Origin of the sequence: Streptomyces sp. SID8352 (assembly GCF_009862265.1) — a bacterium.
Taxonomy (GTDB): Bacteria; Actinomycetota; Actinomycetes; order Streptomycetales; family Streptomycetaceae; genus Streptomyces.
Window position 1 is genome coordinate 53,898 of sequence record NZ_WWGX01000044.1, and the last position, 115,343, is coordinate 169,240.

General features: G+C 74.9%; 90 protein-coding genes and 6 pseudogenes (1 of these 96 only partly in view). 57 read left to right on the forward strand and 39 right to left on the reverse strand.

Annotated elements, in window-relative coordinates; translation table 11 throughout:
• The 3 genes from GTY84_RS16425 to groL all read left to right on the forward strand — a co-directional run.
• Nucleotides 1-876, forward strand: partial view of a polysaccharide deacetylase family protein gene (locus GTY84_RS16425; protein ID WP_161227022.1) — the 3' portion only. Its footprint begins 102 nt before the window's first position; only the last 876 of its 978 coding nucleotides appear in the window; its start codon lies beyond the left edge, outside the window; its stop codon occupies nt 874-876.
• Nucleotides 877-1,173: 297 nt separating this feature from the next.
• Entirely contained in the window at nt 1,174-1,482 is a 309-nt protein-coding gene (groES, locus tag GTY84_RS16430) for a co-chaperone GroES (RefSeq protein ID WP_053135717.1), read from the forward strand.
• Between the two features lie 145 nt (nt 1,483-1,627).
• A complete protein-coding gene (gene groL, locus GTY84_RS16435; RefSeq protein WP_161227023.1) occupies nt 1,628-3,253 on the forward strand; it encodes a chaperonin GroEL in 1,626 nt (541 codons plus the stop codon).
• Nucleotides 3,254-3,703: 450 nt separating this feature from the next.
• On the opposite strand, the gene GTY84_RS16440 is transcribed toward groL, so the two are convergent.
• Complete coding sequence (locus GTY84_RS16440; RefSeq protein ID WP_161227024.1) at nt 3,704-4,477, reverse strand: SDR family oxidoreductase; 774 nt, start codon at nt 4,475-4,477, stop codon at nt 3,704-3,706.
• A gap of 245 nt (nt 4,478-4,722) precedes the next feature.
• Here GTY84_RS16440 and GTY84_RS16445 point away from each other — a divergent pair, with 245 nt between their 5' ends.
• A complete protein-coding gene (locus GTY84_RS16445; protein WP_161227025.1) occupies nt 4,723-5,634 on the forward strand; it encodes a LysR family transcriptional regulator in 912 nt (303 codons plus the stop codon).
• Nucleotides 5,635-5,724: 90 nt separating this feature from the next.
• Here GTY84_RS16445 and GTY84_RS16450 read toward each other — a convergent pair whose 3' ends face one another.
• Nucleotides 5,725-6,066, reverse strand: coding sequence for a WhiB family transcriptional regulator (locus GTY84_RS16450; protein ID WP_161227026.1), 342 nt, complete (start codon nt 6,064-6,066; stop codon nt 5,725-5,727).
• Between the two features lie 381 nt (nt 6,067-6,447).
• Between GTY84_RS16450 and GTY84_RS16455 the strand changes: the two genes are divergently transcribed.
• From GTY84_RS16455 to GTY84_RS16470, 4 genes are all read left to right on the forward strand, one after another.
• The gene (locus tag GTY84_RS16455; protein ID WP_003948568.1) at nt 6,448-7,059 is read left to right on the forward strand and encodes a response regulator transcription factor; all 612 of its coding nucleotides are present in this window, start codon (nt 6,448-6,450) and stop codon (nt 7,057-7,059) included.
• A gap of 279 nt (nt 7,060-7,338) precedes the next feature.
• Nucleotides 7,339-7,923 carry a sigma-70 family RNA polymerase sigma factor gene (locus tag GTY84_RS16460; RefSeq protein ID WP_161227027.1) on the forward strand — a complete coding sequence of 195 codons (585 nt, stop codon included), beginning with the start codon at nt 7,339-7,341 and terminating at the stop codon, nt 7,921-7,923.
• 138 nt (nt 7,924-8,061) lie between these two features.
• Nucleotides 8,062-9,564, forward strand: coding sequence for an IMP dehydrogenase (gene guaB / locus GTY84_RS16465; RefSeq protein WP_161227028.1), 1,503 nt, complete (start codon nt 8,062-8,064; stop codon nt 9,562-9,564).
• 106 nt (nt 9,565-9,670) lie between these two features.
• Complete coding sequence (locus tag GTY84_RS16470) at nt 9,671-10,795, forward strand: GuaB3 family IMP dehydrogenase-related protein (protein WP_161227029.1); 1,125 nt, start codon at nt 9,671-9,673, stop codon at nt 10,793-10,795.
• A 117-nt stretch (nt 10,796-10,912) separates the two neighbouring features.
• Here GTY84_RS16470 and GTY84_RS16475 read toward each other — a convergent pair whose 3' ends face one another.
• Complete coding sequence (locus tag GTY84_RS16475) at nt 10,913-12,121, reverse strand: nucleotide sugar dehydrogenase (RefSeq protein WP_161227030.1); 1,209 nt, start codon at nt 12,119-12,121, stop codon at nt 10,913-10,915.
• Nucleotides 12,122-12,415: 294 nt separating this feature from the next.
• On the opposite strand from GTY84_RS16475, the gene GTY84_RS16480 reads away from it, so the two are divergent.
• The 8 genes from GTY84_RS16480 (at nt 12,416) to GTY84_RS16515 (ending at nt 29,211) form a co-directional block, all read left to right on the forward strand.
• Nucleotides 12,416-14,122 carry a glycerol-3-phosphate dehydrogenase/oxidase gene (locus GTY84_RS16480; protein WP_161227031.1) on the forward strand — a complete coding sequence of 569 codons (1,707 nt, stop codon included), beginning with the start codon at nt 12,416-12,418 and terminating at the stop codon, nt 14,120-14,122.
• Nucleotides 14,123-14,980: 858 nt separating this feature from the next.
• A complete protein-coding gene (locus GTY84_RS16485; protein WP_161227032.1) occupies nt 14,981-16,870 on the forward strand; it encodes a serine/threonine-protein kinase in 1,890 nt (629 codons plus the stop codon).
• A gap of 157 nt (nt 16,871-17,027) precedes the next feature.
• Complete coding sequence (locus tag GTY84_RS16490; RefSeq protein WP_161227033.1) at nt 17,028-19,820, forward strand: protein kinase; 2,793 nt, start codon at nt 17,028-17,030, stop codon at nt 19,818-19,820.
• A gap of 147 nt (nt 19,821-19,967) precedes the next feature.
• Nucleotides 19,968-21,839, forward strand: a complete 1,872-nt coding sequence (locus tag GTY84_RS16495) for a serine/threonine-protein kinase (protein WP_161227109.1) — start codon at nt 19,968-19,970, stop codon at nt 21,837-21,839.
• A 436-nt stretch (nt 21,840-22,275) separates the two neighbouring features.
• A complete protein-coding gene (locus tag GTY84_RS16500; RefSeq protein ID WP_161227034.1) occupies nt 22,276-23,529 on the forward strand; it encodes a serine/threonine-protein kinase in 1,254 nt (417 codons plus the stop codon).
• An 81-nt stretch (nt 23,530-23,610) separates the two neighbouring features.
• Nucleotides 23,611-25,326: a serine/threonine-protein kinase gene (locus GTY84_RS16505; RefSeq protein WP_161227035.1), complete on the forward strand. Its 1,716-nt coding sequence runs from the start codon at nt 23,611-23,613 to the stop codon at nt 25,324-25,326.
• A gap of 231 nt (nt 25,327-25,557) precedes the next feature.
• Nucleotides 25,558-27,222, forward strand: a complete 1,665-nt coding sequence (locus GTY84_RS16510; protein WP_161227036.1) for a succinic semialdehyde dehydrogenase — start codon at nt 25,558-25,560, stop codon at nt 27,220-27,222.
• Between the two features lie 78 nt (nt 27,223-27,300).
• Nucleotides 27,301-29,211, forward strand: coding sequence for a GMC family oxidoreductase (locus GTY84_RS16515; RefSeq protein ID WP_161227037.1), 1,911 nt, complete (start codon nt 27,301-27,303; stop codon nt 29,209-29,211).
• A 110-nt stretch (nt 29,212-29,321) separates the two neighbouring features.
• Here GTY84_RS16515 and GTY84_RS16520 read toward each other — a convergent pair whose 3' ends face one another.
• A complete protein-coding gene (locus GTY84_RS16520) occupies nt 29,322-30,530 on the reverse strand; it encodes a cell wall protein (RefSeq protein WP_161227038.1) in 1,209 nt (402 codons plus the stop codon).
• Between the two features lie 1,121 nt (nt 30,531-31,651).
• On the reverse strand, nt 31,652-31,945 hold the full coding sequence (locus GTY84_RS33885) for a chorismate mutase (protein WP_345943464.1): 294 nt from the start codon (nt 31,943-31,945) through the stop codon (nt 31,652-31,654).
• Between the two features lie 474 nt (nt 31,946-32,419).
• Between GTY84_RS33885 and guaA the strand changes: the two genes are divergently transcribed.
• Nucleotides 32,420-34,000 (forward strand): glutamine-hydrolyzing GMP synthase, encoded by a 1,581-nt coding sequence (gene guaA, locus GTY84_RS16530; protein ID WP_161227040.1) that lies wholly within the window; start codon nt 32,420-32,422, stop codon nt 33,998-34,000.
• Nucleotides 34,001-34,264: 264 nt separating this feature from the next.
• On the opposite strand, the gene GTY84_RS16535 is transcribed toward guaA, so the two are convergent.
• The 3 genes and pseudogenes from GTY84_RS16535 to GTY84_RS16545 all read right to left on the reverse strand — a co-directional run.
• Nucleotides 34,265-34,747, reverse strand: a complete 483-nt coding sequence (locus GTY84_RS16535) for a pyridoxamine 5'-phosphate oxidase family protein (protein ID WP_161227041.1) — start codon at nt 34,745-34,747, stop codon at nt 34,265-34,267.
• 638 nt (nt 34,748-35,385) lie between these two features.
• Nucleotides 35,386-35,505, reverse strand: a pseudogene (locus GTY84_RS16540) (SHOCT domain-containing protein); the annotation flags it as partial.
• 468 nt (nt 35,506-35,973) lie between these two features.
• A pseudogene (locus tag GTY84_RS16545) lies at nt 35,974-36,681 on the reverse strand (DUF4429 domain-containing protein); the annotation flags it as partial.
• 213 nt (nt 36,682-36,894) lie between these two features.
• Here GTY84_RS16545 and GTY84_RS16550 point away from each other — a divergent pair.
• Both GTY84_RS16550 and GTY84_RS16555 read left to right on the forward strand, forming a co-directional pair.
• On the forward strand, nt 36,895-38,190 hold the full coding sequence (locus GTY84_RS16550; protein ID WP_161227042.1) for a hypothetical protein: 1,296 nt from the start codon (nt 36,895-36,897) through the stop codon (nt 38,188-38,190).
• 168 nt (nt 38,191-38,358) lie between these two features.
• Nucleotides 38,359-38,916, forward strand: coding sequence for a DoxX family protein (locus GTY84_RS16555; RefSeq protein WP_161227043.1), 558 nt, complete (start codon nt 38,359-38,361; stop codon nt 38,914-38,916).
• A 12-nt stretch (nt 38,917-38,928) separates the two neighbouring features.
• Here GTY84_RS16555 and GTY84_RS16560 read toward each other — a convergent pair whose 3' ends face one another.
• Both GTY84_RS16560 and GTY84_RS16565 read right to left on the reverse strand, forming a co-directional pair.
• On the reverse strand, nt 38,929-39,171 hold the full coding sequence (locus GTY84_RS16560; protein WP_161227044.1) for a hypothetical protein: 243 nt from the start codon (nt 39,169-39,171) through the stop codon (nt 38,929-38,931).
• A complete protein-coding gene (locus tag GTY84_RS16565) occupies nt 39,158-40,570 on the reverse strand; it encodes a PspC domain-containing protein (protein ID WP_161227045.1) in 1,413 nt (470 codons plus the stop codon). Before GTY84_RS16565 ends, GTY84_RS16560 begins: the two co-directional genes overlap by 14 nt.
• Before the next feature lie 180 nt (nt 40,571-40,750).
• Here GTY84_RS16565 and GTY84_RS16570 point away from each other — a divergent pair, with 180 nt between their 5' ends.
• Nucleotides 40,751-42,037 (forward strand): ATP-binding protein, encoded by a 1,287-nt coding sequence (locus GTY84_RS16570; protein ID WP_161227046.1) that lies wholly within the window; start codon nt 40,751-40,753, stop codon nt 42,035-42,037.
• On the forward strand, nt 42,034-42,777 hold the full coding sequence (locus tag GTY84_RS16575) for a response regulator transcription factor (RefSeq protein ID WP_161227047.1): 744 nt from the start codon (nt 42,034-42,036) through the stop codon (nt 42,775-42,777). Before GTY84_RS16570 ends, GTY84_RS16575 begins: the two co-directional genes overlap by 4 nt.
• Nucleotides 42,778-43,345: 568 nt before the next feature.
• Here GTY84_RS16575 and GTY84_RS16580 read toward each other — a convergent pair.
• Nucleotides 43,346-44,470 (reverse strand): C40 family peptidase, encoded by a 1,125-nt coding sequence (locus GTY84_RS16580; RefSeq protein ID WP_161227048.1) that lies wholly within the window; start codon nt 44,468-44,470, stop codon nt 43,346-43,348.
• Nucleotides 44,471-44,809: 339 nt separating this feature from the next.
• On the opposite strand from GTY84_RS16580, the gene GTY84_RS16585 reads away from it, so the two are divergent.
• The gene (locus GTY84_RS16585) at nt 44,810-45,163 is read left to right on the forward strand and encodes a hypothetical protein (protein WP_161227049.1); all 354 of its coding nucleotides are present in this window, start codon (nt 44,810-44,812) and stop codon (nt 45,161-45,163) included.
• Here GTY84_RS16585 and GTY84_RS16590 read toward each other — a convergent pair.
• Together GTY84_RS16590 and GTY84_RS16595 are read right to left on the reverse strand one after the other, a co-directional pair.
• Nucleotides 45,141-46,154 (reverse strand): tellurite resistance/C4-dicarboxylate transporter family protein, encoded by a 1,014-nt coding sequence (locus tag GTY84_RS16590; RefSeq protein ID WP_161227050.1) that lies wholly within the window; start codon nt 46,152-46,154, stop codon nt 45,141-45,143. The genes GTY84_RS16585 and GTY84_RS16590 overlap by 23 nt on opposite strands.
• A gap of 26 nt (nt 46,155-46,180) precedes the next feature.
• A pseudogene (locus tag GTY84_RS16595) lies at nt 46,181-46,535 on the reverse strand (C40 family peptidase); the annotation flags it as partial.
• A gap of 137 nt (nt 46,536-46,672) precedes the next feature.
• Between GTY84_RS16595 and GTY84_RS16600 the strand changes: the two are divergent.
• Nucleotides 46,673-47,146, forward strand: a complete 474-nt coding sequence (locus GTY84_RS16600) for a hypothetical protein (RefSeq protein WP_161227051.1) — start codon at nt 46,673-46,675, stop codon at nt 47,144-47,146.
• Nucleotides 47,147-47,714: 568 nt separating this feature from the next.
• Nucleotides 47,715-50,234, forward strand: a complete 2,520-nt coding sequence (pcrA, locus tag GTY84_RS16605) for a DNA helicase PcrA (RefSeq protein WP_161227052.1) — start codon at nt 47,715-47,717, stop codon at nt 50,232-50,234.
• Nucleotides 50,235-50,369: 135 nt separating this feature from the next.
• Here the strand turns inward: pcrA and GTY84_RS16610 are convergent, their stop codons facing one another.
• Together GTY84_RS16610 and GTY84_RS16615 are read right to left on the reverse strand one after the other, a co-directional pair.
• Nucleotides 50,370-52,097, reverse strand: coding sequence for a peptidoglycan DD-metalloendopeptidase family protein (locus GTY84_RS16610; RefSeq protein ID WP_161227053.1), 1,728 nt, complete (start codon nt 52,095-52,097; stop codon nt 50,370-50,372).
• 187 nt (nt 52,098-52,284) lie between these two features.
• A complete protein-coding gene (locus GTY84_RS16615; protein WP_161227054.1) occupies nt 52,285-53,415 on the reverse strand; it encodes an alpha/beta fold hydrolase in 1,131 nt (376 codons plus the stop codon).
• Nucleotides 53,416-53,941: 526 nt separating this feature from the next.
• On the opposite strand from GTY84_RS16615, the gene GTY84_RS16620 reads away from it, so the two are divergent.
• On the forward strand, nt 53,942-54,358 hold the full coding sequence (locus GTY84_RS16620) for a cobalamin B12-binding domain-containing protein (RefSeq protein ID WP_161227055.1): 417 nt from the start codon (nt 53,942-53,944) through the stop codon (nt 54,356-54,358).
• A gap of 118 nt (nt 54,359-54,476) precedes the next feature.
• Here GTY84_RS16620 and GTY84_RS16625 read toward each other — a convergent pair whose 3' ends face one another.
• Nucleotides 54,477-56,093, reverse strand: a complete 1,617-nt coding sequence (locus tag GTY84_RS16625; protein WP_161227056.1) for a DUF5691 domain-containing protein — start codon at nt 56,091-56,093, stop codon at nt 54,477-54,479.
• A gap of 134 nt (nt 56,094-56,227) precedes the next feature.
• Nucleotides 56,228-57,175, reverse strand: a pseudogene (locus GTY84_RS16630) (hypothetical protein); the annotation flags it as partial.
• Between the two features lie 1,070 nt (nt 57,176-58,245).
• Between GTY84_RS16630 and GTY84_RS16635 the strand changes: the two are divergent.
• The 5 genes and pseudogenes from GTY84_RS16635 to sucD all read left to right on the forward strand — a co-directional run bounded on the left by GTY84_RS16635 (nt 58,246) and on the right by sucD (nt 66,738).
• On the forward strand, nt 58,246-59,436 hold the full coding sequence (locus GTY84_RS16635) for an AAA family ATPase (RefSeq protein WP_161227057.1): 1,191 nt from the start codon (nt 58,246-58,248) through the stop codon (nt 59,434-59,436).
• A 176-nt stretch (nt 59,437-59,612) separates the two neighbouring features.
• Nucleotides 59,613-61,964 (forward strand): annotated as a pseudogene (locus GTY84_RS33890) (DUF5682 family protein); the annotation flags it as partial.
• 738 nt (nt 61,965-62,702) lie between these two features.
• Nucleotides 62,703-63,482 carry a VWA domain-containing protein gene (locus GTY84_RS33895; protein ID WP_237532323.1) on the forward strand — a complete coding sequence of 260 codons (780 nt, stop codon included), beginning with the start codon at nt 62,703-62,705 and terminating at the stop codon, nt 63,480-63,482.
• A gap of 1,161 nt (nt 63,483-64,643) precedes the next feature.
• On the forward strand, nt 64,644-65,825 hold the full coding sequence (sucC, locus tag GTY84_RS16645) for an ADP-forming succinate--CoA ligase subunit beta (protein ID WP_161227059.1): 1,182 nt from the start codon (nt 64,644-64,646) through the stop codon (nt 65,823-65,825).
• A gap of 28 nt (nt 65,826-65,853) precedes the next feature.
• On the forward strand, nt 65,854-66,738 hold the full coding sequence (sucD, locus tag GTY84_RS16650) for a succinate--CoA ligase subunit alpha (protein ID WP_161227060.1): 885 nt from the start codon (nt 65,854-65,856) through the stop codon (nt 66,736-66,738).
• Between the two features lie 373 nt (nt 66,739-67,111).
• Here the strand turns inward: sucD and GTY84_RS33025 are convergent, their stop codons facing one another.
• Together GTY84_RS33025 and GTY84_RS16660 are read right to left on the reverse strand one after the other, a co-directional pair.
• Nucleotides 67,112-68,161: a sigma factor-like helix-turn-helix DNA-binding protein gene (locus GTY84_RS33025; protein ID WP_345943465.1), complete on the reverse strand. Its 1,050-nt coding sequence runs from the start codon at nt 68,159-68,161 to the stop codon at nt 67,112-67,114.
• Between the two features lie 1,077 nt (nt 68,162-69,238).
• A pseudogene (locus tag GTY84_RS16660) lies at nt 69,239-69,433 on the reverse strand (helix-turn-helix transcriptional regulator); the annotation flags it as partial.
• A 104-nt stretch (nt 69,434-69,537) separates the two neighbouring features.
• On the opposite strand from GTY84_RS16660, the gene GTY84_RS16665 reads away from it, so the two are divergent.
• Nucleotides 69,538-71,097 (forward strand): DUF6350 family protein, encoded by a 1,560-nt coding sequence (locus GTY84_RS16665; RefSeq protein WP_345943456.1) that lies wholly within the window; start codon nt 69,538-69,540, stop codon nt 71,095-71,097.
• A gap of 122 nt (nt 71,098-71,219) precedes the next feature.
• On the opposite strand, the gene GTY84_RS16670 is transcribed toward GTY84_RS16665, so the two are convergent.
• The gene (locus tag GTY84_RS16670) at nt 71,220-72,014 is read right to left on the reverse strand and encodes a hypothetical protein (protein WP_161227061.1); all 795 of its coding nucleotides are present in this window, start codon (nt 72,012-72,014) and stop codon (nt 71,220-71,222) included.
• A gap of 377 nt (nt 72,015-72,391) precedes the next feature.
• Between GTY84_RS16670 and purN the strand changes: the two genes are divergently transcribed.
• Both purN and purH read left to right on the forward strand, forming a co-directional pair.
• A complete protein-coding gene (gene purN, locus GTY84_RS16675) occupies nt 72,392-73,030 on the forward strand; it encodes a phosphoribosylglycinamide formyltransferase (RefSeq protein ID WP_161227062.1) in 639 nt (212 codons plus the stop codon).
• Nucleotides 73,027-74,589, forward strand: a complete 1,563-nt coding sequence (gene purH / locus GTY84_RS16680) for a bifunctional phosphoribosylaminoimidazolecarboxamide formyltransferase/IMP cyclohydrolase (protein ID WP_161227063.1) — start codon at nt 73,027-73,029, stop codon at nt 74,587-74,589. The genes purN and purH overlap by 4 nt, the downstream gene beginning before the upstream one ends.
• A gap of 64 nt (nt 74,590-74,653) precedes the next feature.
• Here purH and GTY84_RS16685 read toward each other — a convergent pair whose 3' ends face one another.
• Together GTY84_RS16685 and GTY84_RS16690 are read right to left on the reverse strand one after the other, a co-directional pair.
• Nucleotides 74,654-75,034, reverse strand: a complete 381-nt coding sequence (locus GTY84_RS16685; protein ID WP_161227064.1) for an ATP-binding protein — start codon at nt 75,032-75,034, stop codon at nt 74,654-74,656.
• Nucleotides 75,031-75,237: a hypothetical protein gene (locus tag GTY84_RS16690; protein ID WP_161227065.1), complete on the reverse strand. Its 207-nt coding sequence runs from the start codon at nt 75,235-75,237 to the stop codon at nt 75,031-75,033. The genes GTY84_RS16685 and GTY84_RS16690 overlap by 4 nt, the downstream gene beginning before the upstream one ends.
• 119 nt (nt 75,238-75,356) lie before the next feature.
• Here GTY84_RS16690 and GTY84_RS16695 point away from each other — a divergent pair, with 119 nt between their 5' ends.
• Genes GTY84_RS16695 through GTY84_RS16705 form a run of 3 tightly spaced genes read left to right on the forward strand, consistent with a single transcriptional unit; the run spans nt 75,357 to nt 76,600 of the window.
• Entirely contained in the window at nt 75,357-76,262 is a 906-nt protein-coding gene (locus tag GTY84_RS16695; RefSeq protein ID WP_161227066.1) for a helix-turn-helix transcriptional regulator, read from the forward strand.
• Entirely contained in the window at nt 76,219-76,389 is a 171-nt protein-coding gene (locus GTY84_RS16700) for a DUF397 domain-containing protein (RefSeq protein ID WP_345943457.1), read from the forward strand. Before GTY84_RS16695 ends, GTY84_RS16700 begins: the two co-directional genes overlap by 44 nt.
• Before the next feature lie 4 nt (nt 76,390-76,393).
• Entirely contained in the window at nt 76,394-76,600 is a 207-nt protein-coding gene (locus GTY84_RS16705; RefSeq protein ID WP_345943458.1) for a DUF397 domain-containing protein, read from the forward strand.
• Between the two features lie 85 nt (nt 76,601-76,685).
• Here the strand turns inward: GTY84_RS16705 and GTY84_RS16710 are convergent, their stop codons facing one another.
• On the reverse strand, nt 76,686-77,339 hold the full coding sequence (locus tag GTY84_RS16710) for a hypothetical protein (RefSeq protein ID WP_161227068.1): 654 nt from the start codon (nt 77,337-77,339) through the stop codon (nt 76,686-76,688).
• A 325-nt stretch (nt 77,340-77,664) separates the two neighbouring features.
• Here GTY84_RS16710 and GTY84_RS16715 point away from each other — a divergent pair, with 325 nt between their 5' ends.
• From GTY84_RS16715 to GTY84_RS16730, 4 genes are all read left to right on the forward strand, one after another.
• Nucleotides 77,665-78,519 (forward strand): bifunctional methylenetetrahydrofolate dehydrogenase/methenyltetrahydrofolate cyclohydrolase, encoded by an 855-nt coding sequence (locus GTY84_RS16715; RefSeq protein WP_161227069.1) that lies wholly within the window; start codon nt 77,665-77,667, stop codon nt 78,517-78,519.
• Nucleotides 78,509-79,048 carry a DUF3017 domain-containing protein gene (locus GTY84_RS16720; protein WP_161227070.1) on the forward strand — a complete coding sequence of 180 codons (540 nt, stop codon included), beginning with the start codon at nt 78,509-78,511 and terminating at the stop codon, nt 79,046-79,048. Before GTY84_RS16715 ends, GTY84_RS16720 begins: the two co-directional genes overlap by 11 nt.
• A gap of 450 nt (nt 79,049-79,498) precedes the next feature.
• The gene (locus tag GTY84_RS16725) at nt 79,499-80,671 is read left to right on the forward strand and encodes an XRE family transcriptional regulator (protein ID WP_161227071.1); all 1,173 of its coding nucleotides are present in this window, start codon (nt 79,499-79,501) and stop codon (nt 80,669-80,671) included.
• Between the two features lie 983 nt (nt 80,672-81,654).
• Nucleotides 81,655-82,644, forward strand: a complete 990-nt coding sequence (locus GTY84_RS16730) for a malate dehydrogenase (RefSeq protein WP_161227072.1) — start codon at nt 81,655-81,657, stop codon at nt 82,642-82,644.
• A 198-nt stretch (nt 82,645-82,842) separates the two neighbouring features.
• Here GTY84_RS16730 and GTY84_RS16735 read toward each other — a convergent pair whose 3' ends face one another.
• From GTY84_RS16735 to GTY84_RS16745, 3 genes are all read right to left on the reverse strand, one after another.
• On the reverse strand, nt 82,843-83,577 hold the full coding sequence (locus GTY84_RS16735) for an isocitrate lyase/phosphoenolpyruvate mutase family protein (protein ID WP_161227112.1): 735 nt from the start codon (nt 83,575-83,577) through the stop codon (nt 82,843-82,845).
• A gap of 65 nt (nt 83,578-83,642) precedes the next feature.
• A complete protein-coding gene (locus GTY84_RS16740) occupies nt 83,643-84,089 on the reverse strand; it encodes a carboxymuconolactone decarboxylase family protein (protein ID WP_161227073.1) in 447 nt (148 codons plus the stop codon).
• Nucleotides 84,086-84,592, reverse strand: coding sequence for a carboxymuconolactone decarboxylase family protein (locus GTY84_RS16745; protein WP_161227074.1), 507 nt, complete (start codon nt 84,590-84,592; stop codon nt 84,086-84,088). The genes GTY84_RS16740 and GTY84_RS16745 overlap by 4 nt, the downstream gene beginning before the upstream one ends.
• Before the next feature lie 289 nt (nt 84,593-84,881).
• On the opposite strand from GTY84_RS16745, the gene GTY84_RS16750 reads away from it, so the two are divergent.
• The 5 genes from GTY84_RS16750 (at nt 84,882) to GTY84_RS16770 (ending at nt 90,352) form a co-directional block, all read left to right on the forward strand.
• The gene (locus GTY84_RS16750; RefSeq protein WP_161227075.1) at nt 84,882-85,262 is read left to right on the forward strand and encodes a hypothetical protein; all 381 of its coding nucleotides are present in this window, start codon (nt 84,882-84,884) and stop codon (nt 85,260-85,262) included.
• Nucleotides 85,263-85,268: 6 nt separating this feature from the next.
• On the forward strand, nt 85,269-86,450 hold the full coding sequence (locus GTY84_RS16755) for a glutathionylspermidine synthase family protein (RefSeq protein WP_161227076.1): 1,182 nt from the start codon (nt 85,269-85,271) through the stop codon (nt 86,448-86,450).
• Nucleotides 86,451-86,835: 385 nt separating this feature from the next.
• Nucleotides 86,836-88,284 carry a glycine hydroxymethyltransferase gene (locus GTY84_RS16760; protein ID WP_161227077.1) on the forward strand — a complete coding sequence of 483 codons (1,449 nt, stop codon included), beginning with the start codon at nt 86,836-86,838 and terminating at the stop codon, nt 88,282-88,284.
• Nucleotides 88,285-88,525: 241 nt separating this feature from the next.
• On the forward strand, nt 88,526-89,590 hold the full coding sequence (trpS, locus tag GTY84_RS16765) for a tryptophan--tRNA ligase (protein ID WP_202551230.1): 1,065 nt from the start codon (nt 88,526-88,528) through the stop codon (nt 89,588-89,590).
• 183 nt (nt 89,591-89,773) lie between these two features.
• Nucleotides 89,774-90,352 (forward strand): 2'-5' RNA ligase family protein, encoded by a 579-nt coding sequence (locus GTY84_RS16770; protein ID WP_161227078.1) that lies wholly within the window; start codon nt 89,774-89,776, stop codon nt 90,350-90,352.
• 417 nt (nt 90,353-90,769) lie between these two features.
• Here the strand turns inward: GTY84_RS16770 and GTY84_RS16775 are convergent, their stop codons facing one another.
• Nucleotides 90,770-91,525 (reverse strand): decaprenylphospho-beta-D-erythro-pentofuranosid-2-ulose 2-reductase, encoded by a 756-nt coding sequence (locus tag GTY84_RS16775; RefSeq protein WP_161227079.1) that lies wholly within the window; start codon nt 91,523-91,525, stop codon nt 90,770-90,772.
• 41 nt (nt 91,526-91,566) lie between these two features.
• On the reverse strand, nt 91,567-92,946 hold the full coding sequence (locus tag GTY84_RS16780) for an FAD-binding oxidoreductase (RefSeq protein WP_161227080.1): 1,380 nt from the start codon (nt 92,944-92,946) through the stop codon (nt 91,567-91,569).
• Between the two features lie 133 nt (nt 92,947-93,079).
• Here GTY84_RS16780 and GTY84_RS16785 point away from each other — a divergent pair, with 133 nt between their 5' ends.
• Genes GTY84_RS16785 through GTY84_RS16800 form a run of 4 tightly spaced genes read left to right on the forward strand, consistent with a single transcriptional unit; the run spans nt 93,080 to nt 95,901 of the window.
• Nucleotides 93,080-93,604 (forward strand): phosphatase PAP2 family protein, encoded by a 525-nt coding sequence (locus GTY84_RS16785; protein ID WP_161227081.1) that lies wholly within the window; start codon nt 93,080-93,082, stop codon nt 93,602-93,604.
• Nucleotides 93,597-94,550 carry a decaprenyl-phosphate phosphoribosyltransferase gene (locus GTY84_RS16790; RefSeq protein WP_161227082.1) on the forward strand — a complete coding sequence of 318 codons (954 nt, stop codon included), beginning with the start codon at nt 93,597-93,599 and terminating at the stop codon, nt 94,548-94,550. The genes GTY84_RS16785 and GTY84_RS16790 overlap by 8 nt, the downstream gene beginning before the upstream one ends.
• Nucleotides 94,544-95,005, forward strand: a complete 462-nt coding sequence (locus tag GTY84_RS16795; RefSeq protein WP_161227114.1) for a GtrA family protein — start codon at nt 94,544-94,546, stop codon at nt 95,003-95,005. The genes GTY84_RS16790 and GTY84_RS16795 overlap by 7 nt, the downstream gene beginning before the upstream one ends.
• The gene (locus GTY84_RS16800; protein ID WP_202551231.1) at nt 94,993-95,901 is read left to right on the forward strand and encodes a YihY/virulence factor BrkB family protein; all 909 of its coding nucleotides are present in this window, start codon (nt 94,993-94,995) and stop codon (nt 95,899-95,901) included. Before GTY84_RS16795 ends, GTY84_RS16800 begins: the two co-directional genes overlap by 13 nt.
• On the opposite strand, the gene GTY84_RS16805 is transcribed toward GTY84_RS16800, so the two are convergent.
• Nucleotides 95,849-97,165, reverse strand: a complete 1,317-nt coding sequence (locus GTY84_RS16805) for a D-alanyl-D-alanine carboxypeptidase (protein ID WP_345943459.1) — start codon at nt 97,163-97,165, stop codon at nt 95,849-95,851. The genes GTY84_RS16800 and GTY84_RS16805 overlap by 53 nt on opposite strands.
• Nucleotides 97,166-97,256: 91 nt before the next feature.
• On the opposite strand from GTY84_RS16805, the gene GTY84_RS33900 reads away from it, so the two are divergent.
• Both GTY84_RS33900 and GTY84_RS16810 read left to right on the forward strand, forming a co-directional pair.
• On the forward strand, nt 97,257-97,496 hold the full coding sequence (locus tag GTY84_RS33900; protein WP_237532314.1) for a hypothetical protein: 240 nt from the start codon (nt 97,257-97,259) through the stop codon (nt 97,494-97,496).
• A gap of 18 nt (nt 97,497-97,514) precedes the next feature.
• A complete protein-coding gene (locus tag GTY84_RS16810) occupies nt 97,515-98,915 on the forward strand; it encodes a metallophosphoesterase (protein ID WP_161227084.1) in 1,401 nt (466 codons plus the stop codon).
• Here GTY84_RS16810 and GTY84_RS16815 read toward each other — a convergent pair.
• The 8 genes from GTY84_RS16815 to GTY84_RS16850 all read right to left on the reverse strand — a co-directional run bounded on the left by GTY84_RS16815 (nt 98,906) and on the right by GTY84_RS16850 (nt 105,393).
• Complete coding sequence (locus tag GTY84_RS16815; RefSeq protein ID WP_345943460.1) at nt 98,906-99,868, reverse strand: TetR family transcriptional regulator; 963 nt, start codon at nt 99,866-99,868, stop codon at nt 98,906-98,908. The two genes, GTY84_RS16810 and GTY84_RS16815, sit on opposite strands and share 10 nt — an antisense overlap.
• A 109-nt stretch (nt 99,869-99,977) precedes the next feature.
• A complete protein-coding gene (locus GTY84_RS16820; protein ID WP_161227085.1) occupies nt 99,978-100,388 on the reverse strand; it encodes a VOC family protein in 411 nt (136 codons plus the stop codon).
• A 41-nt stretch (nt 100,389-100,429) separates the two neighbouring features.
• The gene (locus tag GTY84_RS16825) at nt 100,430-101,050 is read right to left on the reverse strand and encodes a Uma2 family endonuclease (RefSeq protein WP_161227086.1); all 621 of its coding nucleotides are present in this window, start codon (nt 101,048-101,050) and stop codon (nt 100,430-100,432) included.
• A 188-nt stretch (nt 101,051-101,238) separates the two neighbouring features.
• Entirely contained in the window at nt 101,239-102,012 is a 774-nt protein-coding gene (locus GTY84_RS16830; RefSeq protein WP_161227087.1) for a succinate dehydrogenase iron-sulfur subunit, read from the reverse strand.
• Entirely contained in the window at nt 102,012-103,766 is a 1,755-nt protein-coding gene (gene sdhA / locus GTY84_RS16835; protein ID WP_161227088.1) for a succinate dehydrogenase flavoprotein subunit, read from the reverse strand. Before sdhA ends, GTY84_RS16830 begins: the two co-directional genes overlap by 1 nt.
• A gap of 19 nt (nt 103,767-103,785) precedes the next feature.
• A complete protein-coding gene (locus GTY84_RS16840) occupies nt 103,786-104,268 on the reverse strand; it encodes a succinate dehydrogenase hydrophobic membrane anchor subunit (protein ID WP_161227089.1) in 483 nt (160 codons plus the stop codon).
• A 5-nt stretch (nt 104,269-104,273) separates the two neighbouring features.
• Nucleotides 104,274-104,654 carry a succinate dehydrogenase, cytochrome b556 subunit gene (gene sdhC / locus GTY84_RS16845; protein ID WP_161227090.1) on the reverse strand — a complete coding sequence of 127 codons (381 nt, stop codon included), beginning with the start codon at nt 104,652-104,654 and terminating at the stop codon, nt 104,274-104,276.
• A 169-nt stretch (nt 104,655-104,823) separates the two neighbouring features.
• Nucleotides 104,824-105,393 carry a 2-oxo-4-hydroxy-4-carboxy-5-ureidoimidazoline decarboxylase gene (locus tag GTY84_RS16850; protein WP_345943461.1) on the reverse strand — a complete coding sequence of 190 codons (570 nt, stop codon included), beginning with the start codon at nt 105,391-105,393 and terminating at the stop codon, nt 104,824-104,826.
• Between the two features lie 287 nt (nt 105,394-105,680).
• Here GTY84_RS16850 and GTY84_RS16855 point away from each other — a divergent pair, with 287 nt between their 5' ends.
• From GTY84_RS16855 to GTY84_RS16880, 6 genes are all read left to right on the forward strand, one after another.
• Nucleotides 105,681-107,258, forward strand: a complete 1,578-nt coding sequence (locus GTY84_RS16855) for a glycoside hydrolase family 20 protein (RefSeq protein WP_161227117.1) — start codon at nt 105,681-105,683, stop codon at nt 107,256-107,258.
• A 361-nt stretch (nt 107,259-107,619) separates the two neighbouring features.
• Nucleotides 107,620-108,261, forward strand: a complete 642-nt coding sequence (locus GTY84_RS16860) for a hypothetical protein (RefSeq protein ID WP_161227091.1) — start codon at nt 107,620-107,622, stop codon at nt 108,259-108,261.
• 916 nt (nt 108,262-109,177) lie between these two features.
• On the forward strand, nt 109,178-110,320 hold the full coding sequence (locus GTY84_RS16865) for an LLM class flavin-dependent oxidoreductase (RefSeq protein WP_161227092.1): 1,143 nt from the start codon (nt 109,178-109,180) through the stop codon (nt 110,318-110,320).
• Nucleotides 110,321-110,348: 28 nt separating this feature from the next.
• Complete coding sequence (locus GTY84_RS16870) at nt 110,349-110,855, forward strand: flavin reductase family protein (protein WP_161227093.1); 507 nt, start codon at nt 110,349-110,351, stop codon at nt 110,853-110,855.
• The gene (locus GTY84_RS16875) at nt 110,852-111,412 is read left to right on the forward strand and encodes an NAD(P)H-dependent oxidoreductase (protein WP_161227094.1); all 561 of its coding nucleotides are present in this window, start codon (nt 110,852-110,854) and stop codon (nt 111,410-111,412) included. The genes GTY84_RS16870 and GTY84_RS16875 overlap by 4 nt, the downstream gene beginning before the upstream one ends.
• A gap of 46 nt (nt 111,413-111,458) precedes the next feature.
• Complete coding sequence (locus GTY84_RS16880) at nt 111,459-112,934, forward strand: aldehyde dehydrogenase family protein (protein ID WP_345943462.1); 1,476 nt, start codon at nt 111,459-111,461, stop codon at nt 112,932-112,934.
• Between the two features lie 262 nt (nt 112,935-113,196).
• Here GTY84_RS16880 and GTY84_RS16885 read toward each other — a convergent pair whose 3' ends face one another.
• Both GTY84_RS16885 and GTY84_RS16890 read right to left on the reverse strand, forming a co-directional pair.
• Nucleotides 113,197-114,213, reverse strand: a complete 1,017-nt coding sequence (locus GTY84_RS16885) for an AraC family transcriptional regulator (RefSeq protein WP_161227095.1) — start codon at nt 114,211-114,213, stop codon at nt 113,197-113,199.
• A 122-nt stretch (nt 114,214-114,335) separates the two neighbouring features.
• Nucleotides 114,336-115,136 (reverse strand): IclR family transcriptional regulator, encoded by an 801-nt coding sequence (locus GTY84_RS16890; RefSeq protein ID WP_202551233.1) that lies wholly within the window; start codon nt 115,134-115,136, stop codon nt 114,336-114,338.
• Nucleotides 115,137-115,343: the final 207 nt, after the last annotated feature.

The following is a 115,343-nucleotide window of genomic DNA, read 5'->3' on the forward strand; positions in this document are numbered from 1 at the left end:
GCCCGCACCGGCCTGGTCCTCGTGGCCGCCGCCGTCCTGGGCGCCGGCTGCGCGCAGGGCGGGGACCCTCCCGGGGTGCGGGGCGCCGCCGGGCAGCAGCCGCTCCAGGCGCCCCCGGCTCGCGCCCTCGACTCCTACGCCTCCAAGCTGCGCGCGGCCCAGGCGGCCAGGGCCGCCGCCGCCCGGCGGTGGAAGCTGGCGGCGGTGCCGCTCGCCGCGCCGCCGCCCCCGGCGGAGAGGCCCCGGATCACGGCCCGCGAGGGCTTCGAGGTGGACGGGCAGGAGGAGCTGCCCCCGGTCTTCACCACCGTCCCCACCGAGGAGAAGGTCGTCTTCCTCACCATCGACGACGGCGCCGAGAAGGACCCGGCGTTCCTGCGCATGATGAGCGAGCTGAAGGTCCCGTACACCGTCTTCCTCACCGACAAGGAGATCAAGGACGACTACGGCTACTTCACCGGCATGCGGGACGCCGGGGTCACCCTCAACAACCACACCCTGACCCATCCGTACCTCCCCGCCCTCTCCTACGCGGAGCAGAGGCGGGAGATCTGCGGGATGCAGGACGTGATCGAGAAGCGGTACGGCACCCGCCCCGCCCTCTTCCGCCCGCCCTACGGCAACTACAACCGCGACACCCTGCGCGCCGCCCGGTCCTGCGGCATCCGGTACGCGCCCATCTGGAACGAGGAGGTCTACGTCGACCACTGGGAGTACCGCGAGTGGGACCAGGACCTGCACCCCGGTGACATCGTCCTCACCCACTTCCGGGGGCGCGGCGACTGGGACGGCACGATGACCGACCTGGCCCGCCGCTTCCTGGACCGGGTCACCGCCGAGGGATACGCCGTGGCCCGGCTGGAGGACTACCTGTGACCCGCGCCGGCCGGGCCCCGCGCCGGGCCCCGCGCCGGTGCCCGGGACGGCCCCCGGGGGGCGTCCGCCGGGGGCGCGCGCAGGGCCGGCGGGCGCCGGGAAATTCCGCGACGCGCCGCGTCCACTGGCACTCCGCTTGACCGAGTGCTAATCCCGGTCATAGTCTCGGGTCTGGCACTCCCCCCTGGAGAGTGCCAACAACGCGACGGGCAGGTCCGGCACCCGCGACGACGGATCCACCTGGTCGCCACCTCAGACAGTTAACCCCGTGAGATCTCCGAAGGGGGAGGTCGGATCGTGACGACCACCAGCTCCAAGGTTGCCATCAAGCCGCTCGAGGACCGCATCGTGGTCCAGCCGCTCGACGCCGAGCAGACCACGGCTTCGGGCCTGGTCATTCCGGACACCGCCAAGGAGAAGCCCCAGGAGGGCGTCGTCCTGGCCGTGGGCCCGGGCCGCTTCGAGGACGGCAACCGTCTTCCGCTCGACGTCTCCGTCGGTGACGTCGTGCTCTACAGCAAGTACGGCGGCACCGAGGTGAAGTACAACGGCGAGGAGTACCTCGTCCTCTCGGCCCGCGACGTGCTCGCGATCATCGAGAAGTAGGACGCAGGCCGGGTCCGCCCCGGCACCGCCGATCCACCTCGGCACCTGCCTCAGCTGCGCCCCTGGCACCCGCGAACGATAAGAAGCCGGGCGTCGGGGGCGCAGTCAGTTTTTCCCCGGATTACGGAAGAGGGCTCACGCTCCCATGGCGAAGATCCTGAAGTTCGACGAGGACGCCCGTCGCGCCCTTGAGCGCGGCGTCAACAAGCTCGCCGACACGGTCAAGGTGACCATCGGCCCCAAGGGCCGCAACGTCGTCATCGACAAGAAGTTCGGCGCCCCGACCATCACCAACGACGGCGTCACCATCGCCCGCGAGGTGGAGATCGAGGACCCGTACGAGAACCTCGGCGCCCAGCTCGTCAAGGAGGTGGCGACCAAGACCAACGACGTCGCGGGTGACGGCACGACCACCGCGACCGTGCTGGCCCAGGCGCTGGTCCGCGAGGGTCTGAGGAACGTCGCCGCCGGTGCCTCCCCGGCGCTGCTGAAGAAGGGCATCGACGCGGCCGTCGCCGCCGTGTCCGAGGACCTCCTCGCCACCGCCCGTCCGATCGACGAGAAGTCCGACATCGCCGCCGTGGCCGCGCTGTCCGCCCAGGACCAGCAGGTCGGCGAGCTGATCGCCGAGGCGATGGACAAGGTCGGCAAGGACGGTGTCATCACCGTCGAGGAGTCCAACACCTTCGGCCTGGAGCTGGACTTCACCGAGGGCATGGCCTTCGACAAGGGTTACCTGTCGCCGTACTTCGTGACGGACCAGGAGCGCATGGAAGCCGTCCTGGAGGACCCCTACATCCTCATCAACCAGGGCAAGGTCTCCTCCATCACGGACCTGCTGCCGCTGCTGGAGAAGGTCATCCAGGCCAACTCCTCCAAGCCGCTGCTGATCATCGCCGAGGACGTCGAGGGCGAGGCCCTGTCCACGCTGGTCGTCAACAAGATCCGCGGCACCTTCAACGCCGTCGCGGTGAAGGCCCCCGGCTTCGGCGACCGCCGCAAGGCGATGCTCCAGGACATGGCCGTCCTCACCGGCGCCACCGTCATCTCCGAGGAGGTCGGCCTCAAGCTCGACCAGGTCGGTCTGGACGTGCTGGGCTCCGCCCGCCGCATCACCGTCACCAAGGACGACACCACCATCGTCGACGGTGCCGGCAAGAAGGACGAGGTCGAGGGCCGCATCGCGCAGATCAAGGCCGAGATCGAGGCCACGGACTCCGACTGGGACCGCGAGAAGCTCCAGGAGCGCCTCGCCAAGCTGGCCGGCGGCGTGTGCGTGATCAAGGTCGGCGCCGCCACCGAGGTGGAGCTGAAGGAGCGCAAGCACCGTCTCGAGGACGCCATCTCCGCGACCCGCGCCGCGGTCGAGGAGGGCATCGTCTCCGGTGGCGGCTCCGCCCTGGTCCACGCCGTCAAGGTGCTGGAGGGCAACCTCGGCAAGAGCGGCGACGAGGCCACCGGTGTCTCCGTCGTCCGCCGCGCCGCCGTCGAGCCGCTGCGCTGGATCGCCGAGAACGCCGGCCTGGAGGGCTACGTCATCGTCTCCAAGGTGGCGGAGCTGGAGAAGGGCAGCGGCTACAACGCCGCCACCGGCGAGTACGGCGACCTGGTCAAGGCCGGCGTCATCGACCCGGTGAAGGTCACGCGCTCCGCCCTGGAGAACGCCGCCTCCATCGCCTCCCTGCTGCTGACGACCGAGACCCTGGTCGTCGAGAAGAAGGAAGAGGAAGAGCCGGCCGCCGCGGGCCACGGCCACGGCCACGCCCACTGAGTACCGCGCCGAACGCCCGACGGTGCCCGGCACCCCCGCTTTCCCGGGGGCGCCGGGCACCGTCGCGTTCCCGGGGCGGGCGGCGCGTCTCCCGGGACCGTCGGCGTCCCGCCGCCCACCCGACGGCACCGGGGTCGGTGCGGGGCCCGATCCGCGCCCGCGCGGCCTGCGCGCCCGCGTCCCCTCCGGCCGGCGCGGTCCGGGGCGGTCCGGTCGTCGGCCGGGGCACTCGTCCGCCCGCGCCTGCCGCTGCCCGCGCGAGTACGGCCGACCCGCGTCCCCGCGCCAGCGCGGCCCCCATGAGCGGGCGTCCTGCTCGCAGTGCCGGTGCCTCCTCCGGTCGGCGAGGTCCCGGGGCGGTCCGGTCGTCGGCGCCGGGGCCACCCGTCCGCGCCTGCCGCTGCCCGTGCCGAGTGCGGCCGATCAGGCGCGGCCGACCCGCGTCCCGCGCTAGCGCGGCCCGTACTTGCGTCCCGTCACCGAGGACAGCCCGCCCAGCATGCCGCGCGGCACCAGCTTCGTCGCCCCCATCAGCGCCTTGTAGCGGGGGTCCGGGATCGACAGGGACTTGCCGCGGGCCAGGTCCGCCAGCGCGGCCGACACCAGCTTGTCGGCGTCCAGCCACATCCAGTTCGGGATGCTGTCCGTGCCCATCCCGGCGCGCTCGTGGAACTCGGTGCGCACGAAGCCGGGGCACAGCGCCATCAGCCGCACCCCGCTCCCGGCCAGGTCCCGGGCCGCCCCCTGGGTGAACTGCACGACCCACGCCTTGGACGCGCCGTAGGTGCCGCGCGGGACGAACGCCGCGACCGAGGCCACGTTGACGACATCGCCCCGGCCCCGCTCCCGCATCGCCTCGGCCGCCGCAGCCGTCAGCCGCAGCACCGCCTCGCAGTGCACCCTCAGCATCCGCAGCTCGTCGGCCATCGGGACGTCGAGGAAGCGCCCCTTGTTACCGAAACCGGCGTTGTTGACCAGCAGGTCGACCGGGTCGCGGCGCTCGCCCAGCCGGGCGGCCACCGCCTCGATCCCCTCGTCCCCGGAGAGGTCCGCCACCAGCACCTCCGCCTCGATGCCGTGCCGGTCGTGCAGCTCCGTCGCCTGCTCCCGGAGCCGCTTGACATCCCGGGCCACCAGCACCAGGTCGTGCCCCTCGGCAGCCAGCCGTCGCGCGAACGCGGCGCCGATGCCCGCCGTCGCTCCCGTAATCAATGCCGTTGTCATGGCGCAAGGTTATGGTCCCGGCCACCCGGGCACGCCCCCGCTCCACCGGGCCCCCGGCCCGTGAAGACCGGGTGAACGCTCCGGCGTACGCCCCCACCTGCCCGGATTCCCGCCGCCACCGGCCCGCCGCCCGCTCCGCACCGGCCCGCCCGCCACCGGATCGCGCCACCCGGGCCCGCCCCCGAGGGGCAAAGCGGCGGAGCGGGGCCAGGCGTGTGCCCAAAGCTCCGCTTATCCTTGGTGGTGTGATCGAGGCCCGTCATCTCCGCGTCCTGCGCGCCGTGGCGTCCACCGGCTCCTTCTCCGCCGCGGGACGCGAGCTGGGCTGCACCCAGCCCGCCGTCAGCCAGCAGATGAAGGCCCTGGAGACCTCCGTCGGGACCCCCCTCCTGGTGCGCAACGGGCGGGAGATGCGGCTGACCCAGGCCGGCGAGGCCCTGGTGCGGCACGCCTCCGGCATCCTGGCCGGGCTGACCGCCGCCGAGGAGGAGGTCGCCGCCATCGCCGGGCTGCGCGCCGGGCGGGTCCGCCTGGTCTCCTTCCCCAGCGGCAGCTCCACCCTCGTCCCCACCGCCCTCGCCGCCCTGCGGGCCGCGCACCCGGGCACCCGGGTCTTCCTGGAGGAGGCGGAGCCCCCGAGGTCCGTCGCCCTGCTCCGGGAGGGCGACTGCGACCTGGCCCTCGCCTTCCGCTACGAGGGGGCGGCGGGCGCCGAGGAGTGGGACGACCTCGTCGTCCGGCCCCTGCTGACCGACCGGCTGGTGGCCCTGGTGCCCGAGCACCACCCCCTGGCGGGCGCCGGGTCCGTCGCCATCGGGGAGCTTGCCGGTGAGCCCTGGATCGCGGGCTGCCCGCGCTGCCGGGGCCAGCTCGTCGAGGTCTGCGAGGGGGCCGGTTTCACCCCCCGCATCGACTTCGCCACCGACGACTACCCGGCCGTCGTCGGCCTGGTCGGAGCCGGTCTCGGGGTCGCCGTGCTGCCCCAGCTCGCCGTGGACTCCGTGCGGCCCCGGGGCGCACGCACCGTCGCGCTGGAACCGGAGGTGCGGCGGCAGATCGTCGCGCTCACCCTGCCCGACCTGGCGCAGGTGCCGGCGGTGGCGGCGACGCTGGAGCAACTGGCCCGGGCGGCCGGGGGCCTCGTCCAGGCACCCTGACGGCCCGGACCGTCCGCCCGGGGTCGGGCTCCAGGGTCCGGCTCCGGTATCGGAGAAACGTTCCTTCAGGGAATGCGGCCGGCGGTCCGGTCAATGCGGATGCGCCGCGGCGTCGCCGCCGCCGTGCGCCGGTGCCGAGGTGGCGACCAGCCGGTGCCGCGCCCGGCCCATCAGCTCCTCGCGCTCGTCCTCGGTGAGTCCGCCCCAGACCCCGTACGGCTCGCGCACGGCCAGCGCGTGCGCCGCGCACTCGGCGCGCACCGGGCACCTCATGCAGACCTCCTTGGCCGAGTTCTCGCGGGCGCTGCGCGCCGCGCCCCGCTCCCCCTCCGGATGGAAGAAGAGCGAGCTGTCCACCCCGCGGCACGCTGCCAGGAGCTGCCAGTCCCACAGGTCCGCGTTCGGTCCGGGAAGGCGGGAGAAATCTGCCATTGCGTGACCCCTTGTGGCCGATATGGGTGGATACCGTGCTCGCGACCGTGCAACTACGATCTAAGGAGATGAAAATATGACTCATTGCGAATCTAGCCGCAGACACCGCCGAAGAGGAAGAAAAACGGCTGAATGGGGCATGGGTTGTGATGAAAGCGGGTGGGTTGGCCGCGTGCGTCTGCGGCGTGTCCGGCCCCTCACGTAGAGTGTCGAAGTCGACGCACAGCCCCGTAACTCTTTCGGGTGACCATCGTTGAGAGTGCGGAGGCGGTTGAAGGAACCACGTGCTCGGGCGGGCGTCCGAGGCGGTCGACCGCACAGGTGACGATTCGTACCAGCCTGGAGGCTCAACGTGACGCGCATTTGCTGCGGAGGACGGCCATGACTTCCGTCCTCGTCTGCGACGACTCCCCGCTTGCCCGAGAGGCGCTGCGCCGCGCGGTCGCGACCGTGCCCGGCGTCGAGCGCGTGACGACGGCCGCCAACGGCGAGGAAGTCCTCCGCCGCTGGGGAGCCGACCGCTCGGACCTGATCCTGATGGACGTGCGCATGCCCGGCCTGGGCGGCGTCGAGACCGTCCGGCGGCTGCTGTCCGCCGACCCCGGCGCGCGCATCATCATGCTCACCGTCGCCGAGGACCTGGACGGCGTGGCCCTCGCGGTCGCCGCCGGTGCCCGCGGCTATCTGCACAAGGACGCCTCGCGCGCCGAGCTGCGCGCCACCGTGACCCAGGCGCTCGCCGACCCGACCTGGAGGCTGGCCCCGCGCCGGCTCCGCTCCGCCGAGATGGGCGCCGCGCCCACGCTCACCGCGCGGGAGATCCAGGTGCTGGAGGGCATGAGCCACGGCCGCTCCAACGCCGAGATCGGCCGTGAGCTGTTCCTCTCCGAGGACACCGTCAAGACCCACGCCCGGCGGCTCTTCAAGAAGCTCGGCGCCTCCGACCGCGCGCACGCGGTCGCGCTCGGCTTCCGCTGGGGCCTCGTCCGTTAGGGAACCCCGTGTGGTGCAGGCCCGACGGGCCCGTCGGGGGAGCGGCCGCCCCCGTTCACCGCGTGGTGGGCGGGGGTGACGGAGCGCTCCGCGGGAGGCCCGCTGCTCGTTTCGCCGCGGATGGCGCATCCTTGAGGTGTGGAGTTCCTCGGGGACGAGTCGGTCGAGCGGAAGGGGAGGGCGCAGGGGATGAGTTCCGGCGCACCTGCTCATAACGCTTCGGTGCACAACAGCGGGCACGAAGCCACGGATCTGACGGTCGCAAGGCACCATGGGCCGATGCGTGACGACGAGGCGGCCCCCGACCAGGGGACGGTCGGCGGGCTCGTGCATCGTGCCGTCGACGGGGACGAGCAGGCCACGCACGACCTGCTCGCCCACGTCCATCCCCTGGCGCTGCGCTACTGCCGCACGCGGCTGTCCCGGCTGCCCGGTGACGCCCGGCACTTCGTCGAGGACCTCGCCCAGGAGGTCTGCGTCGCGGTGCTGCTCGCGCTGCCCCGCTACAAGGACACCGGGCGCCCCTTCGAGGCGTTCGTCTTCGCCATCGCCGCCCACAAGGTCGCCGACCTCCAGCGTGCCGCGATGCGCCACGGCTCGACGGCCATCCCCTCCGACGAGATGCCGGAGCGCCCCGACGACTCCCTCGGGCCCGAGGAGCGCGCGCTGCTCAACAGCGACGCGGCCTGGGCCAAGAAGCTGCTGGCCAATCTGCCGGAGAACCAGCGCGAGCTGCTGCTGCTGCGGATCGCCGTGGGGCTCACCGCCGAGGAGACCGGCCAGATGCTGGGCATGTCACCGGGCGCCGTCCGGGTCGCCCAGCACCGCGCGCTGAGCAGACTGCGCGCCCTGGCCGAGCAGTAGCCACCCGGTGAGCGGGGCCCCGGCGGCCCCGTGCGAAGCTACGAGGGGCCGGAGCGGACCATGATCGTGGAATGAGACACGTCCTGTTCCCGTTAGCATGGACATCCGCACCGATCAAGGCCATTTGGGGAAGGTGTCATGACTGCCAACGTCGACGGAGTGCCCGAGAAATTCGCGACACTCGGGCTGACCTACGACGACGTGCTGCTGCTGCCGGGCGCCTCCGCGGTGCTCCCGAACGCGGTCGACACCTCGTCCCGGGTCTCCCGCAACGTACGGGTCAACATTCCGCTGCTCTCGGCGGCGATGGACAAGGTGACCGAGTCGCGCATGGCGATCGCCATGGCCCGCCAGGGCGGCGTCGGCGTGCTCCACCGCAACCTGGCCATCGAGGACCAGGCCAACCAGGTCGACCTGGTCAAGCGCTCCGAGTCGGGGATGGTGGCCAACCCCATCACCATCCACCCGGACGCCACCCTCGCCGAGGCCGACGCCCTGTGCGCCAAGTTCCGCATCAGCGGGGTCCCGGTCACCGACGCCGCCGGCAGGCTCGTCGGCATCGTCACCAACCGCGACATGGCCTTCGAGACCGACCGCTCCCGCCGGGTGCGCGAGGTCATGACGCCGATGCCGCTGGTCACCGGCAAGGTCGGCATCTCCGGCGTGGACGCCATCGGGCTGCTGCGCCGCCACAAGATCGAGAAACTTCCCCTCGTCGACGACCAGGGCCTCCTCAAGGGCCTGATCACGGTCAAGGACTTCGTGAAGGCCGAGCAGTACCCGCACGCGGCGAAGGACGCCGAGGGCCGGCTCATCGTCGGCGCCGCCGTGGGCGCCAGCCCCGAGGCGCTGGACCGCGCCCAGGCCCTCACCGAGGCCGGGGTCGACTTCCTGGTCGTCGACACCTCGCACGGCCACAACAGCAACGCCCTCGACTGGATGGCGAAGATCAAGTCGAGCGTCGGCGTGGACGTGATCGGCGGCAACGTCGCCACCCGCGACGGCGCCCAGGCGCTGATCGACGCCGGTGTCGACGGCATCAAGGTGGGCGTGGGCCCCGGCTCCATCTGCACCACCCGCGTGGTCGCCGGCATCGGCGTGCCGCAGGTCACGGCGATCTACGAGGCGTCCCTGGCCGCCCGTGCGGCCGGGGTGCCGCTGATCGGCGACGGCGGGCTCCAGTACTCCGGCGACATCGGCAAGGCGCTGGCCGCCGGCGCCGACACGGTGATGCTGGGCAGCCTGCTCGCGGGCTGCGAGGAGTCGCCCGGCGAGCTCCAGTTCATCAACGGCAAGCAGTTCAAGTCGTACCGCGGCATGGGGTCGCTGGGCGCCATGCAGTCCCGCGGCCAGGGCCGGTCGTACTCCAAGGACCGCTACTTCCAGGCCGAGGTCGCCTCCGACGACAAGCTCGTGCCCGAGGGCATCGAGGGCCAGGTGCCCTACCGGGGCCCGCTCGCCAACGTGCTGCACCAGCTCGTCGGCGGTCTGCGGCAGACCATGGGCTACGTGGGCGCCGCCACCATCGAGGAGATGGAGTCCAAGGGCCGGTTCGTGCGGATCACCTCCGCGGGGCTCAAGGAGAGCCACCCGCACGACATCCAGATGACCGTCGAGGCGCCGAACTACAGCCGTTCGTAGCCGCAGCGCTCCGGCGAGGGCGGCCCCGGGACCATCCGGGGCCGCCCTCGCCGTGTCCGTCGGGGATACTGGAAGACGCTGAACGCTTCAGGGAAAGGCCACAGACGTGACTGAGATCGAGATCGGGCGCGGCAAGCGCGGCCGGCGGGCGTACGCCTTCGACGACATCGCCGTCGTCCCCAGCCGCCGGACCCGGGACCCGAAGGAGGTCTCGATCGCCTGGCAGATCGACGCCTACCGCTTCGAGCTGCCCTTCCTGGCCGCCCCCATGGACTCGGTCGTCTCCCCGGCCACCGCCATCCGCATCGGCGAGCTGGGCGGTCTCGGAGTGCTGAACCTGGAAGGGCTCTGGACCCGCTACGAGGACCCGCAGCCGCTGCTCGACGAGGTGGCGGGGCTGGACGCCGCCGCCGCCAACCGGCGCCTCCAGGAGATCTACTCCGCCCCGATCAAGGAGGAGCTGATCGGCCTGCGCATCAAGGAGGTGCGCGACTCGGGCGTGGTCACCGCCGCCGCGCTCTCCCCGCAGCGCACCGCCCAGTTCTCCAAGGCCGTCGTCGACGCGGGCGTGGACATCTTCGTCATCCGCGGCACCACCGTCTCCGCCGAGCACGTCTCCGGCTCGCACGAGCCGCTGAACCTGAAGCAGTTCATCTACGAACTCGACGTGCCCGTCATCGTCGGCGGCTGCGCCACCTACACCGCCGCCCTGCACCTGATGCGCACCGGCGCGGCGGGTGTCCTCGTCGGCTTCGGCGGCGGCGCCGCGCACACCACCCGCAGCGTGCTCGGCATCCAGGTGCCGATGGCCACCGCCGTGGCGGACGTGGCCGCCGCGCGCCGCGACTACATGGACGAGTCCGGCGGCCGGTACGTGCACGTCATCGCGGACGGCGGCGTCGGCCGCTCCGGCGACCTGGCCAAGGCGATCGCCTGCGGCGCCGACTCGGTGATGATGGGCTCCCCGCTGGCCCGCGCCACCGACGCGCCGGGCCGGGGGCACCACTGGGGCATGGAGGCGGTCAACGAGGAGCTGCCCCGCGGCCAGAAGGTCGACCTCGGGACGGTCGGCACGGTCGAGGAGATCCTCACCGGTCCGTCGCACACCCCCGACGGCTCGATGAACTTCTTCGGCGCCCTGCGCCGGGCCATGGCCACCACCGGCTACAGCGAGCTGAAGGAGTTCCAGCGCGTCGAGGTCACGGTCGCTGACTCGCAGCCGCGCCGCTGACCCCGGGCCCGAGGGCCGGCCGCCCCGCCCGGGGAGGCCGGCCCTCCGCCATGGGCGGGCGGGTCGTCCGGTGGCCGGGACGCGCGCTCCGTGCGCCGCGCACGGGCGGTGCGCCGCTCATAGGCGGTGCGCCGCCCCGGTCGGGGTCGCGCCCCGGGTGTCCAGCAGGAGCTGCGCCTTCACGGAGAGTCCCTGGAGGTCGTACGTGCGGTGCTGCTGGAGCAGGATCGTGAGGTCGGCGTCGGCGGCGGCCTCGTAGAGGGAGTCGGCGCGGGGGACCGGGCGCCGGGCGACGCTCCAGTTCGGGACGTGCGGGTCGTGGTAGCTGACGGTGGCGCCGAGCCCCGTCAGCAGGGTGGCGATCTCCTCGGCGGGGGCGGCCTGCTGGTCGGCCAGGTCCGCCTTGTAGGTGACGCCGAGGAGCAGGACGCGGGCGCCGCGCGCGGACTTCCCGTGCTCGTTGAGGAGGGCGGCGGCGCGCCGGACGACGTAGCCGGGCATCCGGCGGTTCACCTGCTGGGCCAGCTCCACCATGCGCAGGCCGCGCGGGGCGTGGCCGGTGAGGTCCTGGGGGACCGAGTGGCCGCCGACGCCGGGGCCGGGGCGGAAGGCCTGGAAGCCGAACGGCCTGGTCTCCGCGCAGCGGATCACGTCCCACAGGTCGATGCCCAGATCGTGGCAGAGGACGGCCATCTCGTTGACGAGCGCGATGTTGACGTGCCGGAAGTTGGTCTCCAGGAGGTGCACCGTCTCCGCCTCGCGCAGGCCGCGCGCCCGCACCACCTTGTCGGTGATCCGGCCGTAGAAGGCGGCGGCCGACTCGGTGCAGGCGGGGGTGAGCCCGCCGATGACCTTGGGGGTGTGGGCGGGGGCGGCGTCGCGGTTGCCCGGGTCCACCCGGCTGGGGGAGTGGGCGAGGTGGAAGTCGCGCCCGGCGCGCAGCCCGGAGCCCTCCTCCAGGAGGGGCCGCAGGAACTCCTCCGTGGTGCCCGGCCGCACCGGCGACTCCAGGATCACCGTGGTGTGCGGGCGCAGGTGCGCGGCCAGGGTACGGGCCGCGGCCCCGACCTGGGCGAGGTCGGGGGAGCCGTCCGGTCCGGGCGGGGTGGGGGCGCAGATGACGGCGGTGCGCACCCGTCCCAGTTCGGCCGGTCCGGCCGCCGTCCGGAAGCCCCCCGAGAGCATCCGGCGCAGTTCGGCGGGGCTCAGCGGTCCGGCCTCGGGGCCGGTGCGGTAGCCGAGGGTGGGGATGCCGGCGGCCACGGCGGCCTGGGCCAGGGGCAGGCCGTAGGGACCGAGTCCGATGACGGCGAGATCTGCGGGCATGGCGTGGGCCGTCCTTCCCAATAACCGAAGCGGGACAGGTGCGCAAGCCCGGTGGACAGAATGGGCGGGCACACGGTCAGACTAGGAGTAAATATGACCGATTTGTGGGATTGGTCGGCCGAATCCCGTTGAGTGTTGTCTCCGCTCACCCGCCCCGCCCCGGAGTTGTCCACAGGCTGGGGGTACGTGGTGGCTGAACCCGGACGGGACGGTCAGACTTTGCGCAGAGGGGTACGGGACACCGGCGGGCTCGCCCGACGGGTGTGCCGACACCACGGACAGCGGGAGGCAGCAGTGAGGACAGCGACCCTGGGCCCGGCGCAGCGCGCCGAGGCGCTCGCGGCCATGGCCGAGCGCGAGCTGGATGTGCTGGTGGTCGGCGGTGGAGTGGTCGGCGCCGGCACCGCGCTCGACGCGGTGACCCGCGGCCTGTCGACCGCTCTGGTGGAGGCCCGGGACTGGGCCTCGGGCACCTCCAGCAGATCCAGCAAGCTGGTCCACGGCGGGCTGCGCTATCTGGAGATGCTCGACTTCGCGCTGGTCCGCGAGGCGCTGAAGGAGCGCGGGCTGCTGCTGGAGCGCCTGGCGCCGCACCTGGTCAAGCCCGTGCCGTTCCTCTACCCGCTCCAGCACAAGGGCTGGGAGCGGCTCTACGCCGGATCGGGCGTCGCCCTGTACGACGCCATGTCCATGGCCCGGGGCCACGGCCGCGGCCTCCCCCTGCACCGGCACCTGAGCCGCCGGCACGCGCTGCGCGTGGCGCCCGCCCTCAAGAAGGACGCCCTCGTCGGCGCCCTCCAGTACTACGACGCCCAGATGGACGACGCCCGCTTCGTCACCACCCTGGTGCGCACCGCCGCGTCGTACGGCGCCCCGGTCGCGAACCGGGCCCGGGTGACCGGATTCCTGCGCGAGGGCGAGCGCGTGGTCGGGGCGCGGGTGCAGGACGTCGAGAGCGGCGGCGAGTACGAGATCCGCGCCCGCCAGATCGTCAACGCGACCGGGGTGTGGACCGACGACACCCAGTCGATGGTGGGCGAGCGCGGCCAGTTCCACGTCCGCGCCTCCAAGGGCATCCACCTGGTCGTCCCCAAGGACCGCATCCACTCCGGCACCGGGCTGATCCTGCGCACCGAGAAGTCCGTCCTCTTCGTCATCCCCTGGGGGCGGCACTGGATCATCGGCACCACCGACACCGACTGGGACCTCGACAAGGCGCACCCCGCCGCCTCCAGCGCCGACATCGACTACCTGCTGGAGCACGTCAACTCGGTGCTCGCCATACCCCTCACCCGGGACGACGTCGAGGGGGTCTACGCCGGGCTGCGGCCGCTGCTGGCCGGGGAGTCGGACGCCACCAGCAAGCTGTCCCGGGAGCACACCGTCGCCCACCCGGTGCCCGGCCTGGTCGTGGTGGCGGGCGGCAAGTACACGACGTACCGGGTGATGGCGAAGGACGCGGTGGACGAGGTGGTGCACGGCATGGACCTCCGGGTCGCCGACTGTGTCACCGAGGAGGTGCCGCTGCTCGGCGCCGAGGGCTACCGGGCGCTGTGGAACGCGCGGGCCAGGATCGCCGCCCGCACCGGGCTGCACGTGGTGCGGGTGGAGCACCTGCTCAACCGGTACGGCACGCTGACCGAGGAACTGCTCCAGCTCATCGCCGCCGATCCCGCCCTGGGCGAGCCGCTGCACGCCGCGGACGACTACCTGCGCGCCGAGGTCGTCTACGCCGCCTCGCACGAGGGCGCCCGCCATCTGGACGACGTGCTGACCCGGCGCACCCGCATCTCCATCGAGACCTTCGACCGGGGCACCCGCAGCGCCCGGGAGGCCGCCGAGCTGATGGCGCCGGTCCTGGGCTGGGACCGGGACCGGGTCGAACGGGAGGTCGGGCACTACGAGAAGCGGGTCCAGGCCGAGCGGGAGTCGCAGCGCCAGCCCGACGACCTGACGGCGGACGCGGCCCGGCTGGGGGCGCCGGACATCGTGCCCCACTGAGCCGTGCCCCGGGCCTGGCCCGGGGCCTGTCCCCGGGCCGGGCTCCGGTCCCGGGCCTGCCCCCGGCTCTGCCCCGGGTCGGGCTCCGGCCCTGACCCGGCATCGGGTCGGGCCCGGCTCCGGGCCCGGTCCTGACGTCGGCTCCGGCTCCGGGCCAGGCTCCGGTCCAGCCCTCGGGCCAGGCTTCGGCCGGGGCTCAGGCTCCGGCCCTGGCTCCGGCTCCGGTCCTGAACCGCCATCGATCCTGACCCGGCATCGGGTTGGTCCCGGCTCCGGGACCGGTCCTGACGTCGGCTCCGGCTCCGGGTCTGGCCCCGGTCCTCACGTCGGCTCCGGTCCTGACGTCGGCTCCGGCTCCGGCTCCGGGCCTGGCCCCGGTCCTGACGTCGGCTCCGGTGCTGGTGGCGGCTCCGGTCCGGGCTCCGCCCCGGCCCGACCCGACGCCGGCACCGCCGCGCCTCCGGCACCGCCCCGACCTCGGTCGCGGGCGGGTGCCCGGGAGGAGGTCCGGGAGCGTGGTCCGGGAGCGCGGTCCGGTGTCCCCGGCCCCTCCGCAGGGGATTCCGGACCCCGCCGGGCGGCCCCGCCGCGCGGTCCGGCCGGTCCGAACGGGACCGTTCGGTACCGCCGTTCGGGCCGGGACTCGGGGCCGTCGGTGCCCGAACGCGCAGGTGGGAGGCGTGCGGCAGGGGGCGGCGGCAGGCCGTGCGGGGCGCCGCCGGAGCGCGGGTGACAGGGGGTCACGCCCCCTGACGTCCGCCGCGCGCCCGGTCGCCACGAGGGGACCCTGCGGCGTGGAGCACTTGCCGGGTGAGGGACAATGAAGGCTCTGTCAGGGCGGGTTGCATGAGGGGACGCATGTCGGAGCCGGAGCGCGCGGGCACACCCCGTACGGACAAGGACGCACGTCTCCTCGCCGGGCGGTACCGGCTGGGGGACGTGCTCGGCCGCGGCGGCATGGGGACGGTGTGGCGCGCCGCCGACGAGACCCTCGGACGCACGGTCGCCGTCAAGGAGTTGCGGTTCCCCGGCAGCATCGACGAGGACGAGAAGCGCCGCCTGATCACGCGCACCCTGCGCGAGGCCAAGGCCATCGCGCGGATCCGCAACACCAGCGCCGTGACCGTCTTCGACGTCGTCGAGGAGGACGACCGGCCCTGGATCGTGATGGAGCTCGTCGAGGGCAAGTCCCTCGCCGAGGTCATCCGCGACGACGGCCTGCTGGAGCCGCGGCGCGCGGCCGAGGTCGGCCTCGCCATCCTCGACGTGCTGCGCTCCGCGCACCGCGAGGGCATCCTGCACCGTGACGTGAAGCCCTCCAACGTGCTGATCGCGGACGACGGCCGGGTCGTGCTCACCGACTTCGGCATCGCCCAGGTGGAGGGCGACCCGTCCATCACCTCCACCGGCATGCTCGTCGGCGCCCCCTCCTACATCTCGCCCGAGCGGGCCCGCGGCCACAAGCCGGGCCCCGCGGCGGACCTCTGGTCGCTCGGCGGCCTGCTGTACGCGGCGGTGGAGGGCGTCCCGCCCTACGACAAGGGCTCGGCCATCGCCACGCTCACCGCGGTGATGACCGAGTCGCTGGAGGAGCCGAGGAACGCGGGCCCGCTGCGGGACGTCATCCACGGGCTGCTCACCAAGGACCCCGCCCAGCGCCTCGACGACGCGGGCGCCCGCGCGCTGCTCACCCGGGTCATCCGGGACGCGGACCGCGCCGACGCGGCGGAGACGGCCGGCACCACCAGGGTCGTGCCGCTCCCCGCCCAGCAGGGCCGGCAGCGGCCGTCCCGGTCGGCACGCAGGGCTGCCGTGGGAGCGGGCGCCGCGGCTCCGGCCGCCGGCCGCGCCGCCCCCGCCGTGCCCGGCGCCCCGCCGCCCCCGATGCCGGGCGGACCCCCCGGGGGCCCCGCCCCGGGAGTCGGCGCGGCGAACGGCGCCACCGGCGGGCGGAGCGCGGGCTGGCCCGTGATGGCGCCGCCCGACCTGCCGCCCCGGCCCGCGCCCAGGGCGCCGCTCACCGACGTGGTGCCGCGCCGCACCCTGGTGATCATCGCTGTGGTCGTGGCGCTGGCCGTCCTCGGCACCGTACTGGCGCTCACGCTCGGCGGCGGGGACGACGACAAGGACGCCCGTGCCGCCGCCGCCCGCACCGCCTCCGGCGCGAGCACCACCGCCGGGCGCGGCGGCCCCGGCGACACCCGGACCGACGGCAGCGCCTCCGGGCCGGCCGAGGAGGGCGCGGAGGACGGCGCCGCCGCGGACCGGGGCGGCGCGGTGGGCGGCGACGGGGCGGCCCCCGACGAGGGCGGCGCCGGCGCGGCAGCCACCCACCGGGGCACCCAGGGCTACTCCATCGGCCTGCCCGAGGGCTGGTCGTTCGGTACCACGGGCACCGCCGGGGACCGCTTCACCGGGCCGAAGGGCCAGAAGCTGCTGATCGCCTGGACCTCCACGCCCAAGGACGACCCGGTCGCGGACTGGCAGAACCAGGAGCGCTACATGGTCCGCGCCCGGTACGAGAGGATCCGCATCGAGAAGGTGGAGTACCGGGGCTGGAACGCGGCCGACTGGGAGTTCACCTACACGGAGGACGGCACCGGGTACCGCACCGTTGACCGCGGATTCGTCGTGAACGACCACCAGGGCTACGCGCTCATGTACACCGCCAGGGCCGCCGACTGGGACGGTGACCTGCGACGGGACACCTGGCGCACCCTCAGCGGAAGTTTCCGGTCCGCGTCCTGAGCGTGGGCGCCCGGGGTTTGGGACGGCCCAGATATGGCATCCCCTCATTGCGGGTTGCCTCCGGCACGTATCGTGAACGCATGCGAACCGCACGCAGCCGGAACGGGCCGCGCGGCGAACGGAATTGACCGACGGGCGGCTGCCGGGGGTGGGTGACGTGGACGACTATGCGGGACGGGTGCTCGCGGGCCGCTACCGCCTGCCGCTGCCCCCCTCCGACGAGTACGAACTCGCCGAGACCCGGGCCTTCGACACCTACAGCGGCCAGGAGGTCCTGGTGCGCCAGGTGCCGCTGCCGGAGGTCGTCGACGCGGAGGTGGTCGACGCGGAGGATCCGTCCGGCGGCTTCGCCGCGCGGGACGGCGGGCCCCGGGGCGCCGCGCGCCGGACGCCCGAGCCGTACGCGGGGACCGGGCCCTCGGCCGATCCGGTGGTGCGGCGGGCCATGGACGCCGCGCAGGCCGCCGCCGCGGTGCCCGACCACCCCCGGCTCGACCAGGTCTTCGACGTGTTCCCCGAGAGCGGCTCGCTGTGGATCGTCAGCGAACTGGTCGCCGCCCGGCCGCTGGCCGCCCTGCTCGCCGAGGAGCCGCTGACGCCCTACCGGGCGGCGGAGGTCGCCGCCGACGTGCTGATGGCGCTGCGCGTGCTGCACGGCTACGGATGGGTCCACCGCAACATCACCGCCCGCACGGTGCTGGTCTGCGACGACGGCCGGGTCGTGCTCACCGGTCTGGCCGTCGGCGCCGCGGAGGAGGCGCTGTGCGGCTACGACCCGGTCCCCGCCCGCGAGGACGACGGGGACGAGGGAGCGGAGGCCCACGGGGAGCCGTACGGACCGGAGCCCTACGGCATGGAGCCGTACGGACCGGACCACGAGTCGCCGTACGACCCGGACCCCGGGGAGGACCCGTACGGGACCGGCGAGGCCGCCGCCCCCTACGGCACGGACCACGGCGCCGCCGTCCCCTACGGTGAGGCCCCCTACGGGGACGGCCACGGCGCGGACCCGTACGGCCGGGCGGACGCCGCCCCCGCCGGCTACCCACCCGGACCGGAGCCCGTCCCGGGCCCGCATGCGGTCGGGCCCGGCGCCGCCGCGGACCCCGAGGCCGCCCGCCGGGCCGCCATCCGGGCCAGGGAGGAAGGGCTGCCCGCGTTCGGCCAGGGCGGCCCCGCCGGGCTGCCCCCCGCGGCCTCCGACACCGGCGCCGACATCAGGGCCGCGCGGGCCGGGGCCATCGCCGCCTATCGCGAGGGCGCCCGCGCCGCCGCCCGGGTGCAGGAGGCGCGGGACGGCCGTGCCGCCCTGCCCGGCGGCCCGCTCCCCGACGGCTTCCGGGCCCGCCCGGCCCTCGAAGGCGCCCCGGAGCACCCCTACGGTGACCTCCCGGCCGCCGCGTCCGGCCAACCGGCTCCGGAAGGGCCCGCCGCACCGGACGCCTCCGGCGGGCCGGACGCCCAGGAGACCGCGCTGCTGGGCCGGATAGCCGACCCCTACGGGGTGCGCTCCGCCTCCTGGCACGGCGCCACGCCCCGCACCCCCGACCCCGCCGGGCACGGCGGCCCCCCGGCCGTCGCCGCCCCGCCCTCCGCCGGGGTCCCCGCCGTGGCGTCCCCCGGCGCTCCCTCCGCCCCGGCGGCCGGCGGCTGGGACGGCCCCGAGGCCCGCGTCCCCGCCCCCCGGGGCCCCGCCACCGCGCTCGCCGCCGAGCGGGCCCGGCAGGCGCGGATGGCCGTGGTGGGCCCGGTCACCGAGCGGTGGGCACCCGAACAGGCCGGGCCGGTGCACGAGAACTGGCAGCTCGCCGCGCCCATCGGCCCCGCCACCGACCTCTGGGCGCTGGGAGCCCTGCTCTTCCGCGCCGTCCAGGGGCACGCGCCCTACCCGGAGGACTCGACGGCCGAGCTGGTGCAGATCGTCTGCTCCGAGCCGCCCGCCTTCGCGGAGGAGTGCGGCCCGCTGCGCCCCGTCGTGGAGTCGCTGCTGCGTCAGGACCCCACCGAGCGGATCGACTTCGAGGAGCTGAACGGCTGGCTGCGCTCCCTGGTGCGCTCCGCGCCCGAGCCGGACGCCGGGCTGTACGTCGTCCCCGCCCCGCCGGCCGACACCGCCCGGCTGCCCGTCGTGCGGCGCCGGGGCGAACTGGTGCGCAGACGGCGCGGCGGCGGGCAGCTCGCCCAGCAGGCGCGGCACAAGCGGGGCCGGGAGGAGGAGCGGTCACCGCGCAGCCTCGGCCGGACGCTGCTGCTGGTGATCCTGCTCGCCCTGGCCGGGGCGGTCGCGTACGCCATGTTCTTCATGCCGCGGAACGAGGCGGAGGGTCCCGGCCGGGCGGGCTCCGCCCCGGCGGAGAGCCGGGTCCCGGCCGAGCCGCCCGCGCGCTCCCCGCAGGCCAGCGGCGACCCCCGCCCCGAGGAGACCTCCTCCGGCAGCGAACCGGACTCCGCCGGGACGGCGGGCTCCGCCGAGACCCAGACCACCGGCCCCGGCGCCGCCGACGGCTTCACCCTGCGCACTGACCCCGAGGGCTTCCGCGTCGCCGTGGCCCGGGGCTGGACCCGGATCCCCCGCAACAGCAGCGGCCAGGTCGTCTACCGCAAGGGCGACTTCGAGCTGGTCGTCGTGCCGGGCCGGGACGGCACCGGCGAGTACGGCGAGGACCCCATGGTCTACCAGCGCGAGGGCGAGCGGGAGTTGGCCCCGTACCGGTCCTCCACCTGGGCCACCTCCAGCGGGCTGAGGACCATCGAGGTCGGCGGACGCACCATGGCCGAGGGCGAGTTCACCTGGACCGGCTCGCGGGGCGGCGAGCTGTACGTGCGCAACGTGGCCATCCTGATCGACGGCCGCTACCACGTGGTGCAGGTCCGCGGCCCGGTGACCCGGCGGGACGAGGTCACCCGGCTCTACGAACAGGCCTCCGACACCTACCGGTACACGCGCTGACCGCCGACCCGCCACGATGGTTGTGCGCCGGAACGCAAAGCGACAACTCTCACACCGGGGCCGCCCCGCCGCCCCAACCGTTCCCCGAACGGGGGCCGGTGCCTAGTCTGGCCCCTGACAACAGCATTGCGGGGCAACGTGAATCAGATGCAGGGCCGGGTCGTCGCGGGCCGCTACCGGCTCGACGAGGCCATCGGCAGCGGCGGCATGGGCCGGGTGTGGCGCGCCCACGACGAGGTGCTGCACCGGGCCGTGGCCATCAAGGAGTTGACGGCCGCCCTCTACGCCTCCGACGGCGACCGGAGCGTCCTGCTGGCGCGCACCCGGGGCGAGGCCCGGGCGGCGGCGCGGATCAACCACTCGGCCGTCGTCACCGTGCACGACGTGTTCGAGCACGACGGCCGTCCCTGGATCGTGATGGAACTGGTCGAGGGCCGCTCGCTGGCCGACGCGGTCCGCGACGAGGAGCGCGTCGTGCCGACCGAGGCGGCCCGCGTCGGGCTCTGGGTGCTGCGGGCCCTGCGCGCCGCCCACACCGCCGGGGTGCTGCACCGCGACGTCAAGCCCGGCAACGTGCTGCTCGCCGACGACGGCCGGGTCCTGCTCACCGACTTCGGCATCGCGCAGATCGAGGGCGACTCCACCATCACCCGCACCGGTGAGGTCGTCGGCTCCGTCGACTACCTGGCCCCCGAGCGGGTGCGCGGCCACGACCCGGGCCCCGCCTCCGACCTGTGGGCACTCGGCGCGACGTTGTACACCGCGGTGGAGGGCAGGTCGCCGTTCCGGCGCACCTCGCCGCTGTCCACGATGCAGGCGGTCGTGGAGGAGGAGGCCGCCGAGCCGCTCCGAGCCGGTCCGCTCGCCCCCGTCATCAGCGCCCTGCTGGCCAAGGACCCCGCCCAGCGCCCCGACGCGACCGAGGCCGAGCAGATGCTCGCGGAGGCGGCGGAAGGGCGGCGGCCGAACGCGGCGCAGGCGTACGTGGCGACGCGCTACTCGGGGTACCGGCCCGACGGGACCGGCGGGCCCACCGGTCACCGGGCCGGTCACCCGGCCGAACACGGTCACCCGGCCGGTCACCCCGGCGGGCCCACCGGTCATCCGGCCGCACACCCCGGCGGGTACGCGGGCGGATTCCCGGCCGTCGGGTCCGGCGGGTACCCCGCCGGGCAGCCGGGCGGACCTCCCGCCGGGCCGGTGGTCCTTCCGGGCGCCGGCGGACCCGCCGGGGCGGACCCCTCGGCGACCCGCCCCACCGCGCTCGTGCCGCCGCCCGGCCCCGCCACCTCCGTGCGCTCCCGGGGGAGGCGGCTGCGCACCCTCGCCCTGGCCGTCGCCGTCGTCGTGCTGCTCGCGGGCGCCGCCGCCGTGGTGTGGCGGGAACGGGACGGCGCCGGGACCCGGCGGGCCGACGGCACCTCCCCGTCCGCCCCCGCCGACACCACCACCCCGGCCGGTTCCCCGGCCCCCACCACCCCCGCCGGTTCCCAGGGCCCCGCCGACCCCTCGGCCCCGGCCGCCACCGCCGACGGCGGCACGGTGCCCGCCGGGTGGGTCCGCCACGACGACCCGCTGGGTTTCGGCCTCTCGCTGCCCGCGGGCTGGGAGCGCCGGGCGTTCGACGACCAGGGCGATCTCCGGCAGATCGACTACAGCCCCGACGGCGGTGAGCACTTCCTGCGCATAGCCGTCGACACCTCGCCCGACTTCAACGACCCGTACGCCCATCAGCTCGACCTCGAACAGCAGCTCCAGCGACTGGTGGACTACCGGCGGCTGGACCTGGAGCGCACCACCTACCGCGACCGCGACAGCTCCCGCTGGGAGTACGCGTGGACCGCGCTGGCGAAGGACACGCCCTTCCCCGGGCCCAGGCGCGCCATCGAGGAGATGTACATGTCCCGGGACGGCGTCGAGTACGCCCTGTACCTGTCGGCGCCCGCCGAGGACTGGGCGGAGGCGCGCGAGCAGTTCCGCACGGTGCTGCAGAGCTGGCAGGAGGGGCGGCCCGCCTGAGCGCCGGGGGCCTTTGCCCCCGTCCGGCCCGCGCGGCCCCGTGGGGTGGCCGCGTGAGGTTGTCGCGTGCGCGTCGCACCGGGCGGTCCGGGCCCTCGCGTCCCCCGAGCCCCGGCCGCGCGCCGCCCACGCCCGCCCGGGTGCTGCCCGGCCGGCCGGTGCCCGCCCCGGCCGGTCCGGCGGTGTCCGCCGTCCCCCGGTCCGCCGCCCCCTCAGTCCCCCGGTCCGCCCTCCCCGGGCCCGTCGCACTGATGTGCCCGTCGCTTCGTCAGGTGCGCCGTTCCGCCCGCCGTACCGCCCGGGGCCCGCGCGGTACGGCCCGGTGCCGGGCGCTTCCCGGCGTCCCCGGACCCCCGGCCGTGATGCGAACAACCCCCGTCGGTTGTCGGCCACCCCTGGCATGGCCTTCCGGAGACGGAGCGCCAGGTGGGGCATCATGGGACACATGGTGACCGAGGGGCCCGACGGGCTTGTCATCGCGGGCCGTTACCGGCTCGGGGAGAGGCTCGGCCGCGGCGGAATGGGCATCGTGTGGCGGGCCACCGACCAACTGCTCGTCCGGCAGGTCGCCGTCAAGGCCCTGCCCCTGGACGACACCCTCTCCGCGGCCGAGGCGGGACGGCGCCGCGAACGCACCCTGCGCGAGGCACGGGCCGTGGCGCGGCTCAGCCATCCGCACGTCATCGTCGTGCACGACGTGGTCGAGGACGACGAACGCCCGTACATGGTCATGGAACTGATCGACGGCGGCTCCCTCGCCGACCGCGTCCACAGCCGGGGCCCGGTCGACGCCCCCGAGGCCGCCCGCATCGGCATCGCCCTGCTCGGCGCCCTGCGCACCGCGCACGCCGCCGGCATCCTGCACCGGGACGTGAAGCCGTCCAACGTCCTGGTCGCCGACGACGGCCGGGTGGTGCTCACCGACTTCGGCGTAGCCCAGGTCGCGGGCTCCACCACGCTCACCGAGAGCGGCTCCTTCGTCGGCTCGCCCGAGTACACCGCGCCGGAGCGGATGTCGGGCGCCGGCACCGGGCCCGCCTCCGACCTGTGGTCGGTGGGCGTGCTGCTCTGCGCGGTGCTGAGCGGCACCTCGCCGTTCCACCGCGACTCGCTGGGCGGGGTGCTGCACGCCGTCGTCTCGGAGGAGATCCGTCCGCCCGCCCAGGTCGCGCCGATCCTGCCCGTCGTCCGGGGGCTCCTGGAGCGGGACCCCGGGCTGCGGCTGGACGCCGAGGAGGCCGAGCGGCTGCTGAGGGCCTTCCTCGACACCGGCCGCACCCCCGAGCGGGACGGGGAGCGGCGCGGCCGGTACTCCCGCCGGGGCCTGCTGACGGCGGTGCTGCTGCTGGTCGGCGCGGCCGGGGCCGGCCTCTTCGCGGCGGCGCTGCTCGCGGACGGGGACGGCGGCGGCGGTGCCCCGGTCCGCTCGGCCTCCGCGACACCGCCCCCCGCGGGACCGTCCGCGTCGTCCGCGTCGTCCGCGTCGTCGGCGTCGTCGGCGTCGTCCGTGCCGTCCGCGTCGCCGGGCACGGCCGGGACGGCCGCCGCGGGGTCCGCCGGAGCCTCTGCCCCCGGTTCCGTTCCCGGTTCCGTCCCGGTGGACCCCGCCGCCGGGGACCTCACCGCGTGGCCCTCCGCCTCCGGGGCCTCGGCGACCGGGTCGTCCGCAACCGGACCGAACGGCAGATAACCGGCGGTTCGCGTCACGGGTCTGTGACCACCGCGCACCCGCTGTGGAAGCGGACGCGGCGGACAGGATATGGATGGGGGCATGAGCGACAACGGGGGAGCCCGCAGCGGGCCTGACCAGCCGACGAGCTTCGAGCTGCGGCCGCCCGGCCCTCCCGCCGCGGTGCCGCACCCCGGCAACCCCTACGCGGCACCCACCCAGGTCGCACCCGTGTCCCAGCGGGTGCCCGCTTCCCCCGCCCCCGGGGGCTCCGCGCCCCCCGCGCCGGACGGTGCGGGGCGGTCCCCGTCCGCACCGGCGGAGCCCGGCGCCGGGCGGCTGATCGGCGGGCGCTACCGGCTGGTCTCCAAGCTGGGCCACGGCGGCATGGGCACCGTCTGGCGCGCGCACGACGAGACCGTGGACCGCGAGGTCGCCGTCAAGGAACCGCGCGTCCCCGACCACCTCCCGGAGCGGGAGCGGGCCAACGCCTTCGAGCGGATGCGCCGCGAGGCCCGCGCCGCCGCCCGCCTCGACCACCCGTCCGTGGTCGACGTGCACGACGTGACCGTGGTCGACGGCCGGCCGTGGATCGTGATGGAGCTGGTGCGCGGCCGGTCGCTGGGCGACGCCCTCCAGGAGGGCACGCTGAGCGCGCGGGAGGCGGCCCGGATCGGCCTGGAGGTGCTCGGCGCGCTGGAGGCCGCGCACGCCGCGGGCATCCTGCACCGGGACGTCAAGCCGGACAACGTGATGCTCGGCCGCTACGACCGGGTCGTCCTCACCGACTTCGGCATAGCCCTGACGGAGGGCGAGACCAACCTCACCGACACCGGCGGCTTCGTCGGCTCGCCCGAGTACATCGCCCCCGAGCGGGTGCTCGGCCAGCGGCCCGGCCCGGCGAGCGACCTCTGGTCGCTGGGCGTGGTGCTCTACGCGGCCACCGAGGGCGTCTCGCCGTTCCGCCGCAGCAACACGCCCGCCACGCTCCAGTCGGTGCTCAACGCCGTGCCCGCGCCGCCCGCCTCCGCGCAGGGGCCGCTGGCCGAGGTCATCACCGGACTGCTGGAGAAGGACCCCGCCCGCCGTCCCGACGCCGCCCGGACCCGCGCCCTGCTGGAAGCCGCCGCGAACCCTCCGGACACCTCGACGACCCGGCCGGCCCCGGTGCCGCCGCCGGCCCCGGCCCGCCGGGGCTTCCGGCCCGGCCGCGGGACGTGGCCGGCGGTGGGCGCGGCGGTCGTCGCGGCGGCGGTGGCCGGGTACCTCCTGCTCGCCGACCCGTGGGCGGGACCGCTGCCCGACGGGTGGAAGCGGCACGACCTCGGGGGCCGGACGGGGATGGCCCTCGCCGTGCCCGGGGTGTTCACCAAGCTGGAGCACGAGGAGGACTGGGACGGCACCACCGAGGTCTTCACCGACCCCAGCGGCATGGTGACCGTCGTCGTCGACCGGGACGTCAAGGCCGACGACGAGGACGACAAGATCCCCGGCACCGCCATCGCCAAGGCGTGGGCGGAGTGGGACATGTTCAAGGACGGCGAGTACTCCCGGAACATGGCGGACGAGCCCGCGCCGCGGGGCGAGCCGAAGGAGCGCACCCTCGACGACCGCAAGGCGGCCGAGAACACCGTCTCGTACACGACCACGGACATGCGCGAACCCCGGCAGCGGGAGCTGCGGGTGGTGTACTACCGGGCGGGCAACGGCGACATGTACCAGGTCGCGATCGACTACCCCGGCAAGGGGTACTTCGCGGACGAGGGCCGGAGCATCGCCCGCACGGTGATCGACAACTGGGAGATCACGAAGCCCTGAGCGGCCGTTTCCGGCCGCGCCCGATCCGTTCCGGCCTCCTCCGGGACGCTCCGGCGCCGGGCCGGAGCCCGCCGCGGGACCCGGCCGCCCGCCGCCGGTCCCGTCCCCTCCGGCGGGCGACGCGCTGATCGGCGGCTTCCTCGCCGGCGAACACTGGCGGGGTGCGCGGGTCCCGTGAATCGCATTACCCACGGGTACACAAAGCCCTCCGTCCGGCATACCCTGCGGCTCATGACGGACGCGCAGGCACAGGAGATCCCCGGCACGGACATCCCCGGCACCGGCACCGCCGCCACCGGCGCGGCACCGGCCGGGACCAACCCCCTCGCCCCCGCCCCTGCGGGCGCCCGCACCGCCGCCGACGTGGTGACGCCCGCCCTGGTCGCCCGGCTCACCAAGGACGTCCTCGGCTCCGGCCGCACCGCCAACCACACCCCGTACACCGGGGAGAAGCTGGCCGACCTGCCGGAGTCGGCCCCCGGCGACGTGGCCGCGGCCTTCGCGCGGGCCCGCGCCGCGCAGGGCGCCTGGGCCCGGACACCGGTGCGGCGGCGCGCCGCCGTCCTGCTCCGCTTCCACGACCTGCTCCTCGAACGCCAGGCCGAGGTGCTCGACCTCGTCCAGCTGGAGACCGGCAAGGCCCGCACGCATGCCGCCGAAGAGGTCCTGGCGGTGGCGCTGGAGGCCCGGTACTACGGCCTGCGCGCCCCCGCCCACCTGCGGCCCCGCCGCCACACCGGCGTCCTTCCCGGGCTGACCAAGGTCACCGAACTGCGCCACCCGCGCGGCGTCGTCGGCCAGATCGCCCCCTGGAACTACCCGCTGGAGCTGTCGGTCGGCGACGCCCTCCCGGCGTTCGCCGCGGGCAACGCCGTGGTGATGAAGCCGGACACCGAGACCTGCCTCACCGCCCTGTGGGCGCGCGACCTGCTGGTCGAGGCCGGACTGCCCGCCGAGGTCTTCCAGATCGTGCTCGGCGAGGGCCCGGTCGTCGGCCCCGAGATCGTCCGGCACGCCGACTACGTCTCCTTCACCGGCTCCACCCGCACCGGGCGGGAGGTCGCCCGGGGCGCCGCCGAACGCCTCGTCGGGGCCTCCCTCGAACTCGGCGGCAAGAACGCCATGCTGGTCCTGGAGGACGCCGACATCGAGAAGGCCGCGATGGGCGCCCTCCGCGCCTGCTTCTCCTCGGCCGGGCAGCTCTGCATCTCCATCGAGCGGCTCTACGTCCACGCCTCCGTCGCCGACGCCTTCGTCGAGCGCTTCGCCGCCCGCACCCGCGCCATGCGACTGGGCTCCGCCCTCGCCTACGGCGCCGACCTCGGCTCGCTCGCGGGACCCCGGCAACTGGAGGTCGTCGTGCGGCACGTCGAGGACGCGGTGCGACAGGGCGCGAAGGTCATCGCCGGGGGCGTGGCCCGCCCCGACGCGGGCCCCTACTTCTACGAGCCGACCATCCTCGACGGCGTCCGGGAGCCCATGGCCATCTGCTCCGAGGAGACCTTCGGGCCGGTCGTATCGGTGTACCGCTTCACGGACGAGGAGGAGGCCGTCGAGCGGGCCAACGCCACGCCGTTCGGCCTGAACTCATCGGTCTGGACCCGGGACGCCCGGCGCGGCCACGCGCTCGCCGCCCGGCTGCGCACCGGCACCGTCAACATCAACGAGGGGTACGCGCCCGCCTACGGCAGCGTCCGGTCGCCGATGGGCGGCATGAAGGACTCCGGGCTCGGCCGCAGGCACGGATCCGAGGGCATCCTCAAGTACACCGAGTCCCAGACCGTCGCCCACCAGCGGCTGATGCAGCTCGCCCCGGCGTTCGGGATGGACGACGCGCAGTACGCCCGGCTGATGAGCGGCAGCCTGCGGGTGATGAAGGCGCTCCGCGTCCGCTGAGCGCCGCCCCCGTCGGGAGTCCGCCCCTCCCGCAGGGAGCCCCGCCGGCCGTCCGCCGCCGTCCACCGAGGAGAACACGTGTCGCAGGAGAAGTCCGGCCGGGACCGGGACCCCTCAGGGGCCCCGGAGGGGTCCGCCGGCATCGGCGGGCCCGGGGACGGCCACGCGTACGACTACGACGTGGTGGTCGTGGGCTCCGGCTTCGGCGGCTCGGTGTCCGCCCTCCGGCTGGCCGAGAAGGGATACCGCGTCGGCGTCCTGGAGGCGGGCCGCCGCTTCACCCGGGAGACCCTGCCGAGGAACTCCTGGGATCTGAGGAACTATCTGTGGGCCCCGCGGCTCGGCATGTTCGGCATCCAGCGCATCCACCTGCTGGGCAACGTCATGGTGCTGGCCGGCGCGGGCGTCGGCGGCGGCTCCCTGAACTACGCGAACACCCTCTACGTACCGCCCCGGCCGTTCTTCGAGGACCCCCAGTGGCGGGACATCACCGACTGGCGAGAGGAGCTGGCGCCGTACTACGACCAGGCCCGCCGGATGCTCGGGGTCCGCCTCAACCCGACGATGACCCCCTCCGACGTGCACCTGAAGGCCGCCGCCCAGCGGATGGGGGTCGGCGACACCTTCCACATGGCACCGGTCGGCGTCTTCTTCGGCGACGGCGAGGACGCCGACGGCACCGCGCGGGCGAGGCCGGGGGAGCGGGTGGCCGACCCGTACTTCGGCGGCGCCGGGCCCGAACGCCGGGCCTGCACCGAGTGCGGCGAGTGCATGACCGGCTGCCGCCACGGCGCGAAGAACACCCTCAACGAGAACTACCTGTACCTCGCGGAGCGCGCCGGGGCGACCGTCCACCCGATGACGACGGTCGTCTCCCTCACCGACGACTCGCGCGGGGGCTACGCCGTCACCACCCTGCCCACCGACCGCGGGCGCCGGGGCCGAGGCCGAGGCCGAGGCGGGGGCAGGGGCGGGGGCAGGGGCGCGGGCCGGGTCTTCACCGCCCGCCGGGTCGTCCTCGCCGCCGGGACCTACGGCACCCAGACCCTGCTGCACCGCATGAAGCGGAGCCGGCGGCTGCCCGGGCTCTCGGACCGGCTCGGCGAGCTGACCCGCACCAACTCCGAGGCGCTGGTGGGCGCCCAGACCGACGACCGCCGCTACCGCAGGGCCACCGGCGGGACGGCGGGGCCCGACTTCACCCGGGGCGTCGCCATCACCTCCTCCGTCCACCCGGACGCCGACACCCACATCGAGCCCGTCCGCTACGGCCGGGGCTCCAACTCGATGGGCGGGCTGTCCATCCTCCAGGTCCCCTACGCCGGGCCCGACGCCCCGGGAACCTCCCGCGTCCTGGGATTCCTGGGCAACGCGGCCCGGCACCCGCTGCGGGTCCTGCGCTCGATCTCCAACCGCAAGTGGTCCGAGCGGACCATCATCGGCCTGGTGATGCAGTCCCTGGACAACTCCCTGACGACCCATCTGAAGCCGTCGGGCGTCGGCAAGGGGCTGCTCACCGCCCGTCAGGGCCACGGCGCGCCCAACCCGAAGCAGATCAGGGCCGCGACCGAGGGCGCCCGGGCCCTCGCCGCCGAGATCAACGGCTTCGCCGGGTCCAACGTCGGAGAGCTGATGGGCACCCCGCTCACCGCGCACTTCCTGGGCGGCTGCCCCATCGGCGCCTCCCGCGAGAGCGGCGTCATCGACCCCTACCACCGGCTCTACGGGCACCCCGGCATCTCGGTCGTCGACGGCTCGGCGGTCTCCGCGAACCTGGGCGTCAACCCGTCGCTGACCATCACGGCGCAGGCCGAACGGGCGATGTCCTACTGGCCGAACAGGGGCGAGGCCGATCCGCGCCCGGCGCAGGGCGCGCCGTACGCGCGGCTGGCCCCGGTCGCCCCGAGATCCCCGGCGGTGCCCGAGCGGGCGTTCGGCGCGCTGCGGCTGCCGTTGCTGGGGATGCCGGTGGTGCCGCCCAGGGAGTAGCGGTGGCCGCCTCCCCCGGACCGCCCCGTACGTTCCGGGCCCGTACGGCAGAAGGACCTGCGCCCCCCTCCGAGCGCAGGTCCTTCCCGTTCCGTGGCCGTGCCGGGCGGTCAGCCCAGGGCACCGGCTCCGCGGCGGCGGGCGGTGAGCACCGCGCCCGCGCCCGCCAGCACCGCGAGTCCGCCGGCCAGGCCGATCACCGGCAGGCCCGAGCCGGTGCCGGTGGCGGCGAGGGAGCCCTGGGGCAGCGCCGAGATCCCGCCCTGCGGCTGCTTCACCGTCGGCCCGGCACCGGTGCCGGGACGGGTGCCGTTGGGCTGGGCGGTGCCGGGGTCGGGGTTGCCCGAGCCCGGGGCGAGGACCTGGAAGTCGTACTGACCCCAGCCCTCCGCGAGGCACGACTCGCCCTCGACGTCGTCCAGGTAGGCCCCGGCGCCGAAGGTGTAGGCGTCACCCGCGGGGGCCCCGGCGCCGACGGAGACCCGCAGGTCGACGGTGGTGGTGGCGCCCGCCTTCAGCCCGTCCGTGAAGAGGAAGTAGTCACCGGCCCACTCGTCGTCGCCGATCCGCTGCCAGGCACCCGTCCCCGGCTCGCGGAACTCCAGGGTCACGTGCGGGCTGAGGTACTCGGACTCGGTCAGCTCGTAGTTCTCCACCTCGGCGTAGAACGCCACCTGCCGGACGTCGACGGCCGACCGGTTCGTCACGACGAGCTGGAACGGGTGCCGGCCGTCGCCCGCGACGATCCGCCCGGGCAGGCCCCTGACGTCGGCGGACACCTTGGCGCTCGCGTAGTCCTCGTCCAGTTCCTCGCAGTAGGGGACGTCGGGGAGCTCCGGGTCCTCCGGGTCGGCGGGCGCGGTCGACTCCGCCGGGCCGGAGGGCTCGGCGGACGGGGACGGGGCCGAGGTGGTCGGCGCGGGAGTGGTCGGGGTGGCGGTGGGCGTGGTGGAGGCGTCCGGGGTGGCGGTGCCGTCGGTGTCGTCCGTGCCGTCGGTCTCGCCGCCGGTGGTGTCGTCGCCGGTGCCGTCCTCCGTGCCCTCGGTGTCGCCCGGGCCGCTGTCGGTGCCGTCCTCGCCGTCCTCGCCGGAGGGGGCGCCCTCCTCGCTCGGGGAGGCGGTGCCCTCGCCGGTGGCCGGGGGTGTGTCGTCGTCGGCCGCGGTGTCCCCGGCCGTGCCGGGGGTCTCGTCCCCGGTGGCCAGGATGGTCGCCGCGGGGGACACCCCGCCGGTGGCCAGGGCGGCCGGGGCGGAGGCGAGGGCCAGCGGGGCGATGGCGGACATCGCCGCCACGGTGACGGCGGCGCGGCGAAGCTTCATGTGGACCTCGTGACATCGGTCGTACCGCGGCCTCGCGGTACGGGGCTCCGAGGAGGTCCCGCCCTCGGACACGGCGGACCCCGGGACCGGACTGTTCCAGTGGTTCGGCCTGTTTGATCAGCGAGCCCGGCGATTGGTTGTTCTCACCTCACAGAATTCTTATGTGGCGTGCGTCACAAGGGGGCGCGGGGGTGGGGGTGGGTGTCTCGTGGGGTTGCGCCGGGGAGGGGCGGGGGCGCGGGTGGCGCCGGGGTCGGGCGGGGCGCGCGGGGCGGGGCGCGGGACGCGCGGGGTGCCGGCTCGGGGCGGTTCCGGGCGGGCGAAGGGCCCCAGTGGACGGGTGCCCACCGGGGCCCTTCGTGTGCCGCACCGGGGCGTCAGGACGCGCCGGTGCCGGGACGGCGCTGGGGGGAGGATGCGCCGCCGGTCTTCGGGTTCCGCGGAGGTGCTCCGGAGCCGCGGTTCTCCGGCCCCGGGCCGTGGCCGTGGCGCCGGCCGTGGCGAGCGGGTCACGGTGTACGGGGCTCGGACGGGGGAGCGGGGACGGCGATGCGGTGTGCGGTCCGCGGTGTGCGGTGTGCGGTGGAGACCGGGTCCGGTCCGGGGCGGGACGCTCCCGACGGTCGGCCCCGGGCGTCCCCGGAGCCGGCCGTTCCTGGGTGACCGGGCTGCTGTCCCCTGCCGTCCGGTCACTTCCTGGGGCGAGGTCCCACGACGCACGGTGCGATCCGCACGTCTCATCGCCCCAGCGAGCCACGCGTGGTTCTTTTCGGGCCCGCCCCTGGCTGGCACGGACATCGGGACCAACGAACCGGTCGGGTGCCGGTCACGCTCCGTACGAGTGAGAGCGCGCCCGAACTCAGTTACGACGCCTCCGGGGCGCGGGGCGGGCGCCGTCCGGCCCGCACCCACCCCGGCGCCCGGCCCGCCCCGGCCTGCCCCGGCGTCCGGCCCCCGGCCCGGCCCGGGGAAGGGCCCGGGATGAGTTCCGGGTGCGGGAGAGGGCGCCGTCCGGCTGCGGCTGCGGCTGCCGACGCGGACGCGGACGTGGGCGTGGGCGGGGTTGCTGCCCGGCCCCGCCCCGGACCACCCCCCCCGGCCCGCCCCAGCGCGCCCCGCGCTCAGATGCGCCCCCGGCTCAGCTCCAGCAGCGTCATCGCGAGGGCGGTGCCCGGCCTGCCCAGCGCGGTCCGGTAGTGGTCGAGGATCTCCATCTCGCGGGAGAGGTTCACCCGGCGGCCCCCCGAGGTGATGCGCGCCTCCTGGATGACGCCGGAGACGGCCACCCGTTCCTGGATCAGGCCGATGATCCGGTCGTCGAGCGCGTCGATGCGCTCCCGGGCGCCGTTGATCAGCCCGGCGGCCTCGGTGGTGCGGGCGCCGGTCGACTCGGCTGCGGCCCGCCCGGCGGGCACGGAAGGCGTCGCGGCGGTGCTCCCGGCCCCGGAACCGTTCCCGGAGGCGTTCTCCGGGCCGGTCGTGGGGCCGTCCCCGCCGCGGGCGGCGTTCGCGCCGTCGTTCCCGGGGGCGGTGGCGTTCTGGTTCTCGGTGGTCACGGTCATGGCGGGGCTCCTCGCTCGGGGCGGTGCCCCGGACCCGACACGGCCGGAGACGACAGGCGCCCCGGGCCTTGTCGGCCCGGGGCGCCTGGGAAGTCGCTTGTCAGTTGCTCAAGCAGCACGACCATGGCAGCCGGTGGGCCGGTTGCCATAGGTAAACAGGAAGGTCTGGTGCGTGAGCATGGGCCCAGTATGCCGCGCGAGGACACCGTGTCCAAGCCGGTTCGGATCGTGAGACGTGCGGGTCCGCCGGGCGCCCGGGCCGCCGCGCCCGCCCGCCTCGGTAGAATCGGAAGCACAAGCCCCCAGCCCGACCGCCGGAAGGCCCCCGTGTCATCAGCGACTCCCGCTGCCGCCGCCCCCGAGACCGTTCTGGTCGTCGACTTCGGCGCGCAGTACGCCCAGCTCATCGCCCGTCGCGTCCGCGAGGCGCGGGTCTACAGCGAGATCGTGCCCAGCTCCATGCCGGTCGCGGAGATGCTCGCCAAGAACCCGGCGGCCATCATCCTCTCCGGCGGCCCCTCGTCCGTGTACGAGCAGGGCGCCCCGACCGTCGACCGCGCCCTGTTCGAGGCGGGTGTCCCCGTCTTCGGCATGTGCTACGGCTTCCAGCTCATGGCGCTGGCCCTGGGCGGCACCGTCGACAACTCCGGCGCCCGTGAGTACGGCCGCACCGCGCTGACCGTCTCCAAGCCGTCGTCCACCCTCTTCGAGGGCACCCCCGCCGAGCAGTCGGTGTGGATGTCACACGGTGACGCCTGCTCCGCCGCCCCCGAGGGCTTCGCCGTCACCGGTTCCACGGACGTCGTCCCGGTCGCCGCCTTCGAGAACGACGAGAAGCGGCTCTACGGCGTCCAGTACCACCCCGAGGTGATGCACTCCACGCACGGCCAGCAGGTGCTGGAGCACTTCCTGTACCGGGGCGCGGGCCTGAGCCCGGACTGGACCACGGGCAACGTCATCGAGGAGCAGGTCACGGCCATCCGTGAGCTGGTCGGCGACAAGCGCGCCATCTGCGGTCTGTCCGGCGGCGTGGACTCCGCCGTCGCCGCCGCCCTCGTCCAGAAGGCCATCGGCTCCCAGCTCACCTGCGTCTACGTCGACCACGGTCTGATGCGCAAGGGCGAGACCGAGCAGGTCGAGAAGGACTTCGTCGCCGCGACCGGCGTCCAGCTCAAGGTCGTCGATGCCAGCGAGCGCTTCCTGAACGCGCTGGCCGGGGTCTCCGACCCCGAGGAGAAGCGGAAGATCATCGGGCGGGAGTTCATCCGCGTCTTCGAGCAGGCGCAGGCCGAGATCATCGCCGACGAGGGCCCCGCCGTGGAGTTCCTCGTCCAGGGCACCCTCTACCCCGACGTGGTCGAGTCCGGCGGCGGCACCGGCACGGCCAACATCAAGTCCCACCACAACGTGGGCGGGCTCCCCGAGGACCTGGAGTTCCGGCTCATCGAGCCGCTGCGCCAGCTCTTCAAGGACGAGGTCCGCATGGTCGGCCAGGAGCTGGGCCTGCCGGACGAGATCGTCCAGCGCCAGCCCTTCCCCGGCCCCGGCCTCGGCATCCGCATCGTCGGCGAGGTCACCAAGGCCCGCCTCGACCTGCTGCGCGAGGCCGACGCCATCGCCCGCGAGGAGCTGACCGCCGCCGGTCTCGACCGCGAGATCTGGCAGTGCCCCGTGGTGCTGCTCGCCGACGTCCGCTCCGTCGGCGTCCAGGGCGACGGCCGCACCTACGGTCACCCGATCGTGCTGCGCCCGGTCTCCTCCGAGGACGCGATGACCGCCGACTGGTCGCGGCTGCCGTACGACGTGCTGAGCCGGATCTCCACCCGGATCACCAACGAGGTCGCCGACGTCAACCGGGTCGTCCTCGACGTGACCTCGAAGCCGCCGGGCACCATCGAGTGGGAGTAACCCCTGCGGGGGTTTCCCGGCGGTCCCTGAGCGAGGGGCTCCCGGGGTGACCCGGGGGAGCCGGTCCTTGGCGGCCGGTTCCCCCGGGTCTTCCGCGTTCCGGGCCCGCGGCGGACGCTGGGCCGGATGCCGTTCCGGACGCGTTCCGGACGCCCGGCGGAGGTGCCGTGGGGCGGGTGGAACGCGTGGGACGGACGGGCGGGGCCGGGGCACGGGTGGGGACCGGCGTGCCGGGTGGGCGCGTGGGGCGTGGTTCGCGCGGTGTCAGGTGCGCCGGACCGTGCGCAGGGGTGCGCCGGGCCGCCAGATCTGGATCACGAGGCACTGCTCGTCGGCACGGGTCCGCACCACCTCCGTCAGCTCCGCGCGGAAGAGGTGGAACGGCTCCGGCGGCTCCACCTCCTTCACGTATCCGCCCTTGGCCGCCGGGTCCTCCACCTCGACCGTCCGCCCGCTGATCCGGACGTCCCCGCCGCCCATCGCCGTGCCCTCGCCCGTATTGGCCTGGAAGGCGAAGCGCGGATCCCGGCGCAGGTCCAGCGCCTTGGCCGAGTCCGGCATCATCCCGAACCACATCTCGCCGTCCCAGAACCGCACCTCCATCCCCGACGTCCGGGGCGAACCGTCACTCCGCAGGGTGGCCAGCGTGTGATGGGTGTACGCGTCGAAGCGCGCCTCGACTGTGGCGGCCAACTCGGGCTCGGCCGCGACGAAGTCCGCCCAGCGGGCGGTGGTGCTCGGTCTCATACGCCGAGTCTCGCGCCGAATCCCGACACCCTCTGTCGCGTATACGCCCGGATGCGGGACGTCGGGGGGCAAGAGGGGTGACGGGGGTGACGGCGGGGGCTCGGCCGGACGCCGAGGCGGACGGGAACGGCCCGGCGCGGGCCTGGCACGGCTCCGGCGCGGACCGGAGCGGTGCTCCCGGCACGGCTCCGGCGCGGACCGGAGCGGTGCTCCCGGCACGGTGCTCGCGGGGCACGGACACGCGGAGGTGGGATGCCGGGGAATGCGGTGCCGTGCCGAAGTGGCGGGGCACCGACGCTGCCGGGCCGCTCGGGGAACCGGGGCACGGCGGGAGACGCACCGCCGAGGCGGTGGCAACGGGCGGTGGCCACGGGGACGGGTGGCGGCGGAGCGCCGACGGAGCGGGGCCGACGGAGCAGGCGCCGACCCGGTGGGCGTTGAGAGAGCGGGGGCCGACCGGACGGCGTCGACCGGGTGGGCGTTGAGGGAGCGGGGGCGACCGGGCGGGTCGACGGAGCCGCTCGCCGAGGGGGCGGGTTCCCAGGGCACCTGCGGGGGTGGGTCCTCGGGCACCCGACGGGGAGGTGGTCCGGGGCAGGCGCGGTGCCGACCGTCGTGCATGTCGGGGGAAGTGCCGATCAGAAGCCGCGGAGCACGGCTGCCTTCGTTCTCGTGAACTCCTCGTCCGTGAGCACACCGGCGCGATGCAGTTCACCCAGTTCCCGCAGCCGCCGCAGCAGCACGTCGTGATGCGCCGCCGACGCGGTGTCCTCCGCCCCGGCCATCGGCGCGGGCGCCGACGCGGATGCCGAGGCGGGCGTGGGCGCCGTCCCCCTCGCCCGGGGCGACTCGGCCACCCCGGCCGGGGACACTCCCGGAGCGGGAGAACGGACCACGCCCGGCTCCGGGCACGGCGACGCCGCCGACTCCTCGCACGTCGAAGAACCCCGACGGGGCGACGGAACGGGCGCCGAGTCGTCGAGCGGCCCCGGGAGCGCCATGTGCGCCACGGGCTCCGCAGCCGTGTCGGTCGCGTCGGTCACGTGGGGCCGTCCCGCGCCCGGCGTCGGCGCCGCGCCCGGCGTCGGTCCCATGGCCGGCATGGGGCGCGTGTCCGGCGTCGGCCCCGTGCCGGACGTCGATCCGACGCCCGCCATGGTTCCCGCGCCCGATTCGGCCTCCCGCACCGGCGCGGCGGACCCCGGGAACACGGCCTCGCCCTCGCGCGACGGATGCGGCAGCCGCGCGGTGACCGCCGCCGCGACCAGCGCCGTCAGCAGATCACGGCGGGGACTGCCCCACAGGTCCAGCGCGAGGGGGTCCTTCTTCGGCGGCAGCCGCCCGTGCCGCTCCGACTCCCGGGTGACGAAGCGCAGGAAACCGTTCCGCTGAAGTGAGTTGGGCACCCACTCGACCCGCACCAGCTCCCCGGCCCCGATCACCAGCGGCCCGGTGGCGCGCTTGCTCCGGGCGGAGGTGTCGGCCCAGTCCATCCGCACCCGGGTGCCGTCGAAGGAGACCGTCCCGTCGGACGACCGCACCGACACCGGCACCGGCGGCCCCGGCAGCAGATACTCCCCGGCCGGCTCCTCGGGCACCCCGTCCAGCAGCAGTGCCCGGCGGACCTCGTCGACCAGGTACTCCGCGACCCCGGCCCGGTCGGCGTCCACCACCAGCCGGTACGGGTCCGCCGCCTCGGGCAGCCGCCCGCCCGTCGTCTGAAGCAGGGGGTCGGCGCCCTCGCGCAGCCGCAGGCTCAGGCGCCCGCCCCGGCCGTCCGAGGCGAAGGCGATGCCCGCCACCGCCGTCAGCGGCACACGGATCTCCCCACAGGTCCGGCGGAACAGAGACACCGAGCGGTGGAGCCCCGGCGTGATCCGCACCGAGCTTCCGTCGAAGGCCCAGGTCCCGTCACGCTGGATGATCGCGGTCATGGAGGAATTGTGGCAGCCGGTCAACACGACGGCGGGCACATCACCCGGCCTGAGCAGAGGCGACCGGGGGCGCCGAACACGAAGGGTGCGGTATGCGGCACAATTCGCTGTCATCCCAAGGTACTTGGAGAATCCGTCGAGGGCATCGGGCCGGACGTGGCGCGGTGGTGCGGGCGGTTGGTGACGCAGGGTTCGGGAAGGCGGGCGTCGGGCGTGGCGGTGCAGGAGGCGAGACACGGCAGTGGCTCGGACGGGGACAGGTACGAGGCGGCACACGGAGGCGGCTGCGCCTGCGGGGACTGCCCGCACGGCGCCCGCGAGGGGCATCGCCGCGCGGTCGCCGCGTTCCTGCTCCGGCGCGACGAGTTCGCCGCCGGGCAGGGACTCCCCGCCGCGGTCGCCCACTCGGCTTCCGCCTCCCGGCAGTGGGTCTCGGAGGAACTGGCCCAGTCCGCCGACCTCGTCGCCGAACGCGCCCGCGCCGAGGGTGCCGCCTGGCTCGCCGGGCTCCGGCGCCGCACGGTGGGCCTGGTGTGGGCCGTGGTCGTCGCGCTGCTGCTGACGCAGGCCCTCACCGCCATCGGCCCCGGCTGGACGGCGGCACGCACCGCCGGACTCGCCGCCGCCCTGGTCGTGGCCGGCGCGCTCACCGCCGCCGCCTGGTTCCACCGGGCGCGCGGCGGGGCGCTGGCTCCGGTAGTCGGTGAGGACAACCGCCTCTCCACCTCCCGCGCGGTGGCCGTCGCCTGGGTGCTCTTCGTCGCCTACGCCGTTCTCGTGCTCGTCGGACAACTGGCCGCCGCCTCCGGGCACGCCGAGCGGGACGCGCTGATCTCCGGTCTCGAACTGGCCCGCGGCGCCGGCGCGGTCACCGTCCTCGCGGTGGTGTGCGGCATCGCGGTCCTGGTGCGCCGCGTGGTCGGCCTGCGTGTCCTCGCGCAGCGCCTGCAGAAGATCCGCGCCGACCGGCCGCGCGCGGCCGACCTGCTGACCGACGACGCCGGGCGCGGCACCTTCGCCGACATCCAGTACGTCGTCATCAGCGCCGTCGCCCTCGTCTTCGCGGCGGTCCGGCTGGCCCGGCGGCCGGAGCAACTGCCCGACCTGCCCTGGGGCCTGGCCGTGGTGGTGCTCATCTCGGCGGCCACCTACCTGGCCGGCAAGTACGCCGAGGGCGGCCGCCCGGTCATCCTCTCCGTCGTACGGTCCCGGGAGGCGGGCGACCTGGACGCCCCCATCCGCACCGGCGACGACATCGAGATCCGCGGTGCCGGATTCGTCCCGCCCGGTGCCCAGCGCGCCGACCGGCTGGCCCGCATGGTCGTCCGCATCGGCACCGTCAACGTCCATGTGCCACTGGTCCCCGTACCCGGCGGCTTCAGCAACCCCGCCGACGACCTGCTGACCGTGCCGGTCCCCGCCGACGTCGAACCGGGACGCGTCGACGTCCAGGTGGTCACGGGCGCGGGCGTCGAGACCAACCGCTACGCCATCGACGTGACCGACTGACCCCACCGCCCCCCACCGGCGGTCCCTCCGCCCCTTCACCGGCCCGCCGGGCACCCACCGGCGGGCCCGGATCGGAAACCGCCCCACCCGTACCGAGCACCGCCCGCGCCCCGCACGTATCGTCGGATCGCGGCGGCCGGTCCGGCGGGCGAGAGGCGACTGACGACGATGAACCACGACACGCATACGGGCACCCACTCCTTCCGTGGCGGTGGCGGCGGTGGCTTCGGCGGTGCCGCCGACGGGGGCGGGGGATGGCGGGCCGGTGTCTCCCGGTACGCGCTCCTCCCGCTGCGGATCTTCCTCGGCGTCACCTTCCTCTACGCGGGCCTGGACAAGCTCACCGACAGCGCCTTCCCGAAGGACTCCGGCGCCGGCTCCATCGGCGACACCATGCGTGCCGTCCGCGACTCCTCGGCCATCCCCGCCCTTGTCGACCTGGCCCTGAAGAGCCCGCCCGGCTTCGCGTACGCCATCGCCCTCGGTGAACTGGCCGTCGGCATCGGCGTCCTGCTCGGTCTGCTGACCCGCCTGGCCGCGCTGGGCGGCGCGCTGATCTCACTGAGCCTCTGGCTGACCGTGAGCTGGGCCACCGACCCCTACTACTACGGCAACGACCTGGTCTACCTCATGGCCTGGCTGCCTCTCCTCCTCGCCGGAGCCCCGGTGCTCTCCCTGGACGCGGCGCTGCACCGGCGCCGCCGCCGACGCCTGCCCGGCGTCTGACCCGGCCGCCCGTCACTCCGGCGGATCCGCGCCGGGTACCCCCTGCCGCTCGTCCGGCGAAACCCGGCGACGACGTATGCCGCGGGCGGCCAGGCCCGCCGTGGCCGCGAGGCAGAGCCCGGCCGACATGACGGGGAACAGCACGAACCACGGGATGTCCCACGAGCCAGTCGCATCACCGGCGTAGAGCACGCCCGCCAGGATCAGGGTGAGCCCGACGACCAGTCGGCCGGGCTGGAAGTCATGACGCAGCACGGCTCACCTCCGCCTGTCCCACGCCGACCCGCAGATCGAGGTCGACCGTGCCCGCCCCGGCGCCGCCCGGGGTGCCCGGCAGGGTCAGCTCCCGGTGCTTGCGGGGCGCCACGTCCACGTCCTTCGCGTTGTCGCCCGGCAACTGGATGTCGCCCAGTCCGACCTCCACGCTCAGCCGCACGGTCACCTCCTTCGGCACGACCACCCGTATGCGTCCCACGCCCACCTCCGCCCGTGCGGCCAGCTTCTGGCCTTCCGGCAGCTTCAGCCGGGACAGGTCCAGGGTGCCCGTACCCGTGCCGATCTCGTACAGCGTCCGGACATCGGCCACGGTGGTGGGCTGCCAGGTGGTGTTCCTCCAGTGCGTACCGGCGTCGGGCGGCAGCAGTGTGGCTCCGGCTAGCAGGCCCGCCGTGACGATGGCGAGGAAGACCGTCCCCGCTCCCGTGCGGCAGAGGAACGAGCTGACCGCGATGCCTATGCCGAAGACGGCCAGCGCGCAGGACAGCCCGGTCTGCAGGCTGACCCCGAGCGGATGGTCGTCCCAGGTCAGCCGGGTGCCGAGGAAGCCGGCGAGCAGTGCGAGGAGGAACACCCAGCCGCCGATGCCCCGGGGATCGCGGGACCGCGGCCGCCGGGAGCAGTGGCTGCCGCTCCCCTTGTCCGTGTACCAGGGGAAGGCCTTGAGATCGACCCTGATGTCGAGGGCCCGCTCGGCGTTCGGGGCGGGGGCGTCCTCGGGGCCCCACAGATATCCCGTCCCCCCGACGTGGGTGCCGTCCTTGACTATCGGGTCCCGCCACCAGGACGGCCAGTGGAAGGAGATGGGCGGCGCCTGCGCCTCCGGGGGGGCGTCGGCGGCGGCCTGCGCGGAGAGCGGGTCCGGATCGGCCGCCCCTCGCTGCCGCGACCAGTAGCCGGCCCCCGCCAGGACGAGGGAGAGGAGCACGGCGAAGGTGAGCACCCCGCCGTTCTTCAGCATGGTCAGGAACACCCCGCAGCCGACCAGGGCGAACATCACGGCCGCCAGCGCCTGGCCGTCGACCCGGCCCGTCAGCAGCTTGCGCACCTCGTTCTCGTCCTCGTCCTCGTACGGGACGAAGAGCCAGGCGAAGCCGTAGAAGATGAGGCCGATGCCGCCCGTCGCGGAGAGCACCGCGAGCGTGATCCGGAAGATCACCGGATCCATGTCGCACTGCCGCCCCAGACCGGCGCAGACCCCGGCCAGCGTCTTGTGCCGCCGGTCGCGGCGGAACGGGGCGTCGGAGCCCGGGGCCCCGGAGCCGCCGCCGGGGACGCCGGCCGCGGCGGACGCGGTGTCCCGCGGCCCGGCGCCCGGTGCGGAACGCGGTCCGTGGCCGGGTCCCGTACCCGTCGCGGCGTGCTCGTGATCTGTCATGGGTCCATGGTGACGGGCGGGGCGGCGTGGCGGCAGCCGGTACAACCCTGGTCCGTCCCTGATATCGGCCCCGAGGCAGCCTTGGGGTCCAGCGGGGGCGACGCGCCGGGCGAAGATCAGGGGTGTCTCGGGGACCGACCCTGATGCCCGCCCCCGATCCGCCGTGTGACCATCATTGGCATGCCGGAAGCCGCAGCACCACTCGTCGAACCGCGGCCGCCGCGCAAGCTCTACCGCAGCGGTGACGGACGCTGGCTCGGTGGCGTGGCGCGGGGGCTCGCTGGCCATCTCGGCCTGCCCGTCGTCTGGGTCCGCCTCGTCTTCGTCGGCCTCTTCATGGCCGACGGTCTCGGTGCCCTGCTCTACGCGGCGTTCTGGTTCTTCGTGCCGCTCGGGGTCGGCGGTGTCGAGACGCAGAAGCCGCCGTCCTTCGTCACCACCGAGGTCTCGGCGGACGGCCGGCGCCGCGTGGTCGCCCGCAGGCCGGACAAGGGGCAGCTCGTCGCCCTGCTCCTCATGGTCGTGGCGGCCATGGTCTTCGTGGGCAACGTCAATCTGGGCGACGGGGCCAAGGCCTACCTCTGGCCAACGGTCCTGGTCGGCGCGGGCGTCGCCCTGGTCTGGCGCCAGGCGGACAACGCGCGCCGGGCCCGCTGGGCCGAGGTGGGACGCCACGGGCGGACGGTCACCCTGCTGCGGTCCGTCGTCGGCGTCCTGCTGGTCACCGCCGGTGTCACCGGCATCTTCGTCCTCCAGGGGTCCGCCGCCCACCTCGGCTCCGTCCTGCAGGCGGCCCTGGCCGTGCTCGTGGGCATCACCCTCCTCGCCGGTCCCTATCTGGTGCGGATGACCCAGGACCTCTCCGAGGAGCGGCTGATGCGCATCCGGGCCCAGGAGCGCGCCGAGGTCGCGGCCCATGTGCACGACTCGGTGCTCCACACCCTGACCCTGATCCAGCGCAACGCGGAGAACGCGGGCGAGGTGCGCCGCCTGGCCCGGGCCCAGGAGCGGGACCTGCGGGCCTGGCTCTACAAACCGGAGGGCAACGGAAAGGACGAGGACGACGAGCCGGCCACCCTCGCGGAGGCCGTGAAGCGCAACGCCGCCGAGGTCGAGGACAAACACGGTGTGCCCATAGAGGTCGTGGTCGTCGGCGACTGTCAGCTCGACGACCGGATCGGGGCACAGATGCAGGCCGCGCGCGAAGCGATGGTGAACGCGGCCAAGTACGGTGGCGACGGCGGGGCCGTCCAGGTCTACGCCGAGGTCGAGGGGAGGACGGTCTTCGTGTCCGTCCGCGACCGCGGCCCCGGCTTCGACCTCGACGCGATACCCGCCGACCGGATGGGCGTCAGAGAATCGATCATCGGCCGTATGGAGCGCAACGGCGGCACGGCGCGGCTGCGCGCGGTGCCCGACGGCGGCACGGAGGTCGAGCTGGAGATGGAGAGGGCGGAGACGTCATGAACGAGCCGACCGAGACGGACGGAACGGGCGGAACGGGCGAGGCGGCCGGGTCCGAGGGGACGGCGGGCGGCGGGGCGGAGCGCCATGTGAGGGTGGTCCTCGTCGACGACCACCGCATGTTCCGCACCGGCGTCCAGGCCGAGATCGGCCGGACCGCGCAGACCGGGGTCGAGGTCGTCGGCGAGGCGGCCGACGTCGACCAGGCGGTCACCGTCATCACCGCGACGCGACCCGAGGTCGTCCTGCTCGACGTGCACCTTCCCGGTGGCGGCGGGGTCGAGGTGCTGCGGCGCTGCGCCCCGCTGATGGCCGACGCGGAGCGGCCCGTCCGGTTCCTCGCCCTGTCGGTCTCGGACGCGGCGGAGGACGTGATCGGGGTGATCCGCGGCGGTGCGCGGGGCTATGTCACCAAGACGATCACCGGTACGGATCTGGTCGACTCCGTCTTCCGGGTCCAGGAGGGGGACGCGGTGTTCTCCCCGCGCCTGGCCGGGTTCGTCCTCGACGCCTTCGCCTCCACCGACGCCCCGCCGGTCGACGAGGACCTCGACCGCCTCACCCAGCGCGAGCGGGAGGTGCTGCGCCTGATCGCCCGCGGCTACGCGTACAAGGAGATCGCCCGGCAGCTCTACATCTCGGTGAAGACGGTGGAGTCGCATGTCTCGGCCGTGCTGCGCAAGCTCCAGTTGTCCAACCGCCATGAACTGACCCGCTGGGCGACGGCCCGCCGACTGGTGTGACGTCGGGCGCCTGGGGCCGGCAGGCATCGAAAGGAGACGGCGCCGGGCGGCACGAGGATGCCCCGGAGTGATCGTCGTCGCGTCCACCGCCTGGACTCCGGCGGCCTGAACCCCGGTCCCGTTGCCCCGATGGCCCGAACATCGGCTTCTGCTCGGGCCATCCGAACTCCTGGCCCTCCAGCTCCGGCGGCCGACCCCGGCTTCCCTGCCCGGGGCACCCGAACCTCGGCTTCCAGGTCTGGTGGCCGCCCCCGGCTTCCTGCTTGGGTCACCCGAACCTCGGCTTCCCGGCTCCGGTGGGTCGACCCTCGACCTCCCGGCTCGGGCTGCTCGGCCCTCTACCTTTCGGCTCGGGCCCCCGACCTCCCACCGTTCGCACCGGCACCGGCACCGGCACCGGCACCGGCACCGGCACCAGTACCGGCACCGGTGCCGAACGGGTCCCGCTGGACCGGGGTGGTGTGCCACGGTGCCGGTGCGCCGTGGGTCAGCGGACCCGCGGGCGGCGGACCGAGGGTGTCCCACCGGAGCGGCGGACCGGCGTGCCGCAGGGGGACGGGGCGGGGGGTCAGGTCACTCGGGTGGCCCCGGCGAAGGGCATCTCGTCGATGGGGGCCAGGCGCACCGGAGCCGAGGGGTTCGGGGCGTGGATCATCCGGCCGCCGCCCACGTAGATGCCCACATGGGTGACCCCGGGGTAGAAGAAGACGAGGTCGCCGGGGCGGAGCTGGGAGCGGGGGACGCGTTGCCCGGCGCCGATCTGGGCGTAGGTGGTGCGTGGCAGGGACACCCCCGCCGCGCGGTAGGCGGCCTGGGTGAGGCCGGAGCAGTCGAAGGCGTGCGGGCCGGCCGCGCCCCAGACATAGGGGCTGCCGAGCTTCTGGTGGGCGTAGGCGACGGCCGCCGCGGCGCGGGAGCCCGGCGCGGGGTCGCCCGGGGTGCGCGGGGCGGACCCCGGCGCTCCGGCATGGGGCCCAGGAGCCCCCGGGAGGCCGGAGGGGGCCGGGAGGGCCCGGCCGTCGGCGGAAGCGGCGGAAGCGGGGGAGGCCGAGGCGGGATCGGGGCCGAGCCGGGCGCGCCGCTCGGCGTCCAGCCGGGCCTGGAGGCGGCGGGCCGCGGCGAGCCTGGCCGTGATGGTGTCGCGGTGGCGTTCCAGTTCGGCCCGGCGCGAGGTGAGGGCGGCCAGTTCGATGCGGGCGGCACCGCGCAGTTGCTCGATCTCCCGCAGTTGGGCGCGGGCCGCGCCCACGGCCGCCTTCTGCCGGGTGCCGACGCGCTGGACGAGGGCGGCGCCGTCCAGATAGCGGTCGGGGTCGGAGGAGAGCGCGAGGCGCAGGGCGGGGCCGAGTCCGCCGCCGCGGTACTGGGCGGCGGCGGCCGAGCCGAGCGTCTCGCGGGCGGTGTTCAGCCGGTCCTCCCTGCGGGCGACCTCGTCGCGCAGCCGCTCCAGTCGCCGTTCGGCGGAGTCGGCCCGCTCCTTGGCGCCGTTGTACTTCTCGGTGGCGGCCTCGGCCTCCCGGTAGAGCCGGTCGACCGTGGCCCCGGCCTGCGCCGGGGCGGGCTCCGGGGCGGCGTGTCCGGTCCCGGCGCCCAGCCCGGCGGCGGTGGCCGCTCCGGCGAGAGTGAGGGCGACCGCCGTGCGGGCCGCTCCGGTGCCCGTCGCGCGCTGCCGTGGCCTGCGATGCGCTGCCACCAGGGGTTCACGTCCTTCCGTACGGACCGGCCCGCCGTCCGGGTCCGGTCATCCGCTGCGGGAGGACGCTAGGCCGGGTCGTGCCGGGCCGGTGGCGGAAAGGACGGAACTGGCGGCACGGGACCGTTCGGCGACCGGGAGTGATCGCGGGGGGAGCGGTGGGTGCGCCGACGGGCCGGGGGTGATGACCGTATTGCCGGATCGGGGCCGGCCGGGGGTGACGGACTGCTATGGGAGTGCTCCGGAGCGCGGGGGTGCGCGCGGCGGGCGGTGGGCGGAGACCGGCGCGGGGCGGGCCGGTGTCGGAGCGGGGAGGGGCGCTGGCTAGGCTCCGGAACCATGGACGTACTCATCCACGTTTTCGTCGGTCTGCACATCGTCGGCATCGCCGCGCTGCTCGGCGGCTTCCTGACCCAGATGAAGGCGATGGGCCAGGGCACCGCCCGCTTCGTCCCCGCCATGCTGCACGGCGCGCTGACCATGCTGGTGACCGGGGTGGTGCTGGTCGGGCTCAACCAGGCCCAGGACTACTCCGTCGACAACATCAAGATCGGCGTGAAGCTGGCCGTGCTGGTCGTCATCCTCGGCCTGGTCTACGTCAAGCGCGACGAGGAGCGGGTGGAGAAGCCGCTGTTCGGCCTGGTGGGCCTGCTGACGCTGGTGAACATCTTCATCGCCGTGCTGTGGACCTGACCCCGGCCGGTTCCCGCGCGATGGACCGCAGTTCGGTCCGGGCCGCGGCCACCGCGCCCGCGGCGACGGCCAGCCAGGCGGCGACGGCCACCCACACCAGCGCACGCCCCGGTCCGTCCAGCCAGGACACGGTGATGGCGGCGGAGACGGACAGGGTGGCCGCCGCCGTCATGCCGAGGGGGAAGACGGTCGACCAGCGGCGCACGTCGTAGTCGAACCGCGGCCACACCACCTCGGCCACGGCGAGGACGGCGTACCAGGCGAGGTCGAGCGCGAGCAGGCCGACGGTGACGTCGTGCAGGACGGACTGGACGTCGTCGGTCCACAGGTACATGTCCGTGCGGGCGGCGGCGAGCAGCTTGGCACCGGCCAGCGTGGAGATCGCGAGGGCCCCTCCCGCGACCCAGTGGTCGCCGGCCCCCCGGGCGACCTGCCGCGGGTCGAAGCGGAACAGGGCGATCAGGTAGAGCACCAGGCCGAGCCAGAAGGGCACGAGCGCGGCGTGCACCAGCCAGGCCGTCGTGGTCGTCGCGCCCAGCGTCGCCGCCAGCACCGCGAGCCCCTCCGTGGCGACACAGCCCAGGAACACCGCACCGGGCATCCGGCGCCCCCAGTTCCGTACGACCAGCACCAGCAGGGTGGGCCACAGCAGAGCGGCCAGGGCGAGCCCCGCCGCGGCCAGGGACGTCCAGCCGAGCAGCGCGAAGCGGGTGCCGACCACGGTCGTGGCCGCGACGGCCGTCAGCGCGCCCGGGGTTCCCGCCCGGTCGGCCCACTTCGCCAGGTCGGTCAGCAGCAGGGAGACGAAGTTCACCGCGAGCCCGAGCCAGGCGGCGCAGGCCAGTGCCAGCACGACACGGGACGTCGTCTCGTGCCCGGTCAGATGGAGAGCGACCGACACGATGCCGGTCGCCATCACGGCGGCCCCGGCGGCGGGCGGGCGCCGCGCCAGCCAGATGCGCGGGGCGGAGCGGGTGGCGGTGGTGGACATGGGGCGATGCTAGAGAGCCGCGCGGATCAAGCCGGTCGCACCACGCTGTGGATGGACGACTCACCTCGTAGTAGACGGATTCCTCGCGGACGCACGCTCCCGGCTTCGGCGCGTGGATCATCGTGCCGTCCCCGATGCAGGGCCCCACGTGGGTGACGTCGGCGTAGAAGAAGACGAGGTCGCCCGGCTGGCCCGGGCCAGGGGGAGAGTGGTGCCGAAGGCGACCTGGTCGTGGGTGGTGCGCGGCAGGCCGACGCCGGCGGCCTTCCAGGCGGCCTGGGTGAGACCGGAGCAGTCGTGGGAGCCGGGGCCGGTGGCGCCCCGGACGTACGGCTTGCCGGTCTGCGCGCGGGCGAAGGCGATGGCCTTGACCGCCGTGGTCCCGGGGGTGGGCGCGGGCGCGGCGGTACCGCCACCGCTTCCGCGCCCGGGCGGGACCGCGGGCCTCTGTCGCTCCGCTCCGGGCGGGGCCGAACCGCGCCGCTCCCGTTGTCCGACCCCCTCGTTAGCCTGCGGACATGGCCGACTTCTACGAGCTGACGCTCACGCTGGACCTGCGCGACGAGTTGTCCGAAGGCGAGGCCGCCGAGCTGCGCTGGCACCTCGGGCTCGGGCCCGCGCCCGAGGTGCCGGGCATCGTGACCGCGTTCCCGGTCTGCGTCGAGGGCCCCGACGGCGAGCCCGTCGCCGGGGACGATCCCCGGCCCCTCCTGGACGGTGGCGGAGCGGCGTACCGGGTGGGCGGCGCGCTCGTCTCTGCGCTGTGCCGCCGTGAGGGCGCCCGGCCCGGCGGGTGGGCGCTGACCAGTCGGCAGGAGATCCACCCCGACGCGTTCGATCTCGTCGGCGACCTGCTGTGCTGGCTCGCCGCCAAAGCGGCCGACCGGCACCGGCGGGAGGACGGCGGCGTCGTTCTGGGCTGGACGCGCTTCTACGAGTCGTCGTCGGCCGAGCCGCTGGTGGTGCGCGACGGCGCGGTCGGCTGGCCGTGACCGGACGGGCGGCGTCGCACGCAGGTGCCAAGGAGTCGGCCGGGGCTCTCCGACGGGACCGGCGGACGGCTCCGGTGACCGGGACGTCCGGCGCCCGGGGCACCCGGCACCCCGTGAGCCCGGCGCGCGGCGCAGGGGCCGGAGGCGTGCCGAAGCGCGGCGGTGCGGACGAAGGGTCCCGCGCCCCTTCCGGAACACCGGTGGCGGAGGGCACCGATCCCCACCTTGACCCCGGCCCCGGCCCCGGCGGCGAACCCCGGCCCCGCCCCCCGGGACGCCCCCGGCCACGACCCGGCACCGGCGATGACGTCGGCACCGGCACCACGGCCCCGTCGGCGACGGCAGTACCGGCCGGGGCACCCGCACGGGCCGCGTCACCGCGTCACCGGGCCCACCGCGTCACCGCGCCCACCGCGGTTCCGCCACCGCCGGCGAACCGTCACCGCCCGCAGGGCAGGCCCGCCACCCGCCGAACCGTCACCGGCGGTCGCCGTCACCCCCGCCCCCCGTGGGGGAATTTCCGGGGCGGGGACCCGTTGTCGGTGGGGCGGCCTAGACTCGGAGAGCGATGAGCAGCCTCTTTGACGACAGCTTCCTGGCGAGCCTCCAGGCCCCCGCGGGCCACGAGGAGGAGCCCCCGCCCCCGCCCGAGGACGACCACGCCGCGGAGCCGGTCCCGCACGACCTGTTCGGCGGGAGGTTCGACACCCCGCCGGAGCGGGACACCCACTACCGCAACGGTGCCCCGCGCCCGGTGCTCGACCCGGCGGCCCTCCTGGAGGGGCTGAACGAGAACCAGCGCGCCGCCGTCGTGCACTCCGGCACTCCGCTGCTCATCGTGGCCGGTGCCGGTTCCGGCAAGACCCGGGTGCTCACCCACCGCATCGCCCATCTGCTCGCCGAGCGCGATGTCCACCCCGGCCAGATCCTCGCGATCACCTTCACCAACAAGGCCGCGGGCGAGATGAAGGAGCGCGTCGAGCAGCTCGTCGGCCCGCGCGCCAACGCGATGTGGGTCATGACGTTCCACAGCGCCTGCGTGCGCATCCTGCGCCGCGAGTCGAAGCGGCTCGGCTTCACCTCGTCGTTCTCGATCTACGACGCCGCCGACTCCAAGCGCCTGATGGCCCTCGTCTGCCGCGATCTCGACCTCGACCCCAAGCGCTTCCCGCCCAAGTCCTTCAGCGCCAAGATCAGCAACCTCAAGAACGAGCTGATCGACGAGGAGGACTTCGCCGCCCAGGCCGCCGACGGCTTCGAGAAGACCCTCGCCCAGGCCTACGCCCTCTACCAGTCCCGGCTGCGCGAGGCCAACGCCCTCGACTTCGACGACCTGATCATGACGACGGTCAATCTGCTCCGCGCCTTCCCGGACGTCGCGGAGCACTACCACCGCCGTTTCCGGCACGTGCTGGTCGACGAGTACCAGGACACCAACCACGCCCAGTACTCCCTGGTCCGTGAGCTGGTCGGCACCAGTGAGCACCCGGTCGAGGTGCCGCCGGAGGCCGAGGTCCCGCCCGCCGAGCTGTGCGTCGTGGGCGACGCCGACCAGTCGATCTACGCCTTCCGCGGGGCGACGATCCGCAACATCCTCCAGTTCGAGGAGGACTACCCGGACGCCACCACCATCCTGCTGGAGCAGAACTACCGCTCCACGCAGACCATCCTCAGCGCGGCCAACGCCGTGATCGAGCGCAACGAGTCGCGCCGCCCCAAGAACCTGTGGACCAACCAGGGCGCGGGCGCGACGATCACCGGTTATGTCGCGGACACCGAGCACGACGAGGCGCAGTTCGTCGCCGACGAGATCGACCGGCTCACCGACGCGGGCGACGCGCGCGCCGGTGACGTCGCCGTCTTCTACCGGACCAATGCCCAGTCCCGGGTCTTCGAAGAGGTGTTCATCCGCGTCGGTCTGCCGTACAAGGTCGTCGGCGGCGTCCGCTTCTACGAGCGCAAGGAGGTCCGGGACGTCCTGGCCTACCTGCGGGTGCTCGCCAACCCGGAGGACTCGGTGCCGCTGCGCCGCATCCTCAACGTGCCCAAGCGCGGCATCGGCGACCGCGCGGAGGCGATGATCGACGCCCTCGCCCAGCGGGAGCGGATCAGCTTCCCGCAGGCGCTGCGGCGCGTCGACGAGGCGTACGGGATGGCCGCGCGGTCGGCCAACGCGGTCAAGCGTTTCAACACCCTGATGGAGGACCTGCGCACCATCGTCGAGTCCGGCGCCGGTCCGGCCACGGTCCTGGAGGCCATACTCGAACGCACCGGCTACCTGGCGGAGTTGCAGGCGTCCACCGACCCGCAGGACGAGACGCGCATCGAGAACCTCCAGGAACTCGCCGCCGTCGCCCTGGAGTTCGAGCAGGAGCGCGGCGCGGGCGCGGAGGCGGCGGAGGGTGCCGGGGACGCGGAGGGCACGGCCCCCGGGGGCACCCTGGCCGACTTCCTGGAGAAGGTCGCGCTGGTCGCGGACTCCGACCAGATCCCGGACGAGGAGGACGGCGGCGGCGTCGTCACCCTGATGACCCTGCACACCGCCAAGGGCCTGGAGTTCCCGGTCGTCTTCCTCACCGGCATGGAGGACGGCGTCTTCCCGCACATGCGCGCCCTCGGCCAGGCCAAGGAGCTGGAGGAGGAGCGGCGCCTCGCCTACGTCGGCATCACCCGCGCCCGCGAGCGGCTCTACCTGACCCGGTCGACGCTGCGCAGCGCCTGGGGGCAGCCCTCGTACAACCCGCCCTCGCGCTTCCTGGAGGAGATCCCGGCGCCCCACCTGGAGTGGAAGAGGACCGGTGCGAGCGCGCCGGTGTCCTCCGGGCCGGTGTCGGGGATCGCGGCGTCGCTGTCGTCGTCCCGCTCCCGCTCCTCGGCGTCGGGCGCCTCCGGCTTCGCCACCCGGCGCACCGCCGAGAAGCCGACGGTGTCGCTGGCGGTCGGCGACCGGGTCACGCACGACCAGTTCGGGCTGGGCACGGTGGTCGGGGTGAAGGGCACGGGGGCCAACGCCGAGGCGACGGTCGACTTCGGGGACACCAAGCCGAAGCGGCTGCTGCTGCGGTACGCGCCGGTCGAGAAGCTCTGAGCGGCCGGGCCCGGGGGCGGTCGCGCGCCGCTCGGGCCCGTCGGCGCGGGCCGTGCCCCGGCGGAGCCGTCCGGCCGGACGGGAGTGTGGTGGGCCGGCCCGGGACGTGCGCGGTGGCGGACCCGCCGCGGTGGGTCAGGACGGGTCGACGCCGTGGCTGCGCAGCCAGGCCAGCGGGTCGATCGCGGCGCCGCCGCCGGGCCGCACCTCGAAGTGCAGGTGCGGTCCGGTCGAGTTGCCCGAGTTGCCCGAGTACGCGATCCGGTCGCCGGCCTTCACGGGCGTGCCGGAGGGCACGTGGTACGTGGAGAGGTGGCAGTACCACGTCTCCGTACCGTCCTTCGCGGTGAGGATCAGCATGTTGCCGTAGGCGGAGTTGAACTGGGTGCGCACCGTGCCGTCGGTCGCCGCCATCACCGGCGTGCCGTAGCTGACGGGGAAGTCGATGCCGGTGTGCACGGACATCCAGTTGATGCCGGCCTGGCCGTAGTAGGCGCTGAGCCCGTGCTGCGCCACCGGGAGCGCGAACTTGGGGCGCAGCCGCTCCTTGCGGGCCGCCTCCTCCGCCGCGCGCTTCTTCTCGGCGACCTGTTCGGCCTTGAGGTCGATCCGCTCCTGGGTCCGGCTGGCCCGGTCCGCGAAGTCGTCGGCCCCGGCGGCGAGGCTGGTGAGCTGGGTGTCGAGCCGGTTGTTGGCGGTGGACGGCCGCACCGGCTGGGCGTCCGGGTCGATGTCGTCGGCCGCCGCGGCCCGGGTCCCGGCGCCCTCGTCGCCGGTCAGGCCGCCGACCGAGGCCGCCGCGATCCCGGCCACGCTCATCACGCAGGCCGAGGGCACGGCGATGGTCAGCAGGGCAGAACGCTTGGCGGGACGGCGGCGCCGGGAGCGGGACCCTCCGTGGGAGGCGGCGGTACGGGGGGCCGGGACACGTGGCCCCCGCTCCTCCTGCTCCTCCAGCAGGTCGGCCACGGCGGGCAGTTCACCGGTGTCGGCCAGGCCGTCCTCGCGTGTGGCGGGCCCACCGCCGTCCGGGGAGGCGCCGGGGGCGTCCGCGTCCGGGGCGGGCGTCTCCCCGGGGGCGCCGTCGGCCCGGGTGCCGGGCGGCTCCGGGTCGGTGGCGCCGGTCGTGGCGCCGCCGTCGGAGTTCCACTGCGTGGCGTCGTAGGCGCCGGTGTCGGCGGTGCCGGAGGCGAAGGCGTCCGGGGTGAAGGCGTCGGCGGGGAACACGCCGGAGACCGCCGGACCCGTGGCGAAGGTGCCGGTCGCGAAGGTGCCGGTGTCGAGGGAACCGGTCGCGAAGGTGCCCGTGGCCAGCGAACCGGTGTCGAAGGTCCGGGTGTCCCAGGTCCACTGCTGGGTGTTGTCGGCCGGTCCCCCGGAGGGCTCCGGGAACGTCCAGGCGCCGGTCTCCCACTGGCCGGTCTCCCACTGGCCGGTGGTCCCGGTGGCGGCGCCCTGCGCGGAGGCGGCGTCGGCCGGCGCGTACGCCGCCGTCCAGCCGGTGGTGCCGTACGTGCCGGTGTCGTGGGCGCCGTGGTCCTGGGCGGCGTAACCGTCGTGGTGGAGGGTCCGGTGGCCGCCGGTGGACCACTGGGCGGTGTCCTGGACGCCGGGCGTGCCGTATCCGCCGCCGGTGCCGTACCCGCCGGTGTCCTGCGCGGCGAGGGCGCCGAAGAGGGGGTCGGTGGCGAAGGCGCCGGTGCCGTGGCCGCCGGTGGTGAAACCGGTGGTGTCGTGGGTGGCGTACGTGGTGAGGTCGCCGTGGACGGGCTCCCCGGTGCCGTACGGCGCGTAGTGCTCCGCGGAGGCGTCGGAGGCCGGGCCCGGGGTGATGGTGCCCCCCGGAGGGTGACGGTCGTTCACCAACTTCTCTTTCGCCTCGACAACAGGGCTGCCAGAGCAGTGCGGCGACTGTACCCGGCGGTATGCGGGCGCGACAATCTTCCGCGGGTTTCGCGTGCGGGCGAAGCGGGCGATCGGCCGTGATTCGGCGGTTGGGGGCAGGACCTTGGCTTTGTGTTCGACGGATGTTCGAGGCGAATGGGGGATATCAGGCCACGGTGATGCCCCCGACGGAGCCGGGGGGAAGGCCCTCGCCCGCCTCCGGGAGCGGTCCGGAGGCGTCGAGGGCCTGCCGGATGCCGGTGGCCACCGCCGGGTGCACCGGCAGGGCGAGGTGTCCGATGCCGCTCACCCGCACGTTCTCCACCGTCAGGTCGGGGTGGTCGAGGCGGGCCGCCTCCAGCGGGTCCATCACCCGGTCCAGGTCGCTCCAGAAGCTCACGAACCGTGTGCGGCAGCCGGGCGCCGGGCGGGCCAGCTCCTCCAGCACCGCCGAGCCGGGGCGCATCTGCCGCACGATCGGATGGGCGTTGGCCAGCGGCGCCACCCGGGTCCCGGTGTGCGGCGTGCCGAGGGTCACGCAGGTGCGGACGCGGAGGTCGCCGCCGAGCCGCTGCACGTAGTAACGGGCGATGAGCCCGCCGAGACTGTGGCCGACGAGGTCGACCCGCTCGGTGCCGGTGCGCCCGCAGATCTCCTCGACGTATCCGGCGAGCAGTTCCGCGGCGGCGCGGATGTCGCCGGCCAGCGGCGAGTGGTTGAGCGAGACGACCGGCTGCCCGCCGTGCCGGGCGAGGCTGCGGCGCAGCAGCAGGAAGACGGAGCGGTTGTCGATGAAGCCGTGCAGCAGCACCACCGGGGGGCGGGCCGTGAGCGTCAGCGGGGACGGGGACGGGGACGGGGGCGGGGACGGCGCCGGTCCGGGGCCGGAGGCCGGGGTGCCGGGGGGCCAGGGGTCGGGGCGGCGCTCCTGGACGATGCCCGAGGGGTAGAGGAGCAGGTGTCCGGCGAGGATCGCGGTCTCCAGCGCGGTCGCCTTGAGGAAGGTAAGCGAGGAGCCGGTCAGCCGGCCGGTCAGCCCGGGGAGCGCGGCGATCCCCGAGAGCCAGGGGAGGCCCGAGAGGCCCGAGAGGCCCGAGAGGTCGGGGAGCGAGGGGCGGGCCGACAGGGCCGACAGCCCCGGGAGTCCGGCCAGGCCGTCGGTGAGCCCAGAGAGCCCCGGGAGTGACGAGAGCCCGGGGAGACCCAAGATTCCGGGCAGGTCCGGCAGGGAGGGGATGGAGGGGAGGAGGCGCTGGCAGAACGGGAGAAGGGGCAGTGCCGCCGTCGTGACCTTCATGGACCGACCTCCTGTCGGCACGCCGCGGGACATCTCTGTCCCCGGGTGCCCTGGTGGAGAGCCGAAAACGCCGGTGATCGCCGGTCTGTGCGAGAGAGGAGCGAAGGGTGCGGATCTCTGTGCGGGTGTTGCCGGTCTCTCGATGGTACGGCGGTGGCGCCCGGGGTGCCTGTGGCGCCGCTGCCCGCCCGGGGGCGCCCCGCGGCGCCCGGAACGCATGGCTCCGGCTGCGGGTGGTGTCGCCGCGGCGCCCGGCGACCGTGCGCGGCGGGGAGGTGTCACCGTGTGATTTCCCCCTCTGTCCGCACCATGACACGGCGGCTTGCGGGATGCTGGCGATAACGTTCGTTCACTTCCCCGGTCGGCTCCGCGGGCGGCGCGGTACGGCGGCCCCGCACATCGGGGGCGCCCGCCGGTGCCGGGCGGGCCGTGCGCCCCGGGCGTGACGTGCTCCTGCTGTACGGCGCGGGTGATGTGTGCGGTACTTGACGGTACGGATGGATGTAGTCGCTTCATGGAGGCAGTGATGGGTGTGGCAGCCGGTCCGATCCGCGTGGTGGTGGCCAAGCCGGGGCTCGACGGCCACGATCGCGGGGCCAAGGTGATCGCGCGGGCCCTGCGCGACGCCGGTATGGAGGTCATCTACACCGGCCTCCACCAGACCCCGGAGCAGATCGTGGGCACCGCGATCCAGGAGGACGCCGACGCGATCGGGCTGTCCATCCTCTCCGGCGCGCACAACACGCTCTTCGCCGCGGTGATCGAACTGCTCAAGGAGCGGGACGCGGCCGACATCCTGGTCTTCGGCGGCGGCATCATCCCGGAGGCGGACATCGCGCCGCTGAAGGAGAAGGGCGTCGCGGAGATCTTCACGCCCGGCGCGACGACCGCGTCGATCGTGGAGTGGGTCCGGGCGAACGTCCGGGAGCCCGCGGAGGCGTGAGCCCCCGGCGGCGCCCACCGGCCCCGGCGGCGCCCACCGCCCCGGCGGTACGGGGCGCGCCGCCCGCAGGACCGGCGGACGGAGGTCCGCCGGGCCCACCGGGAGCCCCTGGCGCCGGTCACCCGTCCGCCGCCAGCTCCTCGGTCATCACCGCCCGCAGCCGCAGCGTCCGGGCCAGGCGCTGGAACGCCTCCGCCCAGTAGCTCCCGGCGCCGGGCGACGCGTCCTCCGGCTCGTCCGGCACCGCCAGCAGGCCGTCCAGCCGGGCCGTCTCGCCGGGGTCCAGGCAGCGCTCCGCCAGGCCCATCACGCCGCTGAAGCTCCAGGGGTAACTCCCCGCGTCCCGTGCGATGTTGAGCGCGTCGACGACGGCCCGGCCGAGCGGTGCGGCCCACGGCACCGCGCACACGCCGAGCAGCTGGAACGCCTCGGACAGCCCGTGGGCGCCGATGAACCCGGCGACCCAGTCGGCCCGTTCCCCGGTCTCCAAGGTGTCGAGCAGCCTCGCCCGTTCGGCCAGGGACACCGCCCCCGGACCGCCCGCCTCCGGTGCCGTCGGGGAGCCCAGCAGGGCCCGCGCCCACCGGGCGTCCCGCTGCCGTACGGCCGCCCGGCACCAGGCCGCGTGGAGTTCGCCCCGCCAGTCGTCCCGCACCGGAAGGGCGACGATCTCCTCCGGGGTCCTCCCGCCCAGCCGCGCGGACCAGATGCCGAGCGGCGCCGCCTCCGCCACCTGGCCGAACCACCACGACCGCTCGCCCCGGCCGGAGGGGGGCCGCGCCACCACGCCGTCCCGCTCCATGCCCGGATCGCACTCGTGGGGGGCCTCCACCACGACGGCAGGGGCGCCGACGGTGCGGTCCAGGGAGACGCAGACCAGCGCCCGGGCGCCCATCCGGGTCGCGAGCGCCGAGCGCGGCAGGGCGGTCAGCAGCTCCGCCGCCGTGGCCCGGACGGTGCGGCTGCGGTCGGTCAGCGCCCGCTCCAGGAACGGCTCGTCGGCCTCGGACAGCCCCACACGCAGGGAGTCCAGGAACATCAGCCGGTCCTCGGCCCGCTCGGTCGCCCAGGTCCCGGTGAGCAGCTCGCGGCCCGCCGCCGGTTCACGGGACCGCAGCGCCGACAGCAGGGTGACGCGCTCCGCGAACAGGCCCTCCCGCCACAGCCGCCGCACCCGCTCCCCGCTCCCGGGGCCGGTCGTGGCGGCGGCCCCGCCGGACGTCGTGCGCAGGGCGAAGCGCCAGTCCGGGTTCAGCCCGGCCAGCCACAGACCGCGCGGCCCGGCGAACCGCAGCGCTTCCGGGCGCAGGTCCGTCCGCGCCCGCGCCGCGTCCAGCAGGGCGGGCAGCGCCTCGGGCGGCGGCGCGTAGCCTTGCGCGTTCGCCGTCGCGAGCCACTGCGGCAGCAGTTCCACCAGGTCGGGGGCCGTGCCGCGGCGCCCCCCGCCCGCCGTGCCGGGACGGCCGGCGAGCAGCGCCGCCAGCCGTCGCGCCGCCGCGTCCGGCACCCGGGGGCGCGGGTCATCGGGGGCGGGGGCCAGGCGCCGGCCCGCGGTCCCCGGGCGGAGCCCGGCCCGGCGGCGCACGGTCGCCACGGCCGCCGCGTCCAGCAGCGCGGCCGGCGCGTCCCGGCCCGGGGCGAGCCCCGGGGAAGTGCGCCGGTCGGTGCCGAGCAGGGCCGCGGTGACGAGGTCCCCCCACGGCGGGGCCGAGGGGACCGGTGCCGTGCTGGTCATCGGGTTCCTTCCGGTGGGCGGGGCCTGCGGGCCCGGGAACGGCGTACGGGACCGGGCGGTCACGGACGCGGGCGGTACGGCGGCGGACCGGACGGCCGGAGCGGACGCGCCCCCGCGCGGGCCCGCTGGACGGGTCAGCACAGCGGCACCACCGGACCCGGGGCCTCCGGCCAGGCGGTCAGAGGGGTGAAGCCGCGGTGCCCGCACTCCCCGAAGACCCGCAGGGGCGCGCCACCGGACAGCGCGACCAGCCGCCACAGCCCGGCCCGGGCGTGGGCCGCCGGGGTGAGCGGCAGCGACGTGTTCCCGTCGGCGTCCGCCAGGTGCCACCGGTCGCCGTCCCGGACCGGCACCGCCCGCTCCAGGGTCACCGGCACCGACTCCAGCCAGGGGTCGTCGCGCAGGGCCGCCCCGTACCGGGCCGCCGCCCCGCCCGTCGTCACCCCCGGCGGACGGGCCCGTGTCGGCGCGGGCCTCCCGAACCGCTCACCCAGGGCGACCCGTCCCCGGCCGTCGCCCGGCCGCGCGGTCACCTCCGCGTCCAGGGCCAGCCCCACCGGCAACGGGGGCTCCAGCGGCCGGCCCGGCGACCCGTAGGACAGCCAGAGGACGGTGCGGTCCGACCCCGTTCCGTACAGCCATGTGTGGCGGACCGTCAGGGGATGGTCCGAGGTGTCGTGGCGGGCGAGCACCAGCCAGCGGTCCCGCACCGGGGGCCCCTCCGCCCGCGCCGGCAGGCCCACGCGGGAGCGGACCGCCGCGGCCAGGGCGTCCGGCAGCTCCTCCCGGCGCAGCCAGCCCCGGTCCAGGAGGTGCAGCAGCGCGCACTCCTCCAGCAGCCGCACCGGCCAGCCCGGCCCGGACGCCGGTACGGCCCCCAGCTCCCGCACCCGCGCCGCCAGCCCCGGCGCCTGCGCGTCGACCATGCGGGCCGCCGTCTCCTCCCACATCCCGTACCCGGCGGCCTCCGCCCCGGCCAGGCCGCCGCGCAGCAGGTCCGCGAGGCGCCGCTCCAGCTCCGTGGCGCCGGAGGTGATCCGCTCGGCACGGCGCTCCGCCCGTCGCCGCGCCGCCCCGGGATCGCCGACCCCATCCGCCCGGCCCGGGGACTCCGGTCCGTTGTTTCCGGCCCCCGGGTCGTCGTCTCCGGCTTCCGGGTCGGCGTGCTCCGTTCTTGGGGTTGTGCCTTCGCCTGTCGGTCCCGCGCCCTTGCCCGTCCGGTCCCGGGCCTTTGGCCCGTTGCCTCCGGCTCCCGGTCCGGCGCCTCCGGTTCCCGGGTCGGTGTGCTCCGTTCTTGGGGTCGCGCCTCCGCCCGTCGGTCCTGCGTCCCTGCCTGCCCGGTCCCGGGCCTCTGGCCCGTCGCCCTCGGTTCCCGGTCCGGCGCCTTCCGTCTCCGGGCCCGCGCCTCCGGTTCCCGGTTCGTCGTCCCGCGTGCGGGGAGTCGTACCCTCGCGTGCCCGGCCCCGGGCGTCCGGCCCGCCGCCCCCGGTCCCCGGCCCGTCGTCCGGCATCCCCGGACCCGCGCCACCGCCCGCCGGTCCGTCGTCCTCCGACCCCGGGCCCGCGCCCCCGGTTTCAGGTACCGCGCCGCCCCCGGCCGCCGGCGGCGATGTGGCACTGTCCCGTGCCCCCGTGGGATCGGCCGTGCCCCCCGCCACGGGCCGTTCCCGTCCCTCCCCGAGCCGGTGGCGCGCCCGGTCCGGCGGGGTGCCGCGCGGGACGGCGGCCTCCCCTCCGCCGTCCCGGAGCCGCGGCAGCCCCCGGACATGGGCGCGGAGGGTGCCGTCATCCGGGCAGTCGCACGCGTGCACCGGCTCCGCGCCGTCCGGCACGGACGCGGCAACGCGGCGCGGCGGGCCCGCCCCGTCCTCGCACGGCCCCCGCACCGCCCCGTCACCGGAACGTCCCGTTCCGGTCCATCGCGCGGCCGTTGCCGGTCCCTCTCCCGCCTCGCGCGACACGGCGTCGGGTGCCCTCGCGGGCACCTCCGCCACGATCCCGCGCCCCCGTCGCTGAGTCATGCCACCGAAGGTAGACGGCCCCACCGACAACCGGTCAGGTGAGGGCGTTCATGCAGGTCAGAGTGATTGTCAGTGGGGTGGTGCACGGTGGGTCACAGAACGAACCGGATGAGCTGGAGGGGGACTCAGCCATGCCCGTGTCCGCAGAACCGACATCCGCACGACCCGGCTCCGGGGCCCCGGAGGAGAAGGGCCCCGAGTACGCGGGGCGGGCCGGGGCCGACGCCGGGGCGGTGCCCGGTTCCGAGGTGCTGCGTCCGCACGCCGAGGAGACCTTCGCGGGCGAACTCGCCGCGCTGGCCGCGCGGGACGACCGCCCGCGCCCGGTCCGCTGGAGGCTGTCGCCGTGGGCCGTCGCCACCTACCTCCTCGGCGGCACCCTGCCCGACGGCACGGTGATCACCCCCAAGTACGTGGGGCCGCGCCGCATCGTCGAGATCGCCGTCGCCACCCTCGCCACCGACCGCGCCCTGCTCCTGCTGGGTGTGCCCGGCACCGCGAAGACCTGGGTCTCCGAGCACCTGGCCGCCGCCGTCAGCGGCGACTCGACGCTGCTGGTGCAGGGCACGGCCGGCACCCCGGAGGAGGCGATCCGCTACGGCTGGAACTACGCGCGGCTGCTCGCCCACGGGCCCGGCCGCGAGGCCCTCGTGCCCAGCCCCGTCATGCGCGCCATGGCGGAGGGCCGCGCCGTCCGGGTGGAGGAGCTGACCCGTATCCCGGCCGATGTGCAGGACACCCTCATCACGATCCTCTCCGAGAAGACCCTGCCCGTGCCGGAGCTGGGCCAGGAGGTCCAGGCCGCCCGCGGCTTCACCCTGATCGCCACCGCCAACGACCGCGACCGGGGGGTCAACGAGCTGTCCAGTGCCCTGCGCCGCCGTTTCAACACCGTGGTGCTGCCGCTGCCGGAGAGCGCCGAGGCGGAGGTCTCCATCGTGGCGCGCCGGGTCGACCAGATCGGCCGCTCCCTCGACCTCCCGGCCGCGCCCGACGGCATCGACGAGATCCGCCGCGTCGTGACCGTCTTCCGCGAGCTGCGCGACGGAGTGACCGGCGACGGCCGGACGAAGCTGAAGTCGCCGAGCGGGACCCTGTCCACGGCCGAGGCCATCTCGGTCGTCACCGGCGGCCTCGCCCTGGCCGCCCACTTCGGCGACGGGGTGCTGCGGCCCGGTGACATCGCCGCGGGCATCCTCGGCGCCGTCGTCCGCGACCCGGCGGGGGACCGCGTCGTCTGGCAGGAGTACCTGGAGACGGTGGTGCGCGAACGCGATGGCTGGAGCGACTTCTACCGGGCCTGCCGGGAGGTGGCCGCGTGAGGGACACGCCGACGGCCGGGGGAGGGGGCGCCGCGGCATCCGGTGGCGGACCGGCGCCCGCGCGGCGCCGACGAGGTGCTGCCGGGGCGGGGGAGGGGCCCGGCGGGGAGGGCGCCCGCGGCGGCACCCCCCGTACGGGGGGTGCCCGGGGGCGCGCGCCCGCCGACGGGCCGCCGCTGCTGCTCGGTGTGCGCCACCACGGGCCGGGGTCGGCGCGGGCGGTGCGCGCGGCGCTGGACGCGGCCCGCCCGGCGGCGGTGCTCATCGAGGGGCCGCCCGAGGCCGATCCGCTGATCCCGCTGGCCGCCGACCCGGCCATGCGCCCGCCCGTCGCCCTGCTCGCCCACGCCGTGGACGAGCCCGGCCGGTCGGTGTTCTGGCCGCTGGCCGCGTTCTCCCCGGAGTGGGTGGCCCTGCGCTGGGCCCTCGACCACGGGGTGCCGGCCCGCTTCATCGACCTCCCGGCCGCCCACACCCTGGCCCGCCCGGTGGGTGACGGCGGCGCGGGTGACGGTGGCGCGGGGGGCGGCGCGGAGGGGGACGCGCCCGCGGACGGCGCGCCGGGCGCGGGCGGTTCCGGCGGGCGCCCGGCGGGGGAGTCCGTGCCGGGCCCGCACGCCGTCCGGGCCGATCCCCTCGCCGCGCTCGCCGGGGCCGCCGGGCACGACGACCCCGAACGCTGGTGGGAGGACGTCGTCGAGCACCGGGTCGGGGCGGCGGGCACGCCGGAGGGCGCGCTCGTGCCGTTCACCGCGCTGGAGGAGGCCATGACGGCGCTGCGGGAGACCGGCGGCGCGGACGGCACCGGGGACGGCGGCGCGGACGGCCGGGACCTCGTGCGCGAGGCCCACATGCGGCTCCGGCTGCGCGCCGCCCGGCGGGAGTTCCCGGGCACCGTGGCCGTGGTGTGCGGGGCCTGGCACGTGCCCGCGCTGCGGCGCCGTACCACCGTCGCCGCCGACCGGGCGCTGCTGAAGGGGCTGCCGAGGACCCGGGTGGAGCTGACCTGGGTCCCGTGGACCCACCGCAGGCTCTCCAGGTCCGGCGGGTACGGGGCGGGCATCGACGCGCCGGGCTGGTACGGGCACCTGTTCGAGGCGCCGGACCGTCCCGTCGAGCGCTGGCTGACCAAGGTGGCGGGGCTGCTGCGGGAGGAGGACCGGCCGGTCTCCCCGGCCCATGTCATCGAGGCGGTCCGGCTGGCCGGGACCCTCGCCGCGCTGCGCGGTCGCCCGCTGGCCGGGCTGGGCGAGACGACGGAGGCCGTGCGGGCGGTGATGTGCGACGGCTCGGACGTGCCGCTGGCCCTGGTGCGCGACCGGCTCGTCGTCGGGGACGTCCTGGGCGGGGTCCCGGAGGGGGCACCCGCCGTGCCGTTGCAGCGGGACCTCGACCGGACCCGGCGGCGGCTCCGGCTCGCCCCCGAGGCCCGCGACCGCGAGCTGGACCTCGACCTGCGCGAGGACACCGACGCGGCCCGCAGCCGCCTGCTGCACCGGCTGCGCCTGCTCGGCGTCGGCTGGGGCGAACCGGCCGCCGCGCGGTCCGGCACGGGCACCTTCCGGGAGGGCTGGCGGCTGCGGTGGGAGCCGGAGCTGGCGGTGCGGGTCGCCGAGGCAGGGGTGTGGGGCACGACCGTCCTCGCCGCCGCGACCGCCCGGGCCGAGGCGGACGCCGCCGCCGCGCGGGACCTGTCCGGCGTCACCGCGCTCGCGGAACGCTGCCTGCTCGCCGGGCTGCCGGACGCGCTGCCCGCCGTGATGGCCGCCCTCGCCGACCGCGCGGCGCTCGACACGGACGTCGGCCGTCTCGCCCGGGCCCTGCCCGCCCTGGTCCGCGCCCTGCGCTATGGGGACGTGCGCGGCACCGGGACGGAGTCCCTTGCCGAGGTCGCCGCGGGGCTCGCCGCGCGGATCTTCGTTGGCCTGCCCCTCGCCTGCACCGCGCTGGGCGCCGACGCGGCCGAGGAGGCGCGCCGCCACGTCGACGCCGTGCACACGGCGGTGGGCCTGCTCGCCGCCGTGCCCGGCCGCGGCGGTCTGCGGGCCCGCTGGCACGCCGTCCTGCGCACCCTGGGCGCGCGGACCACCGTCCCGGGGGTGATCCGGGGCCGCGCGGTGCGGCTCCTCCTGGACGACGGCGCGCTGGCGCCCGCCGAGGCGGCCCGCCCGATGGGCCTGGTGCTCTCGCCCGGCACGCCCCCGGCGGACGCGGCGGCCTGGATCGAGGGCTTCGTCGGCGGCGCGGGCGGCGGGCTGCTCCTCCTCCACGACGAGCGGCTGCTGGCCCTGGTCGACACCTGGCTGACCGGTGTCCCCGGGGAGGCGTTCACGGACGTGCTGCCCCTGCTGCGGCGCACCTTCTCGGCGTACGAGCCGGGGGTCCGCCGGGCCCTGGGCGACCGGATCCGGAGCGGCCCCGGTGGGCGCGGCACGGGGGCGTCCCCGCCCACCGTCCCCGGCTTCGCCCCGGCCCCCGACTCCGCCCGGGCCGACGCGGTCCTCCCCGTCCTCCACGCCCTCCTGGGTCCCGTCCCGGCCCCGTCGGCGGACCCGGCCACCGGGACGACGGCGGTGTCCGGGGGGATCCCCGCCCCGCCCCCCGGGCTCATGGACCTCGACGCTCCCACGGCAGCGGACGGCACCGCCCCGCGCCGCGGCGCGGACGAGCGGACGGCGGCGGGACCACCGGGTACCGGCCCGGCCGGGCGCGAGGGCACGGCGACGGACCCGGCGACGGCGGCGGCCGGGGCCGTCGGCCGGTCGGCGGGGGCCGGTGCCGCTCCCGCCGCCCGAGCGGGTTCGGGTCCCGCCGACGCCGACGCCGACGCCGACGCCGACGCCGACGCCGACGCCGACGCCGACGCCGACGCCGGGCCCGGTGCCGCCACCGCCTCGGGCGGCGGGGCCGAGCGGTTGCGGCGGTGGCGGATGGTGCTCGGGGGTGACGCGGGGGCGGACGGGACCGGGTGGGCGCTGTCCGGGCGGGACGCCGCGGTCGACGGCGCCCTCGCCGCGCTCTACGGCGACCGGGAGGCGCCCCGCCCGGGGCGGGATCGCACCGCGGGGCTCGGGGCGTCGGCGCCGTCCGTCGTGCGCTGGCTCGGCGACATCCGGACGTACTTCCCCTCCCCGGTCGTCCGGGTCCTGCAACGGGACGCCATCGACCGGCTCGGCCTCGGCGCGCTCCTGCTGGAGCCGGAGCTGCTGGAGGCCGTCGAGGCGGACGTGCACCTCGTCGGAACCCTGCTGTCGCTCAGCCGGGCGATGCCCGAGACGACGCGGGAGACGGCGCGGGCCGTGGTGCGCCGCGTCGTGGACGACCTGGCGAATCGGCTCGCCGCCCGCACCCGCACCGCCCTCACCGGCGCCCTGGACCGCGGCGCCCGCACCGCCCGCCCCCGCCACCGGGACATCGACTGGAACCGCACGATCGCGGCCAATCTCCGGCACTACCTGCCCGGGCACGGCACGGTCGTGCCCGAGCGGCTCGTCGGCCACGCGCGGGCCGCGCGGTCGGTGCGCAAGGAGATCGTCCTCTGCGTCGACCAGTCCGGTTCGATGGCGGCGTCGGTGGTCCACGCGTCCGTCTTCGGGGCGGTGCTGGCCTCCCTGCGGGCGGTGCGCACCCGGCTGGTCGTGTTCGACACCCAGGTCGCCGACCTCACCGACCGGCTGGACGACCCGGTCGACGTCCTCTTCGGCACCCGGCTGGGCGGTGGCACGGACATCAACCGTGCGCTGGCGTACTGCCAGGACCGGATCACCCGGCCCGCCGAGACGATCGTCGTACTGATCAGCGATCTGTACGAGGGCGGCACGCGGGACGGGACGCTGCGGCGGGTGGCGGCGATGCGGGCGGCGGGCGTGCGGTTCGTGACGCTGCCGGCCCTGTCCGACGAGGGGACGCCGGCGTACGACCGGGAGCACGCGGCGGCGCTGGCCGAGCTGGGCGTGCCGGTCTTCGCCTGCACGCCCGACCGGTTCCCGGAGGTGATGGCGGCGGCGATCGAGGACGGTCCGCTGCCGGTACCGAACCGGACATGACTACCCATCGGTAACACGGGGCTTGCGCGACCTCCGGACCTCCGTGCGAGGATCACGCCCCAACAGCCTCCTCCCCGCCCCGCCGGGCGGGCCGCGCCCCGGTGCGTGCGCGCCCGCGCGAGCGTGACCGGTGGGGAGCGGGGCAGGCGCAGTCTCCGTGTGGGTGCGGGTCGCACCGGAGGGCCGGAAGCCGTCCGGCCTCCGTCCGGCCGAGCCCCGCGGACGGGGTCGGAGGGGTTCCATTGGGGTGGGGCCGCCCCGGCCCGCACCCCGGCGGTCGTGACGCGGCCCCGGGGAGCAGGACGGGCCCCACCGGGCGAACCCCAACCCGGTGAGGCCCCTCCCGGCATCCCGGCCCCGCGCCCGGGTCCCCACCCGTGCGGCGGGGGCCTCCGGGGGATGCCTCCGGCGCAGCGCCCCGCGCCCACGCCCGGACCGGGCCCACCCATCCGACCCATGCCGCCCTGGTCTGACTGCCCCGGTCCGCGCCGTCCCGGTCCGCGCCGTCCCGGCCTGCGCCGCCCAGTCCGCGCCGTCCCGCGCTGTCCCGTCCCGCGCCTGTCCCGTCCCGCGCCGTCCCTGTCCGCGCCGTCCCGTCCCGTGCCGCGACGCCGTGGCCATGGCGGGGCCGTCCCCGCCGCCCCGTTCCCGTGACCCCGGCGGGATTCCTCGGCCCGGCCGGACCCGGCTCGGGGCGCGCGCCTGGTTGCGGATGACCCGCGTATCCGACCTGCGAGTCCGCTCCGGCAGCCTCGTCCCGGCACCTCGGCGGGATACGGCCCGCCCGGTCCGTGCGCATCCCCCGCCGGGGTTCGGCCGGGTCCGGTCGGCGGTGTGGGACGGGTGCCGTACGGCCGGGGCGGACGGGGGGCCTCCGTGTGGGGCGCGGCGTGGTGCGGCCTTCGGCGCGGGCCTCCTCCGGAGCGTCCGGTTCCGGCACGTCGTGCCAGGTGGCTGGCATCATGTGACAGGTATCACCGCTCAGGTGTGACCCGCGATTTAGGGACCCTCCTCAACCGGGGATACCCTGCGAGACGGACATGCCGCGCGCTCGGTCACCGTGTGCGCTCCCCCTGTGACACAGAAGCGCGCGTCACGTTGCCCTCGCGGCACGCCCACGCATCCAACGAACCGCGAGATCACTGATAGGGACGGAAGCGCGTGGACCTGTTCGAGTACCAGGCGAGGGACCTCTTCGCCAAGCACGATGTACCGGTGCTGGCCGGTGAAGTCATCGACACGCCTGATGCGGCGCGCGAGATCACCGAGCGTCTGGGCGGCAAGTCCGTCGTCAAGGCTCAGGTGAAGGTCGGTGGCCGCGGCAAGGCCGGCGGTGTCAAGCTGGCCGCCACTCCGGACGAGGCCGTCGCCCGCTCGACGGACATTCTCGGCATGGACATCAAGGGCCACACGGTCCACAAGGTGATGATCGCCGAGACCGCTCCGGAGATCGTGGAGGAGTACTACGTCTCCTTCCTCCTCGACCGTGCCAACCGGACCTTCCTCTCCATCGCCTCCGTCGAGGGCGGCATGGACATCGAGGAGGTGGCCGCCAACCGTCCGGAGGCCGTCGCCAAGACCCCGATCGACGCGATCGACGGTGTGACGCCGGAGAAGGCGCGCGAGATCGTCGAGGCCGCGAAGTTCCCGGCCGAGGTCGCCGGCAAGGTCGCGGACGTCCTCGTCAAGCTGTGGGACACCTTCATCAAGGAGGACGCCCTCCTGGTCGAGGTCAACCCGCTGGCCAAGGTCGCCTCGGGCGAGGTCATCGCCCTGGACGGCAAGGTGTCGCTGGACGACAACGCCGAGTTCCGCCACCCCGACTTCGAGGCGCTCCACGACAAGGCCGCGGCCGACCCGCTGGAGGCCGCCGCCAAGGAGAAGAACCTCAACTACGTCAAGCTCGACGGCGAGGTCGGCATCATCGGCAACGGCGCGGGTCTCGTCATGAGCACCCTGGACGTCGTCGCCTACGCCGGTGAGAACCACGGCAACGTCAAGCCCGCCAACTTCCTGGACATCGGCGGCGGCGCCTCGGCGCAGGTCATGGCGGACGGCCTGGAGATCATCCTCGGCGACGCGGACGTCCGGTCCGTCTTCGTCAACGTCTTCGGCGGCATCACCGCGTGCGACGAGGTCGCCAACGGCATCGTCCAGGCGCTGAAGCTCCTGGAGGACCGCGGCGAGAAGGTCGAGAAGCCCCTCGTCGTCCGTCTCGACGGCAACAACGCCGAGCTGGGCCGCAAGATCCTCACCGACGCCAACCACCCGCTGGTGCAGCGCGTCGACACCATGGACGGCGCGGCCGACAAGGCCGCCGAGCTGGCCCACGCCGCCAAGTAAGCACTCAGGACGAGGACACCAACACACCATGGCTATCTGGCTCAACAAGGACAGCAAGGTCATCGTCCAGGGCATGACCGGTGCCACCGGCATGAAGCACACCAAGCTCATGCTCGGTGACGGCACCAACGTCGTGGGCGGCGTGAACCCGCGCAAGGCGGGGCAGACCGTGGACTTCGACGGCACCGAGGTACCCGTCTTCGGGACCGTCAAGGAGGCCATCGAGAAGACCGGCGCCGACGTCTCCGTCATCTTCGTGCCGGAGAAGTTCACCAAGGACGCCGTCGTCGAGGCCATCGACGCCGAGATCCCGCTGGCCGTCGTGATCACCGAGGGCATCGCCGTGCACGACTCGGCCGCCTTCTGGGCGTACGCCGGCAAGAAGGGCAACAAGACCCGGATCATCGGCCCGAACTGCCCCGGCATCATCACCCCGGGCCAGTCCAACGTCGGCATCATCCCGGGCGACATCACGAAGCCGGGCCGCATCGGCCTGGTCTCGAAGTCCGGCACGCTGACGTACCAGATGATGTACGAGCTGCGCGACATCGGCTTCTCGACCGCCGTCGGCATCGGTGGCGACCCGATCATCGGCACCACGCACATCGACGCGCTGAAGGCCTTCCAGGACGACCCCGACACCGACCTGATCGTCATGATCGGTGAGATCGGCGGCGACGCCGAGGAGCGGGCCGCGGCCTTCATCAAGGAGAACGTGACCAAGCCGGTCGTCGGCTACGTCGCGGGCTTCACCGCGCCCGAGGGCAAGACGATGGGCCACGCCGGTGCCATCGTCTCCGGTTCGTCCGGCACCGCCCAGGCGAAGAAGGAGGCCCTGGAGGCCGCCGGTGTCCAGGTCGGCAAGACGCCGACCGAGACCGCCAAGCTCGCCCGCGCGATCCTGGCCGGCTGACCGGCCCCCGCGCCGCACATCGAGTGGGCCCGGCTCCGTCGAGGAGCCGGGCCCACTCGGCGTTTCCGGAGCCGCCGGGCCGCCCTTCGGCCACCGGTGCCCACCCATGGGCAGACCCCGGCCACCCATGGGCAGACACCGGCCACGCTCGGCCGTTCCCCGGCCACGCCCGGCCACGCCCGGCCATCCCCTGGCCACGCGGCCACCTGCGGCCGTGCGCGGCCACCCGCGGCCGTATGCCCATGCGGCGATGGTGGCCGGCCGTACCCGACCGTCCGTGCCGCACCCGTCCGTGCCGCACCCGCCCGTGGCCGTGCCGGATCCGCCCCGGCCCCGGCGGTCGCGGCCGGACGGTACGGCGGTCGGGCCGGGGTCAGTCGGCGCGGGGGAGCAGCCGTTCGGGGCCGCCCTGCCAGGTGTCCCGGAGCTTGTGGCGCAGTTCCACCTGCCCGTCCGACAGCGGGCCCGGCGCGGCCCGGGAGGGCAGCCCGTGCACCGGCGCCCCGGGGGACACGGGCGGCTCGTAGTGGGTGGGCGCGGTGCGCAGCGCCAGGGCGGTGGTCCCGATCAGGGCGGCCGTGAAGGCGATGGCGGCCCGGGTCAGGACGCGGGCCCGGCGCTCGCTCGCGGCGCGCACCGCCGGGGGGCCGGAGGCGCGCGGCCGTCCGGCGGACGCCAGCTCGGCCAGCCGCTCGCGCAGCACGAGCGGGTCCGCCAGCTCGGGCAGCGGCCCGCGGAGGGCCTCGCGGGCGCGCATCAGCCGGCCCGCCGCCGCCGGGGTGCTGGCCTCGGTCTCCGCGGCCGTCTCCGGGAGGTCCAGGCCGACGCCGTCGTAGAGCACGAGGGTGCGGCGGTACGGCGGGGGGAGGCGCAGCAGGGCGGTCAGCAGGGCGCGCTGCTCCGGTTCGGGGGGCGGCGGCTCCGGGTTCCGGTGGGGGCGGAAGCGGTGCCAGGGGGAGAGCGCGCGGTCGTACGCCGCCGCCCGCACCCAGCCCGCCGGGTCGGGGTCGCGGGCGACCTCGGGCCACTGCTCCCAGGCGTGCCGGAAGGCCGCCTCCACCGCCTCGCGGGCCGACGCGCGGCGGCCGGTGAGCAGATAGGCCTGGCGGAGCAGGGCGGGGGCGGCGAACTCGTACAGCGCGTCGAAGGCCTGAACGGGGGTCAGGGCGGGCGGCAGCTCCTCGGGGAGGGACGCGCCGAGCGGCCGCGCCGGGAGCACGAGGCTGTCGGCGGCGGCCCCCGGCCCCCTGCGGGCGGCCGCGGAGTTCCCGCCCCCGCCCCCGGCGCGGGCCCCGGCGCCGACGGCCACCACGACGGGTACGGGCCTCGGTTCCGGGGCGGGCGGGGGCGCGGGGGCGGTGGCGGACACGGGCCGGGCCGTACCGGCCGGTGCCGTGGCCGGGGCGGGGCCGGACTCCGTCACCGGCTCGGGCGCGGGCCCCGCCCCTCGCGGGAGCCGTGTCTTCCGGGCGGGTTTCCGCGCGCGCCGGGGGCCGGGCGCGGGTTCCGGCGCGGACGTCGGCTGCGGCTCGGCCGCCGCCTCCGGCCCGGCCGCCGATTCCCGTACGGATGTCACGTCCGGTACGGACGCGGGCCGCGGCCCGGGTGCGCTGTCCGGTACGGGTGCCGGCTCCGCCGTGGGGCCGGATTCCGGCACGGGGGCGGCCTCCGCCGTGGGGGCGGACTCCGACACGGGGGTGCGCTCGCGCTTCGCCTTCCGCCTCGCACCGAGCCCCAGGCCGCGCCCTCGCCAGCGCGCCGGGGTGGCAGCGCGGGCGGGTGGGGACACGTCGCCCGGGGCCTGGGTGTGCTCCGGCTCCGGTGCGTGGTCCCGGGATGCGGCGCGCACGGGTTCGGGTTCGTGGTCCGGTGTCGCGGTGTGCTCCGGTTCCGGTTCGTGGGCGGTCGTTGTCATGCGTGCGGGTTCCGGTTCTTCGTCCGATGCCGTCGTGCGCGCGGGTTCTGGTTCGTCGCCCGGGGCCTGGGTGTGCTCCGGCTCCGGTGCGTGGTCCCGAGACGCGGCGCGCACGGGTTCGGGTTCGTGATCGGGGGTCGCGGTGTGCTCCGGTTCCGGTTCGTGGTCCGGGGTCCGGGTGCGGTGCGGTCTCCGCACGTCGTCCGGCGTCGTCCTGTGCGCCGGGTTCCGTTCGGGGGGCGGGGGCGCGGTGTGCTCCGGTTGCCGTACGCCGTCCGGGGCCGTCGCGGCGGCGTGTTCCCGGTCCCGGTCCCGGTCCTGTTCGTGCCGTGCCGCCGGGTGTTCCGGGGAGGGGGCCCCGTCAGGGCCCGGTGTGCGGTTCGGGCCGTGCCGGAGGCCCGGAGGGGGGCCTTGGGGCCGGGGCGGTTCGGTGGGCCGGGCCGTCGGGCCGCCGTCGCGGCACGGTCCGTCGGCGGGGGACGGTGCGTGGGCGGCCGGGGCCGGGGCGAGGGGCGGGAGCGGCTCGCGGCCGGAGGCCGACGGAAGGCGCTCCGACGGGGCGTCAGGGCGCGGCGTGACGTTCGCCAGGGAGTGCAGCAGCCTCGCGTACGCCTCCCGCTTGCGGCCGCGCGGAGTCGTGCGCCCGTTCTCCCACGCGCGGACCGTCCCGCTGGTGACGCCGACCCGTTCCGCGAGCTGAGTGCGCGTCAACGCGGCGGACTCACGCAGGCGTCGGCGCGTCGCGGGGGGAGGGAGCGGGGTCGCCGGGCTCCGTGTCACAGGGCACCCCTCCGTGCGAAAAAGTACATAACCATATATTGGGCGACACGTCGGGGCTTCGCCTGTTGCGTCGGGGAAGCGGGTGTCATTGGGAGCATGGCGGCGTGATCCAGACGACCGCCCGCCGCATCCCCCTCTCCCTGCTGCGCGCCCGGTGGCGCGACCGGTGGCGCGACCGGGCGCCCGGACTGTCCGCCGGGGCGCTCGGCGGAGCGATCGCGGCCGTGCTGGGCCTGGCCGCGATCGCCGCGGTGGTGTCACTGCTGTGGGTCAGCTCGCCCTACCCCGACGGCGGCCCCGGCGGCGCCCTGCGCGTCGCGGCGGCGCTGTGGCTGCTGGGGCACGGGGCCGAACTGGTGCGTGCCGAGACCCTGTCGGGGGTGCCCGCGCCGGTGGGCCTGACCCCGCTGCTGCTGTTCGCGCTGCCGGTGTGGCTGGTGCACCGCGCGGCGCGGGACGCGACGGACCCCGGGGACGGCGTCGGCGTGGCGGTGGGCGGCCGGGGGCCCGACGGCAGGCCAAGCGGGGCGCGCGGCGATGCCGACGGACCGCCCCCGGTCTCCGCGCGCAACGCCTGGACCGGGGTCGTGCTCGGCTACCTCGGGGTCGCCCTGCTGGTGGCCCTCTACGCGGTGGGGGGCGCCCTGCGGCCGTCCTGGTGGGTCCTGGTGTGGCTGCCGCCGGTCGTGATGGCCGCGGCGGGCGGGGGAGCGTGGACGGCGTTCGGCCGGCCGGGCGGCCCGGTGGGCCAGATGCTGCGGAAGCTGCCCCGCCCGGTGCGGGAGCTGCTCGTGGAGCCGGACGCGCGGCTGGGCGCCGCGACGCGGGCCGCGGGCGCGGCGGCGGCGGTGCTGGCCGGGGGCGGGGCGCTGCTGGTCGGGGTCTCGGTCGTGGGGCACGGGGGCGCGGCGCGGGACGCCTTCGGGCAGCTCACCGAGGGATGGTCGGGCCGGTTCGCGGTGCTGCTGCTCTGTCTCGCGCTGGTGCCCAACGCGGCGGTCTGGGCGGCGGCGTACGCGCTCGGGCCGGGCTTCCTGCTGGGCGCGGGGCACGTGGTGGCGCCGGGCGGCTCCGACCCGACGGCCCCGCTGCCGCCCTTCCCGCTGCTCGCGGCGGTGCCGGACGCGGGGTCGGGGACGCCGTGGCACTGGGCGGTGGCGGTGGTGCCGCTGGCGGCGGGGGTGACGGCCGGGTGGTTCACCGGGCGCGCGGCGGCGGTGGGCGACCCGGACGGGGGAGGGCGGCCCTGGTCGCCGCGGAGGACGCTGGCGGCGGGGTGGCTGGCGGCGGCGGTGTGCGGGCTGCTGGCGGCGGTGCTGGCGGGGGTGGCCGGGGGGCCGCTGGGCGAGGCGCGGCTGGCCCGGTTCGGGCCGGTGTGGTGGGAGGTCGGCGGGGCGGTGCTGGTGTGGGTGGGGGTGGTGGCGACGCCGGTGGCGGTGTGCGTGCGGTGGGGAGTGGTGCGGGGGTTGGTACGGGTGCGCGTGCCGGCCGGGGGCCGGGCGGGGGGTTCCGCGGGGCGGTGGCTCCGGGCGGTGCGGGGGGCCGTCCCGGGGAGGTTCCGGCGGGGGAGCGCGGGGGCGGGCGGGGGGGGGGATTCGCCCCCGCCGCCCCTGCCCGTCCCGTCCCCGGGGGCTGCCGCCCCCGGGCCCCCGCTTCGGCCCTGAAGGGGCCGTGTCCTCAAGCGCCGGACGGGCTGGGGGTGCCCGGGTTCTGTCGCCCCGGGCCCCCGCTTCGGCCCTCAAGGGGCCCCGCCTTCACCTGCCGGACGGGCCGGTCGGCAGCGGTGTCAGCTCTCCGTGCCCAGGACGCCCCGGAGCTGTTCCGGCAGGTGGCGGTTGCAGGACTGCTGGGCCTCGTTGGTCAGGGCGTCGTTCTTGCAGGTGTAGAAGTCGCGGTAGACCAGTTGGGTCGCGAAGGTGCCGAAGACCAGCAGGACCGCCAGCGAGGACGTGACCAGGCCGGTGATCGCGGCGGTGCGCTGCGGGCGGCCGTCGGTGGGCCGGGGCGGGGCCTCGGCGTCCGGGTCGGCGGCGCGGGGCTTGGCTCGGAGCGAGGCGATGCCCCAGTACAGCGCCAGCGACCCCAGCGGCAGCGCCACGTACGGCCAGTCGAAGAGGGCGAAGAACAGGGCCCACATGCCGCACAGCAGCGCGTAGCGGGCGCGGCGCTGGGCCGGGTCCGTCGGGTCCCAGCGCGGGCCCTGGCCGCCGCCCTGGCCCTCGGGGCCGGAGCCGCCGGAACTCCCGGGGCGTTCGCCGAAGCCGCCGGAGGAGCGGCCGGGCTGGCGGTCGCTCCACCCCCGGCCCCACGGGGAGCGCCCGCCGCCCTGGCCCTGGCCCTGGCCGCCCTGGCCCTGCGAGCCCTCGTCGCCCGACGGGTGCCGGGGCTGCCACGGGCTGTCGGGGCTGCCCTCGGGCGGTGCCGCGAACGGGTTGTCGTCCTGGACGGGGGCCTCCCCACGCTTCCCGCCCCCGCCGTCCGGCGGGGAGGAGGGACGTTCCCGCAGCAGCACGGCGCTGCTCTTCCCTGGCTGCGCCGACCGCTGGGGGAGCGTGATCGGTCGCAGGCTGCGGTCCGGCATCAAGTGAGCGTCTTCCCCTTGGCGATAGCGAACGGTCGATAACGAACTGGCGACAAACGAGCCGCGGACCGGCCGGTGCGGGCCGTGTGCGAACGGGTTCGCGCACGGTCGGCGTCGGGCGGTCCCCCTGGTGAACGCGTGGCGTACGGGTCGCGTTCCCCGGTCCGGTCCGAGGCAGACGCTACCGCCCGGCCGCGCCCCCGTCCCGAGGGGGCCGCCCGGTGTGCCGGTATCGTTGCTGACGGTCGGCCGTTTCGTAGGCTTCCCCGTATCCCGGGGCGCGAAGCATTCGTACGACCGTACAAAGAACCGGCGCGCGCCGGTCCCCGTACGGGCCGGCCGGACCGGACACCCGCTCCCCGAGAAAGGCCCCCACCGTGGCCGCCAAGCCCGTGGCCGAGCGCCCCCAACGCCTCGTCGTCCTGGTCTCCGGATCAGGCACCAATCTGCAGGCACTCCTCGACGGGATCGCCGACGCCGGTGCCGGGGCCTACGGCGCCGAGATCGTCGCCGTGGGAGCCGACCGGGACGGCATCGAGGGGCTGGCCCGCGCCGAGCGCGCCGGGCTGCCGACCTTCGTCTGCCGGGTGCGGGACCACGCGAGCCGGGAGGAGTGGGACGCGGCGCTCGCCGCGGCGGTCGCCGCCCACGAGCCGGACCTCGTGGTCTCGGCCGGGTTCATGAAGATCGTGGGGAAGGAGTTCCTCGCGCGGTTCGGCGGGCGTTTCGTCAACACGCACCCCGCCCTCCTCCCCAGTTTCCCGGGTGCCCACGGGGTGCGCGACGCGCTCGCGTACGGCGCCAGGGTCACCGGCTGCACCGTCCACTTCGTCGACGACGGCGTCGACACCGGGCCGATCATCGCGCAGGGCGTGGTGGAGATCCGGGACGAGGACGACGAGAGCGCTCTGCACGAGCGCATCAAGGAAGTCGAGCGCAGGCTGCTCGTCGATGTCGTGGGGCGGCTCGCCCGCAACGGCTATCGCATTGAGGGACGAAAGGTAGTTATCCAGTGACCGCCGAGAGCAACAAGCGGGCCATTCGCAGGGCACTCGTCAGCGTCTACGACAAGACCGGGCTGGAGGAGCTGGCCCGCGGGCTGCACGAGGCGGGCGTCGAACTCGTCTCCACCGGGTCCACGGCCGGCCGGATCGCCGCCGCCGGCGTCCCCGTCACCAAGGTCGAGGAGCTGACCGGCTTCCCCGAGTGCCTGGACGGCCGGGTCAAGACCCTGCACCCCAAGGTGCACGCCGGCATCCTCGCCGACCTGCGCCTCGACAGCCACCGGCAGCAGCTCGACGAACTGGGCGTGGCCCCCTTCGACCTCGTCGTCGTCAACCTGTACCCGTTCCGCGAGACCGTCGCCTCCGGCGCGACCCCGGACGAGTGCGTCGAGCAGATCGACATCGGCGGCCCCTCCATGGTGCGCGCCGCCGCCAAGAACCACCCCTCGGTCGCCGTGGTCACCAGCCCCGAGCGGTACGCCGACGTGCTCGCCGCCGTCCGGGACGGCGGCTTCGACCTCACCGCCCGCAAGCGGCTGGCCGCCGAGGCGTTCCGGCACACCGCCGCGTACGACGTGGCCGTCGCCTCCTGGTTCGCCGCGGACTACGCGCCCGTCGACGACTCCGGCCTCCCGGCCTTCCTCGGCGCCGCCCACGACCGCGCGCACACCCTGCGCTACGGCGAGAACCCGCACCAGCCCGCCGCCCTCTACACCAGCGGCACCGGCGGTCTCGCGGAGGCCGAGCAGCTCCACGGCAAGGAGATGTCCTACAACAACTACACGGACACCGACGCCGCCCGCCGCGCCGCGTACGACCACGCCGAGCCCTGTGTCGCGATCATCAAGCACGCCAACCCGTGCGGCATCGCGATCGGCGCGGACGTGGCCGAGGCGCACCGCAAGGCCCACGCCTGCGACCCGCTGTCCGCCTTCGGCGGTGTGATCGCCGTCAACCGGCCGGTCAGCAGGGAGATGGCCGAGCAGGTCGCGGAGATCTTCACCGAGGTCGTCGTGGCGCCCGGCTACGAGGACGGCGCCCTGGAGATCCTCACCCGCAAGAAGAACATCCGGGTGCTGCGCGCCCCCGAGGCGCCCGCCGCCCCGGTCGAGGTCAAGCCGATCGACGGCGGCGCCCTCCTCCAGGTCACCGACCGCCTCCAGGCCGACGGCGACGACCCGGCCACCTGGACCCTCGCCACCGGCGAGGCCCTCTCCCCGGCCGAGCTGGCCGAGCTGGCGTTCGCCTGGCGGGCCTGCCGCGCCGTCAAGTCCAACGCCATCCTGCTGGCCAAGGACGGCGCCTCGGTCGGCGTAGGCATGGGCCAGGTCAACCGCGTCGACTCCGCGAAGCTCGCGGTGGAGCGGGCGGGCGAGGAGCGGGCGCGCGGCTCCTACGCGGCCTCCGACGCGTTCTTCCCCTTCCCCGACGGCCTGGAGGTCCTGACCGGGGCCGGGGTCAAGGCCGTGGTGCAGCCGGGCGGTTCGGTCCGCGACGAGCTGTGCGTCGAGGCGGCGCAGAAGGCCGGCGTCACCATGTACTTCACCGGGACGCGGCACTTCTTCCACTGATCCGTGCGCGGACGGGGCCCGGGGCGATCGCCGCCCCGGGCCCCGTCCGGCGTTTCCGGGGGGCTCAACCGCCGCCCGGCAGCTCGCACCACACGGTCTTTCCCTCGGGCCCCTGGTCCACGCCCCAGCGCACGGCCAGCGCGTCGACCAGGAGCAGCCCCCGTCCTCCCTCGTCGTCCCCCGAGGGGCGGCGCGGCACCAGCCAGGAGTGCCGTCCCGGGTCGGTGACCTCCACGCGGACGCCGCCCTCCGCCGTGCTCCCCAGCCGGACGGTCACCGGAGTGCCCTCACCGATGTGGGTGATCACGTTCGTCAGCAGCTCGCTGACGCAGAGCTGGACGTCGGGGCAGTCCCCGCCGAAGTGCTCCCGCGCCGCGCGGCGCACCTCCGCGACGCTCCCGGGGCGGGCCGGGAGGCCGAGGACGAGTCCGCAGAGCGCTGTCATGCGTCGGCCGCCTTGCGCAGTACCTCGGTCAGCGCGGTGGCCGTCTCCCGGTTGCAGTTGCCGAGCGAGACGAGCGGTCCGGGGCCGTACGAGGCGGCGAAGCCGGGCAGGTCGACCCCGAGGGACGGGAGCCGGATGCCGTGCGCCGCGAGCGCGGCGCGGAGCCGTTCGACGCAGGCGGTGGTGTCGGGGTGGGGGTCCATGGGGGTGCCTTCCGTTCCTGTGCGGACTGTGACGAAGCACTCACAGAGTGGCGTCACGGCGCGTACGGTGGAAGACCTTCGGGTTGCGCACGGCAAGTGGTAAACGGTGGTGATCGGTTGTGCCCGCACGGAAGGACCCCGACGCGTCGGCGAGCGTCCCCAGCTTCTACGGCGCGGAGTTGCGCTACAAGCGGGAGGCGGCCGGCCTGACACTGGAGCAGTTGATCGAGGGCAGCTACCGGGGCATCTCGTTCCTGAGCCAGATCGAACGCGGTGAGCGGCGCATGCCGGTCGACCTGGCCCGCCACGTCGACCTGCGGCTGGACACGGACGGCTTCTTCGAACGCCGCTGCGACGACGCGGCGAAGGCCCGGCGGGTGGGTATCGCACCCCACTTCGCGGATGTCGCCGACATGGAGAAGTCGGCACGCAGCATTGAGGACTGGGCCCCCCTGCTGGTGCCGGGATTGCTTCAGACCAAGGCGTACGCCACGGCAATCGCCCACTCCGGGATGCCGCGAGCCTCCGACATGGAGGTCGGGCAGGTCGTGAACGCCCGCATGGAGCGGGCGGCGTTGTTCGAGAGGGAGTCTCCACCCAAGTTCTGGGCCATTCTCGACGAGTCGATCATCCGGCGGCAGGTGCTTCCGCCTGCTGGGATGGCTGAACTCCTCGACCACATACTGCGCGTCGTCCGGGCCACGAAGTGCATTGTGCAGATCGTTCCGGAAACTTTGGTGCACCCGTTCATGATGGGGCTGACGAGGATCATGACGTTTCATGACGCCCCGCCCCTCGTGTACACCGAGGGGCTGCACAGCGGCCAAGTCATCGACTATCCGGCTCTCGTGATGGAGTACCGCGAGTCGTACGATCTGCTCAGGGCCACCGCACTGTCACCGGGGGCCTCCATGGCTCTGATCGAGGCAGCAGCGGAGGAAAGCCGGAATGCATCCGAACAGGAGCGTCGACCTGACCTCCATGCGATGGCGCAAGAGCAGCTACAGCAGCGCGAACGGCGGTGAATGCGTAGAGGTCGCCGACGGTGTCCCCGGTCTCGTGCCGGTCCGTGATTCCAAGGACCCCAGCGGGGCCGTAGTGGTCTTCCCGATGGCTGCCTGGGTGCCGTTCATCGCGGCGCTCAAGGGGTAGCGCCGTGCTGAACGGGGGAGCTGGGAACCGGGGTTGCCTCACCTGGCGCAAGAGCAGCTTCAGCAACCCGGACGGCGGTGAATGCGTAGAGGTCGCCGACGGCGTCCCCGGTGTCGTGCCCGTGCGGGATTCCAAGGACCCCGGCGGGGCCGTGCTGCTGGTGCCCGCGTACGCCTGGACGCACTTCCTCGCCTCGCTCCCGGCAGGGTGAACGCAGGGTGATCGCGGGGTGAGTCAACGCCAGGGCCGTGCCCTACCCGGTGGGTGGGACACGGCCCTTGGAGTGGTGCGGTGGCTCAGTAGCGGGGGCGGGCGAACCACGCCGTGCCGCTGGGGACCACCGGGGCGATGGTGATGATCACCGCGAAGACGACCCAGATCAGCGGGAAGATGATCGCGCTGGCCAGGCCGCTGTCGAGGGCGCCGAACAGGGCGATGAGGCCGACCACGCCGCCCAGCGCGCCGTACACGACGGTCGTGATGCGTATGCCCTGGCCGCCGCGGCTGAACTTGACGCCGAGCAGGATGGACAGGGTGGCGAACCCGAAGACGACCAGGGCGATGACGATGAGCACCCCGGCCGCGAGGTCGCCGCCGTCGCTGAGCGCGCTGAACGGGTCGTCGGACGAGGTGCTCACGCTGTCCGCCGCGTCCGAGATGTCGCTCGCGATGGTGGCCACGTAGAGCCAGATGAAGCCGATGATGATCTGTACGGTCGCGATGAGGAACAGGAAGACCCGCGCCGTCATCAGCAGGCCCGGCATCGTCATCGGGAGCATCTGGTTCCCGCCGGGGAAGCCGGGGTAGCCCGGCTGCTGCGGGTAGCCCGGGTAGCCCTGCTGGGGCGCGGGGGGCTGCTGCGGGTAGCCGTAACCGGGCTGGCCGGGGGGCTGGGCGGGCGGCTGGCCGGGCGGGGGCCCGTAGGGGTTGTTCGGGTCGCCGAAACTCATGGCGGTCCTTCCTCCGGTCGTGCTTCTGTGCGGGGACGCGCGGGCACGGTGCGGAGGAATTCCTACAGAATGGTTGCGGTCCGTCCCCCCGGTACTGCCCGCGGCACTGTGACCACATCGTTCTGGACAGTTGTGCGGCTTGTCCAGCCACATTCGCGAGGTGTTGTGCAAGTGCAACATCGGTGATCAATCGCGCATATTCCGCCGTCGGAGCCGCCCCGGCCCCGGCCCCGTCCCGCTCCCGGGCCTTCCGCCGCGCGCCGGACCCGCGGCCGGACCGCGACCGGATTGGAACCACGGGCCGGTCATCCGCGAGGATGGGGGCATGACCGCCCAGATTCTCGATGGCAAGGCCACCGCAGCCGCGATCAAGTCCGAACTGGCCGCCCGCGTGGCGGCGCTCAAGGAGAGGGGCGTCACGCCCGGCCTCGGCACCATCCTCGTCGGGGAGGACCCCGGCAGCCAGAAGTACGTCGCCGGGAAGCACCGCGACTGCGCCCAGGTGGGCATCGCCTCCATCCAGCGCGAGCTGCCGGCCACGGCGACGCAGGAGGAGATCGAGGCGGTCGTCCGCGAGCTGAACGAGGACCCGGCCTGCACCGGCTACATCGTCCAGCTCCCGCTGCCCAGGGGCATCGACGAGAACCGCATCCTCGAACTGATGGACCCGGACAAGGACGCCGACGGCCTGCACCCGATGAACCTGGGCCGCCTCGTCCTCAACGAGCCCGCCCCCCTGCCCTGCACCCCCAACGGCATCCTGACCCTGCTGCGCCGCTACGGCGTCGAGATCAAGGGCGCCGAGGTCGTGGTCGTCGGGCGCGGGGTCACCATCGGCCGCCCGATGCCGCTGCTGCTCACCCGCCGCAGCGAGAACGCGACCGTCACCCAGTGCCACACCGGCACCCGCGACCTGTCCGCCCACCTCCGGCGCGCCGACATCATCGTGGCCGCCGCCGGGTCCCCGCATCTGATCCGCGCCGAGGACGTCAAGCCGGGCGTCGCCGTCCTCGACGTGGGCGTCTCGCGCAACGCCGAGGGCAGGATCGTCGGGGACGTGCACCCCGACGTGGCCGAAGTGGCCGCGTGGATCTCCCCGAACCCCGGCGGCGTCGGCCCCATGACCCGGGCCCAGCTGCTGGTCAACGTGGTCGAGGCGGCGGAACGCAGTGCCGCCTGAGGCGAGGAGGAACACCGGCGGCAACGCGGTCGGGGGCGGACGCGGGACCGGCGCCGCGCCGGACGCGGGCGGCGTGCTCGACGACGAGCCGACCGTTCCGGCCGCCCTCAGCGCCCCCGGCCCCGACGGTGTGGCGCGTCGCGTCAGCCGCCGCTTCCCCCTCTTCACCCGGGACACCGCCCGCCCTGAGGGCGGCGGCCGGGCCGCCCCCGGCGACGCCCCGGCGCCCGCCCGGCAGTGGCCCGTGCTGCTGGTCATCGGGCTGGCCGGAATCGGCCTGCTGATCACCGCGCTCGACGTCTTCCGCTGGGGGCTGGTGCTGACCGGCGCCGCCCTGCTGCTCGGCGGGGCGCTGCGGTGGCTGCTGCGGGACGTCGGCATGCTCGCCGTCCGCTCCCGCTTCACCGACATCATGACCTACGGCACCCTGGGCGGCGTGATCGTCGTGCTGGCGCTGATGGCCCAGCCGGAGCCCCTGCTCGAACTTCCGTTCCTCAAGGACACCCTGCACTTCACCGTCAGCCGGTGACACCGCGGCCCGTCCCCCACCCCCGTGCGGGGACGGGCCTGCGGCGAGATCAACATTCCTGCACGTCATGGCCCTGGTTCAATGTCGGACCGGCCGCTGTGGCACGGAAGTGACCGTTCCGCCACGGAGTCCGGAGGGACGGGATGAGACCGGGAAACGACGGCGGGCGCACCAGGGCCCCGGGGTTCCGTTCCGGCCGCGGTGGCTCCGATGGGACACTGGACCGGGGACCCGCAGGTGTGCCACGGTGCACGCCACCGCCCTCGCGCACCCGTGCGAACCGCCCCCCGGGAACTGGAACCGAGGCCGGGCGCATCCCTGTGGGCAGCCGGGACGAGGATCCGGCACGGCCTCGCGCGCACGGGCGCCCGCGGGGGTGCGGGGGACGACGGGGAGCCACCACTGCACGTCACCGGGGGAGAACACGTCACCGGGGGAGAAGGGGAAGCAATGCCTCGTTGGAAGGCCTTGCCGGACGGACTCGATCCGCAGATCGCCGAGTTCGTCAGCCAACTGCGCCGACTCGTGGACCGCGGCGGTCTGAGCATCGCCTCGCTCGCCGACGCGACCGGCTACAGCAAGACGTCCTGGGAGCGTTATCTCAACGGCCGCCTGCTCGCGCCCAAGGGCGCCATCGTGGCGCTCGCCGAGGTGACCGGGACCCACCCCGTCCACCTGACCACCATGTGGGAACTGGCCGAGCGCGCCTGGAGCCGCTCCGAGATGCGCCACGACATGACCATCGAGGCCATCCGGATATCCCAGGCGCGGGCCGCGCTCGGTGAGCCCGGCGCCGCCGCCGGTGCCGCCGCCGGCGGTGGGGCCGCCCGGGGCGGCGGGGCCCACCGCGCCGCGCGCGGGGCGCCCGGACCCGGTGCCGCCGCACCGGTGGTCCCGGCCCAGCCGACCGCCGCCGACAGCCCCGACGCCCACTTCGGCGCGCAGGGCTTCGGCGCCCCCGGCGGCCCCACCGAGGGCAACTCCTGGGGGATGGCCGGGTACCGGGGGCCCTCGCCCACCGGCCCCGTCCACCGGGCCCGCCCCGAGGGCGCGCCGCCCGCCGCCGGGAACGGCGGCCCGGCCGGAGGCCCGCCGCCCTCGCCGGGCCGTGGCCGGTCCGCCCCGGGCGGACGGCTGACGCCCACGACGCTGATCGTCGGGCTCGTCGGCGTGCTGGTGGTGATCGCGGGCGCCGTCTTCGTCCTGAACGGGGGCGACAGGAAGAAGCCCGCCGCCGAGGCCGAGCCGTCCCCCTCGCCCACCGCCGCGACCACGGCCGCGCTGCCGCCCGGCGTGAAGTGCGGCGGCGACGTCTGCACCGGCAAGGACCCCGAGACCATGGGCTGCGGCGGCGAACTCGTCACCACCGCGGCCAGCACCACCGTCGGCGCCGCCGCCGTCGAGGTCCGCTACAGCAGCACCTGCGGCACGGCCTGGGCCCGCGTCACCCAGGCGGGAGCGGGCGACCAGGTCCGCATCAGCGCGGGCGGCGACCCCCAGAGCAGCCCCGTCGTGGCGGCCGGCTCGACCTCGGCGTACACCCCGATGGTGGCGGTGCGCGACGCGGCCGACGCGCGGGCCTGCGTGACGCTGGCCGCGGGCCAGGAGGGCTGCACGCGGTAGCGCCGGGGCGGCGCGACCCGGGCGGCCCCGCGCCACCGGCCCGCGCCGCCGGGGCCTCCGTACTCCCGGGGCCGGAATCTGCTGCGCGGAGCCCCGGGTGAAAGAAAATCCCGGGCGGGACGGTATACGTCGGGGCCCGGTGGGCACGCGGAGAGTACCCCCCACGGGAGTCCGGCAACGGCACCCCCGAACGGCGGCCGCCTTCGTCCTACCTCTCCCGGACAGGCGGCCGCCTCTTCGCGTGCCCGGCGGCTCTCGCACCCCGTCCCGGCGGTCGGGCTGCACGGTCCCGGCGGCCCTCGCACCCCGTCCCGGCGGCCCCGCCCCGCGTCCCTTCCCGTTGCGGGAGGGCACCCGGTCCCGACGGTCCGGGTGCACGGTTGCGGCGGTCCCGCACCCGGTTCCGGGCGGTCCCGTCCCGCGTCCGGGCGGTCCCGGTGCGCGGTTCCGGCGGTCCCGTCCCGCGTCCCTTCCCGTTGCGGGAGGGCACCCGGTCCCGGCGGTCAGGCTGCACGGTTGCGGCGGTCCCGCACCCGGTTCCGGGCGGTCCCGTCCCGCGTCCCTTCCCATATGGGAGGGCACCCCGCCCCTCGCGGTCACGCACTCCGGTCCCGTGCGGCCCATCGGCCCCGTCCCCGGTCCTTGCGCCGGGCTTCGCTTCAGTCCCCGAACTCCCGGACGACCCCCGTCCTCTTCGCCCGCCCCGCGTCCCTCCGCACCCCGGCCGGGCCCGGTGCCGGGTGCGTTCAGCGGCCCCTTCCGGCGCCCCGGCGGGGCCTCCCGTCCCGTTTCCGTCCGCGAACCGCGGGCTCCTGCGCCGAACAGGCGGCACGGGGCCGTTGTGGGACGGGCCACAGGGACCCTGACAGCCCCGGGGGGCCCGATGCGCGATAGCCTGGCGGCCGATCGATCTCTTGGCGTCAAGAGATCGATCAGACGCCCGGGGCGGGACGCCCCACCGCCAGCTGTATACGGAGAACGCCATGACCCGCACTCCCGTGAACGTCACCGTCACCGGCGCGGCCGGCCAGATCGGTTACGCCCTGCTCTTCCGCATCGCCTCCGGCCAGCTGCTCGGCGCGGACGTGCCGGTCAGGCTCCGGCTGCTGGAGATCACCCCGGCGCTCAAGGCCGCCGAGGGCACCGCGATGGAGCTGGACGACTGCGCGTTCCCGCTCCTCCAGGGCATCGACATCAGCGACGACCCGAACGTCGCCTTCGACGGCGCCAACGTCGCCCTCCTCGTCGGCGCCCGCCCCCGCACCAAGGGCATGGAGCGCGGCGACCTGCTGGAGGCCAACGGCGGCATCTTCAAGCCGCAGGGCAAGGCCATCAACGACCACGCCGCGGACGACATCAAGGTCCTCGTCGTCGGCAACCCGGCCAACACCAACGCCCTGATCGCCCAGGCCGCCGCCCCGGACGTCCCGGCCGAGCGCTTCACCGCGATGACCCGCCTGGACCACAACCGCGCGCTGACCCAGCTCGCCAAGAAGACCGGCACCACGGTCGCGGACATCAAGCGCCTCACCATCTGGGGCAACCACTCCGCCACCCAGTACCCCGACATCTTCCACGCCACGGTCGGCGGCAAGAACGCGGCCGAGGTCGTCAACGACGAGAAGTGGCTGGCCGAGGACTTCATCCCGACCGTCGCCAAGCGCGGCGCCGCCATCATCGAGGCCCGCGGCGCCTCGTCGGCCGCCTCCGCCGCCAACGCCGCCATCGACCACGTCCACACCTGGGTCAACGGCACCGCCGAGGGCGACTGGACCTCCATGGGCATCCCGTCGGACGGCTCCTACGGCGTGCCGGAGGGCATCATCTCCTCCTTCCCGGTCACCACCAAGGACGGCCGTTACGAGATCGTCCAGGGTCTGGAGATCAACGAGTTCTCCCGCACCCGCATCGACGCCTCCGTGCAGGAGCTGTCCGAGGAGCGCGAGGCCGTCCGCGCCCTCGGCCTCATCTGATCCCCGCGGACCCGCACCGCACCACGGGCCCCGTCCCGCCGGCATCCACGCGTCGGCGGGGCGGGGCCCGTACCCGTGGCGCCCGGTCCGTGGCTGTCCGGGTGGCCGGTGCCCGGACCGCGGCGGTCCGTTCCGGCACCGGGCCGGCCCGGGAACCGGGTGGGCCGGGGACAGGGCCGGCCCAGGAACCGGGGCGGCCTAGGAACCGGGGCGGGCCGCCGCGAGTTCCGCCGCCATGGCGCGCACGGCCTCCTGCGCGCGCCGCTGGAGCCCCGGGCCGAAGGTGATCCGGGTGGCGCCCAGGCCGCCCAGCTCCGCCGGGGAGGGGCCGTCCGGCATCGCGGCCATGTTGAGGGGCCCCTCGATCCCGGCCCGCAGCACCGGCAGCGCGGAGGGCGGGGCGCCCAGCGGATAGACGCAGTCCGCGCCCGCCGCCACGTACGCCGCCGCCCGCTCCAGTGCCACGTCGGGATCGGCGACGCCCAGCAGGAAGGTGTCGACGCGGGCGTTGAGGAACAGCCGGTCCCCGGCCGCCTCCCGCACCGCGGCCAGCCGGTCCGCCTGCTCGCCCGGCTCCAGCAGTACCCCGCCCGCGGAGTCCTCCAGGTTGCAGCCCACGGCGCCCGCCTCCAGCAGCCGTTCCACCAGCTCCGCCGGGGCGAGCCCGTACCCGTCCTCCACGTCCGCCGAGACCGGCACGTCCACCGCCCGGGTGATCCGGGCGACCGCCGCGAACATCTCGTCGGCAGGGGTGCTCCCGTCCTCGTAGCCGAGGGAGGCCGCGACGCCCGCGCTCGGCGTCGCCAGGGCCGGGAACCCCGCCTCCTCGAAGGCACGGGCGCTCGCCGCGTCCCACGGCCCCGGCAGCACCAGCGGGTCGCCCGGCGCCCGGCCGTGGTGCAGTGCCCGGAAGCGCGCCGCCCCGCCCCGCAGCGCGGCCCCGCCGGGGACCTCCGCCCCGCCGGACGCCTCCGCCCCGCCGTGCCGGGCCGCCCCGCTCACCACTCGGTGCTCCCCGGGGGGATGCGCCGGGCGACCATCAGCCGGTTCCAGGTGTTGATGACGGTGATCAGCGCCAGCAGATGGGACAGCTCCCCGGCGTCGAAGTGCCGGGCGGCCTCCGCGTACACCGCGTCCGGCACGAAGCCGTCCGTCAGCAGCGTGACCGCCTCGGTCAGCGCCAGCGCCGCCCGCTCCCGCGCGTCGAAGACCTCGCCGGACTCCTCCCAGGCGGCGAGCAGATCGAGCTGCCGCTCGCTCACGCCCTGCTTGCGGGCGATCCCCAGGTGCATGTCCAGGCAGAAGGCGCAGTGGTTGAGCTGCGAGGCGCGGATCTGCACCAGCTCCGCGAGCCCGGCGTCGCCCAGCCCCTTCCTGGCCGCCTCGCCCAGCCTCCGGAGCGCCGAGCGGACCCCGGCCTCCAGGTGCGTGGTCCGGGCGGTCATCCCTGCCGCCCCGGCTGGTGGTGGCCCGGGGTCTTGCGGCAGGTCACCCCGAAGCGGTTCCAGGCGTTGATCACCGCGATGGCGGAGATCAGCCGTGTCAGCTCCGCCTCCTCGAACACCGCCGCCGCCCTCGCGTACACGGCGTCCGGCACGAAACCGTCCGTCAGGACCGTCACCGCGTCCGTCAGCGCCAGCGCCGCCAGTTCCTTCTCCGTGTAGAAGTGGCGCGATTCCTCCCACGCGCCGAGCTGGATGATCCGCTCCGCGCTCTCCCCCGCCGCGAGCGCGTCCTTGCTGTGCATGTCCAGGCAGAAGGCGCAGTGGTTGAGCTGCGAGGCGCGGATCTGCACCAGCAGGTGCAGCGCCGGGTCCAGGCCCTGCCGGGCCGCGGTGTCCAGCCGGACCATCGCCCGGAACACGTCCGGGGCGTGCTTGTCCCAGTCCAGCCGGACGGGCACCTCGGGTGCGTACGCCCCCGCGGGCGTGCTGTCGGTTGTCGTCATGATCCGACCCTAGGGCCTGCCCACCGGATACCGCCGCAGGCCGCCGGGGCCGCCGGGGCCGCCGGGGCCGCCGGGGCCGCCGGGGCCGCCGGGGCCGCCGGGATCCGGTGGGACCCGGCGGGCGGGCGCCGCACCCCGGGCGGGGAGTGACCCCGACCCGGCCCGGGGGAGGGGGCCGGCCGCGCAGTGCCCCGCCCCTTCCCGGCCCCGCGCGGCCCTTCCCGACCCCGGGCGTACACTCGTTCGGCTCAACTGTCTTGGCAGCACGCGGAGTACGGGGGACGGGGACATGGCGGACGGCCGACGGAGGCTGAGGTCGAGCACGGTGGTGCTCGGTGGCATGGGGGTGCTGGCGGTGGCCCTGAGCGCCTGCGGCTCCGATCCCGACCGGCGGTGCGTGGACCGGGACAGCTACACCTACCTCCGGGGCTACCGCGTCGTCGCCGACCGGTACTGCGGGTCCGGCTCCTCCGGGGGCTCCAAGGCCGGTCACCAGGGCGGCGGTTCGTACTCCAAGGGCACCGGCAGGGGCTCGCGCGCGGTGGACGGCGACTGGTACTACGACAGCGATGTCACGGCCGGCTGGGCCGACGACGGCACCTTCAGCCGATCCCAGGCCGTCGACCGGGGCGGCTTCGGCTGCTCCGGCTCCGGCAGCGGCGGGAGCTGAGCCGCCGTGGAACGCCGCACCATCACGCCCCGCCCCGACTGGCAGCGGACCGTCGAGGAGCAGGGGCTCGTCTACCCGCTCACCCGCCACCCGGACGGCTCCCTGCGCCCCTACTGGGACGAGAGCGCCCACTACGTCTTCCCGCTGGACGAGATCGAGGCACTGGAGGAGACCGTCGGGGAGCTGCACCGCATGTGCCTGGAGGCGGCCGGCCACATCGTGACCGCCGGACGCCTCCCCGACCTCGGCATCACCGACCCCCGGGTCGCCGCCGCGGTCACCGAGGCCTGGTACCGCCGGGACGAACTCCCGTCCGTCTACGGCCGCTTCGACCTGCGCTACGACGGCACGGGTCCGGCCAAGCTCCTGGAGTACAACGCCGACACCCCGACCTCGCTGGTGGAGGCGGCCTCCCCGCAGTGGTTCTGGATGGAGGACCGCTTCCCCGGCGCCGACCAGTGGAACTCGCTGCACGAGCGCCTGGTCGGGGCCTGGACGCGGCAGGCCGCCCTCCTCCCGCCCGGTCCCCTCTACTTCGCCCACTCAAGTGAGGACGAGGCGGGCGAGGACCTGATGACCGTCGCCTACCTCAAGGAGACGGCCGAGCAGGCCGGGCTGGACACCGACTGGATCTCCATGGAGGAGATCGGCTGGGACGCGCTCTCCGGCCGCTTCGTCGACAACCGGCTCCGCTTCATCCGCAGCGTCTTCAAGCTCTACCCCTGGGAGTGGCTGACCACCGACCGCTTCGCCGGACACGTCCTGGACACCCTCGACAACGGCGGCGGCACCGGCTCGACCCTCTGGATCGAGCCCGCCTGGAAGATGCTGCTCAGCAACAAGGCCCTGCTGGCCGTCCTCTGGGAGCTGTACCCCGGCCACCCGCACCTGCTGCCCGCCCGCCTCGACGGCCCGGGGGACCTGGCGGACGGCCCCGGCTGGGTCGCCAAGCCGCTCCTCGGCCGCGAGGGCGCCGGGATCACCGTCCACGAGCCCGGCTCCGACCCCGCCCCGCGCGACGAGCCCTGCTGCTACCAGGCCCTCGCCCCGCTGCCCGAGTTCGACGGCAACCGGGTGGTGCTGGGCGCCTGGACGGTGGAGGACGAGCCGGCCGGCCTCGGCATCCGGGAGTCGTCCGGCCTGGTCACCGACGAGTACGCCCGCTTCCTGCCCCATGTGATCCTCTGACCGCTCGGCCCCGAGTCCTGCGGGGCCGCGCCGTCCCGCCGGGCTCCGCCGAGCCGCGCCGGGCTTCGCCGAGCCGCGCCGGGCCGCCCGGGGCCCCGTCACCCGCGAAGCCCGGAGCGTCCCCGGAGACCCGACGCCGCCGCCCGGGGACCCGACGCCCCGCCCGGAGACCCGACGCCCGCCCGGGGCACGGCGCCTTCCGCCACGTGGACACCCGCCCCGGGGCCCGCCCGCCACCCGCTAGGGTGGGCGCCGGGCCGTGACTGGCGCGCAAGGATGGGACCAACCATCGGGAAGCGGCCCCCGTCCCCGTACGCCGGGGACCGGCACTGTGCCGTGCGCCTGGGCCGACCCGTGAACGCCGTACGCCACGTCCGGAGGTCCCATGTCCGAGCAGCCGCTCACCCCCGAGTCCATCGCCTACCGCGCCGCCCTCGACGTCATCCGCTCCGTCGAGCCCCGCGTCGCGGACGCCATCGGCCAGGAGGTGGCCGACCAGCGCGAGATGCTCAAGCTGATCGCCTCCGAGAACTACGCCTCCCCGGCCACCCTGCTCACCATGGGCAACTGGCTGAGCGACAAGTACGCCGAGGGCACCGTCGGCCGCCGCTTCTACGCCGGCTGCCGCAACGTCGACACCGTGGAGTCGCTCGCCGCCGAGCACGCCCGCGAACTCTTCGGCGCCCGGCACGCCTACGTGCAGCCGCACTCCGGCATCGACGCCAACCTCGTCGCCTTCTGGGCCGTGCTCGCCGACCGGGTCGAGGTCCCCTTCCTGCGGAAGACCGGCGCCCGCCAGATCAACGAACTCACCGAAGCCGACTGGGCCGAACTGCGCGCCGCCTTCGGCAACCAGCGGATGCTCGGCATGTCCCTGGACGCGGGCGGCCACCTCACCCACGGCTTCCGCCCGAACATCTCGGGCAAGATGTTCGACCAGCGCTCCTACGGCACCGACCCGGCCACCGGCCTGATCGACTACGAGGCGCTGCGCGCCCAGGCCCGCGAGTTCAAGCCGCTGATCCTCGTCGCCGGGTACTCCGCCTACCCGCGCCTGGTCAACTTCCGGATCATGCGCGAGATCGCGGACGAGGTCGGCGCCACCCTCATGGTGGACATGGCGCACTTCGCCGGGCTGGTCGCGGGCAAGGTCCTCACCGGCGACTTCGACCCGGTCCCGCACGCCCCGATCGTCACCACCACCACCCACAAGTCCCTGCGCGGCCCGCGCGGCGGCATGGTGCTGTGCGACGACTCCCTCAAGGACCAGGTCGACCGCGGCTGCCCGATGGTCCTCGGCGGCCCCCTGCCGCACGTGATGGCCGCCAAGGCCGTCGCCCTCGCCGAGGCCCGGCAGCCCGCCTTCCGGGACTACGCCCAGCGCGTCGTCGACAACTCCCGCGCGCTCGCCGAGGGGCTGACGCGCCGCGGCGCCACCCTCGTCACCGGCGGCAGCGACAACCACCTCAACCTCATCGACGTCGCCACCTCCTACGGCCTCACCGGCCGCCAGGCCGAGGCCGCCCTGCTCGACGCGGGCATCGTCACCAACCGCAACTCCATCCCCGCCGACCCCAACGGCGCCTGGTACACCTCGGGCATCCGCGTCGGCACCCCCGCGCTGACCACCCGCGGTCTCGGCACCGCCGAGATGGACGAGGTGGCCGGGCTGATCGACCGCGTCCTGACCGCCGCCGAGGCCGGCACCACGAAGTCCGGCGCCCCCTCCAAGGCGGCCCACGTCCTGGACGCCAAGATCGCGGACGAGATCTCCCGGCGCGCCACCGACCTCGTCGCCGGCTTCCCGCTCTACCCCGGCATCGACCTGGGCTGATCCAGGCCCGCGAGCACCCCGGCGGTGCTCCCACGCGGCGTCCCGGCACCGGCCGGGGCGCCGCGCGGCCGTCTCCGGCGGCCCCCGGCCCCGGGGTGCCCCGCCGCCGTCCCCGTGCCCCCGGCCCCGGCGCGCTCCGGGCCGCCGGCCGGAACCCCTCGCCACCGGCCCGGGACCCCCCGGCGCCGCCCCGGACCGAACCCGTGCCCGACCGCCCTCCGGAGCCTGCGAGAATGGGCCCATGGCCTCTGAACGCCCGTCCGCCAGCCACCCCCGCCCCGAGGGGGACGGCTCCGCCGCGCACCGCCCGCGCGTGCTCTCCGGTATCCAGCCGACGTCCGGCTCGTTCCACCTCGGCAACTACCTCGGTGCCGTCCGCCAGTGGGTCGACCTGCAGAACACCCACGACGCGTTCTACATGGTGGTCGACCTGCACGCGATCACGGTGCCGCAGGACCCGAAGGAGCTGCGGCAGAACACCCGGATCGCCGCCGCCCAGCTCCTCGCGGCCGGACTCGACCCGGACCGCTGCACGCTGTTCGTCCAGAGCCACGTGCCCGAGCACGCCCAGCTCGGCTGGCTGATGAACTGCATCACCGGCTTCGGTGAGGCCTCCCGGATGACGCAGTTCAAGGACAAGTCGGTCAAGCAGGGCAGCGACCGCACCACCGTCGGCCTGTTCACCTACCCGATGCTGATGGTCGCGGACATCCTGCTCTACCAGGCCGACCAGGTCCCCGTCGGCGAGGACCAGCGCCAGCACCTCGAACTGACCCGCGACCTCGCGGACCGCTTCAACCAGACCTACGGCGACACCTTCACCGTGCCGAGCGCCTACATCCTCAAGGAGACGGCGAAGATCTACGACCTCCAGGACCCGACCGCCAAGATGAGCAAGTCGGCGGCGACCCCGAAGGGTCTGATCAACCTCCTCGACGAGGGGAGGACCACCGCCAAGAAGGTCCGCAGCGCGGTCACCGACACCGACACCGTGATCCGCTTCGACCGCGAGCACAAGCCCGGCGTCAGCAACCTGCTGACCATCTACGCCACCCTCACCGGCGCCACGGTCCCCGAACTGGAGCAGCGCTACGAGGGCAAGGGCTACGGCGCCCTGAAGACCGACCTCGCCGAGGTCGTCGTCGACTTCGTCACCCCCTTCCGGGAGCGGACCCAGGAGTACCTGGACGACCCGGCGGCGCTGGACTCGGTCCTGGCCAAGGGCGCGGACAAGGCCCGCGCCGTCGCCGCCGAGACCCTCGCCCGGGCCTACGACGGGATCGGCCTGCTGCCCGCCCTGCGCTGACCGCGCGCCACCCGGCCGGGCCCGGCCACGCGCCGGGCGCCGCGCCGTAGCGCTGCACATCACTCCGGTTGCGCCTGCCCGCGGCAGGCCCGTGGCCGTACAGTCGATAACCGGGTGGCCGCACCGGCGGCCACCGCCGCGCGCCGAGGGGCGGGCGGCACCCGACACACCCAGGGAGACGACGTGGGGACCGTAACGATCGGCGTGTCGATCGCGGTCCCGGAGCCACACGGCAGCCGGCTGCAACAGCTGCGCGCGGGCTTCGGCGACGCCGCCGCTCACGGTATTCCCACCCATGTCACCCTGCTGCCGCCGACGGAGATCGACGGCGGCGCGGTGCCCGCGGTCGAGATCCATCTGGCCGAGGTGGCCGCCGCGGGGCGGCCCTTCCCGATGCGGCTCTCCGGCACCGGCACCTTCCGCCCGCTCTCGCCCGTGGTCTTCGTCCAGGTCGTCGAGGGCGGCGCGGCCTGCAACTGGCTCCAGCAGCGGGTGCGCGAGACCACCGGGCCGGTCCCGCGCGAGCTGCAGTTCCCCTACCACCCGCACGTCACGGTGGCCCACGGGATCGCGGAGGAGGCCATGGACCGCGCCTACGAGGAGCTGGCCGACTACGAGGCCCAGTGGCCCTGCACCGGGTTCGCCCTCTACGAGCAGGGCGCCGACGCCCAGTGGCGCAAGCTCCGGGAGTTCCCCTTCGGCAGCGCCGTCGTGCCCCCGCAGACCGGCCGCGTCGAGTCCGGCTCCGTCCCCGCCCGCTGAGGCCCGTCCGACAACTCCCCTCCGCCCCACGACGCCGTGCCCGCACTCCCGCCGCACCTGCCCCGGCCCCGAGTACGTCCCGTGCGAAGGCCCGGGCCCGGCGCGCGGGAGCACGCACCCGACGCCGCGCGACCGCCCCGCGGACGACGACGGCAATGGCCGGTCGGGCCCCGGATGTATTGATCACGCCCGCCGGACCACGCCCCCTCCGGGCGGACGAAGCCGTGCGACACCGGCCCCGGGCCCCCGTCCGCGCCCTCCGGCGCGGCACCGGGGACCGGCACGCGTCCGGGTGCGCACGTACCCCGCCGGTCCGCGCCCCGCGCCCCCGCACCCGGGGGCCGTACGCACTCCGCCGGTCCGCATCCCGCCGGTCCACCCCGTCGGCCCGCTCCCCGCGGCGGGCGCCCGCCGGGCTCAGACCGGCAGCCGCCGGAAGGCCGCGCGCGGCAGATGGCGCACCGCCGACATCACCACGCGCAGCGCCCCCGGCACCCACACCGTCTCCGAGCGCCGCCGCAGCCCCAGTTCCACCGCGGCGGCCACCGCCTCCGGCGTCGTCGCGAACGGCGCCTCCTCCAGCCCCGCCGTCATCCGCGACCGCACGAACCCCGGCCGGACGACCATGACATGCACCCCCGTGCCGTACAGCGCGTCCCCGAGGCCCTGCGCGAAGGCGTCCAGCCCCGCCTTGCTGGAGCCGTAGATGAAGTTCGCCCGGCGCGCCCGCTCCCCGGCCACCGAGGAGAGCACCACCAGCGAGCCGTGCCCCTGCTCCTGGAGGGCGCGGGCGGTGACCAGGCCCGCCGAGACCGCCCCCGTGTAGTTGGTCTGCGCCACCCGGACCGCTTTCAGCGGCTCCCGCTCGTCGTGCGCCTGGTCCCCGAGCACCCCGAAGGCCATCAGCACCAGATCGATGTCGCCCTCGGCGAAGACCTTGCCGAGCCCCTCCTCGTGGGAGCCGGGGTCCAGCGCGTCGAAGCCGACCACGCGGACCTCCGCCCCGAGCGCCCGCAGCCCCCCGGCCGCCTCGTCCAGCGCGGGGGAGGGGCGCCCCGCCAGCCAGACGGTGCGGGTCCGGCGGGCGACCAGGCGGCGGACCGTGGCCAGCGCGATCTCGGACGTGCCGCCGAGCACGAGGACGGACTGGGGGAAGCCGAAGGCGTCCTTCACGACAACTCCTGGGGTTCCGGAGGGGCCGGGGCCCCGCGGTTCTAGAGGGCGAGGCGGCGGGACAGGTCGGAGACGAACACCCCGCGCGGGTCCAGCTCCGCGCGCAGCTCCCGGAACGCGTCCAGCCGCGGGTACATCGCGGCCAGCAGCTCCGGCCGCAGCCGGGAGTCCTTGGCCAGGTAGACCCGGCCCCCGGCCCCGGCCACCTCCTCGTCCAGCCCGTCGAGGAACGCCCCGAGCCCCGGCAGCCCCGCCGGGAGGTCCAGGGCGAGGGTCCAGCCGGGCACGGGGAAGGACAGCCAGCCCGGATCGGCGGGCCCGAAGCGCTTGAGGACCGCCAGGAAGGACGGGCAGCGGTGCTCCGAGATCCGCCGCACGATCCGGCGCAGCGCCTCCTCCCGGCCGTGCCCCACCACGAACTGGTACTGCACGAAGCCGCCCCGCCCGTAGATCCGGTTCCAGTGCGGGAGGCCGTCCAGCGGATGGAAGAAGGCGGAGATCCGCTGGAGCTGCCCGGTGCGGTGCCGCGGCGCCCTGCGGTACCAGACCTCGTTGAACAGGCCCACCGTGGCCCGGGTCAGCAGCCCCTCCGGGAACAGGGAGGGGGCGGCGGGCAGCCGGGAGGTGCGGAAGGCCAGCGGATCCCGCCGGGCGCGGGCCGGGAGCGCCTCCAGCGGGGCGTGGTCGCCCCGGGTGAGGACCGCCCGCCCGGTGGCCGCGCCGCGCGCCAGCAGGTCGATCCAGGCGACCGAGTAGCGGTAGCGGTGGTCGGCGGTGGTCAGCCGGGCCATCAGGTCGTCCAGGTCGGCGGCCCGTTCGGTGTCGACCGACATCAGCGCCGTCGCGACCGGCTGGAGCCGCACCGTCGCCGAGAGGATCACCCCGGTCAGCCCCATGCCCCCGGCGGTGGCGTCGAACAGCGGCGTGCCCGGCCGCACGGTGCGCACCGCGCCGTCCGCGGTCAGCAGCTCCAGCGACAGCACATGACGGGAGAAGGAGCCCGAGCCGTGGTGGTTCTTGCCGTGGATGTCGGCGCCGATCGCCCCGCCCACGGTCACGTAGCGGGTCCCCGGGGTGACCGGCACGAACCAGCCGAGCGGCAGCAGCAGCTCCATCAGCCGGTGCAGCGAGACCCCGGCGTCGCAGCGCACGGTGCCGCCCTCCGGGTCGATCGCGCGCACCCGGTCCAGCGCCGTCATGTCCAGCACCGCGCCGCCCGCGTTCTGCGCCGCGTCGCCGTAGGCCCGCCCCAGCCCCCGGGCGATCCCGCCCCGGGCGCCGCACCCCCGCACGGCCTCGGCCGCCTCCTCGTACGTCCGCGGGCGGACCAGCCGGACGGTGCTGGGCGCGGTGCGCCCCCAGCCGCTGACGGCGGCCCACTGCTCCTCCGGGCCGGCGTCGGGAAGGGTGTCGGCAGACATGCCGGTGACCGTATCGCCCGTACGAGGTCGGTTGGTTGAGAAACATCCCTTCTCTCCCCGAAACGGGTGATTAATGGTATGTCGCCCGAGTGTGCCGGACTTCCCGGGCCGCAGGGGTGAACAGTGAGTGCACATGGACGACCTGGACCACCCCCACGACCCCGATCTGGACCACCGGATCGTTTCCGCGCTCCGGGCGTACGGCGCCGACCCGCGCGTCGCCGCCGCCGCGCGCGCCCTGTCCCGGGCCGGGGAGCACGGGGCCCTCTGGCTCGCCGCCGGGCTCGCCGCGGCCGTCGCCGACCGCCCCCGGCGCACCGCCTGGCTGCGCGGCACCGCGCTCACCGCCGCCGCCCACCTCACCGGCATGGGCGTCAAACGCCTGGTCCGCCGCCCCCGCCCGGCCCATGTGGCCCCCCTGGTGCGCACCGCCGGACGGCACTCCTTCCCGAGCTGCCACGCCACCTCCGCCGGGGCCGCCGCCGTCGTCTTCGGCACCCTCGGCGTCCGCGCCGCCTGGCCGCTGGCCGCCGCCGTCTGCGCCTCCCGGCTGGTCGCCGGCGTCCACTACCCCTCCGACGTGGCCGCGGGCGCCGCCCTGGGCGCCCTCACCGCGCGCCTCGGCACCGGCTGGATGCGGGGAGGCACCCGTGCCTGACACGGCCGCCCTGCTGCGCCAGCGCGCCCCCGAGCAGCTCCCGCCGCCCCTCCCGCCCCGCCGCGGCGGCCTCCCCGGCGGACTGCTGCGCACCGCCCGCCCCCGCCAGTGGGTCAAGAACCTCCTCGTCGCCGCCGCCCCGGCCGCCGCCGGACAGCTCCTCACCCGGCACGCCCTGACCCAGCTCCCCCTCGTCTTCGCCCTGTTCACCGCCTGCGCCGCCGCCGTCTACCTCGTCAACGACGCCCGCGACGCCGCCGCCGACCGCGCCCACCCCGTCAAGCGCCACCGCCCCGTCGCCGCCGGACAGGTCCCCGTCCCCGTCGCCTACGCCACCGGCGGCGCCCTCGGCCTGCTCGCCCCGCTCCTGGCCGCCCGTCTCTGCGGCCCCTCCCTCGCCGCCCTGCTGACCGCCTACCTCGCCCTCCAGCTCGCCTACTGCCTCAGCCTCAAGCACGTCCTCGTCGTCGACCTCGCCGTCGTCACCACCGGCTTCCTGATGCGCGCCGCCGCCGGGGGACTCGCCCTCGGCATCCCGCTGTCCCGCTGGTTCCTGATCACCACCGGCTTCGGCGCCCTGTTCATGGTCGCCGCCAAGCGCTACAGCGAGGCCGTGCAGATGGCCGGCCGGGGCGGCGCCACACGCGCCCTGCTCACCGAGTACACCACCGGCTACCTCCGTTTCGTCTGGCAGCTCGCGGCCGGCGTCGCCGTCCTCGGCTACTGCATGTGGGCCATGGAGGACGGCGGCGGCCCGCACACCGGGCTGCTGCCCTGGCGCCAGCTCTCCATGGCCGCCTTCGTCCTCGCCGTCCTGCGCTACGCCGTCTTCGCCGACCGGGGCACCGCGGGCGAACCCGAGGACGTCGTCCTGCGCGACCGGGCCCTCGCCCTGATCGGCCTGGCCTGGGCCGGCATGTACGCCCTGGCGGTGGCCCACTGGTGACCGGGCGGCGGCGCGAGCTGACCGGCTTCGCCTGCGCCGGGCTCCTCGCCTACGCCGCCGACCTCGGCCTCTTCACCCTCCTGCGGGGACCCGGCGGGGCCGGACCCCTCACCGCCAAGGCCCTCTCCTTCCTGGCCGGCTGCGCCGTCGCCTACGCGGGCAACGCCCTCGGCACCTACCGGCACTCCCGCCCCCGGGGGCTGCGCCCCTGCCTGCTCTTCCTCGCCGTCAACCTCGCCGGGGCCGTCGTGCAACTGCTCTGCCTGGCCGCCAGCCACTACGGGCTCGGCCTCACCTCGCAGCGCGCCGACACCCTCTCCGGCGCCGGAATCGGCATGGCCCTGGCCACCCTCCTGCGTTTCTGGGGTACGCGGACACTGGTCTTCCGTACCGACGACGGTACGGAGACGTGGAACCGGGCGAACGGGGGCAGGGTCGGATCATGGACTGGCTGAAAAAACTCCCCGTCGTGGGCCCCTGGGTGGCCTGGCTGACGGGCACCCACGCCTGGCGGTCGTACGAGCGGCTGGACCGCGTGAAGTGGACGCGGCTGGCCGCCGCGATGACCTTCACCAGCTTCGTCGCGCTCTTCCCCCTGCTCAGCCTCGCCGCCGCCATCGCCGCGGCCACCCTCAGCAAGGGGCAGCAGGACCGGCTCCAGGAGAAGCTCGCCGAGCAGGTGCCCGGCATCTCCGACCAGCTCGACATCCAGGGCCTCATCGACAACGCGGGCACCGTCGGCCTCATCGCCGCCGCCCTGCTCCTCTTCACCGGCATCGGCTGGGTCGACTCCGCCCGGGGCTGCCTGCGCGCGGTCTGGGAGCGGCCCGACGAGGAGGAGAACCCCCTGCTGCGCCGCGGCAAGGACGCCGGGGTCCTCCTCGGCCTCGGCGGCGCCCTGCTGCTGACCGTCGGCATCTCCACCGTCGCCAGCGCCCTGGTCGGCTGGATCACCCGCGAACTCGGCATCCCCCAGGGCGGCTTCGGCGGCGTCCTGCTCTACGTCGCCGCCTTCGCCGTCGCCGTGCTCGCCGACTTCCTGCTCCTGCTCTACGTGCTCACCCTGCTGCCCGGCGTCCACCCCGGACGGCGCCGCCTGGTGGTGGCCGCGCTGATCGGCGCCGTCGGCTTCGAACTGCTGAAGCTGCTGCTCAGCGGCTATATGCAGGGCGTCGCCGCGAAGAGCATGTACGGGGCCTTCGGCGTCCCCGTCGCCCTGCTGCTCTGGATCAACTTCACCTCGAAGCTGGTGCTCTACTGCGCCGCCTGGACGGCGACCGGCGGCAGGGAGGAGGAGCTCACGGACGGCTCCGGCGGCGCACCAGGTCCGGCACCGGCCAGCGCCGGTTGACCAGGTACGCCGTGCCCACGAGCAGGACCAGCGCCCCGCCCGCGATCCCGGCGGCGATCCCGGCCCCGGTGGACCCGTCCGCGGCGGCGGCCCCCGCGACCGGGCCCGCCCCGGCGGCACCCGTCCCGCCGCCGGCCTCTCCCGGCGCCTCCGGCTCCGGAGCGGGGCCGGACCGCCCCTCCGCCTCCGGGCCACGGGCGCTCCGCGGCGCCACCAGCGTCCCCACCGGCCGCACCTTGCCGGCCGCCGCGAAGCCCCAGTCGAACAGCCGGGCGGTCTCCTTGTAGACCTCGTTGTGCTCAGCCTTCGCCGGGTTCATCACGGTCACCAGCAGCACCCGGCCGCCCTGCTCCGCGACCCCGGTGAAGGTGGCGCCCGCGTTGGTGGTGTTGCCGTTCTTCACCCCGGCGATCCCCGGGTACACCCTGACGTCGCCGTCGCCCCGCAGCAGCCGGTTGGTGTTCTGGATCTCGAAGGGCTTGCGGTACGGCTTGCCCTTCGCGCCCTTCCTGGTCTCGCCCGGGAACATGGCGCGCACCGTCGAGGCGTACTCGCGGAAGTCCTTCTTCTGCATCCCCGACCGGGCGAACAGCGTGAGGTCGTACGCCGACGAGACCTGCCCCGGGGCGTCGTAGCCGTCCGGGCTGACCACCTCCGTGTCCAGCGCCTGCAACTCCGCCGCGTGCTCGTTCATCTCGTCGACCGTGTCCGCGACGCCGCCGTTCATCGCGGACAGGACGTGCACGGCGTCGTTGCCGGACATCAGGAAGACCCCGCGCCAGAGGTCCTCGACGGTGTACGTCTCGTTCTCCTTGATCCCGACCAGGCTGGAGCCCGCGCCGAGGTCCGCCAGCTCCTCGGGGGTGACCCGGTGCTTCTCGGTCCTCGGCCACTTCGGCAGCAGGGTGTCCGCGAACAGCATCTTCAGCGTGCTCGCCGGGGCCAGCCGCCAGTGCGCGTTGTGCGCGGCCAGCACGTCCCCGGACTCGGCGTCGGCCACGATCCACGAGCGCGCCGTGAGGTCCTTCGGCAGGACCGGCGCCCCGCCCGCCAGCTCCACCTGGGTGCCCGGCAGCGCCAGCCGGGCCCCGCCGACCGCCGACATGGACGCCGGGGGAGTGGCCGAGGGGGAGGCCGACGGGCTCGCCTCGGGGCCAGGCGCGGCCTGCGCGGCGGGCACCGCGAGGGCCAGGGGCGAGACGGCGGTCAGGACGGCGGCGGCGACCAGGGGGGAGCGCCGGAGGATCTTCATGGGTGGGGGCACGACCGAGAACGTACCGCCCCCGGACGCCGCAGTCCCGTCCGCCTCCCCACCCCGGGGAGGGAACCGGACACGCGCCCGCGATACTGGAACCATGAAGCTCAGCCGCCCCGTCTCCATGTTCCTGCTCGCCTTCGGGGTGTGGAGCTGGTTCATCTGGGTCACTTTCGTCAAGAACCTGGTCAAGGACGGCAGCGGGCTCGCCTTCGAGGACGGCGATCCCACGGCGTACTTCTGGGTGCACCTGCTGCTGGCCGTCGTCTCCTTCGTATTGGGGACGGTCGTCGGCGTCATCGGGTTGCGCGGACTGCGCGCCCTGCGCCGCACGTCATAACCGAGGGGAAACGACGGCATGGTGGTCGTCTTCGCGCTCGTCGCGCTGACCGTGGTGGGCATCCTGGTGACCGCCAACTGGTACGTGTGGCGGCGCCTGTTCAGGGACACGACCCGGGCACCGGGCCGGGCCCGCCGCGTCGGCGCCGCCGTGGTCGCCGGGGGCTGGGCGCTGGCCGTGGGGGCGCTGGTCGCGGAGCGCACCGGCGCGCCCTTCTGGCTCCAGCGGACCCTGGCCTGGCCGGGCTTCCTCTGGCTGGCGCTGGTGCTCTACCTGGTCCTGGCCCTGCTCGCCGGGGAGGCCGTGCGGCCCCTGCTGCGCCGGTACCTGGAACGCCGGGCCGCCGGGCGGGCGGCGGGGACCCGGACCGGGACGGCGGGGGCCGGGACGCGGCCCGCCGGGGCCGGTCCGGACCGCCCGGACGGCGCGGCACCCGGGACCGGGCCGGGCGGGACGGGCCCGGACGGGCCCGAGGGCGCCGGTGCCGGGGTCCGGGCCCAGGCGCCCGAGCCCGTCGCCGTGGGCGCCGCCCCCGCCTCCTCCGGGCCGCCCGGGGCCGCCTCGGCGCCCGGTGGCGCGAGCCCGCTCGCCCTGCCCTCGCGCCGCCTGTTCGTCTCACGCGTCGTCGCCGGTACCGCCGTGGCCGTCGCCGCCGGAACGGTCGCGCAGGGCACCTACGGGGTGCTGCGCGGGCCGCGCGTCAAGCGGGTCACCGTGCCGCTGGCGAAGCTGCCGCGCGCCGCGCACGGCTACCGCATCGCCGTCGTCAGCGACGTCCACCTCGGGCCGCTGCTCGGGCGGGGCTTCGCGCGGACCGTCGTCGACACCATTAACTCCACCCAGCCCGACCTGATCGCCGTCGTCGGCGACCTGGTCGACGGCAGCGTCAAGGACCTCGGCCCGGCCGCCGCCCCCCTGGCGGGGCTCCGGGCCCGGCACGGCGCCTACTTCGTCACCGGCAACCACGAGTACTTCTCCGGCGCCGCGCAGTGGGTCGAGGAGGTGCGGCGGCTCGGCCTGGTCCCCCTGGAGAACGCCCGCACCGAGCTGCCCCACTTCGACCTGGCCGGCGTCAACGACCTCGCGGGGGAGGGCGAGGGCCAGGGCCCCGACTTCGCCCGCGCCCTCGGCGACCGGGACCGCGCCCGCGCCTGTGTGCTCCTGGCCCACCAGCCCGTGCAGATCCACGACGCCGTCGACCACGGAGTCGACCTCCAGCTCTCCGGCCACACCCACGGCGGCCAGCTCTGGCCCGGCAGCCTCATCGCGGGCGCCGCCAACCCGACCCTGGCCGGACTGGACCGCTACGGCGACACCCAGCTCTACGTCAGCCGGGGCGCGGGCGCCTGGGGGCCGCCGACGAGGGTCGGCGCGCAGTCCGACATCACCGTGATCGAGCTGGCGTCCCGTCAGTCCTGACCGCCGCCCGGGGGAGTCCGGCCGGGCTCCCGCCCCGCGGGACCGGGTTCCCCGGCACCGCTCCGGGTCTCCCCGGCACCGCCCCCGGGCTCCCGGCCCGCGGAACCGGCACCTCCCCCGGGTCCTCCGGCGCCCTCCCCGGGCTCCGCAGGCTCCCCGGGCTCTCCGGCGCCCTCCCCGGGGCGGCCGTCGTCCGGTCCCGGCTCCCGGCCGGGGGGCGCCGGGGGCCTGCGGGCCGGATCGGGCAGGGCGTTGGTGATGCCGGGCAGGAAGTCCGCGAACAGGTCGTGCACCTCGCGCACCAGCGGGCGCAGCACCCGGAACCGGGCCAGCGCCACCCCGCGCGCGGTGAGCCGGGCCCCGCGCTCCGCCAGCCGGTAGCTCCGCTCGCGCCCCTCGGTCCGGTCGAAGATCCAGTACAGGACCAGCCCCATCTGGGCGAGCCACATCAGCTCGGGCAGGATGTCCCGCAGCTCCCCGGGCACCTTCGCGCGCGCCCCGGAGAGCACCTGCCGGTGCACCGCGATCGCCTCCTCGCGCGCGTGCTCCGACTCGGCGGAGAACGGGCTGAGCGGGCTGTCCGGGTCGGCCGCGTTCTTGAAGAACTGCACCGCGAACTCGTGGTACGGCGTGGCGATGTCCAGCCAGCCCTTGAGCACCCCCGCCAGCCGCGCCTCCAGGTCCGTCTCCCGGGCCAGGACGTCGCGGACCGCCGCCCGGTGCTCGGCGGCGATCCGGTCGTAGAAGCCCTGGATCAGGTACTCCTTGCCGGCGAAGTAGTAGTAGGCGTTGCCGACGGAGACGCCGGCCTCCTGGGCGATGGCCCGCATCGTCGTCCGGTCGTACCCCCGTTCCTGGAACAGCCGCATGGCCGTCTCCAGGATCAGGGCGCGGGTCTGCCCGGACTTGCTGAGGGGGGCCGCGTCACCGGGGCCGTCGTTCCGCACTGGCACAGGACCAGAGCCTAACGAGCGTCCCGCCGCGCCCTCGCCGAAGGGAGGGCCTTCGCCGAAGGGAGGGCCTTCGCGCACTCCGGCCGCGGTGGCGGACGGGCCGGACCGGTCAGGGGCGGCGGCCCAGCTCCGGGCGCTTGGTGTAGTCGGTGAGGCCGACGACGTTGCCCCAGGGATCGGCGAACTCGACGGTCCAGCCGGTGGAGACGGAGAGGGGCTCGTCCAGCGGGGTGACGCCCGCCGCGCGCAGGCCCCGGGCGGCGCTCCGGGCGTCCGGCACCTCCAGCCACACCCGCACCTGGGGCCACGGCGGCGGGCGCTGGCCGAAGCCGTCCTCGGCGCGCAGCAGGATGCCCGGCGTCTCCCCGCCGACCCTCAGCAGCGCGATCCCCGCCTCGTCGAGCCGGAAGGCCACGGGGAAGCCCGCGCGCTGGTAGAAGCCCACGGCCTCGCCGAGGTCGCCCACGGGGAGCAGGACGTTGTCGAACCCGAGCAGTTCGTACGACTCGTCATCTGACATGGCGTCAGGGTAGGACGGTCATCGCCCGGATCGGCCGATTGTCAGTCGTCGTCGGGGTCGGGGTTGGGCCGTCCGGCCGCAAGGACCGCCGAGACGTCGAGCACGACCTCGGCGCCGAGGGAGCCGGGCAGGGTGACCCTCTCGCCGGGGGAGTGGACGCGATGGGTGGCGTAGTCGCCGGCGGCCGGGTCGGTGAGCACATGGAGCCGCTCGTGCCGGCGGTTGACGATCACGTAGACGGGGATCTTGGCGGCGGCGTACGCGGCGACCTTGGTCCGCAGGTCCGACCCGTGGTTGCTGGAGGTCACCTCCAGGACCATCCGGAAGCAGACGGGGTCGTAGGAGTTGAACTCCACGAGGTGCTCGGCGAAGTCGGCGTCGACCACCGCGAGGTCGGGAACGGCGTAGTCCTCGGTGCCGGTGGGCAGCCAGAGGCCGACGCCCTGGAGGATCTTCGTGTCGGGCCCGTGCAGGCCCGCGGCTGCCAGCGGCAGCATCAGGTCGGTCAGGACGACGGCGTGCGGGCCGTCCGGCGGCGGGGTCGCGAGGATCTGATTCCCGACGATCTCGGCGCGGAGGCCCGGTTCGCGGTCCATGAGCCGGTGCGCCAGGGTGATCAGCGGACGCGGGGTATGGGGCCGCTCGACGGATGCGGCGGACATCACGTGCCTCCTTCGGGCTGGTGTCGAGAACATCATCGTCGGCCGTGCCCCGCCCGGTGGCCGGGTTCGCCTCTGTTCGCTCCATCGGGTGGCATATGCCAGGGGCATTACCCGGAGCTCCGGCCCCTCACGCCCGGAGCCCCCGCTTCCGGTGGGAAACGGGGGCTCCGGGGAGGTGCGGCGGCGGGTCAGAAGCGGCGCGTGATGAGCGCCCGCTTCACCTCCGCGATCGCCTTGGTGACCTCGATGCCGCGCGGGCAGGCGTCCGTGCAGTTGAAGGTCGTGCGGCAGCGCCAGACGCCGTCGCGGTCGTTCAGGATCTCCAGCCGCTGCTCCCCGGCCTCGTCGCGCGAGTCGAAGATGAAGCGGTGGGCGTTGACGATCGCGGCCGGGCCGAAGTACTGGCCGTCGTTCCAGAACACCGGGCAGGAGGAGGTGCAGGCTGCGCAGAGGATGCACTTCGTCGTGTCGTCGAAGCGCTCGCGGTCCTCGGCCGACTGGAGCCGCTCACGCGTCGGCTCGTTGGTGTCCTTCGTGATCAGGAAGGGCATCACGTCCCGGTACGCCTGGAAGAACGGCTCCATGTCCACGACCAGGTCCTTGAGGACCGTCAGGCCCTTGATGGGCTCGACCGTGATGGGCTTCTCGGGGTTGACGTCCTTGAGCAGCGTCTTGCAGGCCAGCCGGTTCTTGCCGTTGATCCGCATGGCGTCCGAACCGCAGATCCCGTGGGCGCAGGAGCGGCGGAAGGTCAGCGTGCCGTCCAGCTCCCACTTGATCTTGTGGAGGGCGTCCAGGACGCGCTCCTTGGGGTCCATCTCCAGCTGGAAGTCCTGCCAGACGGCCTCCGCCGAGACCTCCGGGTTGAAGCGCCGGACGCGGACCGTGAGGGTGATGTTGGGGGAGTCGGCGAAGCCGGGCTCGGGGGCCGCTGCCGCCTTGTCCATAACGGGGGTAGCCATCAGTACTTACGCTCCATCGGCTGGTAGCGGGTCTGGACGACCGGCTTGTAGTCGAGCCGGATGGACTCGGTGCCGTCGTCTCCCACCTCGCGGTACGCCATGGTGTGGCGCATGAAGTTGACGTCGTCGCGGTCGGGGTAGTCCTCGCGGTAGTGACCGCCGCGGGACTCCTTGCGGGCGAGCGCGGAGACGGCCATGACCTCGGCCAGGTCGAGCAGGTTGCCCAGCTCGACGGCCTCCAGCAGGTCGGTGTTGAACCGCCGGCCCTTGTCCTGGATCGCCACGTTCCGGTAGCGGGCGCGCAGCTCGGCGATCTTCTCGACGGCCGTCTTGATGGTCTGCTCGGTGCGGAACACCATGACGTTGGCGTCCATGGTCTCCTGCAGCTCCCGGCGGATGGTGGCCACCCGCTCGGTGCCGGTCGAGGAGAGCAGCCGCTCGATCTGGTCGACGACCAGGGACTCCGGGTCCTCCGGCAGCTCGACGAAGTCCGCCTTCTGGGCGTACTCGGCGGCGGCGATGCCGGCCCGGCGGCCGAAGACGTTGATGTCGAGGAGCGAGTTGGTGCCCAGGCGGTTGGCGCCGTGCACCGACACGCAGGCCACCTCGCCGGCCGCGTACAGGCCCGGGACGACGGTGGTGTTGTCCGCCAGGACCTCACCCTCGACGTTGGTCGGGATGCCGCCCATCGCGTAGTGCGCCGTCGGCTGGATCGGGATCGGGTCGGTGTACGGCTCGATGCCCAGGTACGTCCGCGCGAACTCGGTGATGTCGGGCAGCTTGGCGTCGAGCTGCTCCGGCGGGAGGTGCGTGAGGTCCAGGTAGACGTGGTCCCCCTCGGGACCGCAGCCGCGGCCCTCGCGGATCTCCGTGTAGATGGAGCGGGAGACGACGTCGCGGGAGGCGAGGTCCTTCATGACCGGCGCGTACTTCTCCATGAAGCGCTCGCCGTCCTTGTTGCGGAGGATGCCGCCCTCACCGCGGGCGCCCTCCGTCAGCAGGATGCCCATGCGCCAGATGCCCGTCGGGTGGAACTGGAAGAACTCCATGTCCTCCAGCGGCAGCCCGCGCCGGTACACGGCCGCCTGCCCGTCGCCGGTCAGGGTGTGCGCGTTGGAGGTCACCTTGAAGAACTTGCCGGTGCCGCCGGAGGCGTAGATGACGGACTTCGCCTGGAAGACGTGCAGCTCGCCGGTGGCCAGGTCGTAGGCGACCACGCCGGCCGACCGCTTGACGCCGTCGACCTCGGTGATGAGCTGGTCCAGGACGTAGTACTCGTTGAAGAACTCCACGCCCTCCTTGACGCAGTTCTGGTACAGCGTCTGGAGGATCATGTGGCCGGTGCGGTCGGCCGCGTAGCAGGACCGGCGGACCGGGGCCTCGCCGTGGTTGCGGGAGTGGCCGCCGAAGCGGCGCTGGTCGATGGTGCCGTCCGGCGTCCGGTTGAACGGCAGGCCCATCTTCTCCAGGTCGAGGACCGAGTCGATGGCCTCCTTCGCCAGGATCTCGGCGGCGTCCTGGTCGACCAGGTAGTCGCCGCCCTTGATCGTGTCGAAGGTGTGCCACTCCCAGTTGTCCTCCTCCACGTTGGCGAGCGCGGCGGCCATGCCGCCCTGCGCCGCGCCCGTGTGGGAGCGGGTGGGGTAGAGCTTCGTCAGGACGGCCGTGCGGCTGCGCTTGGTCGCCTCGATGGCGGCCCGCATACCGGCGCCACCGGCGCCGACGATGACGGTGTCGTACTTGTGTACCTTCATGATTCTCGCAGCCCCGTGCCTAGCGGATGTTCGGGTCGAAGGTGAAGATCACCAGCGAGCCCAGCAGGATGGTGAACACCGTGGCGGTGTAGAGCAGGCCCTTCAGCCAGAGGCGGGTGTTCGCGCGCTCCGCGTAGTCGTTGATGACCGTGCGCAGGCCGTTGCCGCCGTGCAGCATCGCGAGCCAGAGCATCAGCAGGTCCCAGACCTGCCAGAACGGCGAGGCCCAGCGGCCCGCCACGAAGGCGAAGCCGATCTTGGACACGCCGCCGTCCAGCACGAGCTGGATCAGCAGGTGGCCGATGACCAGGACGATCAGCACCACGCCGGACAGGCGCATGAAGAGCCAGCCGTACAGCTCGAAGTTGCCCCGGGTCGACTTGGGGGTCTTCTTGGTGCGCTGGCGCGGTGCCTCGATGAGCGGCGCCGGGTCGTCGACCGTGTAGAGGGAGGCGCCCTCGACCGGGCCGATGCCGGAGGCGGTGTTCTCAGTGGTGGACATGTGCGTCAGCTCCCGAACAGTTCACGAGCGGCGTGGCCGAGGACGGGGTAGACGGCCCCGAGCATCAGCACGACCCAGAGCGCGACGACGGTCCAGAGCATCTGCTTCTGGTACCGGGCGCCCTTGACCCAGAAGTCGACGGCGATGACCCGCAGACCGTTGAGCGCGTGGAAGAGGACGGCGGCGACGAGGCCGTACTCCAGCAGCGCGACGATCGGCGACTTGTACGTGGCCACGACGTTGTCGTAGGCATCGGGGGAGACACGGACGAGCGCGGTGTCCAGCACGTGGACGAACAGGAAGAAGAAGATGAGGACGCCGGTGACTCGGTGAGCCACCCAGGACCACATTCCTTCCCGGCCGCGGTACAGCGTTCCAGCCGGCACGGAAATTTCCTCCGGGAGCGGGGGTCGGGGCCGCGCCGGCTTTCCTTGTCGGTCGGGCCCGGCCGGGTACGGTCCACCGGCCCCCAGCATGGTAGCGACGCCCGGACGCGGTGCTCACGGGGGGCCTGCCGATGTGATCGAACTTGCACACAAAGGAGCACCGGACGGGCTACTGATCGGCCGTCCGGGCGGGATTCCTCCTCATTTGCCGGATACGCGGCGCCGGGGGGAGGGGGCCGGGGGCCAGGGCGCCGGTCAGCCTGCCCCGGGCGAGCCGCCGCAGCTCCTCCGCCGCGACCGGCCGCTCATCGTCCGGATCGTTGGCCAATCGTGACCGGATGCCGGTGAGGGCGTGGTTCAGCGCCTCGCCCGTGCTCAGCCCGTCGAGGCAGATCACGAACGCGTGCCCGAACCGGCTCTCGTAGGCCGCCGTGCCCGCCCGCAGGGCCGTGTCGGCGGCGGCGTAGGTGTCCCGGGGCAGCGCGGGCAGTGCCTCCGCAGCCAGGGCCTCCGTCAGATCGGCGGGGGACAGGTCGTACGCCGCCTCGTCGGAGGCGGCCAGCAGCGAGGACAGGTCGGGGTAGGGGCGGTGGAGGGCCAGGCGGTGGGCCCAGCGCAGGCTGCTCAGGCAGGCGAGGAGGGTCCGGACGGCCTCGTCGGCCGGGGCGGCGTTGAAGCGCTCCAGGCCGGAGGCGGTGCCCGGGACGGCCCGGCTGCACGCCGGAACCGGTATGGCCACGCGGCCCGAGGGTTCGGGAAGGCGGTGCACGGAAGCGTGGGTCCTTGTGGGCGTCACGAGTGTCGGCAGGGGAAGGTGCGTGAGATGTGGCGTCACGTTATCGACCGAGGGCGAGAGGAAGCCGTCCAGAGTCCGAATTTCACCTGAACGGGAGAGTTTCGGAACATGTGGTGGACGCGCGATCGCCCCGGCGGCCCTAGGTTGGCCCTGTGAGCCAGCACGGAGAACCCGGCCGCGCGCGCCGGAACGGACACCGCCGCCCGGCGGACACCCGGCGCCGGGCCCTCGTGGCCGGCACCGCCTTCGCCGCGGTCGCCGCGCTCGGCGTGGGCGTCGGCCTCTGGGCCACCGACGACGACGGCGGCCCGTCCGGCCCCGCCGCCGGCACCCCCACCGGCGAGGCCGCCCCCTCCACCCCGCCGTCCCCCACCCGCAGCTACGCCCTCTCCGCGGCGCCGCGCACCATACCCGCCGTGCGCGAGCACACTCCGGCCCGCGGCCCCGGCTGGCGGCCCGGGAGCGGCCGGCGGGTCGTCGTGGCCGACGCCGCGCTCGCCGACGAGGGGCGCCTGGTCGCCGGGGAGCTGGGGCTGACGTACGCGGGGGAGAAGGACGACACCCGCGCCGGGGACCTGCGGCTGGAGGTGCGCCCGGAGAAGGGCGCCGACCCGGAGTCGTACACCCTGACCGTGCGGGACGGGCGGGTCACCGTCAGCGGTCCGGCCGAGGCCGGAGTCTTCTACGGCACCCGCACCCTCAAGCAGGCGGTGAGCGGCGGCGGCACCGCGCCCGAGGGCGTCGTCCGGGACGGCCCGGCGAAGGCCCGGCGCGGCTTCAGCCTCGACATCGCGCGCAAGCACTACAGCGCCGCCTGGATCAAGGACCGCGTGCGCGAACTCGGCGACCTGAAGTTCAACGAGCTGGGCCTGCACTTCTCCGACGACCAGGCCTTCCGCATCGAGTCCGCCTCGCACCCCGAGATCGTCTCCGACGACCACCTGACGAGGGCCGAGGTCACGGAGATCACCGACCTCGCCGCCTCCCGGCACATCACCGTGGTCCCCGAGATCGACTCGCCGGGCCATCTCGGCGCCGTGCTCGCGGCCCACCCCGACCTCCAGCTCCGCAACGCCCGGGGGGTCGCGACCCGCGGCGCCATCGACATCTCGAAGCCGGAGGCCGCCCGGATCGTCGACGACCTGCTGAACGAGTACGCCGACCTCTTCCCCGGCTCCCGGTTCCACCTCGGCGCCGACGAGTACCAGGCGCTCGTGGTCCCCGATCCGCAGGCCTCCTACCCGCAGCTCGCCGCCGCCGCCCGCAAGGCCTACGGGCCCGGCGGCACCGTCGCGGACCTCACCACCGGCTGGCTCAACGGCCGCGCCCGGACCGTCCAGGCCCACCGGCGCGTCCCGCGCGCCTGGAACGACGGCTTCTTCAGGGACACCGCCGTCCAGCCGCTCAAGGAGATCGAGGTCGCCTACTGGACCGGCAAGGAGATCGGCGCCCGCCCGCCCACGGAGTACCTGAGCGCCGGGCGCACCGTCCTCAACTACAACGACGAGTTCCTCTACTACGTCCTCGGCGAGCCGCAGACCTTCGTCTACCCGACCGGTCAGCGCATCTACGAGCAGTGGACCCCGAGGGTGCTGCGCGGGACCGAGCCGGTACCCGCCGAGTACGACGACCGGATCATCGGCGGCGGGTTCGCGGTCTGGGGCGACCTGCCGAGGGCGCAGACCCAGGCGCAGGTGGCGGAGGGCATCCGGCTGCCGCTGGCGGCGACCGTGCAGAAGCTCTGGGACGCCGGCCGGCCCGAGCTGTCCTGGGCGGAGTTCCGGGCGCTGGCGGACCGGATCGCCTGATCCGGGGGGCGGGTCCGGGCGGTCCCGCGCGGATTGGCTCCGGGGGGCTGTGCACGCCCCGGTCCCTGTGGTGGTGTGTGCACCAACAGAACCGTTACGTCGGGGGAGGGCCGTCCCGAGCGGGCGCGCCGGAGGGGGAAACGGGACGGGACGGGCGGTGGTCCGACGGCCGGGACGGCGGTCCCGGGGCGAACGCCCGGCCGCTCACCCGGGTCGGCCGCTCACCCGGTCGGCCGTCCGGTCGCCCGGTCTTCCGGTCCGGTGGGGCCGGGAACCGCCGGTCCCCGCGCGCGACTCCCCACGGACGGGAACGGGCTCCGCGGCCACGAACTGCTGGAAGCGGTACGAACAGGGAGAGCTGATGAGCCTGGTGGAACTGATCGCGCGCGCCGACGCGCGGGGGCTGGCCGCGAGCGGACTGGCCTGCGTGGAGCGCTGCCTGCCGCTGCTGGGCGGTGACGACGCGCTGCTGCGGCCCCTCTGGGCGACGCTCTCCGACGGGGTCGACGAGGACACCGCCCGGCACGCCTGGGCGGAGGAACTGGAACGGGTGCGGGACGGGCTCGCCGGTGCCGGTGCCGGTGCCGGTGGGGGTGCCGGTGGCGCGGACGGGGGCGGCGCGGGCGGTGCCGGGGACCTGGAGGACGCCCTGGCGGGCGCCGGGGACCCGGGCGGGGTCGGCGACGCCGACGACGCGGTGGCGCTGGTCCGGCGGATGCTGGACGCGGCCCCCGTCGAGCGCACGGAGGCCGGGCTGCGCGAGTGGGCCGGGGTGTGCTCGGCGGCCTCGCTGGGCGTCCACCGCCTGCTGGACCCCGGCCAGGGCGCCGGGACTCAGGACGCGCTCCCGCTGGTCGACGCGGAGCTGCGCCGCCAGACCGCGGTGCTGGAACTCCTGGCGGGCCACGGCGCCGCCGGTCTGCGCGGGGCGCTGGAGGTCGCGACGGAGGGGCGCCGGGTGCTCCGGGCGGTCCTCTCCCGCCGCGACCGCACGAGGGCCTGACGGTCCCGCCGGGCGGCCTGCACCCGGCGGGGTGTCCCGTCAGCCGGGGCCCCACGACCCGGTACCCGCCGCCCGGTACCCGCCGCTTCCGGGCGGGTCGGCTCCCCGGGTGGCCGGGGCGACCGGCGTGGGAGCGCCGACCGGGCACCTGGGTGTGAGGAAGCCTCCGGGAGGGCCCGTGGGTGGCCCCGCATCGCCCGGCTGCTCCTCCGGCACGGCGGTGGCCGCCCGCCGTTCGCGCCCGGCGGGCGGCGCGTGATCCCCGGGGTCCGCTGCCGTCCCGGCCGGTGGTGTGCCGTGGCTTCGGCGGATCGGCCGCCGCACGGTCCGTTCCCGTAACGCGCCGCTGCTGTGGGGGAGTCGGCCACTGTTGACGCCGGGCGGGTGGCCCGGGACCTTCGGTGTACCGGCGCCGTCCGTGTCCGTCAACGTGCGGTCGCCGCACGGGTGTGGCCCCTCCGTCAACATGCCGTCGCCGCAAGGGGGGTGACCCGGACGGCTGCCCGGTGAGCGGTGTGCTGTGGTGCCGCTCCCGCGTGGCGACGGTCCCCGGGGCCCGGCCGCGCCGCCGCGCCGTCGCCCGGCGCCGTCCGCGCTCCGCGCGGGTGCCGGCCGTTCCGGGGGGTCCCGCCCGCCGACGGGACCGGTCACCGCTGCCGGCCGCGCCCGACGGGACGGCGCCCCCCGCACCGGCCGTCCGTCGGCAACCGTTCCGGCGTCCACCCGGCCCCGTCCCATTCCCCGGCCGCCCGGAATCCGGCACGCCCCGCCCCGGTCATTCGCCGGTGTTTCGTTTGTCGGCCTCCGGACGTTCGCTTTGCGGGTAGTCCGTTCCGCGGGCCCTGCCTACTTTGTGGGAACGGTGTTTCGAGCCCTACCGCCCACGTCGTGGTAGCAGCGCACAACAGGAGTCGATATGAGCGCCAAGACCGCCCCCGGACTGTCGTACGAAGAACTCGTCGAGGCCCGTCGTGCCAGTGGTGTCGCCATGTTCAACGACAACAAGATGAAGCTGGGCATCTTCGGTTCCAACTGCAGCCACGGACTGATGGCGACGCACGCCGAGTCGTCCTACGAACTCACCTGGCAGCACACCCAGGAGATCGCCCGCATCGCGGACCGGCTCGGTTTCGAGGCCATGCTCCCCGTCGCCCGGTACCGGGGAATGGGCGGCGAGACCAACTTCAACGGCTCGAACTACGAGGCCCACACCTGGGCCGCCGGAATCGCCCAGGCGACCGAGAACATCATGGTGTTCGCCACCACCCACGTGCCGACCAAGCACCCCATCGTCGCGGCGAAGGAATCCGTCACCGTCGACCACATCTCCAACGGCCGGTTCGGTCTCAACATGACCATGGGCTGGTACAAGGCGGAAATGGAGATGTTCGGCGGAACGCAGCGCGAGCACGACGCCCGCTACCGCTACGGTTCCGAGTGGATCACCATCGCCAAGCGCATGTGGACCGAGGGCGAGGGCGTCGACTTCAACGGCGAGTTCTTCGAGATCAAGGACGCCTTCTCCGACCCCAAGCCGATCCAGCAGCCCTACCCGGTGCTGGTGAACGCGGGTAACTCGCCCGCCGGACTGGAATTCTGCGCGCGCGAGTGCGACTTCAACTTCATCGCCTTCGCCGATCCGGCCGAGGCGGGCGAGACCGCGGCCCGGGTGCGTTCCATCGCCCACGCGCAGAACCGCGATCTGGGAATCCTCAGCTACGGCAACATCATCTGCCGCGACACCGAGAAGGAGACCAAGGCGCTCCTCGACCACATCCTCGAAAAGGGCGACTGGGAGGTGGCCAAGGCGGTCTCCGGCGGCCTCGGTTCCGAGAGCGGTTCCTTCGACAAGGTCAAGGCGCTCCAGGAGCGGTTCATCCTCGGTTACGGCGGATACCCCCTGATCGGCACGCCCGAGCAGATCGTCGAACAGCTCGTGGAACTCTCCCGGGTGGGAATCGACGGAATGATGGTCGGCTTCCTCGACTACGTGGAGGAACTGGAGTACTTCGGCGAGCGCATTCTCCCCCTGATGAAGGAAGCGGGCCTGCGGGACTGACCCGGGAAAGGACCAGGGAGGTCGGAAAATGACGCAGTCTCTCGGTGTGAACGCACGGGACTACAAGGCCGTGCTGGGCCACTTCTGCACCGGGGTCACCGTGGTGACGTCGAGGGAGGGCGGGGAACCGGTCGGATTCACCTGCCAGTCGTTCTCGGCCCTCTCCCTGGACCCCGCCCTGGTCCTGGTGAGCGTGCAGAAGACCTCGACCACCTGGCCGAGGATCCGGAAGTCGGGGCTGTTCGCGGTCAGCGTGCTGGCCGCCGACCAGCAGGCGGTCGGGAACCGCTTCGCCCGCTCGGGCACCGACAAGTTCGCCGGCGTCCCATGGCGGCCGTCCCCGGCCGGGCTCCCGCTCATCGACGGTGCCCTGGCCTGGGTCGAGTGCGCCGTCGTCGACGAGATCGACGCAGGCGACCACACCATCGTGGTGGCCTCGGTCACCGGCCTGGACACGGGCGCGGCGGGCGAGCCACTGCTGTTCTTCCGGGGCCGGTACCTGGAACCCGAAATGAGAGGAGCGGTGACGGGATGAAACTCGCGATCGTCTACGGAAGTCCCACACCGCCGGGGAAGCTGGCCCGCGCGCTGGACCTGGCCGAGGCCGCCGTCCGCGAGCGCCACCCCGGCTGGAGCACGGAGCGGATCGCGCCGCGCACGTCGGTCGGCCCGGTGGTGGCCACCTGGGACGACGAGGCGGTGGAGCGGATCGGCGCCGCCGACGCCGTCGTCCTGGCCTCGCCGGTCTACCGGGGCTCGATCACGGGCACCCTGAAGCTCCTGATCGACATGCTGCCCAACGAGGCGCTGCGGTCCAAGCCGACGGGGGTGCTCACCGTCGCCGCCGCGCCGCAGCACTTCCTCTCGGCCGAGCGCCACCTCCGCGACGTCCTCGCCTGGTTCGGCGCGCTCACCGCGCCGAACAGCGCCTTCTTCGTGGACACGGCGTTCCGCACGCCCGACGTGGACCCCGCGGTCCTCGCGGAACTCGCGGAGTTCACCGATCAGCTGGTGACCCTCGCCGAGTCCCTGGGCGGACGGGGCTTCGGCCCCGACCCCCTGACGGTCCGCTTCTCGGCGTCCCGCGCCTGACCGGCGACCGCCCCCAGCCAACGCAGACTTGAGAAGGAAGATCGCCGTGACCAGTATCGCCGCGGAACACACCTCCACCGGCGGGGAGCCGGGGCCCGCCCGCAACCTCATCGGAGGGGAGTGGCTCACCTCCGCCACCACGGGCGTCTCGGTCTCGCCCGCCGACGGCCGGGTGCTCGGCACCTACTACGAGGCGGACGAGGCCCAGGTACGGGAGGCCATCGAGGTCGCCCGGGAGACCTTCGCCACGCACGCCTGGCGGACCGACCGCCAGCTGCGCGCCCGGGTGCTCAACGAGATGGCCGACCGCGTGGAGGCCGCCACCGACGAACTCGCCGGGATGCTCGCCCGGGAGAACGGGAAGATCCTCCCCGAGGCCCACTTCGAGCTGAGCCTGACGCCGTCGAAGCTGCGGTACTACGCCGCCCAGGCGCTCACCGGCTCCGGCTCCGGCGACCGGGCGCGCCCCGGCGTCTACTCCATCCTGCTGTCCGAACCGGTGGGCGTGGTCGGCGTCATCGTCCCCTGGAACTCGCCGGTGGTGCTGTCCGTGCGGTCCTTCGCGCCCGCGCTGGCCGCCGGCTGCACCGTGGTGATGAAGATGGCCGCGCAGACCGCCCTGGTGAACACCCGGCTCGCCGAACTCCTCGCGGACTGCCCCTCGCTCCCGGCCGGTGTGCTCAGCGTGTTCAACGAGTCCGGCAGCGCGGGCGCCAAGCTGCTGGTCTCCTCCCCGGACGTGGCCGCGCTGAGCTACACCGGAAGCACCGACGTGGGCCGCCGGATCATGGCCGACGCCGCGCCGACACTCAAGCGGCTGTCGCTGGAGCTGGGCGGGAAGACCCCGATGATCGTGTTCGAGGACGCCGACCTCGACGCGGCCGTCGGGACCATCGTCGCCGGGATCACGACCTTCACCGGCCAGTTCTGCATGACCGGCAGCAGGGTCCTCGTCCAGGAGTCGGTGGCCGACGAGGTGCGGTCGCGGCTCGCCGAGGCCCTGGGCCGGGTCCGGGTCGGACCGGGCGATGCCGAGGGCTCGCAGATGGGCCCGCTGATCGACCAGGCGTCCCGGGACCGGCTGGAGAACCTGATCGCCGAGTCGCTCGGCGACGCCGAGGTCATCGTGCCCGGCGGCCGCCCCGAGGAGGGGGAGCTGTCCGCGGGCGCCTACTACCGCCCGGCGCTGTTCGGCGTGCGGGACACCGACTCGCCGCTGGTGCAGAAGGAACTGTTCGGTCCCGTCGCCACGTTCGAGACCTTCGGCACGGAGGAGGAGGCGGTGCGCAGGGCCAACGCCACCCAGTACGGCCTCGCGGCCTCCGTGTGGACGGCCGACGGGGCCCGGGGGCTGCGCATGGCCGACGCGCTGGACGCGGGCACCGTGTGGACCAACGGCTGGGCCGTGGTGCTCGACCAGTTCGAGGAGGGCGGCTACAAGCAGAGCGGTCTCGGCCGGCTGAACGGCAACCGGGCCCTTGAGGAGTTCCAGGAGTACAAGCACATCGTCCAGGTGGTGTGAGGACGGTGGTGCGGGGGGCGGGGCCGTGTCCGATCCGGGCGCGGCCCTGCCGCCGTGTGCGCGGTCCCGCCGCGGTGAGGCGGCCCGGGGGAGGAAGGGGAGGCCGGTCGCGGGCGGCCCGGTGAGGAACGGGGGAGATCGGGCGTGGGCGGCCCGCGGGAGAAACGGGGGAGACCGGGCGTGGGCGGCCCGCGGGAGGAACGGCGGAGAACGGCCGCGGGCGGGAAGCGCGCTCCGGGATTCGGTGCTCCGGGGCGGCTCCTCAGACCCCCTTGGTCCTGCGCAGGGTCTCCGACGGCGACTCGCCGTAGACCGACTTGTACAGCGAGGAGAACCGCCCCAGGTTGAAGAAGCCGTGTGCGGAGGCCGCCTCGGTGACCGTGGTCCCGTCCGCCCGCGGGTACAGCAGCGCGTCGCGGACCGCGCGGAGCCGGATGTCGCGCAGGTACTGCGAGGGGGTGCGGCCCAGGTCGTGGAGGAAGCGCAGTTGCAGGGTCCGGGCGCTGACCCCGATCGCGGCGGCGACGTCGGCCGGGGTCGGGAGGTCGTCCGCGTGGTCGTGGATGAAGTCGAGGGCGCTCTTGACCGTGCCCGCCCTCGGGGCCCCGCTCTCGTCGAGCCGCCGCAGGAGTTCCTGGTGCGGTCCGTCGGCGGCGGTGAGGAGGCTGGTCAGCAGCATGGACTCGAGCTGGCGGCGGGATTGCCCGTTGCGCGCGAGCACCCCGTCCTCGTCCCACTCGGTCCGGACGAAGTCGATGCAGCGCAGCAGGCCCTTGCCCGCCGGGGACTCCAGGTCCACCACGAGGTCGAAGTCGATGGGGCCGTGCACCCGCGTGCGGGTCAGGGCGGCGAGGTGGTCCTCCAGGTCGGCCCGGGGGACCTTGAGGGCGAACTGCGCGGCGTCCGGTGCCCAGGCGATCGTCTGGGCGCGGTGGGGCAGCAGGATCGCCGCCTCGGCCATGCCCCGGGTCCTCCCCCGGTCGCCGTTCTCGCGGGTGACGAGGCTGCTGCCGGTGAGCGTGACGTTGATGTGGTACCAGTGCTCGCTGGCAGGGAGGGTGATGTGGGCCTCGGTGCCGTAGGTCAGGTAGCCGAGGGTCACGCCGCCGAGCTGGACGGCGTTGAGGCGGGCGTCGAGGGGGCCGCCGCCGACGGGGCTCAGGGTGTGCGGCTCGTAGACCTCGGCCACGACCTGCTGGGCGAGGTCCGCGTCGTCGGTGCGGAGCCGGCCGTGCTGGCGCAGCGGTTCGGCGGATGATGTCGAGAAGGACCTGGTCATCGGAGGACTCCCCGGGCAGACGGTCGTCCGGCGAGCGGACTCGTGAATCACTCCCCCACGCGGTCGGTCACGAAGTGCGACGGGAGATTAACCGCAATCGATGGAAATGTCACCACCTCTCACTACTGGATGCTACTGGCCGCCGCCGGATACGCGGCGGGTCGTGCCGCCCGGCCGCCCAGCTCCCGGCGGGCCTCCTCGCAGGTGCGCAGGAGCCGCGCGGCCAGCTCCTCCACGCCGACGGCCAGGGCGCGGACCGTGGGCAGGGCGATGGCCAGCGCCGCGTGGTGGCCGTCGACGACGCCGAGCGAGGCGCCGATGGCCGTCACCCCCGGTTCGCTCTCGTCCAGGTTGGTGCCGTAGCCCCGGCCCCGGACCGCCGCCAGTTCGTCGTGGAGCGCGGCCGTCCCGCCGGTCCGTCCGCCGGGTGCGGCGGGCGGTCCGCCGGGGTGCAGCGCGTCCACCGCTTCCCGCTCCAGGTCGGCGAGCATCGCCTTGCCGCCGGAGGTGCGGTGCGCGGGCAGCCGCAGGCCCACCCGCAGCCCCACCCGCAGCGACCGCGCGCCCTCGATCCCGTCGAGGAACAGCACGTCGGAGCCGGTGCGCACCATCAGGTGCACCGTCTCGTCCACGGCCCCGTAGAGGCTGCCGAGATGGGGGCGCACCCGCTCGGGCAGCGGGGGAGCGCCCGAGGTGCCCAGGGGAAGCAGCCGGGGCCCCGCCCGGTACAGCCGGTTCTCGCCCCGCACGGCGAAGCCCCGGTGGAGCAGCGTGGACAGCAGCCGGTGCGCCGTGGACGGCACGACCCCCAGCTCCCGCCCGGCCTCGGTGACACTGAGCTGCCCGCGCTCGGCGAGCAGGGTCAGCAGCACCAGCGCGCGGTCCACCGCTTCGATGTGGTTGGGGTTCTTGTTCTGCTCCACAGAATGGAGCGTATGCAGCTTTTCCGTCGTACGCAAAGATTCGTGTACGCGGAAACGTCCGGACGGGGGCGCGGGGCGGCGGCGGACATCTCCGGGGAGGGCGCCGCCACGCAGGCTCCCGGGGAGGCGCTCCGGCGGACGGCACCCCGGCCGGCCGGTCCCGGAGGAGGGGGAACGGGGGCGAACGGGGGCTGGGGGGAGGGGGCG

What these genes read in the sequence shown, in the direction of transcription:
- groL (WP_161227023.1), top strand. Translation starts at nt 1,628, where the DNA reads ATGGCGAAGATCCTGAAGTTCGACGAGGACGCCCGTCGCGCCCTTGAG.
- GTY84_RS16440 (WP_161227024.1), bottom strand. Translation starts at nt 4,477, where the DNA reads ATGACAACGGCATTGATTACGGGAGCGACGGCGGGCATCGGCGCCGCG.
- GTY84_RS16450 (WP_161227026.1), bottom strand. Translation starts at nt 6,066, where the DNA reads ATGGCAGATTTCTCCCGCCTTCCCGGACCGAACGCGGACCTGTGGGAC.
- GTY84_RS16455 (WP_003948568.1), top strand. Translation starts at nt 6,448, where the DNA reads ATGACTTCCGTCCTCGTCTGCGACGACTCCCCGCTTGCCCGAGAGGCG.
- GTY84_RS16460 (WP_161227027.1), top strand. Translation starts at nt 7,339, where the DNA reads ATGCGTGACGACGAGGCGGCCCCCGACCAGGGGACGGTCGGCGGGCTC.
- guaB (WP_161227028.1), top strand. Translation starts at nt 8,062, where the DNA reads ATGACTGCCAACGTCGACGGAGTGCCCGAGAAATTCGCGACACTCGGG.
- GTY84_RS16475 (WP_161227030.1), bottom strand. Translation starts at nt 12,121, where the DNA reads ATGCCCGCAGATCTCGCCGTCATCGGACTCGGTCCCTACGGCCTGCCC.
- GTY84_RS16485 (WP_161227032.1), top strand. Translation starts at nt 14,981, where the DNA reads ATGTCGGAGCCGGAGCGCGCGGGCACACCCCGTACGGACAAGGACGCA.
- GTY84_RS16495 (WP_161227109.1), top strand. Translation starts at nt 19,968, where the DNA reads ATGCAGGGCCGGGTCGTCGCGGGCCGCTACCGGCTCGACGAGGCCATC.
- GTY84_RS16500 (WP_161227034.1), top strand. Translation starts at nt 22,276, where the DNA reads ATGGGACACATGGTGACCGAGGGGCCCGACGGGCTTGTCATCGCGGGC.
- GTY84_RS16505 (WP_161227035.1), top strand. Translation starts at nt 23,611, where the DNA reads ATGAGCGACAACGGGGGAGCCCGCAGCGGGCCTGACCAGCCGACGAGC.
- GTY84_RS16510 (WP_161227036.1), top strand. Translation starts at nt 25,558, where the DNA reads ATGACGGACGCGCAGGCACAGGAGATCCCCGGCACGGACATCCCCGGC.
- GTY84_RS16520 (WP_161227038.1), bottom strand. Translation starts at nt 30,530, where the DNA reads ATGAAGCTTCGCCGCGCCGCCGTCACCGTGGCGGCGATGTCCGCCATC.
- GTY84_RS16535 (WP_161227041.1), bottom strand. Translation starts at nt 34,747, where the DNA reads ATGAGACCGAGCACCACCGCCCGCTGGGCGGACTTCGTCGCGGCCGAG.
- GTY84_RS16555 (WP_161227043.1), top strand. Translation starts at nt 38,359, where the DNA reads ATGAACCACGACACGCATACGGGCACCCACTCCTTCCGTGGCGGTGGC.
- GTY84_RS16565 (WP_161227045.1), bottom strand. Translation starts at nt 40,570, where the DNA reads ATGACAGATCACGAGCACGCCGCGACGGGTACGGGACCCGGCCACGGA.
- GTY84_RS16570 (WP_161227046.1), top strand. Translation starts at nt 40,751, where the DNA reads ATGCCGGAAGCCGCAGCACCACTCGTCGAACCGCGGCCGCCGCGCAAG.
- GTY84_RS16575 (WP_161227047.1), top strand. Translation starts at nt 42,034, where the DNA reads ATGAACGAGCCGACCGAGACGGACGGAACGGGCGGAACGGGCGAGGCG.
- GTY84_RS16585 (WP_161227049.1), top strand. Translation starts at nt 44,810, where the DNA reads ATGGACGTACTCATCCACGTTTTCGTCGGTCTGCACATCGTCGGCATC.
- GTY84_RS16590 (WP_161227050.1), bottom strand. Translation starts at nt 46,154, where the DNA reads ATGTCCACCACCGCCACCCGCTCCGCCCCGCGCATCTGGCTGGCGCGG.
- GTY84_RS16600 (WP_161227051.1), top strand. Translation starts at nt 46,673, where the DNA reads ATGGCCGACTTCTACGAGCTGACGCTCACGCTGGACCTGCGCGACGAG.
- pcrA (WP_161227052.1), top strand. Translation starts at nt 47,715, where the DNA reads ATGAGCAGCCTCTTTGACGACAGCTTCCTGGCGAGCCTCCAGGCCCCC.
- GTY84_RS16615 (WP_161227054.1), bottom strand. Translation starts at nt 53,415, where the DNA reads ATGAAGGTCACGACGGCGGCACTGCCCCTTCTCCCGTTCTGCCAGCGC.
- GTY84_RS16620 (WP_161227055.1), top strand. Translation starts at nt 53,942, where the DNA reads ATGGGTGTGGCAGCCGGTCCGATCCGCGTGGTGGTGGCCAAGCCGGGG.
- GTY84_RS16625 (WP_161227056.1), bottom strand. Translation starts at nt 56,093, where the DNA reads ATGACCAGCACGGCACCGGTCCCCTCGGCCCCGCCGTGGGGGGACCTC.
- GTY84_RS16635 (WP_161227057.1), top strand. Translation starts at nt 58,246, where the DNA reads ATGCCCGTGTCCGCAGAACCGACATCCGCACGACCCGGCTCCGGGGCC.
- GTY84_RS33895 (WP_237532323.1), top strand. Translation starts at nt 62,703, where the DNA reads ATGCCCGAGACGACGCGGGAGACGGCGCGGGCCGTGGTGCGCCGCGTC.
- sucD (WP_161227060.1), top strand. Translation starts at nt 65,854, where the DNA reads ATGGCTATCTGGCTCAACAAGGACAGCAAGGTCATCGTCCAGGGCATG.
- GTY84_RS16670 (WP_161227061.1), bottom strand. Translation starts at nt 72,014, where the DNA reads ATGCCGGACCGCAGCCTGCGACCGATCACGCTCCCCCAGCGGTCGGCG.
- GTY84_RS16685 (WP_161227064.1), bottom strand. Translation starts at nt 75,034, where the DNA reads ATGACAGCGCTCTGCGGACTCGTCCTCGGCCTCCCGGCCCGCCCCGGG.
- GTY84_RS16690 (WP_161227065.1), bottom strand. Translation starts at nt 75,237, where the DNA reads ATGGACCCCCACCCCGACACCACCGCCTGCGTCGAACGGCTCCGCGCC.
- GTY84_RS16700 (WP_345943457.1), top strand. Translation starts at nt 76,219, where the DNA reads ATGCGATGGCGCAAGAGCAGCTACAGCAGCGCGAACGGCGGTGAATGC.
- GTY84_RS16710 (WP_161227068.1), bottom strand. Translation starts at nt 77,339, where the DNA reads ATGAGTTTCGGCGACCCGAACAACCCCTACGGGCCCCCGCCCGGCCAG.
- GTY84_RS16715 (WP_161227069.1), top strand. Translation starts at nt 77,665, where the DNA reads ATGACCGCCCAGATTCTCGATGGCAAGGCCACCGCAGCCGCGATCAAG.
- GTY84_RS16725 (WP_161227071.1), top strand. Translation starts at nt 79,499, where the DNA reads ATGCCTCGTTGGAAGGCCTTGCCGGACGGACTCGATCCGCAGATCGCC.
- GTY84_RS16730 (WP_161227072.1), top strand. Translation starts at nt 81,655, where the DNA reads ATGACCCGCACTCCCGTGAACGTCACCGTCACCGGCGCGGCCGGCCAG.
- GTY84_RS16740 (WP_161227073.1), bottom strand. Translation starts at nt 84,089, where the DNA reads ATGACCGCCCGGACCACGCACCTGGAGGCCGGGGTCCGCTCGGCGCTC.
- GTY84_RS16745 (WP_161227074.1), bottom strand. Translation starts at nt 84,592, where the DNA reads ATGACGACAACCGACAGCACGCCCGCGGGGGCGTACGCACCCGAGGTG.
- GTY84_RS16750 (WP_161227075.1), top strand. Translation starts at nt 84,882, where the DNA reads ATGGCGGACGGCCGACGGAGGCTGAGGTCGAGCACGGTGGTGCTCGGT.
- GTY84_RS16760 (WP_161227077.1), top strand. Translation starts at nt 86,836, where the DNA reads ATGTCCGAGCAGCCGCTCACCCCCGAGTCCATCGCCTACCGCGCCGCC.
- trpS (WP_202551230.1), top strand. Translation starts at nt 88,526, where the DNA reads ATGGCCTCTGAACGCCCGTCCGCCAGCCACCCCCGCCCCGAGGGGGAC.
- GTY84_RS16780 (WP_161227080.1), bottom strand. Translation starts at nt 92,946, where the DNA reads ATGTCTGCCGACACCCTTCCCGACGCCGGCCCGGAGGAGCAGTGGGCC.
- GTY84_RS16785 (WP_161227081.1), top strand. Translation starts at nt 93,080, where the DNA reads ATGGACGACCTGGACCACCCCCACGACCCCGATCTGGACCACCGGATC.
- GTY84_RS16800 (WP_202551231.1), top strand. Translation starts at nt 94,993, where the DNA reads ATGGACTGGCTGAAAAAACTCCCCGTCGTGGGCCCCTGGGTGGCCTGG.
- GTY84_RS33900 (WP_237532314.1), top strand. Translation starts at nt 97,257, where the DNA reads ATGAAGCTCAGCCGCCCCGTCTCCATGTTCCTGCTCGCCTTCGGGGTG.
- GTY84_RS16810 (WP_161227084.1), top strand. Translation starts at nt 97,515, where the DNA reads ATGGTGGTCGTCTTCGCGCTCGTCGCGCTGACCGTGGTGGGCATCCTG.
- GTY84_RS16820 (WP_161227085.1), bottom strand. Translation starts at nt 100,388, where the DNA reads ATGTCAGATGACGAGTCGTACGAACTGCTCGGGTTCGACAACGTCCTG.
- GTY84_RS16825 (WP_161227086.1), bottom strand. Translation starts at nt 101,050, where the DNA reads ATGTCCGCCGCATCCGTCGAGCGGCCCCATACCCCGCGTCCGCTGATC.
- GTY84_RS16830 (WP_161227087.1), bottom strand. Translation starts at nt 102,012, where the DNA reads ATGGCTACCCCCGTTATGGACAAGGCGGCAGCGGCCCCCGAGCCCGGC.
- sdhA (WP_161227088.1), bottom strand. Translation starts at nt 103,766, where the DNA reads ATGAAGGTACACAAGTACGACACCGTCATCGTCGGCGCCGGTGGCGCC.
- GTY84_RS16840 (WP_161227089.1), bottom strand. Translation starts at nt 104,268, where the DNA reads ATGTCCACCACTGAGAACACCGCCTCCGGCATCGGCCCGGTCGAGGGC.
- GTY84_RS16860 (WP_161227091.1), top strand. Translation starts at nt 107,620, where the DNA reads ATGAGCCTGGTGGAACTGATCGCGCGCGCCGACGCGCGGGGGCTGGCC.
- GTY84_RS16865 (WP_161227092.1), top strand. Translation starts at nt 109,178, where the DNA reads ATGAGCGCCAAGACCGCCCCCGGACTGTCGTACGAAGAACTCGTCGAG.
- GTY84_RS16870 (WP_161227093.1), top strand. Translation starts at nt 110,349, where the DNA reads ATGACGCAGTCTCTCGGTGTGAACGCACGGGACTACAAGGCCGTGCTG.
- GTY84_RS16875 (WP_161227094.1), top strand. Translation starts at nt 110,852, where the DNA reads ATGAAACTCGCGATCGTCTACGGAAGTCCCACACCGCCGGGGAAGCTG.
- GTY84_RS16885 (WP_161227095.1), bottom strand. Translation starts at nt 114,213, where the DNA reads ATGACCAGGTCCTTCTCGACATCATCCGCCGAACCGCTGCGCCAGCAC.